Annotated in this window: 95 protein-coding genes and 4 pseudogenes (2 of these 99 running past the window's edge); 49 read left to right on the forward strand and 50 right to left on the reverse strand. The window is 53.9% G+C overall.

Translation table 11 applies throughout. The features are described 5' to 3' along the window. The 3 genes from H4F65_RS14095 to H4F65_RS14105 form a co-directional block, all read right to left on the reverse strand. On the reverse strand, window positions 1-204 hold the 5' end (the start) of the coding sequence (locus H4F65_RS14095) for a type VI secretion system Vgr family protein (protein ID WP_010287505.1). The gene continues 1650 nt to the left of window position 1, outside the view; only the first 204 of its 1854 coding nucleotides appear in the window; its start codon is at window positions 202-204; its stop codon lies off the left edge, out of view. 90 nt (window positions 205-294) lie between these two features. Beyond that, entirely contained in the window at window positions 295-813 is a 519-nt protein-coding gene (locus H4F65_RS14100; protein ID WP_012822145.1) for an Hcp family type VI secretion system effector, read from the reverse strand. 536 nt (window positions 814-1349) lie between these two features. Then, window positions 1350-2600, reverse strand: a complete 1251-nt coding sequence (locus H4F65_RS14105) for a valine--pyruvate transaminase (protein ID WP_010681422.1) — start codon at window positions 2598-2600, stop codon at window positions 1350-1352. A gap of 392 nt (window positions 2601-2992) precedes the next feature. On the opposite strand from H4F65_RS14105, the gene H4F65_RS14110 reads away from it, so the two are divergent. From H4F65_RS14110 to ggt, 3 genes are all read left to right on the forward strand, one after another. Beyond that, window positions 2993-4201 carry an aldose 1-epimerase family protein gene (locus H4F65_RS14110; protein WP_010681421.1) on the forward strand — a complete coding sequence of 403 codons (1209 nt, stop codon included), beginning with the start codon at window positions 2993-2995 and terminating at the stop codon, window positions 4199-4201. A gap of 162 nt (window positions 4202-4363) precedes the next feature. Beyond that, on the forward strand, window positions 4364-5275 hold the full coding sequence (locus tag H4F65_RS14115; RefSeq protein ID WP_010681420.1) for an O-acetylserine/cysteine exporter: 912 nt from the start codon (window positions 4364-4366) through the stop codon (window positions 5273-5275). Window positions 5276-5488: 213 nt separating this feature from the next. Next, entirely contained in the window at window positions 5489-7267 is a 1779-nt protein-coding gene (ggt, locus tag H4F65_RS14120; protein WP_039320171.1) for a gamma-glutamyltransferase, read from the forward strand. A 101-nt stretch (window positions 7268-7368) separates the two neighbouring features. Here the strand turns inward: ggt and H4F65_RS14125 are convergent, their stop codons facing one another. From H4F65_RS14125 to bcsR, 11 genes are all read right to left on the reverse strand, one after another. Continuing rightward, window positions 7369-8376, reverse strand: a complete 1008-nt coding sequence (locus H4F65_RS14125) for a hypothetical protein (RefSeq protein WP_010681418.1) — start codon at window positions 8374-8376, stop codon at window positions 7369-7371. A 220-nt stretch (window positions 8377-8596) separates the two neighbouring features. After that, entirely contained in the window at window positions 8597-8923 is a 327-nt protein-coding gene (locus tag H4F65_RS14130; protein ID WP_010681417.1) for a hypothetical protein, read from the reverse strand. A gap of 116 nt (window positions 8924-9039) precedes the next feature. After that, window positions 9040-9528, reverse strand: coding sequence for a hypothetical protein (locus tag H4F65_RS14135; protein WP_010681416.1), 489 nt, complete (start codon window positions 9526-9528; stop codon window positions 9040-9042). Continuing rightward, entirely contained in the window at window positions 9525-14588 is a 5064-nt protein-coding gene (locus tag H4F65_RS14140) for a DUF637 domain-containing protein (RefSeq protein ID WP_010681415.1), read from the reverse strand. Before H4F65_RS14140 ends, H4F65_RS14135 begins: the two co-directional genes overlap by 4 nt. A 38-nt stretch (window positions 14589-14626) precedes the next feature. Then, window positions 14627-16309: a ShlB/FhaC/HecB family hemolysin secretion/activation protein gene (locus H4F65_RS14145; RefSeq protein WP_010681414.1), complete on the reverse strand. Its 1683-nt coding sequence runs from the start codon at window positions 16307-16309 to the stop codon at window positions 14627-14629. Window positions 16310-16567: 258 nt separating this feature from the next. After that, entirely contained in the window at window positions 16568-21148 is a 4581-nt protein-coding gene (bcsC, locus tag H4F65_RS14150; RefSeq protein ID WP_010681413.1) for a cellulose synthase complex outer membrane protein BcsC, read from the reverse strand. Next, window positions 21130-22245 (reverse strand): cellulose synthase complex periplasmic endoglucanase BcsZ, encoded by a 1116-nt coding sequence (bcsZ, locus tag H4F65_RS14155; RefSeq protein ID WP_010681412.1) that lies wholly within the window; start codon window positions 22243-22245, stop codon window positions 21130-21132. The genes bcsC and bcsZ overlap by 19 nt, the downstream gene beginning before the upstream one ends. A 6-nt stretch (window positions 22246-22251) precedes the next feature. Beyond that, complete coding sequence (gene bcsB, locus H4F65_RS14160) at window positions 22252-24570, reverse strand: cellulose biosynthesis cyclic di-GMP-binding regulatory protein BcsB (RefSeq protein ID WP_010681411.1); 2319 nt, start codon at window positions 24568-24570, stop codon at window positions 22252-22254. Window positions 24571-24644: 74 nt separating this feature from the next. Then, entirely contained in the window at window positions 24645-27344 is a 2700-nt protein-coding gene (bcsA, locus tag H4F65_RS14165) for a UDP-forming cellulose synthase catalytic subunit (RefSeq protein ID WP_010681410.1), read from the reverse strand. Further along, the gene (gene bcsQ, locus H4F65_RS14170) at window positions 27341-28078 is read right to left on the reverse strand and encodes a cellulose biosynthesis protein BcsQ (protein ID WP_010681409.1); all 738 of its coding nucleotides are present in this window, start codon (window positions 28076-28078) and stop codon (window positions 27341-27343) included. The genes bcsA and bcsQ overlap by 4 nt, the downstream gene beginning before the upstream one ends. 2 nt (window positions 28079-28080) lie before the next feature. Next, complete coding sequence (gene bcsR / locus H4F65_RS14175; protein WP_010681408.1) at window positions 28081-28290, reverse strand: cellulose biosynthesis protein BcsR; 210 nt, start codon at window positions 28288-28290, stop codon at window positions 28081-28083. 340 nt (window positions 28291-28630) lie between these two features. Here bcsR and bcsE point away from each other — a divergent pair, with 340 nt between their 5' ends. The 6 genes from bcsE (at window position 28631) to H4F65_RS14205 (ending at window position 37103) form a co-directional block, all read left to right on the forward strand. Further along, a complete protein-coding gene (bcsE, locus tag H4F65_RS14180) occupies window positions 28631-30235 on the forward strand; it encodes a cellulose biosynthesis protein BcsE (protein ID WP_010681407.1) in 1605 nt (534 codons plus the stop codon). Further along, complete coding sequence (bcsF, locus tag H4F65_RS14185) at window positions 30232-30450, forward strand: cellulose biosynthesis protein BcsF (protein WP_010681406.1); 219 nt, start codon at window positions 30232-30234, stop codon at window positions 30448-30450. The genes bcsE and bcsF overlap by 4 nt, the downstream gene beginning before the upstream one ends. 1 nt (window position 30451) lies before the next feature. Then, entirely contained in the window at window positions 30452-32110 is a 1659-nt protein-coding gene (gene bcsG, locus H4F65_RS14190) for a cellulose biosynthesis protein BcsG (protein ID WP_010681405.1), read from the forward strand. 369 nt (window positions 32111-32479) lie between these two features. After that, entirely contained in the window at window positions 32480-33631 is a 1152-nt protein-coding gene (locus H4F65_RS14195) for a diguanylate cyclase domain-containing protein (protein WP_010681404.1), read from the forward strand. 319 nt (window positions 33632-33950) lie between these two features. Next, window positions 33951-35243: a dicarboxylate/amino acid:cation symporter gene (locus H4F65_RS14200; protein ID WP_010681403.1), complete on the forward strand. Its 1293-nt coding sequence runs from the start codon at window positions 33951-33953 to the stop codon at window positions 35241-35243. Between the two features lie 342 nt (window positions 35244-35585). Then, window positions 35586-37103, forward strand: a complete 1518-nt coding sequence (locus H4F65_RS14205) for a M16 family metallopeptidase (protein WP_010681402.1) — start codon at window positions 35586-35588, stop codon at window positions 37101-37103. An 82-nt stretch (window positions 37104-37185) separates the two neighbouring features. Here H4F65_RS14205 and kdgK read toward each other — a convergent pair whose 3' ends face one another. Then, complete coding sequence (kdgK, locus tag H4F65_RS14210) at window positions 37186-38118, reverse strand: 2-dehydro-3-deoxygluconokinase (RefSeq protein WP_010681401.1); 933 nt, start codon at window positions 38116-38118, stop codon at window positions 37186-37188. Between the two features lie 147 nt (window positions 38119-38265). Beyond that, complete coding sequence (yhjD, locus tag H4F65_RS14215) at window positions 38266-39282, reverse strand: inner membrane protein YhjD (RefSeq protein ID WP_010681400.1); 1017 nt, start codon at window positions 39280-39282, stop codon at window positions 38266-38268. A gap of 129 nt (window positions 39283-39411) precedes the next feature. Between yhjD and H4F65_RS14220 the strand changes: the two genes are divergently transcribed. Then, complete coding sequence (locus H4F65_RS14220) at window positions 39412-40608, forward strand: MFS transporter (RefSeq protein ID WP_010681399.1); 1197 nt, start codon at window positions 39412-39414, stop codon at window positions 40606-40608. A 48-nt stretch (window positions 40609-40656) separates the two neighbouring features. Here the strand turns inward: H4F65_RS14220 and H4F65_RS14225 are convergent, their stop codons facing one another. Next, window positions 40657-41223, reverse strand: coding sequence for a DcrB family lipoprotein (locus H4F65_RS14225; RefSeq protein WP_010681398.1), 567 nt, complete (start codon window positions 41221-41223; stop codon window positions 40657-40659). A 186-nt stretch (window positions 41224-41409) separates the two neighbouring features. After that, window positions 41410-42087 carry a 7-cyano-7-deazaguanine/7-aminomethyl-7-deazaguanine transporter gene (locus H4F65_RS14230; protein ID WP_010681397.1) on the reverse strand — a complete coding sequence of 226 codons (678 nt, stop codon included), beginning with the start codon at window positions 42085-42087 and terminating at the stop codon, window positions 41410-41412. Between the two features lie 233 nt (window positions 42088-42320). Here H4F65_RS14230 and tusA point away from each other — a divergent pair, with 233 nt between their 5' ends. Continuing rightward, complete coding sequence (gene tusA / locus H4F65_RS14235) at window positions 42321-42563, forward strand: sulfurtransferase TusA (protein ID WP_010681396.1); 243 nt, start codon at window positions 42321-42323, stop codon at window positions 42561-42563. Between the two features lie 59 nt (window positions 42564-42622). Here the strand turns inward: tusA and H4F65_RS14240 are convergent, their stop codons facing one another. Both H4F65_RS14240 and H4F65_RS14245 read right to left on the reverse strand, forming a co-directional pair. Continuing rightward, window positions 42623-44986: a zinc/cadmium/mercury/lead-transporting ATPase gene (locus H4F65_RS14240; protein ID WP_010681395.1), complete on the reverse strand. Its 2364-nt coding sequence runs from the start codon at window positions 44984-44986 to the stop codon at window positions 42623-42625. A gap of 94 nt (window positions 44987-45080) precedes the next feature. Beyond that, window positions 45081-45710: a lysoplasmalogenase gene (locus H4F65_RS14245; protein WP_010306582.1), complete on the reverse strand. Its 630-nt coding sequence runs from the start codon at window positions 45708-45710 to the stop codon at window positions 45081-45083. Window positions 45711-45901: 191 nt separating this feature from the next. On the opposite strand from H4F65_RS14245, the gene H4F65_RS14250 reads away from it, so the two are divergent. Together H4F65_RS14250 and H4F65_RS14255 are read left to right on the forward strand one after the other, a co-directional pair. Then, on the forward strand, window positions 45902-46222 hold the full coding sequence (locus H4F65_RS14250) for a DUF1820 family protein (RefSeq protein ID WP_010681394.1): 321 nt from the start codon (window positions 45902-45904) through the stop codon (window positions 46220-46222). Then, window positions 46222-46581: a DUF2500 domain-containing protein gene (locus tag H4F65_RS14255; protein ID WP_010681393.1), complete on the forward strand. Its 360-nt coding sequence runs from the start codon at window positions 46222-46224 to the stop codon at window positions 46579-46581. The genes H4F65_RS14250 and H4F65_RS14255 overlap by 1 nt, the downstream gene beginning before the upstream one ends. A gap of 3 nt (window positions 46582-46584) precedes the next feature. Here H4F65_RS14255 and H4F65_RS14260 read toward each other — a convergent pair whose 3' ends face one another. Together H4F65_RS14260 and rsmD are read right to left on the reverse strand one after the other, a co-directional pair. Next, window positions 46585-46860, reverse strand: coding sequence for a DUF1145 family protein (locus H4F65_RS14260; RefSeq protein ID WP_167740038.1), 276 nt, complete (start codon window positions 46858-46860; stop codon window positions 46585-46587). 29 nt (window positions 46861-46889) lie between these two features. Then, complete coding sequence (gene rsmD / locus H4F65_RS14265; RefSeq protein WP_010306568.1) at window positions 46890-47465, reverse strand: 16S rRNA (guanine(966)-N(2))-methyltransferase; 576 nt, start codon at window positions 47463-47465, stop codon at window positions 46890-46892. A gap of 348 nt (window positions 47466-47813) precedes the next feature. Between rsmD and ftsY the strand changes: the two genes are divergently transcribed. The 4 genes from ftsY (at window position 47814) to rpoH (ending at window position 52150) form a co-directional block, all read left to right on the forward strand. Continuing rightward, a complete protein-coding gene (ftsY, locus tag H4F65_RS14270) occupies window positions 47814-49325 on the forward strand; it encodes a signal recognition particle-docking protein FtsY (protein ID WP_010681391.1) in 1512 nt (503 codons plus the stop codon). Window positions 49326-49330: 5 nt separating this feature from the next. Beyond that, window positions 49331-50002, forward strand: coding sequence for a cell division ATP-binding protein FtsE (gene ftsE, locus H4F65_RS14275; protein ID WP_010306560.1), 672 nt, complete (start codon window positions 49331-49333; stop codon window positions 50000-50002). After that, the gene (gene ftsX, locus H4F65_RS14280; protein WP_010681390.1) at window positions 49992-50960 is read left to right on the forward strand and encodes a permease-like cell division protein FtsX; all 969 of its coding nucleotides are present in this window, start codon (window positions 49992-49994) and stop codon (window positions 50958-50960) included. The genes ftsE and ftsX overlap by 11 nt, the downstream gene beginning before the upstream one ends. 332 nt (window positions 50961-51292) lie before the next feature. Further along, complete coding sequence (gene rpoH / locus H4F65_RS14285; protein WP_010681389.1) at window positions 51293-52150, forward strand: RNA polymerase sigma factor RpoH; 858 nt, start codon at window positions 51293-51295, stop codon at window positions 52148-52150. A 64-nt stretch (window positions 52151-52214) separates the two neighbouring features. Here the strand turns inward: rpoH and panM are convergent, their stop codons facing one another. Continuing rightward, on the reverse strand, window positions 52215-52664 hold the full coding sequence (panM, locus tag H4F65_RS14290) for an aspartate 1-decarboxylase autocleavage activator PanM (protein WP_010681388.1): 450 nt from the start codon (window positions 52662-52664) through the stop codon (window positions 52215-52217). A gap of 404 nt (window positions 52665-53068) precedes the next feature. On the opposite strand from panM, the gene H4F65_RS14295 reads away from it, so the two are divergent. From H4F65_RS14295 to H4F65_RS14320, 6 genes and pseudogenes are all read left to right on the forward strand, one after another. Next, entirely contained in the window at window positions 53069-54181 is a 1113-nt protein-coding gene (locus H4F65_RS14295; RefSeq protein ID WP_010681387.1) for a branched-chain amino acid ABC transporter substrate-binding protein, read from the forward strand. A gap of 157 nt (window positions 54182-54338) precedes the next feature. Then, window positions 54339-55265 carry a high-affinity branched-chain amino acid ABC transporter permease LivH gene (livH, locus tag H4F65_RS14300; RefSeq protein ID WP_010306541.1) on the forward strand — a complete coding sequence of 309 codons (927 nt, stop codon included), beginning with the start codon at window positions 54339-54341 and terminating at the stop codon, window positions 55263-55265. Next, a pseudogene (locus H4F65_RS14305) lies at window positions 55262-56538 on the forward strand (high-affinity branched-chain amino acid ABC transporter permease LivM). The gene livH and the pseudogene H4F65_RS14305 overlap by 4 nt, the downstream one beginning before the upstream one ends. Further along, on the forward strand, window positions 56535-57305 hold the full coding sequence (gene livG, locus H4F65_RS14310; RefSeq protein WP_010681385.1) for a high-affinity branched-chain amino acid ABC transporter ATP-binding protein LivG: 771 nt from the start codon (window positions 56535-56537) through the stop codon (window positions 57303-57305). Before H4F65_RS14305 ends, livG begins: the two are co-directional and overlap by 4 nt. Before the next feature lie 5 nt (window positions 57306-57310). Next, window positions 57311-58012 (forward strand): high-affinity branched-chain amino acid ABC transporter ATP-binding protein LivF, encoded by a 702-nt coding sequence (gene livF, locus H4F65_RS14315; protein WP_010306529.1) that lies wholly within the window; start codon window positions 57311-57313, stop codon window positions 58010-58012. Window positions 58013-58041: 29 nt separating this feature from the next. Further along, a complete protein-coding gene (locus H4F65_RS14320; RefSeq protein WP_010681384.1) occupies window positions 58042-59232 on the forward strand; it encodes an aminotransferase-like domain-containing protein in 1191 nt (396 codons plus the stop codon). 90 nt (window positions 59233-59322) lie between these two features. Here H4F65_RS14320 and H4F65_RS14325 read toward each other — a convergent pair whose 3' ends face one another. From H4F65_RS14325 to ltnD, 7 genes are all read right to left on the reverse strand, one after another. Then, entirely contained in the window at window positions 59323-61002 is a 1680-nt protein-coding gene (locus H4F65_RS14325; RefSeq protein WP_039320232.1) for a methyl-accepting chemotaxis protein, read from the reverse strand. Window positions 61003-61352: 350 nt separating this feature from the next. Beyond that, a complete protein-coding gene (locus tag H4F65_RS14330) occupies window positions 61353-63011 on the reverse strand; it encodes a methyl-accepting chemotaxis protein (protein ID WP_010681382.1) in 1659 nt (552 codons plus the stop codon). Between the two features lie 376 nt (window positions 63012-63387). After that, on the reverse strand, window positions 63388-64746 hold the full coding sequence (locus tag H4F65_RS14335) for a GntP family transporter (RefSeq protein WP_010681381.1): 1359 nt from the start codon (window positions 64744-64746) through the stop codon (window positions 63388-63390). A 185-nt stretch (window positions 64747-64931) separates the two neighbouring features. Further along, window positions 64932-65720 (reverse strand): 2-oxo-tetronate isomerase, encoded by a 789-nt coding sequence (gene otnI, locus H4F65_RS14340; protein WP_010681380.1) that lies wholly within the window; start codon window positions 65718-65720, stop codon window positions 64932-64934. A 32-nt stretch (window positions 65721-65752) separates the two neighbouring features. Further along, entirely contained in the window at window positions 65753-66409 is a 657-nt protein-coding gene (gene otnC / locus H4F65_RS14345) for a 3-oxo-tetronate 4-phosphate decarboxylase (RefSeq protein ID WP_010681379.1), read from the reverse strand. After that, complete coding sequence (otnK, locus tag H4F65_RS14350; protein WP_010681378.1) at window positions 66406-67680, reverse strand: 3-oxo-tetronate kinase; 1275 nt, start codon at window positions 67678-67680, stop codon at window positions 66406-66408. The genes otnC and otnK overlap by 4 nt, the downstream gene beginning before the upstream one ends. Continuing rightward, the gene (ltnD, locus tag H4F65_RS14355) at window positions 67677-68591 is read right to left on the reverse strand and encodes an L-threonate dehydrogenase (protein WP_039320187.1); all 915 of its coding nucleotides are present in this window, start codon (window positions 68589-68591) and stop codon (window positions 67677-67679) included. The genes otnK and ltnD overlap by 4 nt, the downstream gene beginning before the upstream one ends. Before the next feature lie 338 nt (window positions 68592-68929). Between ltnD and ygbI the strand changes: the two genes are divergently transcribed. Beyond that, a complete protein-coding gene (ygbI, locus tag H4F65_RS14360) occupies window positions 68930-69688 on the forward strand; it encodes a DNA-binding transcriptional repressor YgbI (protein ID WP_010281613.1) in 759 nt (252 codons plus the stop codon). 21 nt (window positions 69689-69709) lie between these two features. Here the strand turns inward: ygbI and H4F65_RS14365 are convergent, their stop codons facing one another. Continuing rightward, window positions 69710-70039, reverse strand: a complete 330-nt coding sequence (locus H4F65_RS14365) for a helix-turn-helix domain-containing protein (RefSeq protein WP_039320190.1) — start codon at window positions 70037-70039, stop codon at window positions 69710-69712. After that, entirely contained in the window at window positions 69990-70415 is a 426-nt protein-coding gene (locus tag H4F65_RS14370) for a type II toxin-antitoxin system RelE/ParE family toxin (RefSeq protein WP_010281610.1), read from the reverse strand. The genes H4F65_RS14365 and H4F65_RS14370 overlap by 50 nt, the downstream gene beginning before the upstream one ends. 211 nt (window positions 70416-70626) lie before the next feature. On the opposite strand from H4F65_RS14370, the pseudogene H4F65_RS21890 reads away from it, so the two are divergent. The 11 genes and pseudogenes from H4F65_RS21890 to H4F65_RS14425 form a co-directional block, all read left to right on the forward strand. Beyond that, window positions 70627-70806, forward strand: a pseudogene (locus H4F65_RS21890) (DeoR family transcriptional regulator); the annotation flags it as partial. A gap of 107 nt (window positions 70807-70913) precedes the next feature. Beyond that, window positions 70914-71608: pseudogene (locus tag H4F65_RS21895) on the forward strand (hypothetical protein). Window position 71609: 1 nt separating this feature from the next. Next, window positions 71610-72026 (forward strand): hypothetical protein, encoded by a 417-nt coding sequence (locus H4F65_RS14385; RefSeq protein WP_039320235.1) that lies wholly within the window; start codon window positions 71610-71612, stop codon window positions 72024-72026. 109 nt (window positions 72027-72135) lie between these two features. Continuing rightward, complete coding sequence (locus H4F65_RS14390; RefSeq protein ID WP_039317395.1) at window positions 72136-72414, forward strand: type II toxin-antitoxin system TacA family antitoxin; 279 nt, start codon at window positions 72136-72138, stop codon at window positions 72412-72414. Beyond that, window positions 72405-72887, forward strand: a complete 483-nt coding sequence (locus H4F65_RS14395) for a GNAT family N-acetyltransferase (RefSeq protein ID WP_010281603.1) — start codon at window positions 72405-72407, stop codon at window positions 72885-72887. The genes H4F65_RS14390 and H4F65_RS14395 overlap by 10 nt, the downstream gene beginning before the upstream one ends. A gap of 132 nt (window positions 72888-73019) precedes the next feature. After that, window positions 73020-74354: a sn-glycerol-3-phosphate ABC transporter substrate-binding protein UgpB gene (ugpB, locus tag H4F65_RS14400; RefSeq protein ID WP_010281601.1), complete on the forward strand. Its 1335-nt coding sequence runs from the start codon at window positions 73020-73022 to the stop codon at window positions 74352-74354. A 72-nt stretch (window positions 74355-74426) separates the two neighbouring features. Then, complete coding sequence (gene ugpA, locus H4F65_RS14405) at window positions 74427-75314, forward strand: sn-glycerol-3-phosphate ABC transporter permease UgpA (protein ID WP_010281599.1); 888 nt, start codon at window positions 74427-74429, stop codon at window positions 75312-75314. 25 nt (window positions 75315-75339) lie between these two features. Beyond that, on the forward strand, window positions 75340-76185 hold the full coding sequence (gene ugpE / locus H4F65_RS14410; RefSeq protein ID WP_010281598.1) for a sn-glycerol-3-phosphate ABC transporter permease UgpE: 846 nt from the start codon (window positions 75340-75342) through the stop codon (window positions 76183-76185). Between the two features lie 274 nt (window positions 76186-76459). Beyond that, window positions 76460-77533, forward strand: coding sequence for a sn-glycerol-3-phosphate import ATP-binding protein UgpC (locus H4F65_RS14415; RefSeq protein WP_010281596.1), 1074 nt, complete (start codon window positions 76460-76462; stop codon window positions 77531-77533). Continuing rightward, window positions 77533-78282, forward strand: a complete 750-nt coding sequence (ugpQ, locus tag H4F65_RS14420; RefSeq protein WP_010281594.1) for a glycerophosphodiester phosphodiesterase — start codon at window positions 77533-77535, stop codon at window positions 78280-78282. The genes H4F65_RS14415 and ugpQ overlap by 1 nt, the downstream gene beginning before the upstream one ends. A gap of 111 nt (window positions 78283-78393) precedes the next feature. Beyond that, a complete protein-coding gene (locus H4F65_RS14425) occupies window positions 78394-79350 on the forward strand; it encodes an AEC family transporter (RefSeq protein WP_010281591.1) in 957 nt (318 codons plus the stop codon). A gap of 13 nt (window positions 79351-79363) precedes the next feature. Here H4F65_RS14425 and H4F65_RS14430 read toward each other — a convergent pair whose 3' ends face one another. Beyond that, window positions 79364-79660, reverse strand: coding sequence for a hypothetical protein (locus H4F65_RS14430; protein ID WP_010281590.1), 297 nt, complete (start codon window positions 79658-79660; stop codon window positions 79364-79366). A 310-nt stretch (window positions 79661-79970) separates the two neighbouring features. On the opposite strand from H4F65_RS14430, the gene H4F65_RS14435 reads away from it, so the two are divergent. Next, window positions 79971-80435 carry a tRNA (cytidine(34)-2'-O)-methyltransferase gene (locus H4F65_RS14435; protein WP_010281589.1) on the forward strand — a complete coding sequence of 155 codons (465 nt, stop codon included), beginning with the start codon at window positions 79971-79973 and terminating at the stop codon, window positions 80433-80435. 62 nt (window positions 80436-80497) lie between these two features. On the opposite strand, the gene uhpT is transcribed toward H4F65_RS14435, so the two are convergent. The 8 genes from uhpT to cpxR all read right to left on the reverse strand — a co-directional run bounded on the left by uhpT (window position 80498) and on the right by cpxR (window position 90715). Continuing rightward, entirely contained in the window at window positions 80498-81871 is a 1374-nt protein-coding gene (uhpT, locus tag H4F65_RS14440) for a hexose-6-phosphate:phosphate antiporter (RefSeq protein ID WP_010281588.1), read from the reverse strand. 136 nt (window positions 81872-82007) lie between these two features. Further along, complete coding sequence (gene uhpC / locus H4F65_RS14445; RefSeq protein WP_010281586.1) at window positions 82008-83348, reverse strand: MFS transporter; 1341 nt, start codon at window positions 83346-83348, stop codon at window positions 82008-82010. A gap of 9 nt (window positions 83349-83357) precedes the next feature. After that, on the reverse strand, window positions 83358-84863 hold the full coding sequence (gene uhpB / locus H4F65_RS14450) for a signal transduction histidine-protein kinase/phosphatase UhpB (RefSeq protein WP_010281584.1): 1506 nt from the start codon (window positions 84861-84863) through the stop codon (window positions 83358-83360). Beyond that, window positions 84863-85453 carry a response regulator transcription factor UhpA gene (gene uhpA, locus H4F65_RS14455; RefSeq protein WP_010281582.1) on the reverse strand — a complete coding sequence of 197 codons (591 nt, stop codon included), beginning with the start codon at window positions 85451-85453 and terminating at the stop codon, window positions 84863-84865. The genes uhpB and uhpA overlap by 1 nt, the downstream gene beginning before the upstream one ends. A gap of 58 nt (window positions 85454-85511) precedes the next feature. Next, window positions 85512-86312 (reverse strand): DUF3142 domain-containing protein, encoded by an 801-nt coding sequence (locus tag H4F65_RS14460; RefSeq protein ID WP_039320196.1) that lies wholly within the window; start codon window positions 86310-86312, stop codon window positions 85512-85514. Continuing rightward, the gene (locus tag H4F65_RS14465) at window positions 86282-88456 is read right to left on the reverse strand and encodes a PA5441 family protein (protein ID WP_010281578.1); all 2175 of its coding nucleotides are present in this window, start codon (window positions 88454-88456) and stop codon (window positions 86282-86284) included. The genes H4F65_RS14460 and H4F65_RS14465 overlap by 31 nt, the downstream gene beginning before the upstream one ends. 193 nt (window positions 88457-88649) lie before the next feature. Continuing rightward, window positions 88650-90020, reverse strand: a complete 1371-nt coding sequence (gene cpxA, locus H4F65_RS14470) for an envelope stress sensor histidine kinase CpxA (RefSeq protein WP_010281575.1) — start codon at window positions 90018-90020, stop codon at window positions 88650-88652. Then, a complete protein-coding gene (cpxR, locus tag H4F65_RS14475; protein ID WP_010281574.1) occupies window positions 90017-90715 on the reverse strand; it encodes an envelope stress response regulator transcription factor CpxR in 699 nt (232 codons plus the stop codon). Before cpxR ends, cpxA begins: the two co-directional genes overlap by 4 nt. Window positions 90716-90868: 153 nt before the next feature. On the opposite strand from cpxR, the gene cpxP reads away from it, so the two are divergent. The 5 genes and pseudogenes from cpxP to H4F65_RS14500 all read left to right on the forward strand — a co-directional run bounded on the left by cpxP (window position 90869) and on the right by H4F65_RS14500 (window position 96529). After that, window positions 90869-91393, forward strand: a complete 525-nt coding sequence (gene cpxP / locus H4F65_RS14480) for a cell-envelope stress modulator CpxP (RefSeq protein WP_010281573.1) — start codon at window positions 90869-90871, stop codon at window positions 91391-91393. Between the two features lie 398 nt (window positions 91394-91791). Continuing rightward, the gene (locus H4F65_RS14485; RefSeq protein WP_010281572.1) at window positions 91792-92979 is read left to right on the forward strand and encodes a sugar transporter; all 1188 of its coding nucleotides are present in this window, start codon (window positions 91792-91794) and stop codon (window positions 92977-92979) included. Window positions 92980-93060: 81 nt separating this feature from the next. Next, complete coding sequence (fieF, locus tag H4F65_RS14490) at window positions 93061-93963, forward strand: CDF family cation-efflux transporter FieF (protein ID WP_010281569.1); 903 nt, start codon at window positions 93061-93063, stop codon at window positions 93961-93963. A 206-nt stretch (window positions 93964-94169) separates the two neighbouring features. Next, window positions 94170-95132, forward strand: a complete 963-nt coding sequence (pfkA, locus tag H4F65_RS14495; protein ID WP_010281567.1) for a 6-phosphofructokinase — start codon at window positions 94170-94172, stop codon at window positions 95130-95132. Window positions 95133-95597: 465 nt separating this feature from the next. Next, window positions 95598-96529, forward strand: a pseudogene (locus H4F65_RS14500) (LysR family transcriptional regulator). Here H4F65_RS14500 and H4F65_RS14505 read toward each other — a convergent pair. From H4F65_RS14505 to H4F65_RS14520, 4 genes are all read right to left on the reverse strand, one after another. Continuing rightward, entirely contained in the window at window positions 96516-97244 is a 729-nt protein-coding gene (locus H4F65_RS14505) for a DUF6250 domain-containing protein (RefSeq protein WP_010281565.1), read from the reverse strand. The pseudogene H4F65_RS14500 and the gene H4F65_RS14505 sit on opposite strands and share 14 nt — an antisense overlap. Further along, window positions 97244-100027 carry an exo-rhamnogalacturonan lyase family protein gene (locus H4F65_RS14510; RefSeq protein ID WP_010281564.1) on the reverse strand — a complete coding sequence of 928 codons (2784 nt, stop codon included), beginning with the start codon at window positions 100025-100027 and terminating at the stop codon, window positions 97244-97246. The genes H4F65_RS14505 and H4F65_RS14510 overlap by 1 nt, the downstream gene beginning before the upstream one ends. A 4-nt stretch (window positions 100028-100031) precedes the next feature. Next, window positions 100032-102317, reverse strand: coding sequence for a TonB-dependent receptor (locus H4F65_RS14515; protein ID WP_010281563.1), 2286 nt, complete (start codon window positions 102315-102317; stop codon window positions 100032-100034). 82 nt (window positions 102318-102399) lie between these two features. Next, window positions 102400-103407 (reverse strand): ABC transporter substrate-binding protein, encoded by a 1008-nt coding sequence (locus tag H4F65_RS14520; RefSeq protein WP_039320201.1) that lies wholly within the window; start codon window positions 103405-103407, stop codon window positions 102400-102402. A gap of 445 nt (window positions 103408-103852) precedes the next feature. Between H4F65_RS14520 and H4F65_RS14525 the strand changes: the two genes are divergently transcribed. The 7 genes from H4F65_RS14525 to aguA all read left to right on the forward strand — a co-directional run bounded on the left by H4F65_RS14525 (window position 103853) and on the right by aguA (window position 110570). Next, entirely contained in the window at window positions 103853-104731 is an 879-nt protein-coding gene (locus tag H4F65_RS14525; protein WP_010281561.1) for an energy transducer TonB, read from the forward strand. A 10-nt stretch (window positions 104732-104741) separates the two neighbouring features. Next, a complete protein-coding gene (locus H4F65_RS14530) occupies window positions 104742-105458 on the forward strand; it encodes a MotA/TolQ/ExbB proton channel family protein (protein ID WP_010281558.1) in 717 nt (238 codons plus the stop codon). Between the two features lies 1 nt (window position 105459). Then, the gene (locus H4F65_RS14535; protein WP_010281556.1) at window positions 105460-105861 is read left to right on the forward strand and encodes an ExbD/TolR family protein; all 402 of its coding nucleotides are present in this window, start codon (window positions 105460-105462) and stop codon (window positions 105859-105861) included. 21 nt (window positions 105862-105882) lie between these two features. Next, window positions 105883-107478: an ABC transporter permease gene (locus H4F65_RS14540; RefSeq protein ID WP_010281554.1), complete on the forward strand. Its 1596-nt coding sequence runs from the start codon at window positions 105883-105885 to the stop codon at window positions 107476-107478. A 17-nt stretch (window positions 107479-107495) separates the two neighbouring features. Further along, the gene (locus tag H4F65_RS14545) at window positions 107496-108254 is read left to right on the forward strand and encodes an ABC transporter ATP-binding protein (protein ID WP_010281552.1); all 759 of its coding nucleotides are present in this window, start codon (window positions 107496-107498) and stop codon (window positions 108252-108254) included. Window positions 108255-108578: 324 nt separating this feature from the next. Continuing rightward, window positions 108579-109463, forward strand: a complete 885-nt coding sequence (aguB, locus tag H4F65_RS14550; RefSeq protein ID WP_010281551.1) for an N-carbamoylputrescine amidase — start codon at window positions 108579-108581, stop codon at window positions 109461-109463. 3 nt (window positions 109464-109466) lie between these two features. After that, window positions 109467-110570 carry an agmatine deiminase gene (gene aguA, locus H4F65_RS14555; protein ID WP_010281548.1) on the forward strand — a complete coding sequence of 368 codons (1104 nt, stop codon included), beginning with the start codon at window positions 109467-109469 and terminating at the stop codon, window positions 110568-110570. A gap of 137 nt (window positions 110571-110707) precedes the next feature. Here aguA and tpiA read toward each other — a convergent pair whose 3' ends face one another. Then, window positions 110708-111475, reverse strand: a complete 768-nt coding sequence (tpiA, locus tag H4F65_RS14560) for a triose-phosphate isomerase (protein WP_010281546.1) — start codon at window positions 111473-111475, stop codon at window positions 110708-110710. 165 nt (window positions 111476-111640) lie between these two features. Continuing rightward, window positions 111641-112240: a YiiQ family protein gene (locus H4F65_RS14565; RefSeq protein WP_010281542.1), complete on the reverse strand. Its 600-nt coding sequence runs from the start codon at window positions 112238-112240 to the stop codon at window positions 111641-111643. Window positions 112241-112477: 237 nt separating this feature from the next. Here H4F65_RS14565 and H4F65_RS14570 point away from each other — a divergent pair, with 237 nt between their 5' ends. Continuing rightward, entirely contained in the window at window positions 112478-112900 is a 423-nt protein-coding gene (locus H4F65_RS14570) for a DUF805 domain-containing protein (RefSeq protein ID WP_010281540.1), read from the forward strand. An 18-nt stretch (window positions 112901-112918) separates the two neighbouring features. Here H4F65_RS14570 and fpr read toward each other — a convergent pair whose 3' ends face one another. From fpr to glpK, 3 genes are all read right to left on the reverse strand, one after another. Further along, entirely contained in the window at window positions 112919-113665 is a 747-nt protein-coding gene (gene fpr, locus H4F65_RS14575; protein ID WP_010281538.1) for a ferredoxin--NADP(+) reductase, read from the reverse strand. A 117-nt stretch (window positions 113666-113782) separates the two neighbouring features. Further along, window positions 113783-114802 (reverse strand): class II fructose-bisphosphatase, encoded by a 1020-nt coding sequence (gene glpX / locus H4F65_RS14580; RefSeq protein WP_010281536.1) that lies wholly within the window; start codon window positions 114800-114802, stop codon window positions 113783-113785. Window positions 114803-115057: 255 nt separating this feature from the next. Then, window positions 115058-115343: the 3' portion of a glycerol kinase GlpK gene (gene glpK / locus H4F65_RS14585; RefSeq protein ID WP_039320207.1), read on the reverse strand. Its footprint extends 1226 nt past the window's final position; only the last 286 of its 1512 coding nucleotides appear in the window; its start codon lies beyond the right edge, outside the window; it ends in the stop codon at window positions 115058-115060.

Raw genomic sequence — 115343 nt, forward strand, 5'->3', positions numbered from 1 at the left:
TTCGCCTTCGTACCACACCAGGAGTTCACAGGGCTGGTCGAGAACAGCACCAAAATCGATCCCCGGTAAGGGGCTGGCCAGATTCAGCGACAGGGCAAACGGCTGGTTAAGCGCCTCGCTGAGCTGAAAATCCACCACGGCAAAAGTCGATGCAGGCAATGCGCCGACCTTAACGGTGAACTGTAATCCTGTACTGTTTGCCATCCGTCCTCCTGATGCTCTCATCCACACTCAGGCATGGCGTGGGCCATGGCTCAATGCAGAAAACCCGGGCAAGCCCGGGTTAAATAGGAATTACGCTTCGACCGGCGCACGCCAGTCATCGGAACCAGAAGTTCCTGCAACGGTGTGTTCCCAATCGATTTTGCGGTAGGCCAGCGATACTTCGATCAACTGGGTGTAGTCCAGCTTCGCTGGATCCTGGCAGTGTGGCATCTGGCAGTTAACGTCAACGATGGTGGCATCGGTCAGCACGGTAGAGAAGAAATGCTCTTGCTTACCTTCAACCGACGTGCGGTACCATTTCAGGGTCACGGTTGGCAGCATTTCGCCAGACGCCAGGGCGTTGTACATCAGCGGAACCGCTTTGTTCAGCGCGACGGTGAATTTGAACGGTTTATGCACACGTTGGCCGGACGGCTGACCAGACTGTGGGTCGGTCGGTACGGTAACGATGTGTTTGAATTCCTGTACCAGCATTTCGTCTTCGTGGCCTTCCACATAGATGTTGCCGACAGAATCAGATGTGAAAGCACCCGCGGTGATGTTGCCCTGCGTTTTACCTTCGATGCTGATATAGCATGGAGTTGGCATAGTCTTGCTCCTTGTTGTTAAACGGAATGAGTTGTTGAACGGGGTTAGTACTTCGCCGTTCACATAGCAATTCATGTGCCAAATTTCATCTATTTGTTTTATAAGGTAATTTACCTAATTAAAATTTTTACTAAGCAAAATTTGAGCAAGAAGTTGCGCAGACTTCCTGAATCGTTTGCAGACATTGCGCAAAAAGTGATTTACACCAGAAAGTGAGCAAGAAATTGCGCAGAATGCGCAGTTATACTGAAAGTTTTGGTTAGGACTATGAGATGACCGTCTTTTTGGAATGAATTAACTATTGATCAGGTGATAATCAATGTTATTGCCGATTAAAAATGCAGGAAATAATTCAATAAACTAATCGTTAGCTGCCTGATGTTGTGGTGGTAAGAACGGGATGACAGAAACGGGAGAGTGAATAAAAAGAGGAGAATGCCTGACCTTGGCATGCTGCAAGTGGTCGGTAAAAATAGTGGGGCGGTGCGTTGCCCCAACCGTATTTCGTTTAATGACGCGTCTATTCTTGCGGTGAGTTAGCCTTCTTGCATCGCCTTTTCCACTTCTTCCGCCAGAATCGCAATACCGCGTTCGATCTTTTCCGGCTCTGGCACATAGTTCATGCGCATGCACTGGTGAGCGTGCGGCCAGCCCTGATCTAAGCCAGGGAAGAAATAGTGACCCGGCACCATGAGGACGCCGCGTTTTTTCAGGCGTTGGTACAGAATTTCTGTCGTGATAGGCAGATCCTTAAACCACAGCCACAGGAAGATCGCACCTTCCGGCTTATGAATCAGGCACTGCTCGGGCGACAGGTAGCGGCGAATAATCGCGATGGTTTCTGTTACGCGCTGTTGGTAGAACGGGCGTACGACGTCATTAGATAAGCGCAGCAGATCGCCACGCTGAATCATCTCGTGCGCCAACGCTGGGCCGATTGCGCCGGGAGACAAACTAATGATGCCGTTCATGTTACCGATCGCCGAGATCACTTTTTCATCCGCAATCACGATACCGCAGCGTGAGCCGGGCAGACCGAGCTTGGACAGACTCATGCACAGGATGATATTCGGGTTCCACAGCGGTGTGGCATCGCTGAAGATGATGCCAGGGAAAGGCACGCCGTAGGCGTTATCAATCAGCAGGGGAATGTTGTGCTGCTGCGCGAGAATATCCAGACGCATCAGCTCGTCGTCGGTCAGCACGTTACCGGTCGGGTTGGTCGGGCGGGATACGCACACCAGCCCGATCTCATCGGTAATCGACAGGTGATCGAAATCGACGTGATATTTAAATTGCCCTTCGGGCAGCAGTTCGATCTGCGGACGAACGGAGACGAACATATTGTCGTCCAGCCCGGAATCTGAATAGCCGATATATTCCGGTGCCAGCGGGAACAGCACCTTTTTCAAGCTGCCATCGCTGTGGCGACCTGCAAACAGGTTAAATAAGTAGAAAAACGCACTCTGGCTGCCATTTGTCAGAGCAATGTTCTGTGGTCCAATCTGCCAGCCTAATTCATTACTCAGCAGCTCGGCCAACGCCTTAAGCAGCGTATCCTTACCTTGCGGGCCGTCGTAGTTGCATAGCGCTTCCGTTAATTTCCCTTGTTCCAGCATATCCTGACACAGCTGTTTGAAGTAGCTATCCATCTCCGGAATATGCGCCGGATTGCCGCCGCCCAGCATGATTGCGCCTGGCGTACGCAGCCCTTCGTTCAGGTCGTCCATTAATTGGGTGATGCCAGCGTGACGCGTGAATTTGTTGCCGAAAAGAGAAAAGTTCATAGTTTATTTATCAGTGGTCGTACACAGGTTACCGGCAACCATAGCGCTTGCGCCAATAGGGTGCAATGTGGTCAAAAAACAGACTGGTAATTTTTTATCCCGCGTAGCGTGTAATACTCAGAATAATTTGCTGACTCTAACCTGGGTGTGGAAATGATTTCAGACAGTCGGCTTTATTTTGCTGAAACGATTTCAGCTTTTACCGATCAATGTCTCAATAATTCTGCAATTATAGATGCCATTCACAGCGAGTTAGTGATGCTAATCGAATAAATAACGCGACAATGCCAAATTTTTCCATCTGGTGATAGCTATCACATTCTGACTATCCACTGATTTGTAGTCTTTAGCTCGCATTAGCTAAAACAATTCAGCAGAGAGGGATGGTTAACATGAAAAAATTACTGGCTATAGGCATTACACTGGCGCTGACATCATGGCAACTCTCGGCGCAGACGTTTGTGCTGACAGATGCTGAAAGCAGTGTTGAAAAGGGAAACTGGCAAATTGGCAGTGATGCCCTGAAGATCAAAAGTCAGCATTTCAGCATTGAGCAAAAAGTCCTGCACGGCGGACGTCAGGAAGGCAGTAAAGTGATCACGATTACCAGTCAGGACGGCCTGAAAATTGCCCTCAGCCCGACGCGAGGGATGAACTTGCTGCATGTGACGGGCAAAAACATCCGTTTGGGGTGGGATTCGCCGGTTGATGAGGTCGTCAACCCGAATACCATCAATCTGGAAAGCCGTAACGGACTGGGCTGGCTGGAAGGTTTCAATGAGATGATGGTGCGCTGCGGCTTCGAATGGACGGGGCACCCGGTCGTCAGCGAGGGCATGATCTATACCCTGCACGGCCGCGCGGGAAACACGCCAGCGTCAAAAGTGGTGGTGGAAGTCAGCGATACCGCACCGCACACCATTACGGTGCGCGGCCTGCTGAAGGAAAACAGCTTCAAGAAGTCGAATCTAGAAACCTGGACCGAGCTGCGCTACGTCCCTGGCAGCGAGTCGTTTACCGTGCACGATGTGCTGACCAACAAAGCCGACTACGCGCGCGACTATCAGATTATCTACCACAGTAATTTCGGTACGCCGATTCTGGAAGAAGGCGCGCGTTTCATTGCGCCGGTAAAAGACATTTCTCCGTTTAATGACCATGCCAAAGCAGGTCTGGCAACCTGGCAAACCTACAAAGGGCCGACAAAAGACTTTGATGAAATGGTGTTCAACATTACACCGTATACGGATGCACAGGGTAAAACGCTGGCGGCACTGGTGAACAAGGCGGGAGATAAGGGCGTGTCTATTGCCTTTGACACCCATCAACTGCCGCTGCTGACGCTGTGGAAAAACACGGATACGGAAAAACAGGGCTACGTCACGGGGATCGAACCCGGTACTAACTACGCCTATCCGGTTACGATTGAACGCGAACAAGGACGGGTCAAAAAGCTACAGCGCGGCCAGAGCACGACGTTTGAGCTGACATACAGCCTGTTGAGTAGCGCCGATGCGGTACAGAAAACGGAGCAGAAAGTGAAAGCCATTCAGGGTGACAACAAAACCACGCTGACGGAAAAACCCATCGCCATCGAGTAACGCTATCTATGCCGGCCACAGAATCTGGTGGTCGGCCATCTCACGTCATGGTTACGCTGAGTCATTGTCACGTAACGCCATAATTATCTTTTCTTATCCGTTTTTTCATTTTACGCGTACCTTGAAGAAGGTATTTGTTACGTATTTGATCAGGGGATGAGGATGTCGTTGAAAGATGCGCTGCTTGCGCTTTGTGTTGTCGTGCTATGGGGCGTGAACTTCGTGGTGATCAAGGTTGGGCTGAACGACATGCCGCCTTTCTTATTGGCAGGGCTACGTTTTTCGCTGGTGGCGCTCCCGGCAATTTTCTTTGTTCCTTTCCCACGTATTCCCCTGAAATGGCTGCTCGCCTATGGCATGACGATCAGCTTTGGTCAGTTTGGCTTCTTGTTCCTCGCCATTAAGCTGGGTATGCCTGCGGGGATTGCCTCGCTGGTGTTACAGGCGCAGGCCTTTTTTACCCTGCTGGTTGGCGCAGTCTTGCTGTCGGAAAAGCTACGTTGGAATCACGTTGTCGGCATTCTGGTGGCGGCGCTAGGGATGGTGGTGCTGGCAGAAGGTCGCACAGCGCTGCAAATGTCGTCCGGAATGACGACCACCACGCTGCTACTGACGCTGGCGGCGGCGCTGTCATGGGCGGTGGGCAACATCATCAATAAAGTGATCATGAGCCAAAACAGCGACGTGCGCATCATGTCACTGGTGGTGTGGGGAGCGCTGGTGCCTGTCGTGCCGTTTTTCATCAGCTCCTGGCTGTTTGAAGGTCGGGACGCGATTGTCCATAGTTTAACGACCATCCAACTGCCGACGATATTATCTCTGGTTTATCTGGCATTTGCGGCAACCATCATCGGCTACGGGATTTGGGGAAGCTTGCTGGCGCGCTATGAAACCTGGCGTGTGGCACCCCTGTCGCTACTGGTGCCGGTGGTTGGGTTGGTCAGCGCCGCCGTGTTCCTCGGCGAATCTCTTTCACTGTTGCAGGTTGTGGGCGCGGTACTGATTATGGTCGGCCTGCTGGTGAATGTGTTTGGCGCGCGGTTACGTTCATGGCTACCCGTGCGGCACATGTGAACCCTATGCCTCGCTATGGGGCGTATTTATCGTGCAGCGTCGCAAAGATAAGCGGCTATTTTCGCAATTTTTCATGTCTTTCCTACGCTTCTTACTGCTGCTGGTGAATTCGCTAAGCCGTGTCTGTTTATTGGCGTGGACTTTGCAGGTTAGCCAGGCAAGAGGGTAGGCAATAAAAGCAGTGATTGAAATCAACGGGATAAAGGGATCTGCATGAGAATAAAAAACATAACATCGGGAAAATGGTTGTTGTCACTGAGCGTGACGGCGCTGCTAGTGAGTGGAACCGTGCAGGCGGCGTCTGCCCCTGCGGTGGAAGCGAAAAACGGTATGGTGGTCAGCTCGCAATATCTGGCTTCGCAGATTGGCGTCGATATCCTGAAAATGGGCGGCAATGCGATTGATGCCGCTGTGGCCGTGGGTTACGCGCAGGCGGTGGTAAATCCCTGCTGTGGCAATATCGGTGGCGGTGGATTTATGACGCTGCACCTGGCCGATGGGAAAGACACCTTTATCAACTTCCGTGAAACCGCACCCGCGGCGGCCAGCGCCAACATGTATCTGAATGCTGATGGGAGTGTGAAAAAAGACGCGAGCTTGTACGGTTATCTGGCCGCTGGCGTACCGGGAACGGTGCTGGGGCTGGATACCGCGCTGCAAAAATACGGCAAATTGACACGCGAACAGGTGATGGCACCGGCGATTAAACTGGCGCGTGAAGGCTTTGAGCTTACGCGAGCGGATACCGATATTCTGGACACCACGGTAAAGCGTTTCAAAGCCGATCCTGAAGCGGCGCGTATTTTCCTGCGCCCTGACGGCAGCGCGTTGCAGCCCGGCGATAAGCTGGTGCAAACCGATCTGGCGAATACGCTGGCGGCGATTGCCGCGAAAGGGCCGGATGCTTTCTACAAGGGCACGATCCCGCAGACGGTGGAGAAGGCGGCAAAGCAGGGCGGTGGCATTCTGACGGCAGCTGATTTTGCCAATTACCGCATTACCGAAACGGCACCGGTAACCTGTAACTATCGCGGTTATCAATTTGTCTCTTCGCCGCCGCCCAGCTCCGGTGGCGTCACGATGTGTGAAATTCTCAATATTGTCGAAGGTTACGACATTAAATCGACAGGCTTCAATTCGGCAGCCACCGTGCATGTGCTGACGGAAGCGATGCGTCATGCGTACATGGACCGCAACACCTATCTCGGCGATCCGGCGTTTGTGAGTAATCCCGTCGAGCGCTTGTTGAGTAAGGACTACGCCGCTGAAATCCGCAAACAAATCGAACCGGAGAACGCGACGCCGTCCAAAAACGTACAGCCGGGGATTGGCCCGCACGAGCGGCCGGAAACCACGCACTATTCCATTGTAGATAATCAGGGCAATGCGGTATCCACCACGTATACCGTGAATGGGCGTTTTGGTTCGGTGGTGATCGCGCCGGGTACAGGCTTCTTCCTCAATAACGAAATGGATGATTTTACCGTGAAGGTTGGCGAGAAAAACCTGTACGGATTGGTGCAAGGAGAACGTAATTCAATCGCCCCCGGTAAGCGCCCACTTTCGTCCATGAGCCCGTCACTGGTGACGAAAGATGGTAAAGTATTCATGGTGCTCGGTTCACCCGGCGGTTCGCGTATTATCACCATCACGCTGCAAACGGCGCTGAATATCATCGATCACGGCATGGCGCCGCAGGAAGCGGTGGACGCACCGCGCATCCACCATCAGTGGCTGCCGGACGAGGTGTATTACGAACAGCGCGGGCTGTCTGCAGATACGCTGAACCTGCTGAAGCAGCGCGGCTACAAGATGGTGGAACAAACGCCTTGGGGTGCAGCGGAGCTGATTCTGGTCGGCTTGCTGGGTGCGGCGGGCGTGACGCCTGCGGATTCGGGCAATGACTCGGCGGTATCCGGCAAAGTGCGTGAAGGCTACCTGTACGGCGCAAATGACATCCGCCGCCCGGCCGGGGCAGCGATAGGGTATTGAGTTGAAAGAACGTCAGGGGAGGCTATTTGCCTCCCCTGATGCCAATGACGTAACGCCCTGCTATGAAGTAATCAGAGAAAAGGTGTGGCTGCTGATTTATTTCATTTCTGTAATTCGTAGACTTTGAACGTATTCTCGCTATCGATACCGACTAGCTTATTTTCCCCAGCACGACGGAAGACGAAGTCATCTTTCTGACCGCGTGGAATACGAATCAGCTCATTATCAAGATGCGCCTTAACCGATGAATTCCCCTTCATTTTCACCGTGCCATCTTGCGCGATAAACAGCTCGGGCCCACCGCTGCGCGTTACATAGTGTCCGACTGGCAAACCAGAGGCTGGGGAGGAAACGTCATTTTCCGTGAGTGACTGTAGAGCTTCGGCTTTTGGGCATCCTTTACTATTCCATTCCAGCGCATCGCAAGCCCGCTGTAGTGCATCTCGGGCGGCAAGATATTGTCCGCTACTCCACAATGCATTGGCGGCTTCATTACACATTTTCCCAGACAACCCAGTGCGACATGATTCAACAACGGTAGCGATCCATTCTGGCTCGAGTGGCATTGGTAAATTCAGATTCGTTGTTGCGGCTAATGCTTTTTTTATTCGATCGCCGGCAAAAGCAATGCTGTCCCACTGTTCACAAGCGGCGTAAATATTATCCAGGCATAGTTGTTTAAGTGTATTAACATCACTTTTCTGCATTAGCGTTGAGCATGCTGACATATTCCCCCAACACTGTTTACTTAATTCACTTTCTGGTTTTTTTACATTGTCACTACACTCTTTGGCTTCCGTTAATACATATTCCCCAGAGAAGTCTTTAAGTGTTTTACGGTCGGGGGAGATATCAAAGTCTGACGTCATGAGTGATTCCATGGAGACCATGTCAACTTTGTTATCATTCAGAATATAGTGCGCTGTGATACGGTCATTTTTATACACTTTGTGTAATAGCTGAGTATTAATGACGTGAATTTCAAATCCACGATCGCTCGTATAAATACCGCAACTGAGTCCAGCGGATGATGGTTGGGCGAGGACGGGAAATGCGAAGATAGTTATGATGAAAAGGAAAAATGTACGTAACTGCATGAACAGAGACATCGTGTTTCACTCCATTGATGTGTGTATTTATTGCCGCGATCGCTTGGCAAGAGCACAAATCATACTCGTATAACTCTTCAATGGCGAACTTATTCTTTTAACTCATCAATAAAAGATAAGGTAATAATGTTACTATCACCCGACTTTACTTCTTCTACAATATATGTGTTCTAACTCTAATATTTTTATCTTATCTCGTTGTATCCATAGATTTTTTATCTTATTTTGGACCTTCCCAAAGGAGCTTCGACTTCATTTCTTTTGGAACCATTTCAAAAAGAGATGATATAAGTTCTTTTTGGCCGCTATAAGCTATTGAAATTTCATCGCTACAGTTTTCAATATAATACCTTGCTTGATTGTTAAGAAAGTAGATGTCGTGATCTTCAAAGTCTGGCGTCAAGATCGTGTAAGCCAGGTTATGGATCAGTTCTGCTTCATAGTAGCATGAACGATCGGTTCTTCCCTTATGTGACTGTACGTTCCGAATATAAGGGATAGCGAGGAGAAGCATTTTAACGTAGATTTCGTTTTTATTAATTTTCATTTTTATCCGTTTTTTATTAATTGAAATAACAAGGGTAACTTAATAATTTTTTTATTATTTAAATAACCCTGAGCCTATGGCAGGCTCAGGGTTATGATTTTTATATTATTATCATGCTATCTCAGCCAAAATGGCAGATCATCAGGCCCCAGCGCATCATACTGTTCGAGGGGGCGATTTTTATCTTCGATAAACCAAGGTAAGTCAGAAATAACGGTTTTTACAGGGACGTAAGTGCCAAAGTCATGATAAAAAGATTCGGAAGATTTTACGGCATTATAAAAATTTTTAAAATGCTCTGAAAAAATGGTAGCCAAGTTACCTTTATCAAGGCATAAAGTTGATAAACTAATATTCCCACCAATATCATCCCAATTTATTTCTGTGGGTAAAGTACGGCTAAATAGCGCCTCTACCTGAAGTGCTTGCTCGGAAGCTAGATGAAGATCATTTTTTTCCAAGTAGCGACGATAAAGTCCATCAGTCAACAAACTGGTACTCATCCCTGAAGTGATCTGCGCTATGCATTGGAAAAAAATATACATATCAAGAGATGTACCGCAATTGTAGACGGTATGCCCACCATGGAATCCTACGTTTTTCATTTCGTCATGAATCCTATATCTGTCGCACTAAGTATGTTATTTGATTTGGTTACAATTTCTTTGATGATCGCACTCTTTTGAGCATCAGTCACAGTCTGCCCGCGTATATCAATAATAACTTCCTGCTTCATTCCTGCAGGTAAATTCATCTGACGTTCAATGGCTTGCTTTGATACATTGTTAATTAACCCGCTTTGGTTAGTCGTAAGGTTATAATTTTTTACCTCTATACTGCAAATTGTACCTAAACACCAGTCTGGGCGTACGCTGCCTGCTGTGCCGTGCGGGACCTCTTTACCGCCTTTAAAGCTGACCTGTTCACGCCAACCTTCTCCTAGATTTTTACCTACGTCAGTCTCCGACTTTCTCCAGGAAGGACGTTCTATCAGTGCAATTTCACTTTTAACCGTTTCAAACGCCGCTTCGGCCTCTTTAACTTTCCCTGAGTCTAGATATTTTCTAGCCTGCTTTATTGCCGCCTTACCCGCTACTCCGAGGCCTGGGACAATCGCCGCTGCGGTTAAAAGATAATCAAGAGAGGTTTGCGCTTCTAATGCACTTTTGATCCCCCCTGCGACAGGTGTAAAGTCCATGATCATCATGACCGCAGCCATGCGGGCGTCAACACGTTCCTGTGCCGCTTTATCTCCTCCCTTCGCCGCTTCTATGTCGTTGGCATTTTCCTGAAACATTTGGTCAATCTCATGTTCCAGAAAATTGTATCGGTAGGTTATTTCAGCAGCATTGGCTGCACTATTCACTCCTCCGGGCGAATTGGTGGCAATTGCGCCAGCCAGAGAACCGATAACTCGGGATATTAACGCACTGGTTTCGTCCTGCTGGGTGATTTTGAGAAGCGTAACGACTTGTTTATCAAGCTCGCTTTTGTATTTTGGTTCAAACAAACTACTTCCCATTACTGCGCCAGCTAGCTCTGCCGCCAGCGCACCAGCCGCAGCGCCTTTAACGTCACCACCACTGATTTCAGCAGCGATACCTGCGACAACAGCATGGCTGAGGGCTTTGCCCGGTACGTCAAGGACTGTACCGTTATCCCCAATAAATTTTGCCCCTTCAGCATTAATCTGGCTGCCGACGTTACTCAAGAGTGCCGTGGTGAAATTATCTTTGAAGCTACCGCCGTTAATCGCGGTACCGATGCTGGAGCTGATCACTGACTGTCCGGCGACGCGTTGCGCCACCTTACTCCAGTCACCGTTGCTGAGCATAGGTAGTCTGGTTTGGGTTGGACTTGCGCCTGTGTTGCTGATTTTTAATACGCTGTCGAAACCAGCCAGCGCACCACCCACAGCCATTGAAGTCACCAGTGACTTAACGGAAGCACTGTTACCCAGTGTTTGCATGGTTTTGGTAAGGTTACCTTTGTTGTCGACTAGTGCGACTGCTGCTTGTGAGGTCAGAGCTGTCATACCTGAGTAAACTGCACCGGACATCACAGTGGCTGTCATTCCGGTCGCACCAGCGGCATTGACCGTCGCTGTTGCTGCCATTCCTGCCAGACCAGCACCTGCGGTTACTGCTGCAACGGCAATGGCAATTACGGCACCCACCACTGGATTCAAACTTTGGGTGGTATGGTTCCAATTGGTGTAGGCATCTTGCACCGCGTTCCATTGCACATCTTTACGGGTATTCAACCCTTTTAGCCACGTCGCCCCTGGAGTATTGCTGAGAGTCAGTAACGCATTTTGCAGTGATTGAGCATTGCGTGTTTTTACGTCAGCAGAAATCCCTGTTGCGGCATCAACGGTAAACTGTCCGCCAGCATGGATTGAGGGTAATAGCCAGGTGTCTTTGGTGTATCCCCTGTCGGAGTTTTTAATGAAAAAACCTTTCGATGTGGTGATGGTTTGCTCGAACGTGGTATTTTTTACCGCCTTAAAGATAACTTTACCTTGAGTACTGGTGAGTTTAGCGTTCTTACCTGCCTCTATTTTGCTCGCTTCATAGATGCTGTCATCACGGCTAAGCAGATTGATGTCGCTTCCGGCAGTAAACTCGGTCACCTTATTGCTGACATTATGGTATGTCCGTTTGCCCTTTTTCTTTTTGCCATACCAAGTGCGGCTGCTGGATTCTTGTTCATAATGGTTGGTTTCTTCCATGGCTTGCGCATACAGAAACCCTCCTTTAGCAGCCACGTCCATTGCGCCTTTTGCAACTAAACTTGTGGCCTGAAATAAGATGCTGCTGCTAGATAAAAGCGTCAGCACACCACCACTATTTAACACGACATTTTGTTGTGTCGTTGATTCATTAAATTCGTTATTTCCTTCGCGCATCGCGTAATTTTTCAGTGCGTTAAATTCCATCTTCCCACGGGAACTTAACGTCATATCCCCTATTGAGGATAATGAGCTTCCGGATGCAATGAGAGCGCCATTTGTCGCAAGAGTAAGATTTCTCCTCGCATTAATCTGAGTGATAACATGGCGATCGTCTCTATTTTCTTCGTCGGGGGTGGCGATGGCAGAATACGCGGTAGAGAGTAATGAAAGAGTGCTGCCAGCCAAGAGCGTAATATTACTGGCGGATAGATTTGCTGATTTAATATTAATTTCACCTCCCGAGTTTATCAGTAAATCCCCGGTGCTAAGCCGGCTTGATAATGAAGGTGTACGTGTTGATGGCAAAAACTCATTGTAGATATTACCTACGGTTTTAACATCAATGGTTACCATGCCGTTGGCAATTAAATCAATACCTTTCCCGGCAGTAAGGGATACACCTGATAAGGTAATATTACCTTTTGCTTTGGCAAGAATGTTATAGTCTGTAAATAAATAATTTAGCTTAAAAAATGCATCGTCAAATATTTTTTTATTATTCTCTTGAGTTGTTTCTATTCCTCGTTGATGAGTAATTAGATCATGAATTGAATTGCTTATAGTAAGGTCTTTTCCTGCAACAAATACTGTATTTTGGTTATTTCTAAAGCTAACCCCAGATAGTTTTATATTTCCTCCTGCGTTTAGAGAGAGGGTGTCTTCAGCATGGAGTGAAGCATATAGGCGATTCCCGGAATTGTTAAATATTGGCAATGACGTTGTTGCATAAGTAATGTCACCTTCACGGCTGTTAAGGTTAATATTCCTTGCTCTAAAAATTGAGGTTGTTGAACCAATAGTAGATGTGGCATTGATATTTATATCATTTCTGCTTGATGAGAGATTTGATTGATCAATAATGACTGAGCTTTTAGATATCAAATTTGTATTTTTTGATGAATCAATTACACCATTTATTCTTATATCACCTGCGCTCAGCAATACGTCATTCCCTTTAATATTTGTTGTATCAAGTGACATGACTGTTGGTGATTGCGGTTGTAGAGTGTTCTCTATTTTTATTAGCCTTTCAAAATCGGCAACGACATTCCCAGTGGCATGTACTTTTGCCGATAGCAACTGCTCGCCTTTAAAAACGCTCTCTTTGTCTTTGACCCTATAGTAAGCAAGGATAAGTGGCGTGCCATCATCCAGAATAGTTGTGCTGGTCGATTGTGGCGTATTAGAACGTCTAACAGCCTGTTCTTGTGCCGTTTCCGAACGGAAATTTGTTGTATGTTCAGTTTGTTTTAACAACGGAGAAATATTTAAAAAATCCTGTCCTGCCAGAAAGATATTTCCATAGGATTTCAAATTGCTGGCGTTATTCTCCAACCGTGTGGCATTAATATAGAGGTTTTTTGCTCCGTGAATTTCGGATTCAGATGTAGCAACTTCCCCTTCAAGCTCTTTTTTAACAATTAAAGGGATATACGTTTTTGCATCGGAAAGCGATCGTATTGGCAATTCATTACCAACATTAAGGTTGGCGTAAGTTAAATCCTTCTTCTCTTTGACAGCGATCTTATCTCTGACGTTTTGAAGCGAGTTCGTCCGAATCACCAAATCCCCGGTATTGGTTTTAATCGTCCCCGAGCGGTTTTCTACCTTAACGCCTTTGTTCCCTGCCGCGTCTTTTTGAATCCACAGGTTGTTGTTGGCCTCAATGGTGGCCTGCGTGTTGGTCAGGTTGTCGTTGAACAGGCGCATATCTTCGCCCGCGATGATATTGCCTCGGTTATTCAATACGGTACTGGCAAGCGTGATATCTCGGTCGCTTTTCACCGTATTGCCTGCGGCAATATCGACCTGCTGTGCATTCAGATTAAGGTCGGTTTTCGCGTTTACATTACCGAGCTGGATTTTACCTTTGCTGTCCAGCGTAATGCCTTGCTGAGAGCTGGTCAGGTTAGCGACGTTAGCGCCGACTCCGTCCTCGGTTGCCACGAGTCGGATGCGTTCTGCATACATGCCGCCGAGCGCTTTGGTGTCGACTGCCAGCAGTGGTTTGGCACCTTCTCCGGCGATGGGGGCGATCGTGCCGGTTTTGAAATCGACCCGATTGCTGCCTTGAGTCAGTGTCAGGTTTTTCGCGTTGATTTTGCCGTTCAGTTCGGTTGCCCGGCTGAGGATATCGACATAATCCGTTGCTGAACCGTCCAGGCCTTTGCCACCAATGGTGATGCTGCCTTTTTTCACTTCCAACGCTTCAAGTGCGCCTTGCTGATCCAACACCGGTTTACCGGTTGTCAGCGTGGCTGAAGGCGTATTGATGAACCCACATCCGTCACAGGTGATGCCGTTCGGGTTGGCAATCAATACGTTGGCTTTATTCCCGAAGACTTCGATCTTCCCTTGCAGGTCTGAGCGGGTGGAGCCCGTTACCTCGTTGATAATCAAATCGGCCGCTTTGCCATTGAGGTTGGCGTTAGCGTTTAACTGCCCAGCCAACTGCGATTGCCCCGCGGCAATGCTGTTGTTTAGCACAGCACCGGGTGTCCCGACGCTGAAATCTTTATAGGTATTGTGAGAAACACCCGCTGCGTTTGGCGTCGCGATATTGATGACCGGGACGGCACCCGCGTTGTTGACTTGCGTGCGTGGGCCGTCTGGCGTGAGTGCAGCGAACGCGGGGTGTAACGGTTGAATTGCGGTCAGGTAGATCAGCAGATAGCTAAGTCCACGAGTGGTACGGTTATTGAATTTTTCCATGTGACTTTCCTTGTTTTCCTTTTGCTTGAATAAAACGCTTAATTAAAAAACGCTGTAACAGGGAGGGAGACTTGCCAGTAAACGACGGCGTTGTCGGGATGGAGATCGTTCGGGAAGTGCAGCGGCACGCCGAGCGACACTGACTGGCTGACCCAACGTGAAGATGCAGACAGGCCGACGGAAGCACCGGTCATATTGCCACCATCGACTTTGCCGGCTTTCCCCGCAATCCACCCGCTATCCAGCGCGGTGGTTAAGGCGATATCACCCAGAAACGGTAGGGTAGTGAATTGCCAATTCAGTTCATTACGCCAGTAGAAACCCCGATTGCCAGTTAGTGTCTGTTCCTTAAATCCCCGGACGGAATACTCGCCGCCGAGCGAGACGCGTTCGCTGGTATACAGGTTGTCCGGCGTGGTTTGGCCGTAAAGGGAAGTCAGAAAGTACAGCGATGGCGCAAGTGGGTAGAAATAGCTGCTGCTGACGCTAAATTTGCGGAACTCGCTGCGTGGCAGGCCACTATTTTCTTTTGTGTCATCTGTCGCGCCCCAACTCCTTACGCCATGGCTTAACATCGGGTTGAGCGTAAAATATCCCCCGACCAGCGTGGTGCTATAGCTGAGCCCAAGGCTAGCGCTACTGACCGTAGGGCTGCTGACCTCAAGGCGCTCGCCCGCCATGCGGTTCTCGGTGCGTCGGCGGGAGAGCGCGCCATCCAGCGCCAGCTTCTGCTTCCCATCCCGATAGAGCGTTCTGTTGAGGCTGAGCCGATGGGTATTACTTTGCCCTTCATAGCGATACGCGCTGCTGCCGATCGGGATCGGTTGGAAAAAGTCATTCCAGGCGTATTGGTAGCCGAGCGTCCAGTAGCCATAAGGCAAAGACATCCCGCCCGATAAGGCTTTGCTGCCGTAGCTATGGCTGAACGCGCTATCACGGCTGGCGGTGAGCCACCAGCGGTCGGCGAGTCGCAGTGGGTTATCAAACGTGAGGTGGGTGGAAAGCTGTTCGCGGCCCGTGCTTTTTTGTCCGCTGTTGTCTGTGCTGAGAGACAGGGTGACAGGGCGGGAGTGCGTGGTGCGTTTGAGATAAACAATCGAACTTCCGGCTTGTTTTCCCGGCTGAATATCAATCGTCACCTGCTGCGAAGGCAGGCGATTAAGTTGTTCCATCCCTTGTTCGATATCGCGCAGATTAAGAATGCGTCCTTCCAGACCGGGGAAGGCCATCTTGATTGCGAGTGGCGTTTCCCCTTCCATACGAATGGCTTCTATTTTTCCCTCGCTGACGCTGATGATGAGCGTGCCGTTGGAGAGGTCTTGTTCCTGCAAATAGGCTTGGCTGGTGACAAAGCCTCGATTGAGGTAGGTGTTGGTGGTTTCCCTCACGACGTTATGGATTGTGGCTAAATCAAGGCAGCGATTTTGGTAGCGCCGCTGAACAGCGGCCCGATCTTTCGTTGAAAGGGACTCTGCATCGTGAAAGACAATGTTTTGGATGGGGAAGCAGACGGCATCTTTTACTGTTGGTGCAGTGACCGTGGGTATCGTTAAGGTGGTGCTGTTTTCCAGCGATAAACGCTGCTGTTTGGCCTGCTCCAGTAATGACTTTTGCTGGAGCTCCAGCGCATCGCGATCTGTTGGGCTGATGGCGGTGGCGGCAAAGGTTGAGCTGCTGAGACTCAAAAAAATAAGGCTTATAAAAGAAAGGGTTTTACACAAAATGAACGCGTTCCTTACGTTGATTTACATTTTGCGCTTATATACACAAATGCTTCATTTCGTGACTAGGTAAAATCGATAGCCAATAGAAATTCGACAGAATACGTTGTGAAATTTAATTTTTGAGAATAAAAATGATAGTCATTATCATTTTTATATAGATAGGCAGGTAACTATATCGTAAGTCAGAGTAATTTTTATATTTATCATAGGGTTTCCGCTGCGATGGAAACCCTATGAGGTCTGAAGTGGGGACGGTTACTTAAAGTCCGCGTACGGCGTAAGCGGCTGCGGTGGGCTGTCGAGATCGCCCTGCCAGCCGGAGGCGGAGTAGCGCAGGTAGATGAGGCCGTGGCTTGGGGTGTAGTCCTTCGCTTGCTGAATGTCGATACCGACGCCCAGCGTCCAGTGTGAGCTGAGGCGGCGTTCGACGATGGCGCGTGCCGTATAGCCGAAGCCGGAACTGCTGCTGCCTTGTTCGATGGTGTCTCGGTCGGTGATCGCAGCGTTGCCCAGCAGGCCGGTCAACGGATAGCGACGCTGATCTTTGGTAGAAGAACGTGACCACGAGAGCGATCCACCGAGTTCCCACGACCAGTTTTCCGTCCGCTGCCGGTAGTTCACCGGTACGCCCAGAGAAAAGTATTGCTGTGGGCTGTAGTAGCCGCCCTGGCCAAGCGAATAACCGCTTAAGTCTTTCTGGTGTCGCCACCACATGCTGTTCAGACCGACCGTGACGCGTTGGTTATCCTCGTTAATCAGCTTGTAGTAATAACCTGCCATAGCGCGAGCGCGGTCATTATCGGCCACGTTTTTACCCGTAATTTGGTGGACGCTGAAATCACTCCAGACGCCGTGCGCTTCGCCCCGATCGTAGCTCAGCCCGAGACTGATGCCCGTGGCACGCACGCCGCCCCAGGTAATGCCGGTGCCAGGGTCTTTGGTGCCGCCGAAGGCGAGTAATGAGCTGGAGATTGGGCGGCGTGATGCTGTCGCGGTCCAGCCGATTTGCCGCCAGTCGCCGCTGTAGCTTGCGCCACCGACGATATCGACCACGTCGAAGCCGAGCGGCGTGGTGCCGATATCTGCCGACCAGCGATCGTTCTTCCAGCCTGCGGCGACGCTGGTGCCGGTGGCTTTCTGTGATTTACCGTCGAAACAGTCCCGCGTGGCGCAGGTGCCGAAAGTTTCCCGGTAGGCACCGTTGCTGTCCGTTGAGAAGGAGCCAGCGTCCATCTGTACGGTATCGGTGCGGAAGAAGGCGCGACCATCGTACAACGGCATATCCACTTGCAGCATGGTGTTGTGAGCGCTCAGATCGGAAATCCCACCTGTTCCGCTTGAACTCCCGTAATCGTGATCCAGAGTGACGGTCACATCCTGCTTACGATACAGATCCGCCGCATCGGCGCGGATGCTGCGTTGCAGCCAGTCGTCTCCTGCCTGATTGCGCGTCAGTCGGGTATAGTCATCGTCGCTTTGCGGCAGAGCGGGCGTGATGCCGCTAGCAACCATCGACTGTTTATAGTCCTGCTGCGCCTGTTCAGGTTGAGACTGCTGTTGTTCAACGCGTGCCGCATCGCGGTAGACCAATGCTTTGCCCTGACCGACCGGTTCTTTCTGCGCGTCGATTTTTAGCTGACGGAAAAGCGCCGTCGACTTTTGCGGATTTCCGACCGCTTGCCAAGCGTTGGCGACGTGCCGCTGTGCGTTGAGGGTATCAGCCGCCTGCGCCGGGAGCTGGTTCAGACGCTGGCGTGCGTCATCTTGCCGACCCTGCGCGATAAATGCGTCGATCTCACCCAATTGTGCATCGGGGTTCTGCGGTTCTCGTGTGCGAATGCGTTGATAATCCGCCAGCGCCGTCGCGTATTCGCCCCGTGCCAGTGCCCAGTCTGCCAGCAGCAGATCGATACGGGTGTTCGCCGGTTGCTGACGCAGAAAAGCGATAGCGGCGGATTCGTCCCCTGCATCGCGCATGGCTTCCGCTTTCGCCAGCGTGGTCTGTATCGTCAGGCGCTGAGATAAATCGCGCATGTCGTCGCTCCACTGCGCTGCGGAAAGCGTGTTCAGGTGAGCGAGTGCTTGCTCATCACGATTGGTGGATGACAGGTAAAGTGAGTAAACGTAGTTCTTCTGTGCGTCGGCCGGTGGCACGGCAGTCGCGCGTTGTACCACGCTGTCGGCCTGCTGCATTTGCCCCAGCTGGCGCAGCGTCTGGGCATAGCGATAGGCAAACCAGATATCGTTCGGATCCTGCTGGTTCGCCTGACGATACTTCTCTTCCGCCTGCGTCCACTGCTGCTGTTCCGCAAGTTGGTCTGCCTGTTGTTTTAGGATATTGAGTTGTAGCGCAGTAAGCGTATCCCGCATCGTGTTCTGCTGGCTGCGCGACAGGCTGTTGAGGTAAGTGAGTGCTTTCTCCGGCGACTGCCGCTGATAAATCCCGACCAGACCGCGCAGGGCGTTATCGTTGCCGGGTTCAAGGTGTAAAGCCTGCTGATAGAGCGGCTGGGCGGCGGTATCGTTTTGGCTGGCAACGGCGACATCACCCAGACCAATCAGCGCATAGGGATTGGTGTTATCCATCTGGCGTGCCTGCTGATACTTCTGGCGTGCCAGCGGGAGGTTATTGGCTTTCAGCGCGTTGTCGCCTTCCGCAATGGTGGTCCAATATTGCGTACTTTTGATAAGCCCTTCCCATTTGCCGCTGTTCAGGCGATTCACATCCGCCTGTAGTGCCTTCTGGAACTGTGCCAGCGCTTTTACCCGATCGCCCGCGCGCAGATAAACCAGACCAATAGCGCCGATCAGTTCGGGGTCGTTGGGTGTGGTGGCCAGCGCCTTATTCAATTCGTCAAGCGTGGCACTATTGCCGCCACCATCTTCAATCTGTGCCAGTGCGCGCAGCCGGCCCTGATAAACGGGATCGGCTAATATTCCCTGCTGACGGCTGAGTTCTTTACGTGCCGTATCCGCCTGTTCACCTTCATCAAACACGGTCAGAAAGCGGTTGAGTTCCGCCACACTTTGTGGCGTGACCAGCATCCGACCAATAATTTCCAGCCACAGCGAAGCTGCCTGACTGCGTCCGACGGGATCGTTAGAAAGCTGTTTGAGGAGGGGATAGGCTTGTTCGTTACGATTCTGACTAAACAACAGCCGCGCCAGCACCATACGCAGCGGTACATTATTCGGATAGGCCTGATCTAACGTCTCCAGTTGTTTAATCGCCAGAGGTTGTTGGTTGGGTAAGCGTGAGACCAGCCGCCAATACTCTACGGCAAGATCGAGCGTTGGGGGCTCGCCGTGAAAGAGCGAGTCGTACTGTGCTTTGGCTTCCGCATAGCGCCCGGCGGTAGACAGCAAACGCGCCTGCTGTAATTGCTGACGCGCGGTTTCCTGCGTCAGCGCCAGCGTGATTTCTGCCTGCCGGTAGAGGGCAGAATCGGGCGCTACTGCCTTTAGCTTGTCCAACTGCTGGCGCGCCTGCGCCTGATCGCCCTGACGCAGCGCCAGCCGCAATCTGGCGGCGATAACCTCTGGGTTATCCGGGTTAATCAGCTCCAGTCGATGGAGCGACTGACGCACAATATCGTCTTTGTTGCTGGCTTCTCCCAAACGCACCTGCTCCATCAGGAACTGCTCTGGCGACGTAGTTTCTGCGCTGTATGCCTGCGGCGCAGTAACCAGCAATAACGGGAGCAGGCGCAGCCAGTTCAGCGCCAGATTGTTGGCTTTCAATGCGTTGTCACCTTTCGCGATCGTGGTCCAATCTTGCGTATTTTGGATGAGCCCTTCCCATCTACCGCTGTGAAGACGGCTCATATCCACCTGTAATGCCTTCTGGAACTGTTCCAGTGCTTTTTTCCGATCGCCTTCGCGCAGGTAAACCAGAGCGACCGCGCCGATCAGTTCGGGGGTATTTGGCGTGGCAGCCAGCGCGTTATTCAGTTCATTGAGCATGGCGCTATTGCCACCGCGGCTTTCACCCTGTGCCAGGCTACGGAGACGTGTCTGATAGGTGGGATCGGCTAACATTTTCTGCTGGCGGTTAAGCTCTTTGCGGACGGTTTCTGCCCGTTTGCCTTCGTTAAATAGGGTCAGAAAGCGATTTAACTCTGCTACGCTCTGCGGCGTGACGGGCATCCGCCGAATGATCGCTAGCCATAGCGATGCCGCCTGACTGCGTCCGACGGGGGCGTTAGCCAACTGTTTCAGCAAAGGAGCGGTCTGCTCGTTACTACCCTGACGGAAGAGCAAGTATGACAGCGCAAGGCGCAGAGGAACGTTGTCAGGGTATACCTGATCCAGCTCTGCCAGTTGCTTAAGCGCGACCAGCTCCTGATCCGGTAAGTAGGAAACCATACGCCAGTATTCAACGGCCAGATCGAGCGTTGGGGGTTCGCCGTGAAAGAGCGCGTCATACTGCGCTTTGGCTTCCGCATATTGCCCGGCGGTAGATAGCGAGCGAGCCTTCTGTAATTGTTGGCGCGTCTCTTCCTGCGTCAGTGCCAGTATCATGCTTGCATGACGATAGGCAGCGGAATCGGGTGCCAGCGTTTTCAGTTTTTCCAACAGCTGACGCGCCTGCGTTTGATCGCCCTGACGCATCGCCAGCCGCAATTTGGCGGCAATTGCTTCGGGGTTATTTGGCGCGATAAGCTCCAGCCGATAGAGAGACTGACGCACGAGATCGTCTTTGTTGCTGGCTTCTCCCAGGCGCACCTGTTCCATCAGGAATTGCTCTGGCGACGCGGTTTCCGCGCTGTATGCCTGCGGTGCAGCAACCAGCAATAACGGGAGGACGCGCAGCCAATTTAAGGTGTCGTTGCGCATTGGCTACCCCGATACGGTAAAAGTTGGCCTTGTGAAGTGAAGCGATAGCGCTTCTGATCCCATCCCTGACCAAAAAGCGTCAGCGAGGCAGAGAAATAAGCATCGTCACCCGGTGGATTGGCAGCGAGCCGCTGTCGCTGGGTGCCCAGTGCGTCCGGCTGACGAGAGAGCATCGGAAGCAGCGAGGCGGAAAAGCCTACCGATCCTTGTCCGGTGACGGTGCCTGTCGCGGTGTCCGCTTTTTCGGGCGGTAGCCCTTGCTGGATCGTCTGCTGAACCATCGGCTGAAACTGTTTGAGTAAATCGGTTTTCCCTCTACTGCTGTCGGCCATCATCCCCGCCCACAGATAGACGCGGATGGCGTCATAGCTGCCGACATTAGGTTTGGTGGTATCGGACTGCCAGCCTTTGCCTTTTTGCCAGATGACCCAATCAGGCGAAAACCCTTTCGGTGCGGTTTCCAACAGCAGGCGCTGCGTGGTGCGCTGCATGGCTTTCCACTTCTCGTCCAGCGGCGCAAATCGTGCCAGCAGTTGCGGCGGCAGGTAGCTGGGGTTCAAGCGCCAGCTCTCTTTCTCTACGAAGCCCACTTTGCCGGGCAGTAACATCACGCCCAGCCCCGGAATCGTCACCACCTCTTCTTTGGCGATACGCGCAAGCAGCGCGGTGCCTAGCGTCTGATAGCTTGCCTCTTTCCACAGCCGGCCAGCTTCAAGCAGGCTATAGGCAATCCACAGATCGGCATCGGAAGCGGAGTTCGGATCCAGCACCGTCCACTGTTTATCCGTGTTCTCTCCCCACAGCCAGGCGGGCAGATTCGCGCGTAAATCGCCTGCGGACAGGTTGTCCTCTGTCCATTTCAGCAGCCGATCAAACATCACACGATCGTTGGCGACCAGCGCAAAGAACAGGGCGTAGCTTTGCCCTTCGGACGTGGTGATTTTATTGGGCGTTGAGGTATCAATCACTCTTCCTTCTTCGCTGATGTAATACTGCTTGTACTGCTCCCAGGCTGGCCAGTCGCAGACGGCGGCGGTGGCCAGGGAAGCCCATAGCCACAGCAGCGTGGGAGTCAGGTAGCGCAGCACGCGTGGCATGGTGCGTTAATCCCTTTCATCCGGCGACAGGCGACGGCGGCTGAAGAGTCTCAGACCTCGCCACAGCAGCCAGGCAATAATAATGACGCTGACGGTGGACATGATCGCCAGCCAGACGGGATGTTGCGCCAGTACGTGCCAGATACGTTCCCACCACGGCAGGTGGCCGACGTAATAAACATCGCCGACGCGCAGATTATTGATGCCCGATTCGCGGATGACGGAAACGGAACCGAACAGCGAGGCTCTTTTTTCACTGTCGATCAGCGCGTTGTTGAGTAGTGTATAACCCTGCGGACTATCGGCTAGCAGCGCGACAACGCTGCGCTGGTCGTGATACGGGGACTGGAAGCCGATAATCGCCGACATCGCTCCGTCACTGCTGACGGTGGTTTTACTGTCTGGCTTCGCGTCAGACTCGGGGGAGCCCATGTCCGGCATTGCGGTCTGGCGTAGCGGCTGTTTGATCCAGCTTTTTGTTTGTTCGACCAGTAGGTTAATTTTACTACTGTCGTGCAGTTCAGGCGGGATAGCGCCGATCATCAAAATATCGCGGTCCTGCTTGTCTACCTGCGTCCAGTCATCGCTGAGCTGCATCGCTAACGCCGGATAGCCGGTTTGCGCCCCAATGTTGCCGATTGCGTTCAGCATGGCGCTGAGCTGAGCCGGTTGTGGCTGTTTGTTCACCAGCACCAAGGTTTGTGACAGGTCAGCCAGTCGGCTGAACGGATAGCCGGCATTGGCAAAAGCACGTAGATCCGGCATTGCCATAAAGTGTCGGTAACCAGAGAAGTTAACGGTCGAGCTGCCGTCGATGACGGCGTGATTCACGACTGGCGTATAAGTTTCGCAGCGGTCGGCGGTGCCGCTGGAGAGCAACGTAGTGTAGTTGAAATCAAAGCGCAGCTCGTTGGTCGTGCCCAGTTTCAGCGCCGGAATAGACAGGGTCTTGTCGGAATCCCGTAGCCCTTGTGTGAGCGGCAGACGCATCAACAGGGAATTCTGGTCCTGCTCCGGCGCCAGCGAGAACGCCTGTACGAACTGGTTGTTCAGGTTAATACTCAGGCGCGAGCCATCCATAATCTGCGGTGCGGTGTAGCGATATTTCAGACGCATATCGATGCCCTGGCTGCGGATCAGGAACAGGTCGGGCGGCAGGTTCATGGTCAGCGAAATCGGCCGGGGCACGATACCGTCGGTTTGCAGCTGTTCGTTATATTGCTGCAGTTCGGCGAAGGTCATCGGGCGGTCGGTGCGAACCCAGTTTGGCGCATCATACGGCTGGCGTGGGGCAAGCTGCTCCACCTTATCGATGGTGACGCTTTGCCCACGGAACAGCGCGTTCCCCTGTGCGATGCCCTGCACGGCGGTGAACAGTTCATTGTCATCACGTCCCTGAACCAGCAGTAGTTTCACATGAGGATCGTTAGGGTGGCTGATGATCGATACCGTTGGCCCGTTCACGGCGGGAGTATCGCGCAGGAAATCCGGCCGCTTATCGTTGGTAGCGAACACAATACCGTGGCTATTCGGCAGTTGGTTGAAGAGGGCTGGGAAAGACTGCCCGCGCCATTGTGCTTTGCTGCCAAACCACGAGGCGAGTACCGCGGCGGCATGCTGTTGCACCAGATCCGGCTGGCCGGCAAAGACGATGGGCAGCGTCAGTGGGCGGGTATCGCGGCTGTCAAAAAACGGTGCTGGGAACGGCGACAGATCGTCTTTCAGCGTCAATTTCTGGAATTGTAGATTGAGCGCACTGGCTTTGCTGATATCCAGCCACAGGCTGGTGCTGGCTGGGTTTTCGCAGATGTTCTGATAATGGCCGACGAACACCAACTGCATACGGTTAAAGTCCGTGATGTAGCGCGGATCGATAGGAATGCGAACGCGGTTGGATTTCCCCATCTGCTCTTTGCTAATCGTGGTGACGCCCATGAGCTCATTGTTCAGGTAAACCTTGATATGCGACTCGGTGGGGATCAGCGCCGGTGACGGGGTAAACTCGAGATCGAGGGAAGCCTGTGTGACCACTTCATCGCTGCGAACGCCAAACTCAATCTGTCCGTCGGGATTGATACCGCGTAGCGCAAAGGCGCCCGGCGCAGGCGCGATTTGCGCAAAGGGCATCACCACGTTGCGCACGGCGGTGTTGGTTGCCGGTTGCGCCAGAGGAATCGCTGGCATCGTCATCGCTGGCGTTGCGGTGGCAGGCGGCTGAGTTGCGCCCCCTTCTGCCAGTGTTTGTGCGTACGGCGCGGTGACAGCCTGAGATAATGAGCTGACGCCTAAAGCCAATGCGGTGAACCAGATTATTTTTTTCGTCATCGTGTCATCATCAATGTTAAGGGCCTTTCTCGTTGTCAGGAGAAAGACCGTTGATCACGGCCTGTGAATGGCAATCAAGCCACTGTCTTTTCTGTAAACAGGTTCTCTTGTGCAAATCGCGTTTCATGGGCAGACGGCGTTTTGCCCTGATGTCCGGCTTTTTCCGGCAGCGCAGCACCCGACGGGGTTGTGACGGTGCGTTTCCCTACATAGCGTGGGATGAATGACACCACCCACACCACGATGTTGAGGAAGGCCAGGATAATGTTGCGTATGACAGGCGGCGCGTAATCGGCCAGACGCAGGTAGCCGCGAAAGCCGAGTGCCAGCACATCAACCAGACTTTCGACCGGTTTATCCTGCGGGAAGCTGTCTTGCCAGAGCGCCCAGGTGTCGGCGCGGGCAAACGTACACTGAATGAAATCAATATGCTGGCGGATGGTCAGGTTGGTCATACGCAGGCCAATCTTGTTGTCGAACGCGCGGGTAACGCTGAACGGGAAGGCGTATTCCTGCTGACCGCGTTTTAGCAACAGTGAGACGCTGTCCCCGACCTGAAGAATACCCGACTCGCGGGCTTCAACGCCGACGCCGCCATCGGAATAGTCGCGCAGGACACAGGGGAAAAGATGACCATCGGCACGGAGGATGGCGGCGGACATCGACATTTCCACCCGGTGGGCCTGACGTACCTGCTTGGCTTCTACGGCAACCGCGACGGCTCCGCCTAAAATGGTCATGTTGTACACGACCCACAGCAGGCTGATGAGCACCGTCATGATCTCTTCCGGCGGCCCGTAAATCAGACGCCAGAGGCCATACACGATCCCTGCGATATTCAGCAGCACCAGCACCAGATAAGGTCGCGTAATCACCCAATCGACATGCTGTTCTTCCACCAGTCCGCCTTTGGCCGTCACGTTGAATTTCCCTTTGTGTGGGTTAAACAGCGCGACGGTCGTCGGGCGGGCGATGTACCACGCCAGCACGGTTTCATAGATCTCACTCCAGAACGAGTGACGGTAGCGCCCCTGAATACGCGAGTTGGTCAGGCTGGCGTGTACCATGTGCGGCAGCACGTAGAGTGCGATGGCCAGCGCCGGGGCGAAGATGATGTAGGCATGCAGCAGGAGGAACGCCAGCGGCGCAGTCAGGAAGATCAGCCGCGGAATACCGGACAGAAAGTGCATCATGGCGTTGGCATAACACAGCCGCTGCCCCAGTTTCAGCCCCTTGCCGAACAGCGGGTTATCCAGCCGGAAGATTTGCACCATGCCACGCGCCCAGCGAATACGTTGCCCGATGTGCGCCGAGAGGCTCTCGGTCGCCAGTCCGGCGGCCTGTGGAATGCGGATATACGCCGAGCTGTAGCCAAGGCGATGCAGGCGCAGTGAGGTGTGGGCATCTTCCGTCACCGTTTCGACCGCAATCCCGCCAATCTCATCCAGCGGTTTACGCCGCAGGATGGCGCAGGATCCGCAGAAGAACGTGGCGTCCCACATGTCGTTACCGTCCTGAACCAGACCGTAGAACAGCGTGCCTTCATTGGGCGTACGGCGGAAGCGTCCCAGATTGCGTTCGAATGGATCGGGCGAGAAGAAATGGTGCGGCGTTTGCAGCATCGCCAGCTTTTTGTCTTTGAAGAACCAGCCCATGGTTAATTGCAGGAAAGAGCGGGTAGGGACGTGGTCGCAGTCGAAAATGGCGACGAACTCGCCTTTCGCCTGTTTCAGGGCGTTGTTGATGTTCCCGGCTTTGGCATGTTCGTGCGTGACGCGGGCGATGTAATGGACGCCGACGTCTTCTGCGAAGGCCTTAAATTCGGCGCGGCCGCCGTCATCCAGAATATAGATGTTGAGCTTATCTTTAGGCCAGTCGATACCTAACGCGGCATACACCGTTGGTTTCACGACGCTCAAGGGTTCATTGTAGGTCGGGATCATCAGATCGACGGTTGGCCACGTTTTGCTGTCTTCCGGCAGTGAAACCGGGTGGCGGTTCAGCGGCCAGATCGTCTGGAAATAGCCCAGAACCAACACGACCCAGGCATAGGTTTCCGCTGCCAGCAGCAGCATGCCGCAGATCAGACTCAGCGGATCGTCCCAGTTCAGCGTTTCAGTGTAGCGCCACCACAGGTAACGGCAGGAAACCGTGAAAGAAAGGGCGATCATCATGAGCGTCGGCATGCGTCCCGGCATGTTGCGAACGAGCATGGCGATGCACCACAGCAGCGTCATGAAAATAAACTGCGACAGTAAATCAAACGGTTGCGTGATACATAGCAGCGCCAGCGCCGCACACAGCAGGCTCAGCGCGACCGTCACTAGCCTCTGAAGGCGGCTCGTCTTGGTGGAGCCTGATTCATGGTCTTCGCGATCGTCAGTATTCGTGTGGCTAAAGCGGGTAAACAGCGCTTGCTGCGCGTTCATGTAGCGTTGCCGCCAGCGCGGCAGCGCGGAGAAGTAATTGCGGCGCGATGTCGGCAACTGGCCGTTTTTGATGGTCAGCAGCCAAATACCCTGCGTTAGATAGCGAAGAATATCGGCCGGACGCGGGCGTTGAGGCGAAATGTGTGGGAACCAGTAGGTTCGCTGCGCGCGAATCTGTTGCCAGCCCTCAGACTCCAGCCGCAGGAAGATCCAGCCGAGTATCGCAAACAGCGTGGCGAAAAAGGCGGCAAAGGCGGAGGCACCCTGCTGACGATAGCCGCGGTAGCGCTGCTGTATCGCCTGTCTGGCGGGCGGAACGAGGAACAAGCGCAGGATTCCACTCATACACCGCTTTCCTTAACGTGAATCAGGCACCAGTTTGCCAGCGTCATGATCTCTTCTGCTGCCACGCTGTCCGGGCGGCATTCGCCCAGTGGCTGCTTCAGCATCAGCGATTCTGCTAAGGCTTCGTCACGGTGTACCACCAGCGGCAGCAGGTGCGAGAGTGTGTGCAGCCAGAGCTGGTGCAAATCCTGCTGAAGCGTGCTGAGAGTAGAAAATTGATTCACCAGAAAATGGCACTGACGCGGCAATGCCTGCTGATGTAAGCGTGAATGGCAGTTGGCATCGGCCACCACCACCTGAAAAACGGTATTCGCGGTGGCTAAGGCCTGTCGCGTGAGCGGGCTGTTGTCTGCCGGTACATCGATCAGTATCCAGCGATGGCGACCCGCCGCGCTGAGCTGTGCCAGATTGTTTTGCCAGAGTGCGGGGTGCTGGTGGTAATGCTGTTGGAGCGTCGCGATCTCCTGTGTATTCAGGTGACCAAACGGCAGGAAATCCAGACCGGGGAGATATTGCATGGCACCCGTTTGCCACGGCGCGCCATCGGCTTCCGCTCGCGCCCAGCCGCGGCGCTGTTCAAACGGCATATTAAAATTAATGCGCAGCAAGTTGTCCGGCGAAAAATCAATCACCAGCGCGGATTCTCCCAGCCGTTGGAAGGCCCAACCCAGCGCGGCGGCGATTGAGGTGGTACCTACGCCTCCACGGATTCCTTGCAAAGCAATCACGGGCATCGTCAGTCACTCCCAGCCGGTTCTTTTAATTCATCTAGCAGCGGCCAGCGCGCCATCATTTGGCTAAGACGCGCCTGACGGGCGATATCGATATAGCTTATTTCAGGTAAAGAAAAAGCCTGACTGAGAACCCGTAGATCGTCGTCGGTTCTTGCACTTTCGGCTAAATCGGCGCGTGCGCTGGTATCTATACGAGTCGGTTCGTTATTCATCCCATGCCTCTGAAATAGGCTATCCATTATCATTGATATCGATAAAGGGAAAACATCCAAATAGCAGATGTGGTGCGTCTTTTATTGCACCCATAACAGACAGTCTGGCAGATGAAGGATTACGATTCTGCTGTCTTTAATAAGGAGTCAGGTGTGCTCGTTAACTATAGCAATGAATTGATGATTGCAATGTGAATAGGAAAAAATAGTAACGGGTGATTTATCAAGGGATAGGAATAATTTATAGCGCAAAGTTGTGATCCCTCGGGGGGCTGCTAGAGTTTATTTTGACTGTGTTATTAAGGTGGAACGCTGCCATTAACGGAAAAGAAATCAGTCTATGAAGCAGAACTTTTCATTAGGTATTCGTGACCTTTGGGATGAGCTGGTTATGCTCCAGCAGGCGGGCTTTTATTGGGTGAATATTGATCGGCAGATTGATGCCGCCTTATTTTGCCAGCAAATTATGCTCGGCCAAAATAACGACGCGAGAGTGGCGTTAATAGGCTGTGGGGAACGATCTGATTCTCTTTTGACGGCATTATTTACGGCAGAAAATAATAACGCCGAAAAGAAACAATTATCCTGCTACGCATTGCCGGAAAATAAAGCCGCGTTGCTGAATTTAACCGATGACTTAATGCGTGCATTGCGCCCCAAAAATCGTCTGTTAGTGCTTTATGCTCCCGCTAGCCTGTGGCGAGATATCTCGCCAGAAAGGCTCCAGCGCTGGATCGATGACACCGCGGCATGGCTGCATCAGCGCCAGTGTACGCTGGTGGTGATCAGCCACAGCACCGGTGTAACCCGCTTGAGGAATATGCTGATTTCTCAACATCGTGGACTCTATGGTTTAGCCAGTCTGCAATGGCAGCAGGATCGCGCGCAGTATCTGGTGTCATGGTGGGCAACGGAAAGGGGCGTGCGGGCGAATAAGGTGCAGATGCTGCAATCCGACAGTGACGGGTGGTACATGCTGAAGGAAGAGGAGCCGATCCTCACGCCGTCTCTGGACGATGATGGACTCTTTTTGATGGAAAAGAGCGTGATGGAAGGCGCGCCTGCGCTGTCAGAAAACTGGCAGCTACTGGATGATAACGCCATTTTGGTACAAACCGGCATGCTGACCCACGCGGCGACCCTCGTTTTTGCGCTCAATCAAACCAGTCAGGTGGATACGCTCGTCAAACAGGTTCATAGCCTGCGGCGGCAGCGTGGTGAATTGCTGAAGATTGTGGTGCGGGAAATGAAGCCTTGTCTGCGCGCCAGCGACGAGCGTCTGCTATTGGCATGTGGTGCGAATATTATTGTCTCTCATTCAGAACCGCTATCCCGTTTCCTGACGCGGGTTGAAAGTGTGCAAGGGCAGCGCTTTACCAAACACGTTCCTGTCGATGTTGAAGTCTTGCTGACCACCATGCGGCCGCTACAGATTAAGGGCTACCAACCCCCTGATATCTTTCGGCAATCTGTGCAGATGTTGATTGATAGCACGCTGATGCCGGAAGGCAGCAAGGGCGTACTGGTCGCATTGCGCCCCGTACCGGGCGTGCGGGCGGCGCAGGCGCTGACGCTCTGCACGCTGCGACGCTTTGGTGATGTCGTCACGATCGCGCAGGATCGCCTGTTTTTGTTCCTGTCCAATTGTCGCCTGAATGAGCTGGATATCGCGCTGAAATCCATTTTCCGCCTGCCCGTGGATGAAGCGTTCAGCAATCGGATTGTCTGGTCACAAGACTTACAGATTCTGGCAGAAGTTAAATCGCTGGCGCAGGGCGATACGCTGGAGCAAGAGCGGCAGATTAACGACTATGTGCAATTGCAGCAGACCGAATCTGCACCGCGCAGCCAGGTGACGCGGCGTGAACCTATTGCTATCGACCTATTGGCACCCGATCTATTGGGTTCCAATTTACGGGCCCACGCACCGGGAGAGCCGTCATGAACCTGATTGATATCGTGCAACTGGTGTTATTGAGCGCGGTCGTTTTCTTTACGCTTGGCTATCTGGCACGCCGTGTGATTCCCCACTGGCTTCAGTACTGGAAAAACAGGCTATTGTCACCGCGTTACCTGAAACCTGCGAGTGTCTGGATGCGCAGCCCTTCTTCAACAAAGACGGTCTCAACCAAGCCGACTTCAGCAGAGACTAAAAAATAAAATGGACGAAAAAAAACCTACGCGGCAACAGGATACGCAAAAACAGCAGAATATATGGCGCTACTGGCGTGGGCTCGGTGCCTGGAATGTGTATTTTTTGCTGAAATTTGCCCTGTTATGGTTTGGCTACCTGAATTTTCATCCGCTGCTTAATCTGGTCTTTCTGGCGTTTCTGCTGTTCCCAATCCCCAATGTCACGCTGCACCGCTGGCGTCATATTATTGCCATCCCGCTCGGTATCGGGCTGTTTTACCACGACACCTGGCTGCCGGGCATTAACAGTATTATCAGTCAGGGATCGCAGGTTGCGGGCTTTAGCGCAGCCTATTTGCTGGAGCTGTTAAACCGCTTCATTAACTGGCAAATGGTCGGTGCGGCGGCGGTGATTACCGTCGCCTACCTATTCTTCGCACAGTGGATTCGTATTACGGTGTTTACCGTGGCGGCGTTGGCGTGGTTAAACCTTGTCAATCTGGCGGGCCCAGCGGTGTCGTTGATGCCAGCGGTATCGACGGCGTCTGCTCCCTCGGCGGCGTCCCCGGCTGGCGGAGACGCTGCGCTGCCTGAGGCCACTTTACCGCCAACAAACGCCAATTTAACGGCTTATCTGAACCAGTTTTACACACGAGAAAAAGCGCGAGCCACGGCGTTCCCCGCTGCGCTGCCGCAGGATGCTCAGCCTTTTGATCTCCTGATTATCAATATCTGTTCGCTGTCGTGGTCGGATCTGGAAGTGGCGCAGCTAGAGAATCATCCGCTGTGGAAGAAGTTCGATATCCTGTTCAGCCAGTTTAACTCTGCCGCCGCTTACAGTGGGCCTGCGTCAATTCGCCTGCTACGGGCAAGCTGTGGTCAACAGTCTCATATTGATTTGTATCAGCCGGTGAACCAACAGTGTTACTTGTTCAGTAATTTGGTGGCGCTGGGTTTTGAAGAGCAATTGATGCTCGATCATTCCGGCGTCTTTGGTAATTACCTGCGTGAGGTGCGTGAAGAGGGAGATATTCAGATCCCGATGCTGTCGCAGGAGGGCATTAGTCACCAGATTACCTCATTCGACGGCGAGCCGATTTATAACGATCTGGAATTGTTGAATCGCTGGCTGGGCGAGCGGGAGAAAGCGACGACGACACGTAACGCGACCTTCTTTAACCTGCTTCCGCTGCACGATGGTAATCGCTTTGTGGGAAGCAAGCAGTCGGCGGACTATGCGCCACGCGCGAAGATTCTGTTTGACCAACTGGATGCGTTTTTTGACGTGTTGCAAAAGTCCGGCCGTAAAGTCATGGTGATTGTGGTGCCAGAGCACGGCGCAGCGCTGGCTGGGGATAAGATGCAAATGTCTGGTCTGCGCGATATTCCCAGTCCGAGCATCACGCATGTTCCCGTCGGCGTGAAACTGTTTGGCCTACAGGCACCGCATCAGGGCAATGCGCTGGAGATTGCGTCGCCGAGCAGCTATCTGGCAATTTCGGAGCTGGTGGCGCGCATGGTCGACGGCAAAGTGTTCACCGCGCCGTCTGTTGACTGGCAAACGCTGACGAGCGCACTGCCGCAAACGGAAGCGATCTCGGAAAATGAGAACGCTATCGTGATGCAATATCAGGGAAAACCTTACATTCGTCTGAACGGCGGAGACTGGGTGCCTTACCCGCAATAATCTCACCCCGATCACTTGATCGGGTAGGCGAGAATCCTACCCGATTCTTCAGTCTGCTCCCCGAATAGCGATACTGGCTTATGCAGGGGATATCCCCTATTCTGAGGCCGCGTTATCGCTGTTGCCAAAGGTAGCCTAGGATTAAGATGAAATCCCCCGAACATCAGCAGAAAACAGCGTTAAGGCGGCGATAAGCTGCCTTATACTATTTGCCGCGTGTAAATCGTGTTGCTGTGTGTAACGCGTGCGCATTTTTCGCGTTGTATATTGCTCACCTATTTGTTGTTTGGTGGGCCAGGTATTCAGGTCTGCATAAAAGGTTGACGGAGAAAGCGCTTGCGGCTCAGACGTTCATTAACGATTAAACAGATGACAGCCGTGTCTGCCGTGGCACTGGTGACGATCAGCCTGTTTATCGTCATACAGCTTTTTCACTTTGTGCATCAGCGCCGTGAAGATTATGCCAAGCAGTTGGAGAGCATCGCGTATTCCGTGCGTCAACCGCTGACGGATGCGGTGTTACAAGGGGAAGTGCAGCGGGCGGGCAATATTCTGGACAGCTTATTACCCGTTGCCTTTCTGAGCCGTGCAGATGTGCTGCTGCCGGATGATTTCCAGACGCTGCACGCGAATTTCCCGAAAGAGCGGCCGGTGCCAGACTGGATCGCACGGGTCTTTAAGCTGCCTATCCGCATCTCTATTCCGCTCTATTCGCCACCGCAGACGCAGTATTCGGCTCCGCTGGCGCATCTGGTGTTGCAGGCGGATTCCTACCGGATGTATCAATTTATCGTCAGCACCTTTTCAACCATGTTGGCGACGTATCTGCTGCTGGCGCTGATTATGTCGATCGCCATTACCTGGTGCATTAACCGCCTGCTGATACACCCGCTGCGTGGGATTATTGTCGAGTTACAGAATCTCCCGCCGGATGACATGCTCCACCGTCAACTTACGCTGCCGCCCTGGCATCAGGACGATGAGCTGGGCGCGCTGGTGCGCAGCTATAACCGCAATCAACAGCTGCTGGCGCAGTCGCTTTCTGTAGGAACGGAAGGCGCGGGGCTGCCGGACAAAGCGCACTTCATGCGACGCCTTGAACAGCGTCTGGCCGATGCGACACCGTTTAGTCTGCTGGTTTTCGGGCTTGATTCGTCCGCCAGCAAGCAGGGTAAGGTAGACATGCTGGCGAAGCAGCTCAGCGCGGCGATTGAAGAACAGAACGAGGCTGGGCTCATCTATCTGGCGCGTCTCGACTGTGATGAGTTCGCTATCATCGGGAAGCAGCTGCAATCCGCCGGACAGGCGCAAGATTGGGCGCAAAACGTGATGCTGGCGATTAATTCTCCCTTTTTACCGGCGGGCTCTCAGCCTGCGCGGGCTGTCAGCGTCGGAATCCTTACCATTACCGATCCTCGACCCGAGGACGCGGCACTGCTTTTATCACAGGCACGTTTTGCTATGCAGCTGGCGAGGCGTGATAAAAAATCCGGGCTTCATTCTCTCACGGTGCCTTCCTGAGTATTTGCAGGTAACGCAAATGTTACTTTTCATAGAAATGTTTCCTGAGCGGCACATTCCCCGTATGACGGGGGTTTGAGGGCTTTTCAAGGCAATATCACTGCCGAAAAAATGTGCATCTGTTACAAGTAAATTGCATTGATGTTTCTTTATAATTCCTGCTGACGTGATTCAGCTCTTGTTTTTAACCTATCGTTCACAAACTAAACTTATAAAACATTCTCAGCTTGTTATTGCAATGTTACTTTCCGGCGCAATCACAGGCGGCATTTTCGTACCCTATTCCCCTCCTGTGTTTTCCCCACCATAGGACGTATGTATGAAAACATCAATTTTTAAAAGTCTTTATTTTCAAGTTCTTGCCGCCATTACAATAGGGATACTGTTGGGGCATTTCTACCCCCAGCTTGGTGAGCAAATGAAGCCGCTGGGCGATGGGTTTGTTAAATTAATTAAAATGATTATTGCGCCGGTTATCTTCTGTACGGTAGTTACCGGTATCGCAGGCATGGAAAGTATGAAGTCGGTCGGTCGTACTGGTGCGGTCGCTCTGCTGTATTTTGAAATCGTGAGTACGATTGCGCTGATTATCGGTCTGGTCGTGGTTAACGTGGTGCAACCTGGCGTGGGCATGAACATCGACCCAAGTACGCTTGATGCGTCTGCGGTGGCGGTTTATACCCAACAGGCTTCGCAACAGGGTCTGATTCCGTTCCTGATGGATGTAATTCCGGCGAGTGTGGTCGGTGCGTTTGCCAGCGGTAATATCTTGCAGGTTCTGCTGTTTGCCGTAATGTTCGGCTTTGCTCTGCACCGCCTAGGGGCAAAAGGCAAAGTGATTTTTGACGTGATCGACAGCTTCTCCAAGGTCATTTTCGGCGTCATTAACATGATCATGAAACTGGCTCCGCTGGGTGCGTTCGGTGCAATGGCCTTCACCATCGGTAAATATGGTGTCGGTACGCTGATACAGCTGGGACAGCTGATCGCTTGCTTCTACATCACCTGTGTTCTGTTCGTGTTTCTGGTGTTGGGCAGTATTGCCAGAGCGACAGGCTTCAGTATCTTCAAATTCATTCGCTACATCCGTGAAGAACTGCTGATCGTACTGGGCACATCCTCTTCTGAATCCGTGCTGCCACGTATGCTGGAGAAGATGGAGAAGGTCGGTTGTAAAAAATCGGTCGTTGGTCTGGTTATTCCTACCGGATACTCGTTCAACCTTGATGGCACTTCCATCTATCTGACAATGGCCGCGGTATTTATCGCTCAGGCGACCAACAGCCACATGGATATCTGGCATCAGATTACCCTTCTGGTGGTACTGCTGCTGTCCTCTAAAGGTGCAGCGGGCGTGACGGGAAGTGGATTCATCGTGCTGGCGGCAACGCTGTCTGCCGTGGGCCACCTGCCTGTTGCCGGTCTGGCGTTGATTCTGGGTATTGACCGCTTTATGTCAGAAGCCCGTGCGCTGACCAACCTGATTGGTAACGGTGTGGCGACCATCGTGGTAGCAAAATACTGCCGCGAGCTGGACGAGAAGAAACTGGATGCTGAGCTGTCTGGCACCAACAAGAACGATAATGGGATTACACCGACTGCACAGTCATAATTCCGATACGGTTTTCTAAATCAGTTCCCCACGGCGTTAACGCCCCGTGGGGGAATTTTTTTGTCTGCCAACACGTCGAACCAAACCGTTTCCCTTCCTTTTCTTACCCGCCCTGAAACGTAAAAATATTGTTAAATATGACTATTTTTACCTTTTTTGCTGATTATTTCGTCTTCTGGAGTGACATAGACAAAAGCGCGCTGTCCAAGGGAATGGTACACTTCGCGTCTTTAATTTTTTCCGTGATATATCCACGAGAGTGTGCGGTGGCAGACGCAAGGCCACCATAATGATCAACAATAACCACATTATTATGTTGGATAGCTATGAGTAGGGGTTCACATGCAGGGCACCAAAAAGGCGCTTTTCGTTGGTGGTTTGTTGCTGGCCGTGGTCAGCAGCGGCGTGCAGGCTGAAGCACTACAGCCCGATCCTGCCTGGCAGCAGGGTAAGCTTGATAATGGTTTTACCTGGCAGTTATTAACCACACCACAGCGCCCCGGCGATCGGGTTGAGCTGCGTCTGGTTGTGAATGCTGGGTCGCTGCTGGAAAACGCCCAGCAGGTAGGTTTTGCCCATTTTCTTCCCCGTCTGGCCTTAGCGCCCGGCGATAAGCTGTCCGCTGCCCAGCAGCCTTCTATGTGGATGCGGGATGCTAACAGCTCACGCGTCCTGCCTCCGGTCATTGTCTCGTATGACTTCACATCGTATAACCTGAGTTTGCCGAATAATCGCCCCGAATTGCTGAAAGAAGCGCTGGCGTGGCTTTCGGAAAGCGCAGGGCAGATGACGTTCGACGAAAAAAGCCTACAGGCTGCGTTGAAGGTGCCCGATCAGGTGGCAACCTTTCCGATTAACCCACAGGATCCGAGCTGGCGCTATCGTCTGAAAGGCTCACCCCTGCTGGCGCACGATCCTGCTCAGGACGTCAAACCGCCGTTGAATGGCGAGCAGCTCCAGCAGTTTTATAAAACCTGGTATACGCCAGATGCGATGACGCTCTACATCGTCGGTCATGTGGATAACCGCAGCGTGATCGAGCAGATCGGGAAAGCCTTCTCCCCGCTGGAAGGGAAACGTGAAGCGCCCGCGCCGTTGCCGACACTGAGCCCGCTACCGCCGCAGGCGATCAGCCTGATGAATAACAACGTCCAACAGGATACGCTGTCGCTGATGTGGGATGCCCCGTGGCACCCGATTCGTGAATCGCAGGCGCTGGTTCGCTACTGGTTGGGTGATATGACGCGGGAAGCGATGTTCTGGCGCCTACAGCAGGCGCTGGAGAAGAGCCCGCTGAAGAGCAACAATCTCCGCTTCGACTGCAATGTGTTTTATACCCGTTCTCAGTGCGCGATTCATATGGATGTCCCGAATAGTGAGGGCGTTGAGCCGGGCGTGACGTTTATGGCGCGTGAGCTGGCGACGCTGCGTGAAAAAGGGCTGACACAGCAAGAGTTTGATGCGCTGATTGCGCGCAAGACGGACGAGCTGAACAAGCTGTTTGCGACCTATGCGCGGACCAGCACGGACATCCTGATGGATCAGCGATTGCGCTCCCAACAGAATGGCGTCGTAGATATTTCTCCCGAGCAGTATCAGAAACTGCGCCAGACCTATCTGTCCGCGTTGACGCTCGATATGCTGAATCAGGAACTGCACCAGCAGCTGGTACAGGATACAACGCTGATGTTGATCCAACAGCCTGGTGAACCGGAAGCGAATATGAAAGCGTTGCAGGAAGCCTACGACCGGATTATGACACCAGCGACCGAGCCGGTTGCCAGCGCCGCGGCGGCTGCGCCTGAAGGTGCCATTCCTGAAGGAACGAAACCGCAGGAAACGGCACCTGCTGCACAGTAATTCGTTAATCAGTCAGTCATTAATCAGTAAATAGAAAAGGCCGCGATTGCGGCCTTTTACTTATTATCACGCGACAGCCTGTTTATGCAGGCATTGCCTCTAGCGGGATAATTGCGCCACGGTATTGAATGACCGTGCTGGCCGTCAGGTGACCGCGCTGTGCGGCTTCCTGTGTGCTACCGCCGTTCAGACGTACTGCCAGATAACCTGCGCTGAAAGAGTCGCCTGCGGCGGTGGTATCGACCACTTTCTCTTTTGGCAGTTTGATCGCAGGGACATCAACCAGCTCCTGTCCGCGTTCAGACACGATGCAGGAATCGGCACCGCGTTTGATGACGACTTCGTTGACGCCCAAACCGTGCGTCCGATCCAGCACTGCTTCCAGCGGCTTCGTGCCCCACAGCATGTCTTCGTCATCCAGTGTCAGGAAAGCGATATCAGTACAGGACAGAATGTCGGTGTAGGCCTGCTGCGTTTCTTCTTTGCTCTGCCACAGACGTGGACGGTAGTTGTTATCAAAAATCACTTTACCGCCGTTAGCGCGGCAGGCGCGCAGCAGGGCGAGAAGGCGCTGACGGCTTTCTGGGTTCAGAATCGCCAGACTGATGCCGCTCAGGTAGAGATAGTCAAACTGTGCCAGCGACTGACCGATTTTTTCTGCTTCCGGGCTGTCCAGCCAGTAGCGGGCCGCGGCATCATTACGCCAATAGTAGAATGTACGCTCGCCGCTATCGTCGGTTTCAATGAAGTATAAACCGGGCAGCTTGTTGTCCAGTCGCTGAATCAGGTCGGTTTTCACCCCTTCTTTCTGCCAGGCAGCCACCATCTCGGTACTGAAGCTATCGGTACCGAGCGCAGTCACGTAATGCACGCCCAGCTTATCAGCGTTTACCTGACGGGCAATGTAAACGGCAGTGTTCAGCGTATCGCCGCCAAATCCACGGTTAAGATCCGTGCCCTTCTGCGACAGTTCGATCATGCATTCGCCGATTACGGCAATGTTAGTAGTTGTCATCACTTTTGGCCTGTTTGAAAAGCTGGGTATAAAAAATGCGGAAATTAACGTCAGTCTCAACATTACGCGAGACTGAGTCAATAGCCTTGAAACGATGTTTTATTTTTTCATGACGCAGATCGGAAAACCAGTGCTTTCACGCTGCTTTTAGCGATCGGAAGGGGGTGCTTTCTCTTGCTCATTCTTATCCGTCGAGGTGTCGCCTTTGTAGTTCGCCGTGGCGATCCAGGCGGCGCAGAAGAGTGTCAGACGAGCAAAGAAATAGAAGAACGCCATCAGACCAATGACCGAACCGAACGCGGCACCGGAAGGTGAGCTGGCCAGTTTAGGCAGCGCGACGGTCATCGCGAACTTGATCACTTCAAAGCCCACTGCGGCGATCAGCGTGCCGCGAAAGAGTGCTTTGCGTTTGGGTTTATGGCGCGGTAAAACGAAAAATATCCACAGGAATAACAGATAGTTGGCGAAGATGGAGATCGACAGGGCAATCAGCGTCAACGCGGGGCGCAGCCACTCGATGCCATCCAGCCCCAGCGCGGTCACAATCATGTTTTGCGCGGTGCCAGCAACGGAGGTCAGGAAAAGCGTAATGATAAGTGCAATGACCAGACCGGTCAGCGACAGGAAATCCCGCGTGTACTGAAAGTAAATCTTCTCTTCATCTTTCGGGTTCCGTTCCCACACGTCGCGCGACTGGGCGCGAATCGCCTCACGCAGGTTTCCCATCCAACTGATGCCAGAATAGAGCGCGATCAGCAAACCGGTAATCCCTACGGTAGTACGCTGCTGCACGGCGGTGTTAACGGTACTTTTCAGCGTATTGGCCAGATTAGGATCGCTGATACTGTTGACGATACGGTTAATCAGCCCCGTCAGCAGGTCAGGGTTTGAGGCCAGCACAAAACCCACGGCGGCAAAAGACACCATGAGAATCGGGATCAGCGACAGAAAGGAAAAATAGGTAATGGCCGCGCCAAACTGGTTGCCCATCCGATCGTTAAAACGTTCGCCCGCGCGAATCAGGTGCGCCACGCTGGGGATCGCCTGAATGCGTGCGGCCAGACGCTTACTCTTGTCCAGAAACGAGAGGGGTTTCTGTGGTGATTGATCCCCTTCTGGGGTTGACGATGTTGACTGGCGTTCCGGGTCTGCCGGTGCAGGCATTGCGTTTCTCCTGTGTTCGGGATTAGTTTATTAGCATAAGGTTGATTATAACCAACAATATAAGAATGTTACTTTTCGATGTTTTTCTGAACGTACGTCATACACGGACGTTAAGCGAGTGAATTTTCCATGCCAACACCTTCCCCATCCGAACCGGCGCTGAGCGGGCTGCGCCTTAATCTGCGTATCGTTTCGATTGTGGCGTTCAACTTCGCCAGCTATCTGAATATCGGCCTGCCGTTAGCGGTGCTGCCGGGGTATGTGCACGATCACCTTGGCTACAGTGCATTCTGGGCTGGGCTGGTGATCAGCCTGCAATACTTCTCCACGCTACTGAGCCGACCGCATGCGGGCCGCAGCGCCGACGAAAAAGGACCGAAAAAAATCGTCGTCTGGGGGCTGGCTGGCGTCATGCTGAGCGGGGTGTTTTACCTGATGGCTGCCTTTAGCGATGCCTCGCCTGTAATCACGCTGCTGTTGTTGTGTCTCGGGCGTGTCGTGCTGGGAGCCGGACAGAGCTTTGCCGGTACCGGTGCAACGCTCTGGGGCGTCGGTGTGGTCGGTTCTCGACACATTGGACGCGTGATTTCATGGAATGGTATTGCCACCTATGGCGCGATGGCGATCGGCGCACCGCTCGGCGTCTGGCTCAACCATATCGGTGGGCTAAAACTGCTTTCCGTATGCATTATCCTGATCGCAGCCGTGGCGATTGTCCTCGCACTGCCGCGTCCGGCGGTGCAGGTCGCGCCGGGGAAAAAGATTCCCTTCCGTGAAGTGCTGGGGAAAGTCTGGGTTTACGGCATTATTTTGGCGATCGCCTCTGCGGGTTTTGGTGTGATCGCCACCTTCATCACGCTGTTTTATGCTGACCGGAACTGGGAAGGCGCGGCGCTGACGCTGACCATTTTCAGCTGTGCCTTTGTCGGCGCACGATTGGTGTTTCCTAACAGTATTCAACGGTTTGGCGGACTGCGCGTGGCGATGGCGTGCTTCGTGGTTGAAATCGTCGGGTTGTTGCTGGTCTGGGGAGCAACGCAGCCGCTGATGGCGGAAGTCGGTGCGTTCCTCGCGGGGGCGGGCTTCTCTCTGGTGTTCCCGGCATTAGGTGTTGTCGCCGTTAAGGCCGTATCGCCGCAGAATCAGGGTAGCGCGCTGGCAACCTATACGATATTTCTTGATTTATCGCTGGGCATCGTCGGGCCAGTGGCGGGTATGCTGATGGCCTATACCGGTATCGCCTCTATTTATCTGGCGGCGGCGCTGCTAGGGCTATGCGGTCTGGCACTGACGTGGAGACTGGCTCAGCGAATCACCAGCGTGTAGAAAATGACAGTAACCACCTTGGTGGCTACTGTCTGACGATAACACCGATTACTTCAGCTTCAGGGTGTGGATGATGCCTTCTGCTTCGCTCTGTGCCTGTTGCTGATTGCTGGCTGGCAGCGTGATCTGCAAGGTCAGCAGTTGGTTTTCCACTTTGCCCAGCACGACAGAGGAATAAGCCTGTTGTCCGCTGCTAGTGATAATGCTGTCGAGCTGTTGCAGCTTCTTGCCGTCAACGTCGATGGTCTTGTTGGTGACAACCTGGAGGTTGGCGTCACGTGTGCGCTGTTGATCTTCCAGACGCTGCGCCAGCACGGTCAACTCTTCTGTTGTGTTGTCGCCCAGAATCACGATGACCGCTTTCTGCCCATTATCATTGGCGTAAACGTGCATGTTATTCGCTTGCGTACCGACCTTACCGCTTTGATCACGCATATCAGCCGGCAGGGTAAATGCCACCTTGCCATCCATTAATTCGATATTCTGACCTGCGCTGGCTTCTGCGGCAGGTTTATCTTGTGCGCCCGATTTTGCAGCGTCATCCGTTTTGCCATCACAGGCAGCAAGCAGGCCGACAAGCAAGCCGACACCGAGGTATTTGATTACATTCGACATGGGATCCCTTTCTCTCGTTTTTGAAACAGATAATCGTTTAAACAGGTAATAACAGTATGGCACCCTATTCAGATAGCAAAAACAAGCATTTTGTTGTTGCAAACCGTTGTGTGTGCCTGCGTTATTTTTACAAAACGATGAATGACTTAACGAGAAAAGGCGGCGCAAATGGCCGCCCGATTGACATTAATGATGGCTGCTGGCGGAACGGTAGTTAGCTGGATCTTTCTGTTCGCTCAGACGTTTGAGCACCATGTTCAGCATGACACCGTACATCGGCAGGAAGAACGCCAGACTGATCAGCAGCTTGAAGGCATAATCCACCATCGCGATTTCAACCCAATTTGCCGCCATGAAGGCATCAGTGCTGCGGTAAAATGCAATGAAGAAAAAGGCCAGCGTATCGCTGAAATTACCAAACACGGTCGACACAGCCGGTGCGACCCACCACGCGCGTTTCTGGCGCAGGCGGTTGAAGACGTGAACATCCAGAATCTGACCGAGAACATAAGCCATGAAGCTGGCGCAGGCGATGCGCGCCACGACGATATTCACTTGACTTAATGCCTCGAACGACTGCCACGATCCCTGATAAAACAGGCTCGACACCAGATAGGAAATGACCAGAGCAGGCACCATCACGGTCAGAATGATACGACGCGCCAGCGGCGCACCGAAAACCCGTACCGTCAGGTCAGTTGCCAGAAAAATAAACGGGAAGGTAAACGCGCCCCAGGTGGTATGAAAACCGAAAATCAATACTGGGAGCTGAACCAGATAATTACTCGACGTAATGATCAGGACATGGAACAACGATAGCCAGATCAGCGCCGTAAGCCGCTGCTGGGGAGTAAAACGATACATAATGTGACCTTTTTGGTTATTGGGGTTAGGGAACCCAAGAGATAACGTGCAGATTTATGCTGCAACGCGGCGGCATAATACGCAATTGTTTAGCTAATGCAATTATTTCGCTACGGGCATGTGTTTTGCCAGGAAAAGATGGTTGTTTTCTGCGCAAACGTTGTCGTCGCTTGCGTCGGGAAATCCTCAGCGTAAACTAAGGCGGTTTTTTGATTCCTGTACTGAGAACGTTGATGACCGATCCCTTTACCAACCCGGATAAAACCCTTGATGCCCAGGGGCTGCGATGCCCAGAGCCTGTAATGATGGTGCGTAAGATGGTACGCCAGATGGAAACCGGGCAAACGCTACTGATTATTGCCGACGATCCGGCCACCACCCGCGATATTCCCGGTTTTTGCGTGTTCATGGAGCATGAACTTCTGGCGCAGGAGACCGAACAGCTTCCCTATCGGTATCTGTTGCGCAAAGGGTAATACTCGTCATACTTCAAGCAGCAGGTGCGCGGCGTTGCACCGCGCACCGTAGACTGCGATTAGTCCTGTTTTCTCAAGAGCCGCAGCGCGTTAGCGGTGACCAGCGCGGTTGCGCCGGAATCCGCCAGTACGGCGAGCCACAGCCCGGTAATGCCCAGAATACTGGTGACCAGAAATACCGCTTTCAGCCCCAGTGCGATGGTAATGTTCTGGCGAATATTGCGCTGCGTCGCCCGCGACAGGCTAATCATCGCCGCCAGCCCGGTCAGACGGCTGTGCGTTAAGGCTGCATCGGCTGTCTCCAACGCCACATCCGTACCGCTTCCCATTGCAATTCCGATCGTTGCGGCTTTCATCGCCGGTGCGTCGTTGATGCCGTCGCCGACCATCGCCACGGGATGCTGCTGACTCAATTCGCTGACTGCCGCGACCTTATCGGCGGGGAGCAGGCTGGCGCGGTAATCGATCCCTAATGTCGCCGCAATCGCCGCCGCCGCGCGGGGATTATCGCCCGTAAGCATGACGCCACGAATCCCCAACTGCTGCAAAGCATCCAGCGCTTCACGTGCATCGTGGCGTAGCGTATCGCTCAACGCCAGCACGCCGAGTACGCTATCGTCCTCTTGCACCACCACGACGGTTTTTCCTTCGTTTTCCAGCGCCTCAACCCGCTGTAACCAGTCGGCATCAAGCAGATCGGGCGCGACGCGAGTCGGCGCGCTGACCTGAATTCGCTTGCCGCCAATCGTACCTTCCACGCCGACACCTGCCAGCGCTTTGCGATTTTCCGCCATTGGCAGGAATGTGCTGCTGGATCGCGCATGCTGGACGATCGCTTTGGCAAGCGGATGGTGCGAACCGGACTCCACGGCGGCGGTGCGCGTCAGCAGCGCCGTTGCGCTCACGCCCGCGGCGGGCAATACGTCCGTCACCTGCGGCTTGCCTTCTGTCAGCGTGCCCGTTTTATCGAACGCGATAGTCTTGATGCTGCCCAGCGATTCCAGCGCCGCGCCGCCTTTAATCAGCGCTCCACGGCGCGTTGCAGCGGCCAGCCCGGACGTAATTGCCGCAGGCGTTGAGATCACCAGCGCACACGGACAGCCGATTAACAACAGCGTCAGGCCGCGATAAATCCACTCTTGCCACGGCTGCGCCAGCAGCAACGGCGGAACCAGAATTACCAGCAGCGACAGCAGCATGATGGCTGGCGTGTAATAGCGGCTAAATTTATCGAGGAAGCGCTCTATCGGCGCACGGCGCTCTTCCGCTTCTTCGATCAGTTGCAGAATGCGATCGATCGCGCTGTTGCCCGGCTGTGACACCACGCGCAACTGCACGACCCGATCGACGCACAGGCTACCTGCGGCAATTTTCTCACCGGGCGTACGTTCAACGGGAACCGATTCACCGGTCAGCGCGCTTTCATCAAAGCTGGCGTCGCTGTTCAAAAGCTCCGCATCGGCGGGGAGCCGCCCACCGGGGGCGACTTCAATCACGTCACCGGGAACCAGACTGGCGACGGGAACGAGGCGTCGCTGGCCGTTGCCGACGACCGTGGCATCTTCGGGAAGCAGCGCCATCAGCGCCGTTACGCCCCGCCGTGCGCGGTTTGCCGCGTAAGATTCCAGATGTTCGCCCAGCATAAACAGCAGCAGGATGACGGTGGCTTCGGTGGTGGCACCAATCAAGAGCGCCCCGATGGAGGCCACGCTCATCAGCGTTTCAATCGCGAAGGGTGTACCCGTGCGAATGAGCTGCACCGTTTTCTTCAGTATCGGAATCAGCCCGACAAGGGTGGTCGCGATAAACGCGATCTGCCCGCCGCGCTCGCTTAGCAGGGAAAGTCCCCAGCTTGCAGCAGCCAGCAGAGTGAAAAGTATTAAGAAACCATATTCATGCACGAAGCGACGTACGGTCGAGGTGTCGGGCGGAGTGAGGGGGAGTGCGGTGTCCTGCAAGGTGAAGCCCGCTTGCTGAACGGCATGTTGAACCTGAAATCGAATATCGGTGTTGGCATCAACAACCAATTTTTCGGTGGCGAACAGCACTTTGGCCTGTTCAATTCCGGTGAGATTTTTTACTGCATTTTCGATTTTACGTGCGCAGCTGGGACAATCCATCCCGCTGATTTTCCAGCTGAAACGCTGGTGGGATCGGGGCCTATCGCTGTCTCCGCCGTCGGGGTCGTCTGAATCTGCGCTACCGCCGCTGTCTGACGACGACTGATCTGTGCCACACGCGCTCTGCACTACGGCGTCAGATGTGTGTTTGGTTGAACAGCAGCTGTGGTCGGCGTGGTTTGAATGCTGCGTGTGCTCGTTGCAACAGCTTTTAGTACGGGATGGCGCACTGCGCGGCGCGTGGTGAACGCCGTTATTGCAGCAGGCTGATTTCTCAGTGCTGTGGTGCTGATGAGAGTGCATGTCTTCCTCCTGGGTTATTAGTGATAGCCATTCTCATCAGGAACTTTACACCGCCGCTCAATGCTTAGCCAGATTTTCGTTAGCGCCGCGAACGTCAGAAATAGAGGGAGCGAACGATCAGGAAATGGCCGCCAAAATAGCCCGCTGCCACAATCGCCTGATGGGCGCGGAATGGAAAACGGTAATGGTGAATCAGCCAGGCCGCATGGGCGATAAACAGCAGTACGGTGCCCGTCAGCAGGGAGAAATTCGCGTTTGTCCCCAGCGCAAAATACCGCTCGCCAGCAATCCAGACCATTAACGTCGTCATGATGATGAATGCGCAGGCGGGCCAACGCTGTGCTTCTAATCGTCCCCAGATAATCGCGATCAGGATCGCGGCCAGAATGACGAGCGTTAATGCCAGCGGCCAAAAGAACGTGAGTGAAATCTGCCCGGTAAAAAAGCTAATGGTGTACAGCAGGTGGGAGAGGAAATAAGCGCCAAACGCGTAAAGCAGGCGCTGAGTCGGCAGCAACAGCAGGGTGTCTGCGACCAGCGTTGCCAGCAGCCCCAACACAATCAGATAACCCGGTACACCAAGCAGCGGCGTCTGCCAGGCCAGAGCCAGCAGCAGTAGCATCGTGACTGGCTTGAATAACCAACGTTGCCACGTTGGACCACGGTAGCTGGCGTCCACATACAACCAGCCAGAAAAAAGTACAGCAATAAATGACCAAAGCATAGCGTGTCCTTTTTGTGTTTTTGTTTGTGTCAGGATAAAAATAAACCGTTCTTTATTCAGTGTAGGGGATTGTGGGGAAGTTAAACAACACGAGGCGAGACGGATGCGACTTCTGTGAGCTTCATGGTATGTTATCGCCTGTTTTTATTGTAAATGGGCGCCGTGAAGTCTCGAAGGGAGTATTGTGTTGAATGAGTAATGAATCCGCGCTTTATCGTATTCAATTTATAAATAACGGTAAGAATTACCAGCTTTACGTGCGTGAGTTGGTACAGAGCAGCCTGTTCGGTTTTATTGAAATTGCCGACTTCGTGTTTGATAGCCAATCTACGGTGTTGGTTGACCCGTCAACCGAGAAACTAAAAACGGAATTCTCTGGCGTTAGCCGCAGTTTCATTCCTCTACAGGCGATCATTCGCATTGATGCCGTGACGGAAAAAGGCAGCGCCCGCATTTCTGATTTAGGCGACAACGTTACCGCGTTCCCTTATCTTCCTGGCAAGAAACCCTGATGGGTGATTTTCCCTGGCTATTGGTTTTCGCTGTTGGTGCAATTCTGCTGCTGGCAGCGCGACAATACCGACGCCAACGTTATCGGGAAGCGCAGAATGATGCGGCTCCGCTGCGTATTGTGAGCGCAGAGGTGAAACACAAACGCGAATTTCCCCGCACTCGTCGGCGTGCGCGTGAGCATCAGGTGATGGTCATGGAGGACATGCTTTATGAGGCAACATTTAGGCCGATTGCTGGCAGCGGGGATATTACATTGCGCCTCGAAAGCGCGGATTATCACCAGCTTGATACCGGTATGCAGGGATCGTTGCAGCTAAAGGGCACGCGTTTTATTCGCTTTGTGCCCCAGCAGAGGTAGCGATTACAGCTTCGGTGGCTTAGGCTGCTTTTTCTGCCACGCCAGCAATTCAAACACGCCAAAAAGGAAAATACGGGCCTGAAGCGCGCGGTTCAGCGCGGGGCTGTCCTTCGGCTGGCTGGATTTTAACAGCAGCAGCTGAAAACCATGCATCAGGATCATAAACACCATCGCCACGGTCATGAAAATATTCAACGGCTTGGGAAATGGCTGAATCAGGTTAAGCAGCAGAAATCCCCACACGCCCAGCATCAATAGCCTGCCAAGGTTAATCAAAATCATCTCTTACCCTTACGTTGCTGCGAAGATTATTGACGAATGTATAAACGGTAGGCGACCTGACCGGCAATTTTCTCACGGTGCAGTTGCCAATTTTCCGGGATAGTCAGCTGCGCATTTTCCGCCTCGGTTTCCACGTAAATCCACGCGTCGGGTGCCAGCCAGCCCTGTTGTTCCAGCAGTGCGAGCGTGTTGTTCAGTAGCTCTTTGCGAAACGGTGGATCGAGAAACACGACGTCAAACGGCGTGCCCGGCTTCGCCAGCCAGCTCAGGGCATCCGTATTGACCACCTCGGCGTTTTCCGCCCGAAGCAGTGCCAGATTTTGCGTTAACTGCTGCGCAACTGCACGCTCCATCTCCAATAATGTGGCGTGTGCGGCATAACGGGATAAGGCTTCCAGCCCGAGTGCGCCGCTGCCGGCAAAGCAGTCCAGACAGCGTGCCTGTTGAATGACGGGAGCCAGCCAGTTAAACAGCGTTTCCCGCACGCGATCGGTAGTGGGACGTAAACCGGGGCTATCAGGAACCGGAAGTTTTCTGCCGCGCCATTGACCACCGATGATTCGGATTTGTCCGGCGGCTGACGATGCATTTTTTTTAGCCATAGCTCACAGGGTTATTGTTGTGCCGCATCATCGTGGTGTGGATACGGGCAGGAAATTTCTGGCGCTATTCTAGCGGCGGTTACGTGTAGAGGGAATGTTAAGATGGTCGTTAAAGCGCTTAAGCCAAAATTTTGTGCTATCTACGGCTTTCGATAACGCGCAGCGTTTGACACACTTCGTTACGGACATTGCCTTTCGTTACGAAGATTGTCGACAGCGCCGAGAATTGTCCGTCATTGCCCCCGTTGGCTGCGTGTTGCTGTCGGCAGGAAAGTGTTAAACTTATTGTTTAAATATGATTTTCATTGATTGATTCGCTGCGGCGAGCAGCGTGGAGCGCGATCGCACATGTCAAAAGAAAAGAAGCGCGGTTTTTTTTCCTGGCTGGGATTAGGGAAACAGGAAGAGAAACAACAGGAACAGCCGCAAGAGCAGCCTGTTTTTCAAGAGAAGCCGACTGTTCAAGAGAAGATTGTTGTTGACGAACAGCCGTCAGCGGCGGAGCCGGATGCTGCTGCATCGGCTCATCAGACCGTTGAGCACGCGCCGGAGCAGGTAGATAAACCGCTGACGGAAGCGCCTGTCGTTCTGGAAAAGCCTGTCGTTGAAGAACAGATAAAGGTTGAAGCGGAACAGCTGATCCAACCTGCCGCCGAGCGTGACGTTACCGCAGCGGCTGACGAACCGACCGACACTATCCCTGAATCAGCCGTATCGACCCCTATTATTTCGGAAACAGACGATCGTGACGCGATAGAACATGACGTTCTCGATCGAGATGTCGTCGATCCGATCGTACAGACCGAGATCGCCGACAGCGCGACGGTGGCTAATGCTGAGCCGGACGTTGTGCAGCAAGAAGAGCAAGAATACAAAGAACAAGAATCTGTGCAGCCAGATGATGTGCCTGTCGTGGCGCAAGAACAGGAACGTCCGACGAAAGAAGGTTTCTTCGCTCGCCTGAAACGCAGTCTGGTAAAAACGCGCCAGAACCTCGGTTCAGGATTTATCGGATTGTTTCGCGGTAAGAAAATCGACGACGATCTGTTTGATGAACTGGAAGAACAGCTGCTGGTTGCGGATGTCGGGGTCGAGACGACCCGTAAAATCATCACCAGCCTGACAGAGCACGCCAGCCGCCGCCAACTGAAAGATGCTGATACGCTTTTTGTGAAGCTGAAAGAAGAAATGGCGGAGATTCTTGCTAAGGTGGACGCCCCGCTGAATATCGAAGGCAAAACGCCGTATGTCATTCTGATGGTTGGCGTTAATGGCGTGGGTAAAACCACCACCATCGGGAAAATGGCACGTCAGTTCCAGGCGCAGGGTAAATCCGTGATGCTGGCGGCGGGGGACACTTTCCGTGCGGCGGCGGTCGAGCAGCTTCAGGTCTGGGGACAGCGCAATAACGTTGCTGTGGTCGCACAGCATACGGGTGCGGATTCGGCATCGGTGATTTTCGATGCGATTCAGGCAGCGAAAGCGCGCGGCGTTGATGTCCTGATCGCGGACACCGCGGGTCGCTTGCAGAACAAAGCGCACCTGATGGAAGAGCTGAAAAAGATTGTGCGCGTGATGAAGAAGCTGGATGAAGACGCGCCGCATGAAGTGATGCTGACGTTGGATGCGAGCACCGGGCAGAACGCGGTGAGTCAGGCCAAGCTGTTTAATGAAGCGGTTGGGCTGACGGGTATTACCTTAACTAAGCTGGACGGGACCGCGAAAGGCGGGGTGATTTTCGCCATTGCTGACCAGTTCGCTATTCCTATCCGCTATATTGGGGTAGGTGAAGGTATTGAAGATTTACGGCCATTCAAGGCCGACGATTTTATTGAGGCACTTTTTGCCCGAGAGGATTAAAACGGATGATTCGTTTTGAACAGGTCAGTAAAGCTTACCTCGGTGGGCGTCAGGCATTACAAGGGGTCGATTTCCATCTGCGCCCCGCGGAAATGGCGTTCCTGACCGGCCATTCCGGCGCAGGGAAAAGTACCCTGCTGAAACTGATTTGTGGCATTGAGCGTCCCAGCGCGGGTCAGATTTTGTTTGGCGGTCACAATATCAGCCGCCTGAAAAAACGCGAAGTCCCGTTCCTGCGACGCCAGATCGGCATGATCTTTCAGGATCACCATCTGCTGATGGAACGCACGGTCTATGACAACGTCGCGATGCCGCTCATCATCGCGGGTGCCAGCAGTGAGGATATCCGTCGCCGGGTATCCGCCGCGTTGGACAAGGTTGGCCTGCTGGATAAAGCGAAAAACTATCCTATCCAGCTGTCCGGTGGTGAGCAGCAGCGCGTTGGCATTGCGCGTGCGGTGGTGAACAAACCCGCCGTATTGCTGGCAGATGAACCGACTGGCAACCTGGACGAAGCGCTGTCAGAAGGCATTTTGCGCCTGTTTGAAGAATTCAATCGCGTTGGCGTTACCGTTCTGATGGCGACGCATGACACTGGGCTGATCGCCCGCCGTAATTACCGTGTGCTGACGCTGTCGGATGGTCGCATGGTGGGGGGAAACCACAATGGCGAATAACGTCCGTAACGCGAAAAAGCCTGTCGCGAAAGCCAAAGCGCTGCGCGGCGGCTGGCAGGAACAGTGGCGCTATGCCTGGATGAATACGCTAGCTGATATGCTGCGCCAGCCGCTGGCTACCTTTCTGACCGTGATGGTCATCGCCATCTCGTTGGCGCTACCTAGCATCTGCTATCTGGTATGGAAAAACGTCAGTCAGGCGGCCACACAGTGGTATCCCTCGCCGCAGCTGACGGTGTATCTGGATAAATCGCTGGATGACAACGCGGCGCAGGCGGTGATCACGCAGCTTCAATCTGAAGAGGGCGTTGATAAAGTCAATTACCTGTCGCGCAATGAAGCGATGGGCGAATTCCGCAACTGGTCCGGTTTTGGCGGCGCGCTCGATATGCTGGAAGAGAATCCGCTGCCGGCGGTAGCGATTATCACGCCGAAAATGAGTTTTCAGGATTCCACCACGCTGACGACGCTGCGCGACCGAGTGGCGGCGACGCAGGGCGTGGATGAAGTACGGATGGATGACAGCTGGTTTGCGCGGCTGGTGGCATTGACCAATCTGGTTGGGCAAATTTCCGTGACGATTGGCGTCCTGATGGTGGTTGCCGTCTTTTTGGTGATCGGCAACAGCGTGCGCCTGAGTATTTTCAGCCGCCGCGAAACCATCAACGTGATGAAGCTGATTGGGGCGACAGACGGCTTTATTCTGCGTCCGTTCCTGAATGGCGGGGCAGCAATGGGCGTAGGCGGCGCTGTACTGTCGCTGATTTTATCGCAAGCGCTGGTCTGGAAGCTGGGCGCCGTGGTGACGCAGGTGGCGTCCGTCTTCGGTACGACGTTTGCCGTCAAAGGATTAAGCTGGGATGAATCCCTGCTGCTACTGTTAATCGCTGGCATGATTGGCTGGTTGGCCGCCTGGCTGGCAACGGTGCAACATTTACGCCGTTTTACACCACAGTAAGCGTTTTCTGGTATAATTATCCCCTGTAATTCAGACCGTATTGCAGGGGAAGTCTCCTCAGCGACATCTCTTCTTTGTTCTTCCCGCTGTGTTTTCCCCTTGGTTTAGCGTGTGTGAGTGACGCGTTTTTCTCCTGCTTGATCTCTGACATGAGGTGAATAAAATGAGAGGAACTTGCGAGCGAAATCACAGTCTGAATAGACAGATTTTAGGATTTGACTGAATACGCTTTAAAGGTGCCGTGTTTTGCCATCTTCGCGCAAAACGATGCGGTGAAGCAGTGCTAAGATAGTCGACTGCAATATGACGAGTAGAGCAACTGAGAGGGTTGAATGACCAAAGATATGCAAACTTTCACCTTAGTTCCCCAGGGCAGTCTGGAAGGGTATATTCGTGCCGCCAATGCCTATCCGATGCTGACGGCGGAGGAAGAGCGGGCGCTGGCTGAACGGCTGCATTATCAGGGCGATCTGGAGGCTGCTAAGCACCTGATTCTGTCACACCTGCGTTTTGTTATTCACGTTGCCCGTAACTATTCCGGCTACGGCCTGCCGCAGGCGGACCTGATTCAGGAAGGGAACATCGGCCTGATGAAAGCGGTACGTCGCTTTAACCCTGAAGTTGGCGTGCGTCTGGTTTCTTTCGCCGTGCATTGGATCAAAGCCGAAATTCATGAATACGTGCTGCGTAACTGGCGTATCGTGAAAGTCGCGACCACTAAAGCACAGCGTAAACTGTTCTTTAACCTGCGTAAGTCAAAAACGCGCCTCGGCTGGTTTAATCAGGATGAAGTCGAACTGGTCGCCCGTGAGCTTGGCGTGACCAGCAAAGACGTGCGTGAGATGGAATCCCGTATGGCGGCGCAGGACATGACGTTCGATCCGACGCCGGAAGAGGATTCGCACGACGGCAAGGCGATGTCGCCGATGCTTTACCTACAGGATAAATCGTCTGACTTTGCCGATGGCATTGAAGAAGATAACTGGGAAACGCATGCGGCCGATAAGCTCACCTATGCGCTGGAAGGGCTGGACGAACGCAGCCAGCACATTATTCGCGCCCGCTGGTTGGATGATGACAACAAATCCACCTTGCAGGAACTGGCCGATCAATACGGTGTTTCCGCAGAGCGTGTGCGTCAGTTAGAAAAGAATGCGATGAAAAAACTGCGAGCGGCGATAGAAGCCTAATCGCTCTCATCGTCTCTTTCTGTAGCGACCGGGTAATGCCCGGTCGTTTTGTTTTTGTCTGGGGTCAGTCCGGCTTATCTGGGTTGATTTCGTCAAGAATCAGCGTCGTTTCTTTTCTGCGAATATAGCGCCAGCCGCCGGATACGGGGGAGAATCCGCAGGACACCATAAACCGTGCCAGCACGTCCTCTTTGATCGCGGCATGATTCGCTGTGGCCAACCACCACTCATTCACTTCAGGAAGCTGACGGCGCGCCTCATCAACCAAAAGTTGTCCTACTCCCCGGCGGCGCGTCACTTCACGTACCATCAGATCGCTCAGCTCTGCATAGTCCCCCGCAATTTCGACCAGCATTCCTCCGAGTAACCGATCGTTAAAACGCGCGGCAAAGAGTCGTCGAGTTGGTTTTAGTCCCGCTTCTAATAAATCAATGTTTTGATGCGGCCAGATTTTTGCCAGATCAATTTTGTCCTGAGGGCTGAATTGGGTGAGGCATTCAACGGTGAGTTTCATTTTTATCGGCACTCCATCATATGAGTGAAGAATAATGTAGTTGTTTTGTAGTGGATCAGTTGTGTAATTTGAGCGTTATGGTTAATAGGGCAAATGTTTTTCTCATTCTTCGTTTTTCGAGTAATCCATCAACAATTAATGCACAAAGTAGAATATCTGACTATATATAAATTGAATGCTGGTTTTTGCATCTGGTGTTTTGTGCTGTTTGCTCCGCTTGTTTCTGACAGTGTCAGTTGATTTGCAGCATAAAATTCCTGTTTAATAATATGAAAAATAAAGCCTTATTAGAAAAGATTACTAATAATAACCTAAGCCTTTCTTACTTATAAGAAAATATCAGGTTATGGCAGAAGGCGGTCAGGTTTTCGGCAATATCCATAATGACAGATGGGGTAAAAAGAATGAAATTCAGTAAAGGTAAAGTATTGCTGATGGGTTGTATGGCTGCGGCGTTGAGTCACGCGGTCAGCGCTGCCGATATTAAGGTTGCGGTTGTGGGTGCAATGTCTGGCCCAGTTGCACAGTATGGCGATATGGAATTCATTGGCGCGCGTCAGGCTATTGAAGACATTAATGCAAAAGGCGGCGTAAACGGTAACAAGCTGGTTGGCGTTGAATATGATGACGCGTGTGACCCTAAGCAGGCGGTTGCCGTTGCGAACAAAGTCATCAATGACGGTATCCGTTATGTGATTGGTCATTTGTGTTCCTCCTCCACGCAGCCTGCGTCTGATATTTATGAAGAAGAAGGCGTGATCATGATTACGCCTGCGGCAACCAACGCCGACTTGACCACGCGCGGCTACAAAATGGTGCTGCGCACGACGGGGCTGGATTCCGATCAGGGGCCAACCTCAGCAAAATACATTGTCGAAACCATCAAACCGCAGCGTATCGCCGTGGTTCATGACAAACAGCAATATGGTGAAGGCCTGGCCCGCTCTGTTCAGGATAGCCTGAAAAAAGCTGGTGCGAATGTTGTGCTGTTTGAAGGTGTGACGGCGGGTGATAAAGATTTCTCTACGCTGGTTGCACGTCTGAAGAAAGAGAACGTCGACTTCGTCTATTTCGGCGGCTACTACCCGGAAATGGGACAGATTCTGCGTCAGGCGCGTCAGGCTGGCATGACCACCAAATTCATGGGCCCAGAAGGCGTGGGTAACTCTTCGCTGTCCAACATCGCAGGCGATGCCTCCGAAGGTATGCTGGTGACGCTGCCGAAGCGTTACGATCAGGTTCCTGCTAACCAGCCGATTGTCGATGCGCTGAAAGCCAAGAAACTGGATCCAACCGGTCCGTTCGTCTGGACGACCTACGCTGCGCTGCAATCGCTGACCACTGCAATGGCACGTACCAATAGCGATGAACCGGAAAAACTGGCCGCAGATCTGAAAGCGAACTCTGTGGATACGGTAATGGGGCCATTAAGCTGGGATGCAAAAGGCGACCTGAAAGGGTTTGAATTTGGCGTATTTGAGTGGCACAAAGACGGTACTTCCAGCGCAGTGAAATAATCATCATGCCCGAGGCGGGGAACGGTTGAAGACACCGTTGTCTGCCTCTTCGGCGTGGAGAGCATTCTCCGCCCGCTGAGTGTGTACCAATAATAATCCCTCAATACCGAAGCCCCCGTTGCCGCAAGGCGCGGGGGCAGCATTTAAGGTTTAAGGTATGTCCGAGCAGTTCCTTTACTTTTTTCAGCAGATGTTCAACGGCCTGACGTTGGGCAGCACCTATGCGCTGATCGCCATTGGCTACACCATGGTTTATGGCATTATCGGCATGATTAACTTCGCACACGGCGAAGTGTATATGATCGGTAGCTACGTCTCCTTTATTGTGATTGCGGCCCTGATGATGATGGGCATCGATGCTGGCTGGCTCCTGATTGGTGTCGCCTTTATTGCCGCCGTGGTCATTTCCAGCGCCTACGGCTGGAGTATCGAACGGGTAGCCTACCGACCTGTTCGAACGTCAAAGCGCCTGATTGCGCTGATTTCTGCCATCGGGATGTCAATTTTCCTGCAAAACTACGTCAGCCTGAATCAGGGCTCGCGTGATGTTGCGCTGCCGAGTCTGGTGACCGGTCAGTGGGTGCTGGGCGAAAGCAATGGCTTTGCCGCGACGATTAGCACCATGCAATTGACTATCTGGATCGTGACGTTCCTCGCCATGCTGGCGCTGACGCTATTTATTCGCTACTCCCGTATGGGGCGCGCCTGTCGCGCCTGTGCTGAAGACCTGAAAATGGCTAGCCTGCTGGGTATCAGCACCGATCGCGTGATCTCCCTGACCTTCGTCATTGGCGCGCTCATGGCCGCTGTTGCTGGCGTGCTGCTGGGGCAATTTTACGGCGTCATCAACCCCTATATCGGCTTTATGGCCGGGATGAAAGCCTTTACGGCGGCGGTACTGGGTGGAATCGGCAGCATCCCTGGTGCGATGATCGGTGGGCTGATTCTGGGCGTAGCCGAAGCGCTCACGTCCGCTTACCTGAGCACGGAATACAAAGATGCGGTGTCGTTTGCGCTGCTGATTGTGGTGCTGCTGGTGATGCCAACCGGTATTTTGGGTCGTCCGGAGGTTGAGAAAGTATGAAACAGCTCAACCTGTTTAATGCGTTAGTTTCCGCGTTCATGCTGCTGGTGCTGGCCTCGTTCTTAATGGGCATGCAACTGGCGCTGGATGGCACCAAATTGGTGGTGCGCGGTGCTGATGAAGTCCGTTGGTATTGGATTGGCGCGGGCTGCATCGTGGTGTTTTTCTTCCAGTTGATTCGCCCGTTCTTCCAGCAAAGCATCAAGAAATTCTCTGCACCGTCGCTGGTGCTGCCGAGCTTTGATGGCAGTACGCCACGGCAGAAAATATTAGCCGCGGCATTGATTATCGCCGCTATCGCCTGGCCGTTTCTGGTGTCGCGCGGTACGGTGGATATCGCCACCCTCACGCTGATTTACGTGATGCTGGGTTTGGGCTTGAACGTTGTGGTTGGCCTTTCTGGCCTGCTGGTATTGGGTTACGGCGGGTTTTACGCCATTGGCGCGTATACCTATGCGCTGCTGAACCACTATTACGGATTGGGCTTCTGGGAAAGTTTGCCGCTGGCGGGCATGGTGGCGGCGCTTTCCGGCTTCCTGCTGGGGTTCCCGGTGCTGCGTTTGCGCGGTGATTATCTGGCGATTGTGACGCTCGGATTCGGCGAGATTGTCCGTATCCTGCTGCTGAACAACACTGAAATTACCGGTGGCCCGAACGGCATCAGCCAGATCCCTAAACCGACCTTCTTTGGTCTGGAATTCGGTCGCAGCGCGCGCGCGATGGCGGTTGGGATACGTTCCACAATTTCTTCGGTCTGCAATATGACCCGAGTGACCGTATTATCTTTCTGTATCTGGTCGCGCTGCTGCTGGTCGTGTTGACCCTGTTTGTGATTAATCGTCTGCTGCGGATGCCGTTAGGGCGTGCCTGGGAAGCGCTGCGCGATGATGAAATCGCCTGCCGCTCTCTGGGGCTAAGCCCAACGCGCATTAAGTTGACCGCTTTCACTATCAGCGCCGCGTTCGCGGGTTTTGCCGGTACGCTGTTTGCCGCGCGTCAGGGCTTCGTTAGCCCGGAATCGTTCACGTTCGCTGAATCTGCCTTTGTGTTAGCCATCGTCGTGCTGGGCGGAATGGGCTCGCAGTTTGCGGTCATTCTTGCGGCAATCTTGCTGGTCGTGTCCCGCGAGCTGATGCGCGATCTGAATGAATACAGCATGCTGCTGCTGGGTGCGTTGATGGTTCTGATGATGATTTGGCGTCCGCAAGGCCTGCTGCCGATGAAGCGTCCTGAGATGAAGTTGAAAGTCGCGAAGAAGGAAGAGCAAGCATGAGCACGCAGCCACTATTATCAGTCAGAGGTCTGATGATGCGTTTTGGCGGCCTGCTGGCGGTCAATAACGTTGAAATGGATATTCATGCGGGCGAAATTGTCTCGCTGATCGGCCCGAATGGGGCGGGGAAGACTACTGTCTTTAACTGCCTGACTGGTTTTTATCGCCCAAGCGGCGGCACCATCATGCTGCGCGATCGTCATCTGGAAGGGTTATCCGGACAGGCCATTGCCCGAATGGGCGTGGTGCGCACATTCCAGCACGTTCGTCTGTTCCGTGAAATGACGGTGGTGGAGAACCTGCTGGTGGCACAGCATCAGCACCTGAAAAGCGGCGTGTTTGCCGGGCTGTTGAAAACGCCGGGCTTTCGTCGTGCGGAAGCCGATGCGCAGGAGCGCGCCGCGGTGTGGCTGGAGCGTATCGGTCTGTTAGATTTAGCGAACCGTCAGGCGGGGAATCTGGCTTACGGCCAGCAGCGCCGTCTGGAAATCGCCCGCTGCATGGTGACGCGCCCTGAGCTGCTGATGCTGGATGAGCCTGCGGCCGGTCTGAACCCGAAAGAAACTGACGAGTTAAATCAGCTGATTGCGGAACTGCGCGATAGCCATCAGGTGTCCGTGTTGTTGATTGAACATGATATGAAGCTGGTCATGGGAATTTCCGACCGGATTTATGTCGTCAATCAGGGAACACCGCTGGCACAAGGCACCCCAGCTGAAATTCGTAACAACCCGGATGTCATCCGTGCATATCTGGGTGAAGGATAACGTTTATGCTGTCATTACATCAGGTTTCGGCCCACTACGGAAAAATTCAGGCGCTGCATCAGGTAAGCCTGCATATTAATCAGGGCGAGATTGTTACGCTGATCGGCGCGAACGGTGCCGGTAAAACCACGCTGTTGGGCACGCTGTGCGGTGACCCGCGCGCGACGGAAGGCACCATCACGTTTGACGGTAAGGACATCACAAACTGGCAGACCGCGCAGATTATGCGTGAAGCTATCGCGATTGTGCCGGAAGGGCGTCGCGTCTTTTCCCGCATGACGGTAGAAGAAAATCTGGCGATGGGTGGGTTCTTTGCCGAGCGCGATCAGTATCAGGAGCGCATTGCACGCGTCTACGATCTGTTCCCGCGTCTGTATGAGCGACGCGCCCAGCGTTCCGGCACGATGTCCGGCGGTGAGCAGCAGATGCTGGCGATTGGCCGTGCGCTGATGAGCCAGCCGCGTTTACTGCTGCTGGACGAACCGTCGCTGGGTCTGGCTCCGATTATCATCCTGCAAATTTTCGACACGATCCAGCAACTGCGTGAAGAGGGCATGACCATCTTCCTGGTGGAGCAAAACGCCAATCAGGCGCTGAAATTGGCAGACCGGGGTTATGTACTTGAAAACGGCCATGTCGTGTTGGAAGATACCGGTGCGGCATTGTTAGCTAATGAAGCGGTACGTTCGGCCTATCTGGGCGGATAATTAAAGTTTTGTTGAAAGGTTAAGAAGAGATGGCCATTGAAGGGTTGTTAGCGCACCGCATCGCTCAGTTAAAAAGTTCCGCCATCCGTGAACTGCTGAAACACAGCAAGATGGAAAATATTATCTCGCTGGCTGGCGGGATTCCGTCAGATGCATTATTTGATTTCGAAGGACTCAGCCAGGCCACGCAGTTAGCGATTACCGAACAGCCGAAAACGGCATTCCAGTATGGCTTAACTGAAGGCAGCGGCGTGCTGCGCGATCGCATTGCCGAGCTGTGTGCCGTACGCGGCGTCAAAACGCGCGGTGACGATATTGTCGTGACGGCCGGTTCGCAGCAGGCGCTGGACTTGATCATGCGAGCGATGGTCGATCCGGGCGACGTGTTCGTCGTTGAACGCCCGACTTACTTGGCGGCGCTGCAAACGCTGGAACTGGCGCAGGCGCAGGTGATGTCTGTGTCATCCGATGCCGACGGCATGGTCGTCGACGAGCTGGAAGAACTGCTGACGAAACAGCGTATCAAAGGCGTTTATATCGTTCCGAACTTCGGTAACCCGAGCGGCGTGACGTTGAGCTATGAACGTCGCCTGAAATTGATTCAGCTGGCAGAGCGCTACGGTTTTGTCATTATCGAAGACGATCCCTATGGTGAGCTGCGCTTCACCGAAGAGCGCAACCCGACGCTGTTCCAACTGGCGCAGGAGCAACTGGGTAGCACGGAATACGTGCTGTATACCTCTACGTTCTCGAAGGTGCTGGCACCGGGTTTACGTCTCGGTTGGGCGATTCTGCCGGATTGGCTGTTGCACAAAGTGGCGATTATCAAACAGGCCGCTGACCTGCACGCCAGCGCACTGTCGCAGACCGTCGCGGAGTGCTATCTGGGGCTGGGACGTCTGGATACGCAGATCGAGAAAATTCGCCATGCGTATAAGCACAAAGGCGAGCTGCTGGCACAGCTGGTCGAGAAGGAACTGGGTGATGTCATCACCTTCAACCAGCCTAAGGGTGGGATGTTCCTGTGGGCGAAGTTCCGTCAGGACGATTTCAACACGACGGAATGGCTGAAGAAGACGCTGGATCAGGGCGTGGTCTTCGTGCCGGGCGAGTTCTTCTTCCCAGACAATATCGATTACTCAACGCTGCGTCTGTCCTTTGCGACGGCAACGGATGAGCAAATGCATGAAGCGGTGGCTCGTCTGCGTCGGGCGTTGTAATCGCCGATAACAGATTACCCGTTAATGTGAAAAACCGCTGATATATCAGCGGTTTTTATTTTTTTAACGTCGCGTTAATCGGTCGTGGATTTAAAAGGTTTCCCAGTTTTGCTTATCGTTTCCCGCTCTGTGCTTTGGATTGGCGAGAGAGAAGCTGGCGCTGGTGGGTCTTTTCAACGGCGGCGCAATGTGCTGTGACGACCCGCCCTCAACGGTGAAGGTTTTCATCAGCTCGACCAGATGGGCCGCTTGATCGCTCAGACTATCGGCAGCGGAAGCGGATTGTTCAACGAGTGCGGCGTTCTGCTGTGTGACCTGATCAAGCTGGTTAACGGCATCATGAATCTGCGAGACGCCGGACTCTTGTTCCTGCGTAGTCACGCCAATTTCGTTAATTAGATCGGCAACATGGCGCGCCTGACGCACCAGTTCTTCGATTGTCGTTCCCGCATCGCTGACCAGTCTGGAGCCTACCTCGACTTTCTCGACGCTGTGGCCGATCAGCTCTTTAATCTCTTTGGCTGCCGTTGCAGAACGCTGTGCCAGCGAGCGAACTTCGCCTGCTACCACGGCAAAGCCACGACCTTGTTCACCTGCGCGTGCGGCTTCTACCGCGGCGTTAAGCGCCAGAATGTTGGTCTGGAAGGCAATGCCGTCAATGACGCTAATGATGTCGCCAATTTTGTGCGAGCTGTCGGTAATCTCTTTCATGGTGACAACAATATTGCCGACAGCTTCACCGCCTTTAGCCGCGGTGTTGCTGGCGGCCTGCGCCAGTTGAGCGGCATTGCGCACCGTATCGGCATTCTGACGCACCGTCTGGCTCATCTCTTCCATGGAGGCAGCGGTTTGTTGCAGGTTAGCCGCTTGTTCTTCTGTACGCTGGCTAAGATCGGTACTGCCCGCGGCGATCTGGCTGGCACCGGTGGCGATAGATTCGCTGCTCTCACGTACCTGTTCAACAATGCTACTCAGACTTTTGCGCATGCCATTCATGGCGGCCAGCACGCTACGGTCATCACCGGGACGTAGGTTGACGGCTACCGCCAGATTTCCCTGCGCAACCGTCTGAGCGATCTGTGCGGCGTAAGCCACTTCGCCACCCAACAAACCTTTGATAGTACGAGTAATCAGGACGGAAACCAGAATGCCAACGAGAACCGCAATCGCTGCATAGAAGATCAGGGTGTTACCATCTGAGCGTGCTTCCTGCATGGCGCTTGCCGTCATTTCCAGCGTCCGCTTTTTCTGTAATTCTGCCATGCTGTCTAGCGCGGCGAAAACGGGGGCCTGCGTAACCTGCATTTCATTGACCATCAGCTGCACGGCTTGTGCTCTCTCTTCGGCACTTTCCGACAGGCCGAGCTCAACAGCTTTATTTACGGCTTCCCGGTAAGCCGGCCGCGCCTGTGTCAGGCTCTCCAGCGAGTCGCGGGCTTCTGGTTCAGACAGGTGTTCATACAGCTTGGTCAGGGTTTCCGTATTGCGGGCAATTTGCTGATCGATCAGGCGCTTTTCTTCCTGAATACGGTCCCTGTCATCAGTCAGGCCAATGTTACGTACTGAACGTGCTACGGCATCAAAGCCGCTCTTGGCGTCTTGTATCAGGATGAGACCGGTCAGGTTTTTTTCTGACAGCGATTCAATATCTTCACCCAGATCAACCAGATGCATGCGCCCCAGAACGGCGACCATCAGACCGATGATGATGACAGAGGCGAACCCCGTACCCAACATCGTACCGAGTTTCATGTTTTTCAGCAGATTCAGCATATTCCTCAAATCCTTTTTTCTTTATTGGCAATACGTTGTTTGAAGTAGATCGGTCGATCTATTTCTATGGTGGTAGCGGAATTCAGATTGCTAGAGAGGTCCGCAGCGGGCAGAGATATTATTTAGTTAACTATTGTATAAGATTTTTTGTTTCAGCCAGTTAGAAAACACCGTGGTAAATGCGTGGTATTTGTTGGCATTAAAGGGAATAACACTGAAAGGCATCAATATACGGAAGAAGGATAGTGGGCTAATTTTTCAGTTTACTTTAACAGTTACCATGAGAAACCTATTTCGCTTTTCCCGCACCATTGTGATGCGGGAAAAGGCTTCATCCATAACGGTGATTAAAACGATTCCCAATCCTGAGAATTATTTTTTACGCTGGGTTTGGCCGCCAGCGTCAACGCCTGTGGCGCTCGAGGTGCGGCTTGTCGAACCGCTTGTGCCGGAGTGTTAGCCAGACGGAAAACACTCATCAGTTCGACCAGACGGCGCGCTTGCTCGCTCAGGCTATCGGCTGCTGTCGCCGATTCTTCAACGAGCGCCGCATTCTGCTGTGTCACCTCATCTAACTGATTTACAGCGTCATTAACCTGAGAAATGCCCTGCGACTGTTCTCGGGTCGTCACACCGATCTCACTGAGTAATTCTGCGACACGGCGCACTTGTTCAACGATTTCGCTCATCGTTGTACCTGCTTCGTTGACAAGCAGTGAGCCCGTTTCGACTTTCTCTACGCTTTCTTCGATCAGCTCTTTGATCTCTTTCGCCGCGGAAGCGGAACGCTGCGCCAGTGAACGGACTTCCCCCGCTACAACGGCAAAGCCTCGTCCCTGTTCTCCTGCTCGCGCGGCTTCTACCGCAGCATTGAGTGCCAGAATGTTGGTCTGGAAGGCAATGCCGTCGATAACGCCGATAATATCGCCGATTTTATGTGAGCTGGAAGTGATGTCTTGCATCGTGGTGACGACATTATTGACGACATCACCGCCTTTACTTGCTGTGACGCTTGCCGACTGTGCCAGCTCGGACGCCATATTTACCGTATCTGTGTTTTGTTTGATCGTGGTATTCATCTGTTCCATCGACGCGGCTGTCTGTTGTAGATTCGACGCTTGTTCTTCCGTGCGTTGGCTCAGATCGGTATTGCCGCTTGAGATTTGGGTAGCGCCGGTCGCGATGGATTCGCTGCTTTGTCGCACCTGATCGACAGTCTGGCTGAGGCTATCGCGCATGAGCGCCATCGCAGCCAGTACGCTGCGGTTATCTCCGGGAACCAAAACGATGTCTAACGCCAGATTACCTTGTGCGACCTGTTGTGCAATTTCAACGGCATAGGCGGGTTCACCGCCCAGCTGATTCTTGATGCGGCGTGTAATCATCCAGGCAATCAGCGCCCCCAAAAGTGCTGCCAATCCGGCAATAATCAACATCAGCGTGCCAGAATTGCTTGCCTGGCGATCCGATGTGTCTGCTGTTTCTACGGTTAAGTTTTTCTGAACGGCGATCATGTCGTCGAGTGCTTTAAATACTGCGCCCTGCGTGTCGCGCATTTCGGTAAATATCACTTTGCGCGCTTCTTCAGTTTGTCCCGAAAGACCCAAGGTAATGGCTTTATTCAGCGCTTCACGATAGGGAGGGCTGAGCGCCATCAAATTCTGAATGCGTTCACGCGCTTCGGGAGAAATGGCACGAGTGTGTAATGCTTCCAGCATTTTCAGGTTCTGCTGTAGCAATCCTTCGATGCGCTGGTGCTCTTGTTCCATCTCCTGACGGTTATCCATTAGCGCAATGTTGCGTACTGAACGCGAGACCGTATTGACGTTGTCTTTGACATCCTGCATTTGCAGCAGATTGGTGATACGAACTTGTGACAACAATTGGATGTTGCTGCCGAGCTCAGCCAACTGCATACGGCCAAATAGCGCCACAAGGCAGCCAATAATAATGACAAAGGTGAAACCCGTGCCGAGCATCGTTCCCAATTTCATATTTTTTAACATATTTATCGTATTCCTTGGTGGTGATCATGTTTACAGATAGCAATCTATTTTCTTTTTCTACGAAAGCGCGTTGTAAAAATGTTTTAAGGGTAGACCGAAAGAAGCAATCTTTGGGTTATATCTCTGACTTATTCTTCTGGCTGAGCATTTGGTGTGCGAATGCAGAGGATGATCTATCACTATAAGGAGATGAAAAAAAATACGAGGGCTTGGATAGAAGGATAAAATGCCTTTTAATCACCAAATTGATAGTTTTTATTTATTGTGTTGGTAAATTTTATTGAGAAATGCTATCAATTTGGTGATTTGTCGGCGGATTATTTTTATACACCCTAGGAGTAACCGCCAGCTCACAGGTGTGCTGGCGGTGTGATGCTTACATGACTAACCACAGTGCCCAGGTGAAGAGGAACCCGGCCAGCCCGAGGATCGTCGTCAGCACCGTCCAGGTGCGCAGGCCGTCGGCGACGGACAGCCCCAGATATTTGGTGACAATCCAGAAGCCGGAGTCATTGACGTGCGACAGGCCCAGCCCACCAAAGCAGGCAGAGAGCGTCACCAGCACCAGCTGCATCTGGTTCAGACCGCTGACAGCTTCACTCAGCAGGCCGCAGGTGGTGAGAATGGCGACGGTAGCCGAACCTTGCGAGGCACGCAGCGCCAGCGACAGAATAAATGCGGCAGGCACCAGCGGCAGGTGAATGCTGGTCAGCGTATCCGCCAGCGCTTTACCGATGCCCGATTCGACCAGTACTTTACCGAACACACCACCGGCACCGGTCACCATAATGACCATTGCGGCGGCAGGCATGGCATCGCCCATCACGCCGCTGGCTTTCTCCAGCGACCAACCGCGACGCAGGGCAATCAGCCAGAACGCTAATCCCAGTGCAATCAGCAGCGCTACGGCGGGAGACCCGACCAGGGACATCACGTTACGCACCGGGTGTCCGGCAGGCAGAATGGTGGCAGACACGGTGCCGAGCATAATGATGGCGATAGGAATCGCGATCAGCGCGGCAATCAGCCCAGCCGAAGGGGCGGATACGGGAGCCGTGTTCGGCGTCGAATCTTCCGGCTTTGCCATCTGTAATTGTTCTAACACTTCAACGGAAAGCGCGTACTTGCGGCGGTTCATGGCTTTGGCCGCCCAGTAGCTGATGATGCCGACAGGAATCGACACCAGCAGGCCGATGATGGTCAGCCAGCCGATATCTGCATTCAACAGACCTGCAGCGGCAACCGGGCCGGGGTGGGGCGGCAGCGCGACGTGCACGGTCAGCATCACACCCGCGACGGGCAAGCCGAATTTAATCGGGGAAACTTTAGCGACTTTCGCAAAGCCGTAAATAATCGGAGCAAGGATAATAAAGCCGACATCGAAAAAGACCGGAATACCCAGAATAAACGCGGCGATGGTTAATGCCGCCACCATTAATCCCGGTCCCATTAATTGAGCGAAGCGGTGTGCTAAGGATTCCGCGCCGCCGGACACTTCGATCATTCTACCCAGCATGGCGCCGAGGCCGATAATAATCGCCACCGAACCGAGAATACCGCCCATGCCGGAGGTAATCACCTTCATCACTTCAGCCGTAGGAATACCGGTTGCCAATGCAACGAGTAAACTGACAACCAGTAGGGCGACAAAGGGCTGAATTTTAAATTTAATGACCATCAGCAGCAGGAGTAATACCCCGGCGATAGCGATGCAGAGTAAGAGCGAGGTGGCCATGTTCTTATCCTCATTGACCCATTTTGCAATTCAGAGGCTGAAAAGGTAGTGGGTTATTGTTTTATTTGAATAAAGGGATGCCTCGACTCCTGTAATACATACAGGAGTCTGACCTATTCTTTTTTATTTATTCGCGTCTAACGACGATGTCTCTGGTGTTGACATTATTATCCTGGATAAGGGAATTAGTGTTTTTTCTCCAGCCAAGGTTTAGCCCATCCCAACCCGTCTTCCGTTTTACCGCGTGGGTTATATTCACAGCCAACCCAGCCGGAATAATTCACGCGATCCAATTCGGCAAAGATGAACGGATAATTAATTTCCCCTTCATCGGGTTCATGCCGTGCAGGAACCGAAGCAATTTGAATATGTCCGATACGGCCAGCCAAATCGTGAATAATTTGCGTCAGGTTGCCATCGACAATCTGCGCGTGGAAGAAATCCAGCTGGATATACACATTCGGTCGGTCGATCAGATTGGCTAATTCCAGCGCCTGATACTGACTGGCGAACAGGTAATTCGGTTTCACCTTCGCACTCAGCGCTTCAATCATGATATTGATGCCGTGTGGTGCAAATTTATCGGCGGCGTAGCGTAGGTTATCGATGAAGGTTTGCTGATAGGCAGCACGGTCTTCACCGGGCGGCACGACACCCCCCATCACCAGCACCGAAGGGCAGTTGAGCGCCAGCGCATATTCCAGGGCGTTATCGATGTCCCGGCGGGCATCTTCAATGCGGTCGGGCAGCGCAGAAACACCCCATTCACCTGCCGCAATATTGCCGGGCGCGGTATTGAACAACACCTGCTTCAGGCCATTTTCCCGTAGCTTTTCCGCCAGCAGCGGTGCCGGATATTCATAAGGAAACAGGTACTCAACCGAGGTGAAACCCGCATCGGCAGCGGCTTTAAAACGGTCGAGAAACGGTACATCGGTAAACAGCATAGAAAGATTGGCAGCAAACTTAGGCATGGTTAACTCCTCGGTTCAGCAAAAATGTCTCATCAAGAGAGCTCTGCAATATCGTCAGCGGTGAGGTAGCGAATTTTTCGATCGCCGAGAATAAAAATTAGCTTGGCGGTTTCTTCCAGCTCTTCCATGTTGTCCGCCGCCGCTCGCAGATCTTTACCAGTGACGACCGGGCCGTGGTTAGCCAATAAGAACGCCTTGTAGCGCGAAGCCAGCTTCGCCAGATCTTCACCGAGCCGGGCATCGCCGGGGCGGTAATAAGGAACGACAGGCACTTTACCGACGCGCATGACCACATAAGGTGTGAACGGCTTGATGGCATCCTGCGTATCCAACCCTTCCAGACACGAGAGCGCTGTCAGGTAAGTGCTGTGCAGGTGGACAATCGCCTTACAGTCGGGATCGTTACGGTAAATAGACAGGTGAAAGCTGACCTCTTTCGACGGCTTATCCCCGGAGATCCACTCGCCGCTCAGGCTGACTTTGGACAGCCGCTCGGCATCCAGTTCGCCAAGGCAGGAGCCGGTCGGCGTTGCCAGCAGCGTGCCGTCATCCAGTAACAGTGAGAGATTGCCCGCGGAGCCAGTGGCATAGCCGCGCTGGAAAAATGACGCGCCCAGCTTGACCATTTCCGCGCGGGCGCGTTGTTCGCTGTTTAGCGCAGCTTCTGTGCTGTGGTGTTTTTCACTCATGCGGCAAACTCCTTTTGGGCGCGTGCAAAGAAGTCTTCATCACCAAAATTGCCGGATTTCAACGCCAGCGAGAGCGGATGATTGGTGGAACGCACCCACGGCACGCCGGGAGAAATGGACGGCCCGATATGGAACGCGTGAATGCCCAGCGTTTGCACCACGATGCTGGAGGTTTCCCCGCCCGCGATGATGAAGCGCTGGAAGCCGTCCTGCTGAAGCTGGCGGGCGACGGCGGCAAACAGCTTCTCCACTGCCTGGCTGCTGGCTTCCGCCCCCCAGCGCTGCTGAATCTGCGCCAGTTCGTCGGGTGACGACGTGGCGTACAGCAGCGGAGCGAGTGCGTCCTCACGGTGTGCCTTCACCCAGTCGGTCAATTCCTGCACGTAGGCTTGCTGAGCGTCGTCGCTCTCTAGGCAGCGTGCGACGTCAATCGCGCGACCCGCCGCCTGTTTCAGGTAGTGAGCGACCTGCTTGTTGGTCATCACCGAACAGGAGCCGGATAGCACAACGCCTGCGCCGGATTGTGGCTTGCCCGCCTCGGTGGCGGAGCCTGTCTGTGCTGCGGGCTCTGCCCACTGACGTGCCAGGCCAATCGCCAGGCCGGAACCACCAGTGACCAGCTTCATATCGCGCAGCGCCTCGCCCTGCGTTAACAGGTGCTGTTCGTTCAACGTATCCAGCACCACATAGCGTATGCCTTGTTCTTTCAACTGCGTCAGCCGCTGCTTAACGGCCTCTGCACCCTGATCCATCACCGCATACGGCACCAGCCCGCATTGCCCCGCCGCCTGCTGTTCCATGACGCGCATCAGGTTGCTGTCCGTCATCGGCGTGACGGGATGGTGGCGCATCCCGGATTCAGACAGCAGCTGATCCATCACGAATAAATGACCCTGATAGACGGTTCTGCCGTTCACCGGCAGCGCCGGAGAAATGACGGTTTGCGTTTCGCCAAGCTGCTCTAACAGTGCATCGGTCACCGGACCGATGTTGCCTTTCGCGGTGCTGTCGAAGGTGGAGCAATATTTAAAGTAGAACTGCTGGCAGCCTTGCTGTTGCAGCCACGCCAGCGCCTTGAGTGAATCCGCCACGGCCTGTTCCGCCGGGCAGGAACGCGATTTTAGGCTTATCACCACGGCCTGCGTCTCGACCTTAAAATCGGACGGCGGTACGCCGTTGAGCTGCACGGTCGGCAGCCCGTTGTTCACCAGAAAGCTGGCGATATCTGTGGCACCGGTAAAATCGTCGGCAATCACACCTAGCTTGATCATGGTGCCTCCTTCTTTTCCGGCAGCGTAATGCCGTTAAAAATCTTGATGACTGCGCTGTCGTCTTCTTTACCGAATCCGGCGTTACTGGCTGCGGTAAACATGTTGAACGCGGTGGAAGCCAGCGGCAGCGGGAAATGGAGTGATTTGGCGGTGTCGGTAACCAGTCCCAGATCTTTCACGAAGATATCAACGGCGGATTTCGGCGTGTAGTCGCCGTCCACCACGTGGCGCATGCGGTTCTCAAACATCCAGGAATTCCCGGCGGCGTTGGTCACCACGTCGTACATGATATCCAGCGGAATATCGGCACGCGCGGCCAGCGCCATTGCTTCTGCGCCGGCGGCGATGTGTACGCCTGCCAGCAGCTGGTGGATAATTTTAACGGTCGCACCCAGCCCGATCTCTTCACCGATGCGGTAGACCTTGCCTGCGACGGCGTCGAGCACGGGTTTCAGTTTCTCAAAAGCCAGATCGGAGCCGGATGCCATCACCGTCATGTCGCCTGCGGCGGCTTTCACTGCACCGCCAGATACGGGTGCATCCAGCATGATGAGCTGATGCTCAGCCAGACGCTGTTCAATGTTTTTGGCATCCTGCGCGGAGATCGTGGAGGACACCATGACCACGGTGCCGGGCTTGAGTTTCGCTGCGACCTGCGGCTCACCGAACAGAATCCCGTTAACCTGCGCGGCGTTCACCACCAGCAGCACGACGGCATCCAGCTTGTCAGCGAAGGCATCAATGCGTGTCTCGGCCTGTGCTGCACCTGCCTGACGTAACCGCTCTAGTGCTTGCGGATTGATATCGACACCGTATGTCGTCAGGCCAGCGTTGATGCAGGACGCCGCAGCGCCAAAGCCCATGGAACCCAGACCGATAACGGCGACAGCATAATCAGAAGTCTTTTTCATCGTGGTTGCCTTGTTAAAATTAGTGATTTTTTGTTCTCTGGTGTTAAATATAAGGACTATCAGAACAAATTGTGGTGATTTTTATCACATAAATTAACATTGAAATTGTAATGATTCAGTGTAGTTGAACCACACCGGGAAGGTGATTCCCATTATTATCTTTATATATCAGATGATTATTTCTATTTTAGCATTGGGTGATGGGAAAGGTTGTTATGTCTGGCGTGGTTTATGACGTGAATTTATGATAATTATCGTCATCAAACGGGGTGTTTCTCACAATATTTATCAGCCCCCCTATTTATCAGACCAGCACAATCAAACAGGGAACGGACAGCGTGATTCCAGTAGAACGTCATCAACAGATTCTGGCGCTGATCGCCGAGCGCGGCGCGGTAAGCATTAACGAACTGACTGAACGGCTGGGCGTGTCGCACATGACGGTACGGCGCGATGTGCAAAAGCTGGAGCAGGATGGCCTCCTGCTGAGCGTTTCCGGCGGCGTGCGTTCGCCTGAACGGCTGGCTATTGAGCCGTCGCATCAGGATAAATCGGTAATGTTCAGCCAGCAGAAAGAGGCGATTGGTAAACTGGCGGCGCAGCATATCCCGTTCAATAGCTGCATTTATCTGGATGCGGGCACTACCACGCTATCGCTGGCGCGCGAACTGGCCGAGCGCGACGATCTGCTGATTGTCACCAACGATTTTGTGATTGCCGCTTTTCTGATTGAGTCCAGCCAGTGCCGCATGATCCACACGGGCGGCACGCTGTGCCGGGAAAATCGCTCCTGCATTGGCGAAGCGGTGGCACAGGCGCTGCGCAACCTATTTATCGACATCGCCTTTATTTCCGCCTCTTCCTGGAGCCTGCGCGGGTTGTCCACGCCGAATGAAGACAAAGTGGTCGTGAAACGCGCAGCGGTGGAAGCCAGCAGCAAATGCGTACTGCTATGCGACACGTCAAAATACGGTCGCATTGCCACCCATCTCGCCACGCCGCTCAGCGTATTCGACAGCATCATCACCGACGACGGCCTACCCGCCGCCGCCAAAGACGCGCTGGGCAAAATGGGGGTTGAGGTGCTGGTGGCGTGAGGGGGGGTTATGTCTGTTTGTCTAACTGGCAAAAATATCGAGACCTTTCTCGTTGATTATATTGAGAAGACGTAGCGCAGCCCCTGAGGGCTTCTTCTCATTTCGTTCCCATTTTGAGACGCTCTCAACGGACATATTGAGAGCGTAAGCTAAAGAAGATTGCGACATTTTATAACGGGAACGCATGTTCTGAATGTCTGCACCACTCATTGCTTGAGCTTGCTCAATGCGTTCACGGAATTCCCTTGCTGCAACCCGATTATTGATGCGTTCCATCGTGGTATCAGTGATACCCCCATGTTCATGCAGGCTTTTCGCCATTTCCTGTAGCTCTTTCATCTTTGCAGCCATCGCATTCCACCTCTCGTAGTTCTTTCACTTTGACCAATTGAGCTATTTGTTGAACGGTGAGTTGAAATAGGTCACCAGCAATGTCTTTATAAACAGCCAGCTCATCATCTTGAATTTCTTTAACGCCTTTCCTGACCTGATTTTTCTTCCATCCATCGGCAAAAAATAGATTAGAGCCCAGCTTGAAAAAGATGATTGTTCTGGCTCCTGCACTCTTTCCGGCATTCAATGCAATTCGTTTTTTAAGCACACCACCGCCAAGGTCACCCTCAAAACGGCCATTCATCACCTCACGAGCAATCTCACAAAGATAACTATCAGAAAGTATTTCGCTTTTTAGTTTTTTATCGAAGAGCTTAGTTGTGTATACCGCCACGGTTAATCCTTAAACATGACTAGTAATAATAACTATAGTCTAAATTACGGGTTTTCTGCAATGGTTGCAATCGTAGTGGCACGAAATAGTATGTTTAATCGGTGCTTTTATCTCTCCCTCTCTTTGCCATTTACCCGTCATTTTCCAGTTATTTTTTCTGTCATACACGCATGCCATGTTTGTTTTCGCCCAAAAAACGCCGTGATGTTCAGCCAGCAGAAAACGCGTACTACTGTGTGGCACCTCAAAATATGGCCGCATCGCCACCCATCTCGCCACGCCGCTCAGCGTCTTCGACAGCATCATCACCGACGACGGCCTGCCCGCCGCCGCCAAAGACGCGCTGGCCAAAATGGGGGGCGAGGTGCTGGTGGCGGGGCGAAAAGGATAGCTAAAGTGGGATGGTCTAACTATCGCCTTGAGTCCAATGTGGAAATAAACGTATTATCGCGATGTAGTTAATTAAATAAACTCATGAAAAACAAAGGAATGCAAATAATGAGCGTGCGTAGTGAAATTATTGATGGCCGACAAGCCTCTGGTGTGACATATGGCTTGATTTATACCGAGGTGCTAGGTTGGATTGATTTAGGTCATGCGAAAGGGGATGACATTAAGGATATTATTCAACAAATGTATGTCGGAGATAATACTGAAGACGGAATGCCATACTACGATGTTACCTATAAACAAGGCATGATTGGACTCAGAAGAAGTGTCACTATCAACCGGTTTATTAAGTGGCGGATAAAAAAAGAAGGTCTCTTCAAGAAAGACATCGCATTGCTCTTGCTATGATGCTCACCGTAGCGAAACGGTTTGAATCTATGCAGGCCTCTTTCCCATTCAATTTAGTTACAGATAGTGGATTTAGTGGGGAAGATCTTGTTTCAGATTTATTAGGTTTTTACCGAGTGGTTTCTACTCCTAACCCTTTTTATTTATTACGGCCAGTGAGTAAAGAAGAAGCATTAAAACGATGGGATTTCTATGGCTCTATCGGAAATTTTAAAAATATAGGATTCCGACCTATTTTATTTCCGGATCCTGAGCTCATGCCCTATGCTCAACCTCGGTTCGGGTTTCTCCCCTCTTTTATGCAAACAATACAACCTTATAACGACTTTAAGTCAGGAAATGTAGGTATTGCATCCTACGATGGCACTGAAATCACAACAAATTTCTTTAAATAACATGAAAAAAAAGATAACTATATTACTTGCTATATCGATCCTAATTGCCTTGCCACTTATCTATTACTGGCCCGCCATGGTTATTCTGACGGAGGGGAGTTCTCGTTATACGGAACAGGACATCCGACGATATGAAATGCTGACGGACGATATTATTAAAAATTGCCCGCGCATTTCTTCTATCTATGATTTTGGCTATGCAACCGTTGATGGTCCTGCGTTGGAAGTCAGCAATATTACGTTTCAAAACACCAATGACGCGACAAACATACGCGGTTATCTAGCGTCGCTTGGTTTTACGCAGAGCTACACAGACACGACGGGTGAGTATTGGAAGTCTACGGATTCAGATAAAACGATACATATAGGAATCATCAACGATCCGAAAACCGTTATCGTTGATGTCATTCGAAAATAGGCCTGAATAAAGCAGCAAGCGCATTTGAATGTATGGTGATGTTCCGGTGTGTAGCATTTTTGTACACATCATGTATAGTTGTATAGCGATTCACTACACGGGCATGATGATGAAACCTGAAACTAAAGAAGCGCCAATCAATATTCGGGCCAAAGCCTCCCAACGGGATTTGATCGATATGGCTGCAAACCTTGTGTCAAAATCGCGTACCGATTTTATGCTTGAAGCAGCCTGCCGCGAGGCGCAGGACATTTTGTTGGATCAACGTTTGTTTATTTTGGATAACGAACAGTTTGACGAATTTTTGGCCGAGTTGGATGCGCCTATCACCGAAGAGCGTCAGGCTCGCATTAACGATCTAATGAGCCGCAAATCGCCATGGGAATAACTGCGCCAGAGCCATTATCTTCCAGCCATAATCTTGCTGAATTTTGCAGCCAAGAACCGAGCTTGAATGAATGGCTAAAAAAGAAAGCGCTAAAAAATCATAGTGCAGGGATTTCTCGTGTATATGTGATTTGCGCTGAAGGCACACATCAGGTGATTGGATATTATTGTTTATCAACAGGTAGCGTTCAGAGAAATACAGCGCCTGGTGCATATAGACGTAATGCCCCCGAATCACTACCAGTCATTGTCCTTGGGCGGCTTGCCATTGATCAGGCGTATTCTGGTAAAGGTTTGGGTGTGGCTTTATTAAAAGACGCGATATTTCGGACTGAGAATATTGCTTTGCAAGTGGGTGTGAGGGCATTAGTCGTTCACGCGCTGGATGAGAACGTGCGCAATTTCTACCTTAAATTCGCTTTTGATCCCTCGCCAGTGCAGCCCCTAATGCTACTCTATCCAATTAAAATTTAGAGCTTTCCCTCCTTCCTCTGTCACTTTTTCGTCATCTTCCAGTTATTTTTCTGTCATGCGCTCATGTCATGTTTACCTTCGCATAAAAAACGCCGTGATGATGGCGCATTTAATTGATTGCAGGAGACAGGCATGTTCAACAACACAATTCGTAAAACACATGCTATTCGCACCGCCGCAGCGTGTGTGGCATTAGCGCTGATGAGCGCCAGTGCGCAGGCCGCGACAGAAATTCCTTTCTGGCACTCCATGGAAGGCGAATTAGGGAAAGAAGTGAATTCTCTGGCTGACCGTTTTAACAAAACACACAGCGATGTAAAAATTGTGCCGGTCTATAAAGGCAACTACGAACAGAACCTGGCTGCCGGGATTGCCGCCTACCGCGCCGGGAATGCGCCCGCTATTTTGCAGGTCTATGAAGTCGGTACGGCGACCATGATGGCAAGTAAAGCCATCAAACCTGTCTATGAAGTCTTCAAAGAGTCAGGCATTAATTTCGATGAGTCGGTGTTTGTGCCGACTGTCTCCGGTTATTACACCGATGCGAAGAGCGGCCACCTGCTGTCGCAGCCGTTTAACAGCTCCACACCGGTGCTGTACTACAACAAAGATGCCTTCAAGAAGGCCGGTTTAGATCCCGAACAGCCACCGAAAACCTGGCAGCAAATGGCTGAGTACACCGCCAAACTGCGTGCAGCCGGGATGAAGTGCGGCTACGCCAGCGGCTGGCAGGGCTGGATTCAGGTTGAAAACTTCAGCGCCTGGCACGGTCTGCCAGTTGCGAGCAAAAACAACGGCTTTGACGGTACCGATGCTGTGTTGGAATTCAACAAACCAACGCAGGTTAAGCATATTCAGCTGTTGCAGGACATGAACAAGAAGGGTGACTTCACCTATTTTGGGCGTAAGGATGAGCCGACCGAGAAATTCTATAACGGCGACTGCGCTATTACGACCGCCTCTTCCGGTTCGCTGGCGAACATTCGGGAACACGCCAAGTTCAACTACGGTGTTGGCATGATGCCATATGACGCCGATGCGAAAGGCGCACCGCAGAACGCCATTATCGGTGGTGCCAGCCTGTGGGTGATGGGCGGTAAAGATGCCGCGACCTACAAAGGCGTCGCTGAGTTTATGAAGTTCCTGGCCGAGCCGGAAAATGCCGCTGAATGGCACCAGAAAACCGGTTACCTGCCAATCACTACTGCGGCGTACGAACTGACGCAGAAGCAGGGCTTCTACGAGAAAAACCCAGGCGCGGATATCGCCACGCGTCAGATGCTGAACAAGCCACCGTTGCCGTTCACCAAAGGTCTGCGTTTGGGCAACATGCCGCAGATTCGTACCGTTGTGGATGAAGAATTAGAAAGCGTATGGACAAATAAGAAGACGCCACAACAGGCGTTGGATAGCGCAGTAGAACGCGGTAACGCGCTGCTGCGTCGCTTTGAACAATCGACGAAGTAATACGCTTCTGTTGAGCAATACCGGGCCGAAGGGAATCGGCCTGTTTCTTTTCTGTTTGCAATGAGTTACCGCATGACATCATCCCGCCCCGTTTTTCGCAGCAGCTGGTTGCCCTACGTGCTGGTGTTGCCCCAACTGCTGATTACCGTAATTTTCTTTATCTGGCCTGCCGGTCAGGCGCTGTGGTATTCGGTGCAGAACCTGGATCCATTTGGGTTATCCAGCGAATTTGTCGGCATGGAAAACTTCAGGCAGCTGTTCAATAACCCTTACTACCTTGATTCGTTTTACACCACGCTGATATTCAGCTTTCTGGTGGCAGGGTTTGGCATGCTGATTTCACTCTTTCTGGCCGCGCTGGTGGACTACGTGATACGTGCCAGCCGCCTGTACCAGACGTTGATCATCCTGCCGTATGCCGTGGCACCCGCCGTTGCTGCCGTGCTGTGGATGTTCTTGTTCAACCCCGGTCTGGGGCTGATCACCCACTTTCTCGGGCTGCTGGGCTATACGTGGAACCACGCACAGAACAGCGGTCAGGCGATGTTTTTAGTCGTACTGGCGTCGGTCTGGAAACAGATTAGCTATAACTTCCTATTCTTCCTTGCCGCGCTGCAATCGATCCCCCGTTCGCTGGTGGAAGCGGGCGCGATTGATGGTGCTGGCCCCGTGCGGCGCTTCTTCAATCTGGTGCTGCCGATGATTTCTCCGGTGAGCTTCTTCCTGCTGGTGGTCAATCTGGTGTACGCCTTTTTCGATACCTTCCCGATTATCGATGCCGCAACGGCCGGTGGGCCGGTGCAGTCGACGACCACGCTGATCTACAAGATTTATCGTGAGGGCTTCGCAGGGTTGGATCTGTCCAGTTCGGCAGCGCAGTCGGTGGTACTGATGATACTGGTTATCGGGCTGACCGTGATTCAGTTCCGTTTTGTTGAGCGGAAGGTGAATTACCAATGAAGATAAATCTACAAGGTCAATGCCAATGATTGAGAATCGTCGCGGGTTAGATATTTTCAGCCACGTCATGCTGATCGTCGGCATTCTCGCCGTACTGTTTCCGCTGTACGTGGGGTTTGTGGCCGCCACGCTGGATAATCAGGAAGTCTTTCAGGCTCCGATGACGCTCATCCCCGGTTCTCACCTATGGGAAAACCTGCGTTATATCTGGCTGCACGGTGCGGGCAACAACACCACGCCGTTCGGACTGATGCTGCTTAACAGCTTCGTGATGGCGCTGGCGATTACGATAGGCAAAATCACCGTATCGATCCTGTCCGCTTACGCCATCGTCTATTTCCGTTTTCCGCTGCGCAACCTGTTCTTCTGGATGATTTTTCTGACGCTGATGCTGCCGGTGGAAGTGCGTATTTTCCCGACGGTGGAAGTGATCGCGCGGCTGGACATGATGGACAGCTACACCGGTTTAACGTTGCCGCTGATGGCTTCGGCGACCGCGACCTTCCTGTTCCGCCAGTTCTTTATGACGCTGCCGGATGAGCTGATGGAAGCGGCGCGTATCGACGGTGCCAGCCCGATGCGTTTCTTCTTCGACATGGTGTTACCGCTGTCGAAGACCAATCTGGCGGCGCTGTTCGTGATCACGTTCATCTACGGCTGGAACCAGTACCTTTGGCCGCTGCTGATTGTCAGCGATGCCGATCTGGGCACCGCAGTCGCCGGGATTAAAAGCATGATTGCCTCCGGCGATGGAGCTACCCAGTGGAATCAGGTAATGGCGGCTATGTTGCTGACCATGCTGCCGCCGCTGCTGGTCGTGCTACTGATGCAGCGCTGGTTCGTTCGCGGTCTGGTCGACAGCGAAAAATAAATAGGTCATACCGTTGGTAAACCTCTTCATAGAATGAGAACGGTGATAATGGGATAGAAGAGTAAAGCGTTTGCGCCAGGGACAAAAACGTCAGGAACGTTTTTGAACGTCGCTTGCGACGGCCCTGAAAGGGGGAATCTCAGGGATGAGATTCATATCCGCGCAATCCGAGCGTACAGGGATGTATTTACAGCGTCTTTACGATCTACCCATTATCACCGCACCGCTCGTCAGGTTTAGCAGCGATTTATCGAGACGAATTTCGGAAACACTTATGGCATGTTTAAAACTTCAGGCCGTCACCAAGTCTTACGATGGCAAAACACAGATTATCCAACCCATCGATCTGGACGTCGCGGACGGCGAGTTCGTCGTGATGGTCGGGCCGTCAGGCTGTGGTAAATCGACGCTCCTGCGCATGGTGGCAGGTCTCGAACGCACCACCAGCGGCGATATCTATATTGATAACCAGCGGGTCACCGATCTGGAACCAAAAGATCGCGGTATTGCGATGGTGTTCCAGAACTATGCGCTTTATCCCCATATGAACGTGTTCGACAATATGGCTTACGGCCTGAAAATTCGTGGCTTTGGCAAGGCGCAGATCCGCGAACGCGTGGAAGATGCGGCGCGAATTCTGGAACTGATGCCGCTGCTGCAACGCAAACCGCGTGAGCTATCTGGCGGCCAGCGTCAGCGCGTGGCGATGGGGCGGGCGATTGTGCGTGAGCCGGCGGTATTCCTGTTCGACGAACCGTTGTCGAATCTGGATGCCAAACTGCGCGTACAGATGCGGCTCGAATTACAACAACTGCACCAGCGCCTGAAAACCACCAGCCTGTACGTCACGCACGATCAGGTTGAAGCGATGACGCTGGCACAGCGCGTTATCGTCATGAACAAAGGGATCGCCGAACAGATCGGTGCGCCGGCTGAGATTTATCGCCGCCCGGCATCATTGTTTGTGGCCAGCTTTATTGGTTCACCGGCCATGAACCTGTGGTCAGGTCGCATTAGCGATGACGGCTGCCGCTTTGAAATCGATGGCGACATCGCTCTGGCGCTGCCTGAACCGAAGCCGCAGTGGCGCGGTAAAGCATTGACGCTGGGGGTGCGACCAGAGCATATTCAGCTGGCGACGAGTGAAACCGGCGGTATCCCGTTGCAGATTTCAACACTCGAACTGCTGGGCGCGGACAATTTAGCGCACGGCAAGTGGGGCGGGCAGAACGTAATTGCGCGTCTCTCTTATGAGCACTGTCCTGCGATTGGCTCGACGCTCTGGCTACACTTACCGACGTCATCATGGCACCTGTTTGATTCGCAAAGCGGATTACGGATGGAATAATGGAAACAATCTGGCCTTACCCGAGCATTGTCGCCCACCGCGGTGGCGGTTCACTGGCACCGGAAAACACGCTGGCGGCGATTGATGTTGGTGCCAGCCTCGGTCACAAGATGATCGAATTTGACGCAAAGCTGTCGCAGGACGGCCAGATTTTCCTTTTACACGACGACACGCTTGAGCGCACCAGCAACGGCTGGGGCATTGCAGGAGAATTGCCGTGGGACAAGCTGGTCGGGCTGGATGTCGGCGGCTGGTACGGTCATAAATTTGTCGGTGAACGCCTGCCGCTGCTATCAGAAGTGGCAAAACGCTGCGTGCAGTACGGCATGGCGGCCAACATCGAAATTAAACCCACCACTGGATATGAAACAGAAACCGGGCGGGTAATTGGGCTAGCGGCGCGCCAGCTGTGGGTCGATCATCCGGTTGCACCGCTGCTGTCATCGTTCTCCATCGAAGCCCTGGAAGCGGCGCAGCAGGCGGTGCCAGAACTGCCACGCGGGCTACTGCTGGATGAGTGGGAAGAGGACTGGCTGGCATTAACACAGCGTCTGGATTGTGTGTCCATCCACCTGAATCACAAACTGCTGACGGCAGAACGCGTTGCGGTGCTGAAAGCTGCAGGTTTGCGCATTCTGGTTTATACCGTCAACCAACCTGATCGCGCGCAAACTTTGCTGGATTGGGGCGTTGACTGTATCTGTACTGACCGGATAGATTTAATCGGGGCTAACTTCGCGACCGGCTGAGGTCGGCCTCCTTCCCGTAATAGCGTGCTGCGGCGGTATTGATATCGTCGCAATAAAGATAATGCGGCGATCCCCTTTCTGACTCGGTGCCGGTAATAAGGAAGTGGCGTCATGCCCGCATTTATTGTTTCGCTTTGGCACCAGATTTTTCTGTCGTTACCCCTCTTTGTTCTTATCGCACTCGGCTATAGCCTGATTCGCTATGGTAAATGGCCAACCACCGTGACCGACGGCATGACGCGCTTTGTCTTCTCCGTCGCCATGCCCGCCATGCTGTTCCGCCTGATGTCGGATTTTTCCAAACGTCCGGTGGTAGATGCCCGGCTGCTGATCGCCTTTTTCGGCGGCTGCCTGCTGGTGTTTGTCTTAGGCCGCATCGTGGCACGCAAGGTCTTTCATCTTGATGGCGTCTCTGGTTCGCTGTTTGCGCTGAGCGGTATCTTCTCCAACAACGTGATGCTGGGGCTGCCGATTGCCACGCTGATGCTGGGCGAAGAGGCGATTCCGTCTGTCGCGCTGGTCGTCGTGTTCAACGGGCTTATTTTGTGGACGCTGGTGACGGTGTCGGTGGAATGGGCACGTAACGGTGCGCTGTCGCTACAGGGTTTTACCAAAACCGCTCTGGGCGTGCTGAAGAACCCGCTGATTATCGGCATTCTGTCCGGGACCTTATTCAGTCTGACGGGTCTGCCGCTGCCGTCGTATGTCGATCAGCCGCTTGCCATGCTGGGACAGATTGCCGCGCCGCTGTCGCTGGTGGCGCTGGGAATGGGGCTGGCGGAATACCGTGTGCGTGATGGTTGGCAGATCAGCACGGCGATTTGTGTGATCAAACTGCTGGTACAGCCGCTGGTGATCTGGGGGATTGCTATCGCGCTCGGCCTGCCGGAAATGGAAACGCGTGCGGTCGTGCTGCTGGGATCGATGGCCGTGGGCGTCAACGTCTATCTGATGTCGCGCCAGTTCGATGTTCTGGGCGGCCCGGTAGCATCAAGCCTGTTGCTATCAACGGCGATGGCGGCATTAACCACGCCGTTGATTTTGACGCTGATGGGTGTGCGGCTATAAGGCCGCAGTAGCCTCAGGGGTTCTGTTTAATCGGCGGCGGTGGTGTGGTTCTCTGCGAGCGCTCTAAATCTTTCTGTAGCTGCTGCTGGCGCTGTTGCTGCAACTGCTGATTGCGCTGCTGGAGCTGCTGATTTAACTGCTGTTGCTGCAATTTCTGGCTCTGCTGCATATTCTGCTGCAACTGTTTCTGGCTGTTGATGCCGTTCTCAAACTGCTGCTGAGGTGTGGGCGCTTGCGGCGTGTTAGCGCTTGCCAGAAGCGGCAGGCCGAGCAGGGTGGCACAGGCCAATAATGTCTTAGGATGTTTCATTAAACCTCCACACAAGCCTTCGGCCTGTCGATAAGCCATTTGCGAAACGAAAACGGCAATAATGGGATAGAAGAGTAAAGCGTTTGCGCCATGGATGGCGCAATCCGAGCGTACAGGGATGTATTTACAGCGTCTTTACGATCTATCCATTATCGCCGCTCGAATGCCTTTATCTGTAAGATCAAGTGTAATCGCTGTGGATGAAAACGTCGTGCAGAGTAATCCGCAATCCTGTACGCGCAGGTTTTGGGCACGTGATGTGAATGCGCTATACTGCGGCGGAATTTTTCTTCGTGGTTGACGCTATCTTATGTTCCATATCGCGCTCTATGAGCCTCAAATTGCACCGAACACCGGCAATATTATCCGACTGGCGGCCAACAACGGCTGTACGCTTCATTTGATTGAACCGCTGGGGTTTGATTTTGAAGAGAAAAAGCTGCGCCGCGCGGGGTTGGATTATCACGATCTGGCGAACGTCAGCCGTCATAAAAACTATCAGGATTTTCTGGCTGCGGTTCCCGGTAAACGCATCTTCGCGTGTACCACCAAAGGCAGCCGCCCTTACGATCAGCCGACCTATCAGCCAGATGATGTACTGCTGTTTGGATCGGAAACGTCCGGCCTGCCAGACGAGATTCGCAACGGCTTTGAGTCGGACTTCCGTATCCGTATCCCCATGCAGTCCAATAACCGTAGCCTGAATCTGTCGAATGCGGTGGCGATCATCAGCTATGAAGCCTGGCGGCAAAATGGTTTCGGCGGTGGTTGTTAGGGGAAAAGGAGGCGGAGCCGTCGTCCCTGCGCCTGGCGGAGAAACGACGGCGAGAAGCGGCGTCAGGCGCGTTTAGCCCGGCGAATCTTGCGCTCTTCCAGCACCGCGACGATAGCCATCAGGCAGATACAGGCGATCGCGGCGGTATCCAAAGCGGCAAAGGTGCCTGCCCAGCCGGTTAAACCAAAGATAGGCGTACCATCCGCAATCATCCCCAGCCCCAGTTTAGCGAAGCTATCGCCAATCAGGTAAGCGAAGGTGCCTTTAATGCCGTCTGCGGCACCGATGGCCTTTTTCGGCACAAATCCAACGGCGGCGACGCCGATCAGCAACTGCGGGCCAAACACCAGAAAGCCGAGTCCAAACAGGGACGCCAGATAAACATACTGGTTGCTGGCATGTTGATAAACACCGAGCATGGCGATAATCAGCGAGAGCGCGATACAGGCCACAAGCGCACGGCGTCCGTTAGCGAGGTCGGAAAGGTAGCCCCATAAGAGTGTGCCTACCAGCGCCCCGGCTTCAAAGAGCGTGAAGCCTTGAATCGCGACTTCTTTCGACAGTTTCAATTCCTGAAAGGCGTAGACGGTTGACCACTGATCGATACCGATACGCACGACATAAAGGAAAATATTGGAGAAACACAGCAGCCAGATCACTTTGTTTTTCAATACGTATTCAACAAAAATCTGCCACTTGGTCATGTCATTTTCTTCGGTTTCCTTGTCCTCTTCACTGATCGTTTCGCCGAACAACTCTTCCGCTTTACCCAGACCATACGCTTCCGGCGAGTCGCTGCCGTAGCGCATCCCGATAAAACCAACGATCAGCGCAATGATGGAAGGGAACACGAACATACCGATAACGTGCCCATCGAACAGGTAGTTTGCGCCGAACAACGCCACACCCGCTGCGCCTGCGCCGCCGAGGTTATGCGAAATATTCCACAGTCCCAGATAGGTGCCGCGCTTACGGCGTGGCGTCCATTTGGTGATGGTGGAATAGCTACAGGAGCCGCCGGTACTTTGGAAGAAACCGCTCAGCGCATAGAAAGCGATCATCAAAAACAGGCTGACTGAACCCGTGCCCATGCTGGCGCTGAAGCCTAGCATACAGATGGCGGACAGAATCAGCATAAACGGCAGAAATTGCTTGGTGTTTTTACCATCCGCGTAATAGGAAACCAGCGTTTTCCCCACGCCGTAAGTGATGGAGAAGCCCAGACCGATCATGCCCAATTGGGTCATACTCAGGCCATAGGTTGAGATCATGTCATTCTGCGCAATGTTGAAGTTTTTGCGGATCAGATACATTGTCAGGTAGCCGATAAAGACGACCAGATAGGATTGGATAAAAGGTTTGAACCACATTTTACGCCGTACATCGAGCGGTAAATCGAGTACTGGCTTGCGAACCTGATTAAGAAAACCAAGCATGATGATGTCCTGTAGGAGTAATGGTCAATTCGGACATTTTAAGAAACAGGCTCACCTTATAGCCTGAGACCGGCGTCAGGCCGGAGTAAGAAATTTTCTCGGTTTTGCGAATATTCGCTTAAAAAAGTGACTCAGATCACTCTCCAGCCGCGGGCGTAGCCTCTCTGCGAGGAGCCTGCGCCTTCAGAAAAGGCAGCAGCAGCAGTGCCGACACGCCAGCGGCGACGGCGATAACCGCAAAAAAGCCTGTCCAGTGCCAGCTTTCCATCACACGGGCAAGCGGGTAACCGGAAAGCGACGCGCCCAGATAGGCGAACAGCCCAACAAAGCCCGTCGCGGCGCCTGCCGCGTCCTTATGTGAGCACTCGGCGGCGGCCATACCGATTAACATCTGCGGACCGAAAACGAAAAAGCCGATGGTGAAAAAGCAGGCGGCCTGCATCACGTAATTAAAGAACGGCATCAGCCACAGCGCACCGACGGCGAGCAAGATCCCCACGGTGAAAATCAGCGTCATCGGGCCGCGGTTGCCGTTGAAGAGTTTGTCCGATCCCCATCCGGCCACCAATGCGCCGATGAATCCCCCGACTTCAAACATCGTCACCGCTGAATTGGCCGTAACCAGATTGACGCCAAGCGTTTCCGACATATACAGATTGCCCCAATCATTGATAGCCGCACGCACGATGTAGACCATGACGTAACACAGCGCCAGCAGCCAGATATAAGGATTGGTGAGCACGTATTTGAACAGAATTTGGCGCTGAGTTAAGCCCGCGCCTTCCTGCTGCTGTGAGATGTCCAGCGCATCCTGGCGCCATTCGCCAACGCTCGGCAGCCCTAGCGTTGTGGGACGATCACGCAATCGCCAGCACAGTATGAGCCCGGCGAGAATCGCCAACCCCCCGGCGATCATCATGCCCGCTCGCCAGCCGTAATGCAGCGCCGCTGCGCCGATAACAATCGGGATCAGCGCGCCGCCGACATTGTGCGCCGTATTCCACAGCGCCCACCAGCCGCCGCGCTCGGTGCGGGAGTACCAACTGGTGAGCAGCTTGGCGCACACTGGCGATCCCCATCCCTGAAAGAATGCATTCGCCGCCCACAGCAGGGCAAAGGCCCACAGTGATGATGAAAAACCAAACAGGATATTAATGACGCCAGTGGCGATGAGCCCTACGCCCATGAAATAACGTGCGTTGGCGCGATCGCTGACGATACCGGAAAAGAATTTCGACAGCCCATAGGTGATATAAAACAGCGTGGCCAGCATCCCGATATCGGTACGTTGAAGGATACCGCTGGCGAGAATTTCCGGCACGGCCGAGTTGAAACTCTTACGGGTGAAGTAAAACAGCGCGTAGCCCAGATACAGCGAGATCAGAATATGTCGGCGCCAGTAGCGATAGGTCTCATCAATGACCTGCGGATCCGTTAACGCGGGAGGAGACGCGGGAAATTTCATAAAATTCAACATGGCGATCCCTTACTGCGCCGCCTGAGGCAACGGTAGATTAACGGTAACGCGGGTGCCGTGCATACAAGAGATGGCAAGCGTGCCACCGAGCGCCGCGACGCGCTCTTGCATGCCGATAAGGCCGAAGCCCTTAGAGACTTCTTGCGTTGGCAGCCCTCGTCCATCATCTTCAATGATGAGCGTCACCCGGTCGTGCTGATAACCGACATAGAGCGTGACCGCGCTGGCGTTGGCGTGTTTGACGATGTTGTTCAGCCCCTCCTGACACACGCGGAATAGCGTAATTCGGTGCCCTTCACTCAGCCTCGCCTCATTGATGTGCCAGGAAAGGTGGCTCACGATGCCGTTGGTTTCTAATTCCATTTCACGCATGAGCGATCGCACCGCCTGCTCCAGAGAAAGCTCGTCGAGCTGGCGCGGGCGTAGACGGCGTAGCAGCCGGTGGACGACGTCGTAGACGCCCAACGACAGTTGTTCAATCAGCGCCACGCTTTGCCGCACACCGCTATTTTCCGCAGTCTGGCGCTGTATAATGCTGGCCTGCATACGAATGGCGGTAATGGTCTGTCCGATGTCGTCATGCAGCTCACGGGCGATATCCCGCCGCACGTTTTCTTCCGTCTCCAGCAGCTTTTCTGCCAGTTGGCGATTGCGGGCTAACTGTACCGATAGCGACTGATTAAGTTCCCTGAGACGCTGAATACCGGCCCCCAGCAGCAACCCGGTCAGGCTTTGCGCCAGCAGTGAAAGCAGTAGGTCAACGGGGTGATCGTGCCAGGTTTGACTGGCGATCAGCGCAATGGCGTTCATCAGCATGGCAATCAGCGCGCCCTGCCAGCCATAGTGCCAGGCTAAAGCGATGAGGGGCAATGCCAGGCAAAAAGGCGTGAAACGGGAGAGTGCCTGCGGCAGACCGAGCTGTAACCACAGGCTGACGGAAAACAGCAGCAAATACCAGAACAGATGGCGCGCACGCCAGTTTACGGGCTGAGACAGTAGGGCAGGGCCAAGTGGAAGCCACGTCGCGTTGGCAAGATAATGCCAGATCAGAATACAGGTGGGGGCCAGCGTCAGTCCGCCAGTCAAGGTAACCAGCAACGCCGTGAGCGACTGCTCGCCTTCGCTCAGCCACGGTACGGCCTGAAGTAACCCCGCAGACACCAGCGCGGCGCCTTGCAGCAACAGCGTGTGCCATTCGTCTTTTCGGCGGCAGCGGCGCACCAGCACGACAGGTAAGAGAGACAGAATACCGCCGGCCATCAGCCACGGAAGGTTAACGTTAACGACAGATGACAAGCCCGCCAGCAAGAGCCACTCCGAACCCAGCACGATGAACCAATAGCGCTGAGGACATTGCAACATCAGCCCTAGCCGCAAGCCGAAAGGAAACAGCAACGCCGCCATATCAGGCCGTTCGATGATATGCAGGCTAATGCTCCACAGGCAAAACCAGGAAGCGGAGAAAATGAAAAAGCAGGCGATAACGGCGATTAAGTGAGTGAGTATTGGACGCATTACCAACCATCAAACATACGGCGGGCCAGTTCGACATCGTTACCGACCCCCAGTTTTTCCATCAAATTTGCACGGTGGACGTGGACGGTTTTGGGCGATAGCCCCAATTCTGCGGCAATTTCTTTCACCGCGATGCCTTGCGCCAGCTTTGTGGCAACCTGACGCTCGCGCCGCGTCAGCGGATCTTGTTTACCTGACGCCAGTTTCATCGCAATTTCCGGCGTCAGATAACAACCACCGCGTACCACGGTATGTACGGCGGCAATCAGCTCGTCCGGGCTACAGCGTTTGGAGAGGAAACCGCGAGCCCCTGCCGTGAGAGACTGCTCGATCAGTTCCGGGCTGTCATGCACCGACAGCATGATCACCGCCATCCCTTTGGGCAGCTTTCCCAGTAGCTCTAGCCCTGACATCTCCGGCATGGAAATATCGCAAATACAGACCTGCACGCCACGACCCGGTAAGCCCGCCAGCGCCTCGTGCGCGGAGCTGAATTCGGCGACAACCTGAATATCCGGCTCTAAACCCAGTAGTTGGGCAAAACCAGAGCGGACGATCAGGTGATCGTCAATGAGTGCGATGGTAATCATGGGGGTTCCGGTCGGTCAAAATACGTTCACGGTCATGTTAATCGTGTGCGGAGACAAGTCAAGGTTTGTACGGGGAGGCGGCATGATACGGCGGATTCACCAGGAACACCACTTCCCCGCGATAATACGGTGAAGTGGCAAGGCGCTGCTGCCACTGCGGTTCCCACTTGCCGTGTTGTACCAGCCCCACCCGGAAAGGCAGAGTCAGCTTCATCAGCGCGGGCAGGTACTCGGCGTAATTGGTAATGGTGCTGCGACCCTGATAAGTCTGTACCACCACTTCATCCAGCTTGCCCTGTAAGCGGTTTAACGCCGACACATCACCGGTTTTCGACCAGTCGAGCAGCCCCGTAATACTGAGCTGACAATCTTCGGGTAAACGCGCGCGCAGCTGCGTCAGAAAAGCGACATAGCCTGCTAACTGATAGCTTTTCGCGTCAAAATCGATTTGAATCCCAACCACTTGATTGCCCTGACGCCGCCACTTTTCCCGTAACTTTAGTATCCGGTTCAGGTGGCGATCGGAAAGCTCCAGCGTGGTCATGCGGAAAGCCAGCCAGACGCGGTTAACGCGCAGCTGGCTGGGTGGAATCCCTTGACGCAGGAACACGACTTTACCCTGACGGCGCGCCACTTCGCCCTGATGCAGGTATAGCGTCTGCGCCTGATGCAGAATCGGCTGGGGCCGCACCGCCGCCCATAGCCAGAAGTCCTGATAGCGTGTCGCGTCGACGATGGCGGGCACCGCGTTGATGGCTGAAGGTGCAACGTTAACGGAAACGGCCTGCGTACAGAACGAGAGCAGGCCAGCCAACATGATTAACGGCGTTACCAGTAATAATCGAGCTTGTCTGCCCACACGCTGCCTTTGTACTTGGTTTTCAGCTGGGTAAACCAGGCTTTACGGGTTGCCTTGCTGATGTCCTGTGGGCCGCAGTCGTTATAGCCACTCGGTGCATAGCAGTAGACCGCGCGATACAGGGCATAGGTTTTGTCTTCCGGTGGCGCTTTCGGATCGGCAATCACCCGCATATAACCATCCAGACGATTATATTCGGTGCCGACGAACTGCGTTGGCGCGTTGGTGAGTCCGCTCAACATGCTGCCTTCACCCCAGTCGAAGCCCACGCTGTTATTGGTGCGCAGGAAAAATTCGCCGAGGCAGTTAATCGAGCGGGCGTCATTAGGGCGTTGGTTCAGCGTCGTGACCACGTCATTCAGCGCCGGACATTGGTAGTCTTCTTCGGTGTCGCTGCCGTCCCAGTCAAATGCCGTCAAATCTTCCTGATTCCAGCTTTGATTTTCGCTGCTGACCAGTGGCGCGATATCTTTTCTCAACTGAACATCTTTGAGATAGCTGGCGTAATCACCGTGGGTCAGCGACTTGGTTAACAGCGTATGCAGCGCAATAGCCCGCTCTTCATGGGTTTGCTGTGGGCCCGTTTGCTGACGCAGCAGGTTGGCGTTGGCGCTAACTTTCAGCACGGCGGAACGGAAACGCAGGTTTTTCACCGGGCTGTCGGCGGTAAAGACCCGCTCTGGATGACCTGCCTTGACCAGCGTTTCTGCCAGCGCCAGTTGCAGGAACTGATTTTGTGTGTACCCCATATTGCGCGTTAACAGCTGACGCCAGTGCGCTTCCGCCTCATCCCAGCGCTCCAGACGCACCAGCGCCCGACCGCGTAAGACTTGCAGGCTGAAACGTACGGTATCGGTCAGATCGTTCGCCTGTGTCGCGGGAACGCTGTTAACCACGGCGGCGTAATCTTTTTGACCATAAAACAGCTGCGCGGCCTGAAGGTAGCTAAACGCCTCCTGCATGTTGTCTTTCTCAAACAGCGGCTTCTGCGCGGCCAGCTCGTCAGCGGATAAAGCTGGTAATGCCAGCCAGCCTTCATCTGAACGCAAGCGCTTGAGATCTTGCACCATCGTCAACGGCGGGCTGCCCGGTGCGCTGGTGAACTGCCGATTTTCCAGCAGCTTGTTGTCGATCTCGTCGCTCAATTCAAGGAGTGCTTCGACGTCAGTGGTGTTGTCCAGCTCGTGTTGGTATGTTGTCGCTAAGGCATTCACATCGTCCATAATCCAGTAAGCGCGGCGATACAGCCCGCCAGCGGACTCGATGTAGTGCCCGTCTGGATACTGTTTCAGATAGTCGCCAATCTGCTGAACGGCCAGCTGTGCAGCCGCTTTATCGGCTTTACTGGCATCAAACATGTTGTATTCATCAAGCGCGTGTTCCATCGCTTTATTGATCGCTACGCGAATCAACATATAGCGCGAGGTTTCCGCGACCCACGGCTGTGGTGAAGACGTTAACGCCTGAAAGTCGCTTTCTGCTTCATCAAAGTGACCCTGATAGAACGCCAGCGCCGCGAACAGATATTGCATGAGAGCGCCGGCATGTCCTTCGTCCGGTAGGCTTATAAGACCCTCGTTCAGCGCTTCTTTGGTATACAGCGGGTTGAGGAGATTTACCCGCTGGTGTGCCAGCACCGTGCGCTGTTCTTCGGTGAGCTGTTTGTCTGCCAACAGGACGTCAAAAAACGCTTCCAGCGTGGAAAGCTCATTGGAAATATGGCGTCCTTCGTTATCGTCAGGCGAAAACGTGGAGATCGTGCCCTGAATGGCTAAAGGGAGCTTAAGCTGCTTCGCTTTATTTAGCGCTGAAAGGTAGGGCGCATCTGCCGTGACATCCTCTTCTGAATCAGAAGTCGGAGCCCCTTCCGTGGCAGCAATCCCCATGACCCGGTAGGCCGTAAAAGGGTCGATACGTGAACGTGTTTGATCGGGTAAAGGATGGGGTAACGGAAGCGACATGCTGTGGAGACGGCTTTGCAGCAGCATCAGGTTAGCACGTGTGTCGTTTCCCGGCTGCAAATAGGGCAGGGCGGACATGCCACATTCCGAGTCGGAAAAGCCGCACACTCCATCGCTGGAACTGAATGCCTGACTGCTCATTAACGCGGTCAGTACGCCAGCCAGCAGCGTTACTCCTTTCATGGTTTGTATCCTTCATTCAACACGGGTCTTGCCTGTTTTCGGCATGAGTGGCGATCACTCTACGCAATCGCCTAAAAAACTCAATGCAGTATAACCTTGAGAAGATAAACAGAAAGTGACAGGTGCCCATGTCGGGCACCTGAGAGCGTGTGATAGAAGGGAACGTCGGTGATGGGGAAAGAGTCTGCCTGATTTACCGTTGATGCAACGGCAGCCAGATGATCAGACGCAATCCGCCCAGTGGACTGTCTTCCGCTTTTACCCAGCCTTTGTGCTGCGTAATGGCAGTTTCCACGATGGCGAGCCCTAAACCGCTGCCGCCGGATTCGCGGTCACGCGCTTCATCCGTACGGTAGAAAGGGCGGAAAATTTGTTCGCGATCTTCCGGGCTCACACCGGGGCCATCGTCATCCACTTTGATAGTGATGCCCTGATTATCCACCGAGAAGGCTACTTCGATGTGGTTGTGAGAATAACGCAGCGCGTTGCGCACGATATTTTCCAGCGCACTGTCGAGCGAGGCAGGGTTGCCAAAGAGCGTCCACGGCCCCGGAGGATAAGGGACCTCCAGCGTTTTCCCCATCTGCTCGGCTTCAAAGGCGGCATCGTCTAGCACATTGCCCCACAGTTCATCGGCACGCAGGAACTCACGGGTCAGTTCGTTCTTGTGCTGATTGCGTGAGAGCACCAATAGATCGTTAATCATGCTGTCGAGCCGCTGCGTTTCCGTCTCGATGCGGTTCAGCTCATTACCTTCACCCTGACGCCGACGCAGTAGCGCTGTCGCCAGTTGCAAGCGTGTCAGCGGCGTACGCAGTTCATGGGAGATATCCGACAGCAGGCGTTGTTGTGCGGTAACCATCCGCTCCAGCGCGCTGACCATCTGGTTAAAGCTGACGCCCGTCGCCTGAAACTCCTGCGGACCGGACTCCAGCTCCGGGTGCTGGCGTAAGTTGCCTTTGGCGACTTCGTCGGCCGCGTGTTTGAGCTTACGTGCGGGTTTCGCCAGACTCCAGGCAAGCCAAAGCAGCAACGGTGAACTGATCAGCATGGTGAAGATCAGCAGCAACAAAGGGCGGTCAAACAGCAGGCTAATGAAATCGGACTGCGGACTGCTGGCAGGGCGAATCAGATAAAGCTGGTAGTTGTCATCACCATCGCGGATCGCAAAAGGACCGAGAAGCTCAATGCGGCCGTAATTTTTCTTTTGCGGATGATCGGCGTTATCCGACAGCCCGATAAAATTACGCACAATCGGCGTTTCATGCTTCTCTACGCCGAAGATCCGGCCTTCACTGGTGACCAGAAAAAGGCGCTGTCCCGGCGGAGCCCACTTCTCCAGTACCCAGAACAGCCGTAGCCACCAGCGCAGATCGTTGGCTGGCGTGTTGGCGAGGTCTGCTTCAATGTGCTGTTCCAACATGATGCCCTGCCGCTGCTCGTTTTCCAGCAAGGCGGTAAGCTGGCGCGAGTCCAGCTTGGGCACCATCAGAACCAGCATGAGTACCAGCGCCAGCGTTAACCAAAAAATGGCAAAAATACGAGCGGTCAAACTATTGATCATGCAGCCGATACCATCAAATAGCCTCGTCCACGCAGCGTTTTAAACCAAGGCAGACCGTCCTTGCGTTCTGGCAATTTACGTCGCAGGTTCGAGATATGCATATCGATCGCGCGGTCAAACGGTGTCAGCCGTTTTCCCAGCACTTCCTGGCTTAAATGTTCGCGTGAAACCACCTGTCCCAGCCGCTGTGCCAGCAGGTAGAGCAGCGTGAATTCGGTGCCCGTCAGATCCAGCACGATATCGTCAAAGCTGGCTTCCTGCCGTCCGGGGTTGAGACGCAAGCCGTCGACTTCCAGCGTCGGGGCGCTGTTATCACCTGCCTGCTGTTGATCGGTCCAGTTGGAACGGCGGAGAATCGCGCGAATTCGCGCCACCAGCTCTCGGTCGTTAAAGGGCTTCGGCAGATAATCATCGGCACCCAGTTCCAGACCAAGAACGCGGTCTAATTCGCTGCCGCGGGCGGTCAGCATAATGACTGGTGTTTGATGCTGCTGTCGTAGTTCTTTTAATGTATCGATACCGTTTTTCTTCGGCATCATCACATCCAGTAATAACAGGTCAATGGTGTTATCTAATACCTGTAACGCCTGCTCGCCGTCGTAGGCGACAACGACGTTAAAACCTTCCATTTCGAGCAATTCTTTCAATAAAGCGGTCAGCTCTCTATCGTCATCAACCAGCAGAATTTTATTCATGTTTTCTCTACCTCCAAGGGCAAAATACGACATAGATTAGCGCTATTCCATGACTTTACGTAGTTTTACATCCTCTGACGCATGTTTGCAGCAAGATGCGTAGACTCCTGTTCATTGATTCACAAAATGACGTACCGCTCTGGAGAGTTATTGATGCAACAGTTCGCAACCTTATCTCTTGCTTCACTGCTTATGTTAGGCACTTTTACCGCCTTTGCAGCAGAAAGTGGAGACGCCCCGGCGAGCGGCTGGCATATCGATGATTCCGCCACAAAAGGCGCACCCGGCCAGCAAGGTATGTTCGATGGCGTGAGGCTGACTGAGCAACAGCGTCAGCAAATGCGTGATTTGATGCACCAGAGTCGTCAGGACAAACCGGCGTTTAATGCCGAAGATGTTAAAGCCATGCATAAGCTGGTGACGGCAGAAACGTTTGATGAAGCAGCGGTGCGAGCGCAGATAACCCGAATGATGAGTGTGCAGCTTGAGCGTCAGATTCAGATGACCCGAGTGCGCAACCAAATGTATAACCTGCTGACGCCAGCGCAGAAAGAGATATTAGAGCTGAAGCATAAGCAACGCATGAAAGAGATGCAGCAGCAGATATCCCTGTTTAACCAGATGGCTGCGCCGGCACCAGGTATGACAAGCCATGCCGAGACAGAGAATCCCGAGTAGTAGTGCGAGTGTAGTAAGTAGCTTGTAGTAAGCGTAGTGCAGTCCGAGTAGTAATGTGTAGTAGGTACACACCCTGTTTTTCCTTGCCATAGACACCATCCCTGTCTTTTTGCCCTCCATGATGGAGGGCTTTTTTTTGCCTAAAATTCGGCACGAAAAAGACAGCGTAAGGGAGCGGTAAAGCGTAGAATATGAGCACCAAAAATGATGCTCATGAATGTTCCCTTACCTGTCTTCAGGCTTTTGGCTGACATCCTCATAAAAGCACGCTGAAATACCCTTGGCCGCTCGCCGATTACACGGCGATGTCATACTTTCCCTGTACCATTGCTCCATCGCGTTAGCCTCTGCCACGACAGGGGACGCATTCTTTTATTTTAACTTTTGATATCAATACCATGACCCGTTCTTCCCGTTCGACCGCCTGGTTACGCGTCGTCAGCCTTTCTCTGGCGGCCTTCATTTTTAACACCGCTGAATTTGCCCCCGTTGCGCTCCTGTCAGACATCGCCGCCAGCTTTTCCATGAGCGCCGCGCAGGTCGGGCTGATCATTACGATCTATGCCTGGGTGGTCGGGCTGATGTCGCTGCCTTGCATGCTGATGTCCAGCGATATGGAGCGACGCAGCCTGCTGATCAAAATCTTTATCCTGTTCGCCGTCAGCAATGTGTTGTCCGGTCTGGCCTGGAACTATTGGGTGCTGGTGATCGCGCGTATCGGCGTGGCGCTGGCTCACGCGGTGTTCTGGTCGATTACAGCATCGCTGGTGGTACGTCTGGCCCCCGCGGACAAAAAAGCGCAGGCGTTAAGCTTGTTGGCGACCGGCACGGCGCTGGCGCTGGTGTTGGGGTTACCGCTGGGGCGTGTGGTCGGGCAGTATCTGGGCTGGCGTGTGACGTTTGTCCTTATTGGCCTGCTCGCTGCGGGGATTATGGTTGGTCTGATGAAACTGCTGCCTGTGCTGCCGAGCAGTAATTCCGGTTCGTTGAAGAGTTTGCCTCTCCTGCTTAAACGTCCTGCACTGCTGTGCGTGTATGGCCTGACCGTGATGATCGTAACCGCACACTTTACCGCCTACAGTTATATCGAGCCTTTCATCCAGAAAGTGGCGTTGTTAAGTGAAAACTTCACCACCATCTTGCTGTTGATTTTTGGCGGTGCTGGCATCATTGGCAGCATGCTGTTCAGCCGCTACAGCAGCAAATATCCGGCAGGCTTCCTGATTGTCTCGTTCGCGTTTCTGGCGGTGTGTTTACTACTGCTGCTGCCTTTGTCATTCAGCGGCTGGAGCCTGTCCACGCTGTGTGTCATCTGGGGGATTGCCATTATGGCGCTGAGTCTGGGCATGCAGGTCAAAGTGTTGACGCTGGCATCGGATGCCACCGACGTGGCGATGGCGCTCTACTCAGGAATTTATAACATTGGGATCGGCGGCGGTGCGCTGCTTGGCAATCAGGTGATTGTCCATTTGGGCCTGCCCGACGTCGGTTTCATTGGTGCGGCAATGGCGATACTGGCAACCGTGTGCTGTATTTTTACGTTTATCCGCTATTCCCGTGTGTTAAAAACGTCATTGGCGAACTGAATACGGTAATGACCCAAGCGACCCTTTTTTCCGCCAAGGTCTCCGTTTTCTGTAAAGGTATCCGTTTTACGTGAGGGCATGATGAATCCACACTATGCGCGTCTGGTGACGCTGGCAGCCGTGAGCGCAACGGTCGTGGCGCTAGTGCTGTTCATAATGAAGGTGTTTGCCTGGTGGCACACGGGTTCGGTGAGCCTGCTGGCGTCACTGGTTGATTCGCTGGTGGATATCGCCGCGTCGCTGGTGAACCTGCTGGTGGTGCGCTACTCGTTGCAGCCGGCGGATACGGAACATGCATTCGGCCACGGTAAGGCGGAATCGCTGGCTGCGCTGGCGCAAAGTATGTTTATCTCCGGCTCGGCGCTGTTCCTGATCCTGACGGGGCTGCAACATTCGCTGGAGCCGCAGACGCTGCACGCGCCGGAAGTGGGTATGTGGGTGACGTTCATTGCGCTGGTGGCTACGCTGCTGCTGGTATCGTTCCAGCGCTGGGTGGTGAAGCGCACGCACAGTCAGGCGGTGCGTGCGGACATGCTACATTATCAGTCCGACCTGTTGATGAACGGCGCGATTCTGGTGGCGTTGGCGCTCAGTTGGAAAGGCATTACGCGCGCTGACTCCCTGTTTGCATTGGGTATTGGCGGCTATATTTTATATAGCGCGTTACGCATGGGGTATGACGCCGTGCAGTCGCTGTTGGATCGCGCGCTGCCGGAGGACGAGCATCGCGCTATTGCTGAGGTGATTGTGAACTGGCCGGGCATTCGCGGCGCACATGCGTTGCGTACCCGACGTTCTGGCCCAACGCGCTTTATTCAACTGCATCTGGAAATGGATGACACGCTGCCGCTGGTTCAGGCGCATCAAATCGCAGACGATCTGGAGCAGGCATTACGTGAACAGTTTCCGGGTGCTGATATTATTATCCATCAGGATCCGGTTTCTGCCGTGCCGGAAAATCAGCGTGGCAGATTGACGGCGTAGTCGGCCAGGTTTCAGCATTTTATGTTAAAAACGTGATACGCCATGAAAATTTATGCACAATTTAGCCTGACCTGAATCAATTCAGCTTCGGGTGTTTGTTATAATATGCTAATAAAAGAATAAGGCGTTGCTGCCTGTTTTACGGCAGCGGTGAGTTTACGATAGAAGAATCCTGCAAAATTACATCTACAAGTCCAGAGGTTGTCATGATTAGAAGAATCGGAGTGTTGACGAGCGGTGGCGATGCACCAGGTATGAATGCTGCAATTCGTGGTGTGGTTCGCGCTGCGCTATCGGAAGGGCTGGAAATTTTCGGTATTTATGATGGTTATCAGGGCTTGTACGAAGATCGCATGGAGCAGTTGGATCGCTACAGCGTATCGGATGTGATTAACCGTGGCGGCACGTTTCTGGGCTCCGCGCGTTTCCCGCAGTTCCGTGATGAAGCAGTGCGCCAGGTCTGCGTAGAAAACATGAAGAAACGCGGTCTGGATGCGCTGGTCGTCATCGGCGGTGACGGTTCCTATATGGGGGCCAAGCGCCTGACCGAAATGGGTTTCCCTTGTATCGGCTTGCCCGGCACGATCGATAACGACGTTGCGGGTACGGACTACACCATCGGTTACTTTACCGCGCTGGAAACCGTGCTGGAAGCGATTGACCGCCTGCGCGACACCTCCTCTTCACACCAGCGTATTTCCATTGTTGAAGTCATGGGACGCCACTGCGGCGACCTGACGCTGGCGGCGGCGATTGCCGGCGGCTGTGAGTTCATCGTTCTGCCAGAAGTGCCGTTCAGCCCGGAAGATCTGGTCTGTGAAATCAAAGCGGGCATCGAGAAAGGCAAGAAACACGCGATTGTGGCGATCACCGAACTGGTGTGCGATGTCGATGAACTCGCGAAATACATTGAGAAAGAAACGGGACGCGAAACCCGTGCGACCGTACTGGGTCACATCCAACGCGGCGGCTCACCGGTTGCCTACGACCGTATTCTGGCCTCACGCATGGGTGCCTACTCCATTGAGCTGTTACAGCAGGGCTACGGCGGCCGCTGTGTCGGTATCCAGAATGAAAAAATGGTGCACCACGACATCGTTGATGCCATTGAGAACATGAAGCGTCCTTTCAAAGGCGACTGGTTGGATACAGCGAAAAAACTGTTCTAATCCACGAAAGCTGATGCGCTCTATCTCTTCGTCCATTTTTATGCAGATGTTGAGATAGTTTCGTGCGCGATAATGACATTATTTTCATGCTACCTCGTAGCACGCGCCCGACACGGGACGGCTCAAGCGCCGCTCGCCCCGTGACCCCAGGCTTTCGGCGCGAATTATGCCGCTACGCGGTGCCTTCGTCGGTATCTGGCTTAAAGGACCGCTTGCGACACGTTCCCTACGTGGCGCAAGCTTGAGCCGCATCCTTGCGGCTCATCCTAAGCCCGCTATCTCCTCAGCATAATTTTTTACGCCGGATAACGGCAAAACTCGCGATGTCTCTGGGTTGGCGTACAAGAGACCGCGCTGCATATATAACCGACGAGAATATAAACATCGGTTTTATTATTTTTTCTGCACCAACAGACCTGCTAGCCTGCCTATTCCTTCCGTCTTGATGACACGCCGATTGCCGCTATGAATATCGATCTTCGCCAACTGCGCCACTTTATTGCCCTGATTGAGCATCGCAATTTTACGTCGGCGGCACAGGCGATGAAGCTTTCCCAATCCGCTTTTAGTCGCAGCATCCAGTCGCTGGAGCAGACCATTGGCACCCGCCTGATTGATCGCATGAACCAGTTGGAGCCGACGCCGAAAGGATTGGTGGTGCTGGAACACGCGCGTCGCCTGATTAATCAGACGCACGACCTGTTTAACGATATTCAACAGTTCAATGAGAAAGAAGCGGGCGAAGTGAATTTTGGCTGCGGTCCGGCTCCCGCCGCCTGGCTGATGCCGCAGGTGATCGGGGCTTTCTCGCGACATTACCCAAAGGTACGAATGGTCTTTCGCGTTGATAACTGGCAGGCGTTGGGCCATCGGCTGATGGCCGAAGAGCTGGATTTCATCGTGGCGGATATGCGCAACTTTGAATTTGATACCCGCTATCGCGTACAGCCGCTGAGCCAGCATCGCTGGGGATTTTGCTGCCGCAGCGGACACCCGCTGGCGACGCAGGAAGAGATTACCGTCGAGCAGTTCTTTTCCTATCCGCTGGCGGCAACGATCCGCCCACCCAACCTGCACCGCGCGCGCTGGTACAGCTGAGCGGTAAGCTAGATATTCGTACCAGCATTGAATGTGAGAATGGCTACAGTCTGCTGGACGTAGTACGTCATTCGGATGCCATTGGGACGACCAATCATTTCAACGAGCCCGACCGGCACGGTATTCACATGTTGAAGATTGCTGGTCTGGACGACAACACCGATGAATTTTATACCCACTACGGCATTATTTATCTGGCGGATGCCCGCCTATCGTTGCTGGCGCGCAAGCTGATTGAAACCTTCGTGCAGGTCGATAGCGACCTGCACGGTACACCGGTGGCGCTTACAGCGGAGTGATGCTGAACTCGCTGATTTCCTGACGCGAAAATACCGTCCGAAAGCCGAAATAGCCCGGAGCCGGCGTATTCGGATAGCTGGCGTGGAAATAGAGCACATCGTCGACCCAAAAACGGGTTTCCCGGCGATCCACTTCAATCACGATGCGATAGCGATGATGAGGACGCAGCAGATGCGCGGCATCGGTGTACTCGCCGAGCAGCAGGCGCTCGCCGTGACCGTCGTAATAGCGAAAACGCGTGGTGCTGTTCCAGTTACCGCCCATCCCGACATAGTACAGATTCAGGCTGTCATACTCGTTGAGCTTGCCGTACCGGGTAAACAGGTTCGGGTGGTGCAGGTCGCGCGCTGCCCAGAACTGGTTCAGGTCGGATACGCGGTCGTAAGGGCGATCGGCGACCAGAACTTCCCGCGTAAAGGCGATGCGATAGGTGCCCGAGAGTGGGGCATCCAGCCAGATCGTCAGCCCAGCGGCGCTTTCCAGCGTCAGATGCTCTGGCGTTGTCTGGATCGTGGTGCGATCAGGATCTTCCTGCTCCACCTGCCAACGTAGCGGCTGGCCAGCGGAATCCGTGGACCAGAGAAACGTTGAACGGTGTGGTGAATCGATAATTTCACGCGTGCCGTCTGCCTGCGGCGACAGTAGGAGCGTGTTTTCAGTACAGCCTGGGTCAGTCATGATGATGTCCTGTAGCGTGCCGCCGGGTGGCGGCATTAAGAAGAGGGAATGTCATCCAGCAAAGCCAGCAGGGCGATGGCCGTTAATCCCCACTGGGCGACGGCGTTGGTCGCCAGATTGGTGGCTGCGGTGCTGCCAGAATGTTTATCAATGGTGGAGTCAATTAGCGGCTCGTTGATGGGATAGAGCACTGTAGGGGGTGTTAAGCGCCGCTGTTCGAGCGTTGGATGGGCGATGCCGCCGCTACCAGCGGTAAACTCTGCCCAGGCGCGCTGTGCCAGCGCGCGATCGTTCAACTGTCGGGCGGCAAAGGCGGTCAGTCGGGCATGTCCCTGAGCCAGATTGAGCTTTTTCACCGTCTTGCCCACGGCCACACTTAACGCGACGGGGTCGTTATACAGTCGGCAGTAGTCGAGCCACGCGCGCGTAAAGGTGGGATCGGGCAACGCCTCAACCAGTTCGCTACAGATTTCCGTCAGACCAAAAACCGCGCTGAGGTGTGAAATTTCTACCTGATCCGCAGGCGCGGGAAGAAAGCGGCCGGTATCGGGGTCAATGGCCGATCCACCGGTGAAAAAGCCGTGCGGCTGGGCTGCAATGGTTTGCATACTGGTGAGCAGGCGTGCGCGCATTGCCGGATCGCCGTGCCGCTCCCAGGCGGTTAGCCACGCGGCAGCGACGGCACCCCAGTCGGTGCCGAAACCCAGGCTGATATGATTGGGGTTATCGGGATGTGTCTGTCCTATTTTGCGGCCGGGCAGCACGGTGCCAAGCGTGCGCAGCGCCTCGACCTGTTCGTCCATCAGTTCACCGATGCGCTCATCGGCGGTGAGATAGTAGAGAAAGCGGCGGTTGGCGACGGTAGAAATGCGCAGCTGTTTGGCACTGTCTCCCCAGTGGCGGACATTGTGCCGCGACCCCAGCGGACTAAAGCGTCCCAGATGGTGTACGTCAACTTCGCCCGTGTGGCGCGTCATGGCTTCCGCCATGCGAAACGCCTCGGCGCGCCCGCTGTGCAGGAAGTAATACCAGAGCCACAGATCGGTGCTGAGTTCCGAGTTATCCCACGCGTAGCCACCCACATCGTAGCGCCAGACGTGACGGTCGCTGTCATAGGTGTGCATCACGTCGCCGAAATCCCAAAAGCCGTACCATTTGCGCTGTTCGACTTCCTGCTGATAGACGTCGAAATACGCATCCAGCTGTTTCTCCAGCCTGATGCGGCCGGGCGTGGTGGCAGAGGAAAAAGGGGCGGAAGCGGGTGCCCACAGTGTGCCAAATGCCTGCGCGCGATGCAGATCCTGTGCGCCCGCCACCAGCAGCGGTGGTTGCTGCATGCGCCGCGCCCGATTCACCAGATCTTCCGCGTCTGGCGTTGCAGGCAGTACATCGATAAACAGTTCGCTGGTGCGCGCCACGCCGACCGCCGAACCGAAGCCCGGTTCATAATCTTCGTAGGTAATTGCCAGCCCTTCGCGCTGTTTGTCATGGGTATCCTGACCCAGCCCGTCGTGATAAAAGCGCATATCCATCGGTTCTGCCCACGGTGACCACAGCCAGAGCGTGACGGTCGCGGTGTCGGTGTGGGCATTGTCGATTTCCAGACAGGCCGGGTAGCTCTGCCAGAAATGACGCAGGCCGAACGCTACGCCACCTTTCGGCGTACCCAGATAGCCGACGCCAGCTGCTCGTTCGCCCGTAGCAGAAAGGAGCCAGCCCTGTCCGGCAGCAGTGCGTTTGTGTATCTGGAAGCCGTCAGGGTGGTGCTGCGTCAGGCGGTAGCTGCCAAACGCGGGGATGTAATCTAGCCGTTTCCCGACCTCCGGTGAAAAATCCGCTATCGGCGGCGTGGCTTGCCCGGCTAACTGTGCCGTGATAACGGCTGCGCCGGGATCGCGCCGTAGCCCACTCAGGCCGCGTACCGCCTCACGAAAGAGCCCGCCCTGATCCGAAACGAAGCGTACGTGGCGATCGTGCAGTTCTCCCTGTAGCGGAACGTCGAACGCCAGACCCAGCCCTTTCAGGCTGAGGTGGTCGTCGTCGTTGTCATAGATCAGCGTGTGTATGACGCGCAGTGAATCGGTGTTCGCATAGCTATACAGCCGGATAATAAAGGGGATGTGCGTCACCCCCTGCGGTTGCGCGTGGTGTGTACCGCGTAGCGCAATCACCGTCCGCTGCGGCCCATTTTGCTCCACCGTAACCGTCTCGATCACGCCCTGATAGGCATCCTGCGTCAGTGTGCTATCTGTTTCCGTCCCTCGCTGCATGCGCAGCACCAGCCTACCGTTGGTTAACGCCAGCCGATTATCCCGCCAGATCTCTTCGATCAAATGGGTGCCCGAACGAGGAATCACGCAGCGAATGTGTCCGGTATCCACCGTCCAGCCGTGGGCATGTTCGCTGACCATCCCGGAACCCGATAACTCCTCTGCTTGGGCTGTCGGACGCAGCGTTAATCCGTCTTCCGGCGGGGTATCGCCGCCCAGTGCATGTGCTGACCATTTAATCGATCCGTCCGGCCACCGAGCCAGCGGCCAGCTTTGCAGGTCATAAGCTCGCTGCTGCGCGTCATGCAGTTGGAAACCACTGTCGTTGCGCACGGCCCCCTGCGGCCAGGGAACGCCCCAGGTCACGCCGGTGAAAGCGAGAGGGCGCTGTCCGTCCAGCCAGCGCAGGCTGACCTGCGGCACCACTTCACCAGCGTAGGCAGAGGCAAGCGGCGCGGCGGCGTGCGCAGATCTCCAGAACGGTGCCGACAGCGCCAGCAGCGTGCTGTCGCGCAGGAAGCGTCGGCGTGAGTAAGCCATCTTGTCCATGACGTTAGCCCTTGAAATCGTAGCCGACGGAGATCCCGACCATGCGCGGTTCACCAATCACGCCCGTTGTGGCGCTGGAGCCTCTGACGGAGCGGTAGTAGTTTTTATCCAGCGCGTTTTTCACCCACAGCGACACGTTCCAGCGGTTGTCACCTTGCTTGCCGCTCAGCCCGCTAGACAGGTTAAGGACGCCGTACGAAGGAATGCGGTTGGATTCGGAGTCGTCGAGCGTGCCGTAGGCCCAGCTCCGCCATGACCATTGACCGGAAACCGAGGCTTGCAGGTTATTTGGCGTATCCCATTGATAACGCACGCGCGTGTTGTAGCTCAGAGTTGGGGATTTAAAGACGCGCTTCCCAGACATATCGCACGACACGGCGGAGATTTCTGCTGGGCAGCGGGCGTTAGGGAAATTCAGGTAACTGGCATCCAGAACAGTACCGGCCAGACTGATGCTCAGGCCGTCAACAGGACGCAGCGTTAACTGCGTTTCGCCGCCGCGCGAGCGGAACTTCCCGGCGTTAATCAGATAGCTGGTATCCGTTTCTTCGTCATAGGCGTTGTTCTGGAAATCTTCGACGACGCTCCAGAACAGCGCGGTATTCCATTCCACTTTGCGCTGTAGCCAGTGGGTTTTAACCCCCAGCTCCGCTGAACGGGTTTTTTCGGGATCAACGTACAGCGAATCAATCCCCAGTTGCCTTGCTGCACCGGAGGACACGTTCAGGCCGCCGGATTTTTCCCCGTAGCCTAACGTGACGTAAGGCGTGACATTCGGTGCCGCGAACCAGTTCAGGCTGATGGAGCCAGAGGGCAGATGGTTGGTTTGCGAGAGCGGACCGGAGTCAAAGGTGGCGCGATTTTTACGCTGGAATGTTCCCTCTTTCTTTTCATAGGTTTGACGCAGACCGACAATGACATCCAGTTTATCGGCGGCATGCCAGGTCCCGCGGCCATAGACGGAATAGACGGTGTCATCCAGCGTGCCAAAGCGCTGAACGTTAATGCCCTGATAGCCATTTCCGACCCACGTCCGCACGCGGTTGTCGTTGTAGTAGCGACTGTTTGCCTCGGTATCGAGGTTCTCACCCCAGTAATCGACGCCCACTGAATAATCGAAGGTGTTGCCTTTGGGCGAATCGAGCCAAAAACTTTGTGACCAGACGCGATCGCGTACGTCAGCGCCGCTGTCGCGATAGAGTGGGATATTCCAGTTATCCGCCGTGCTGGGCAGCACGCGGAAATAGCGCAGTGATGACAGAGAGTTGAGGCTATAGCCGCTCTTCAGCTTCCAGTTGGCCTCTACCGAGCCACCGCCTTGCGCAACACGAATAATATTCTCGTCATCCATCGCGACCTGACGACCGCCGACGACCTTGAGGCCAGTTTGTTGCGCGCGGGTGCGGAAATCGTCAGTTGCACTGACCAGTACCGAGACCGGACGCTGCGTGGAATCGCTGTAGTCGCCGGTGATTCTGAGGCTAAAGCTGTCATTCGGCTGATACAGCAGCTGACCGCGCACGCCGTTATTGGTGCTGCCTCCCAGCTTATGGCCGTTTTCGATATTCGTGACGTTTCCGCCACGCTCCGTGCGTGACAGGTTGATGCGTCCCGCCCAGTGGTCGCTGAGTGGCCCGGACGCCATCAGTTTGGATTGCAGATAGCCGCGCTGCCCGAACGATTGCTCCAGTGAATATTCAGGCGTGAAGGTCGGCTTGCGGGTGCGAATATCAATTGCGCCGCCGGTGGTATTGAAGCCGTAAGCCGCGCCCTGCGGGCCTTTCAACACGCGGGTGCTGTCGATATCCAGCAAATCATTAGAGATGACGCCGGGGCGGGACAAGTAAACGCCATCGACAAACAGCCCCACGCTGCCCGGCATACCGATATTCGTCCCGCTCTCGCCGCCGTCGCCAATCCCGCGAATAGTCACGGTAGTATCCATTACATCGACGGTATCGACATCCAGCCCTGTTACCAACTGCGACAGTTCTTCAAAGCGATAAACCCGTTCTTCTTCGAGCGTTTTGCCATCGATCACCGATGCCAGCGTGGTTGGTGGCTGAACGGGCACACGCTGAGCATTCACTTTCACACGCTTTAGTTGAACGGGGGCGGCGGTTGCTGCCTCGGTGCCGGGTGTGATCTGTTGTGATGGGTTATCCGTTGTGATTTGCGGATCGGCTGCTCGCGCCATAGCAGGAAGCGTTAAGACGCAGCTCATTAAAATGCCGGACGTTATGTTGCGCTGGTGTCTTTTTAAATACGGTTGATGTTTTTTTAAATACATAGCTTCTTCCGAATATCGTCAATAGGCTGCCGATTGCCGTGAAATTCACGGCAATACGTGGTCTATAATTTGGGGGAATAAATTACTGAGTGGCTTTTAGATAAGAATCATCCAGCCATTTATCGACATCAAAAGGTTGCCGAATAAGACGTGATTCATAGGCTAATGTGACGGCGCGTTTTAATTTTTCCACAAAGGCTGGATCCAATTCGGGTGAAAGACGCTCGGTTAATGGCGGCAATGTATCCCATTCGACGCGTAATATATTTTCCGGATAACCTGATTGGGTGGCTAAGAGTCGAATAAACTCATCTTTATTTTTCTCATCGCTGGCCCAGTTTGCTGCTTCTCGTTGGACTTTGACCAAGCGGCGCAGAATATCCTCGTTGCCTTTAGCAAATTTCTCATCGACCAGCAGGAAGCCGCTGAGCTGGCCTGCGCCGTCGAGGTCACGGCTCGACAGCGGAATGTCCGCCAGCCCTTTATCCCGCAGCGAAAGCGTATTGCTGCCACCCCAGGTAGCGTCAATCTGCCCAGCGGCTAACGCCGCGCTGGCTGCCGCAAAATCGAGATTGATTAGCTTCACATCAGAAGGCTTCAGGCCCTGTGAATCGAGCGCGCTAACGAAGGACAGCTCGCCCGCTGTTCCGCGAAAGATACCAATACGTTTGCCTTTCAAGTCGGGGATTTTCTCAATACCGGAGCCTTTCGCTACCGCCAGATAATGGTTGATGCCGCGTGATGCCACGGCGATCACGCGCGTATCCAGACCGCGAGAGCGACCGATAATGCTGGCTAAATCGCCCAGATAGGCCACGTCAACCTGATGGTTGCCAAACGCTTCGTTGATGACGGGGCCTGCGCCTTTGATGAATGTCCAACGGACGCTGATCCCGTCTTTGCTGAATTCGCGCTCCAGCAGCTTCTGGCTGTGAATGACGTCAAGCAGGCCGCCGCCGCTGGGCTTTGTGCCTGCGCCAATGTCTGGTGCGGCAATACGAATTTCAGTAATCGCCGATGTAATGCCTGACCAGGCCATACCCATTGCCAATAAGCCGGTCACTAACCATTTTCGTCCTGATGTTGTCATTTCTTGCCCGCCAGTGATGAGGTGTTTGAATGTGAGTGTGTGAATATCAATGTTGTTATTGCGCCGGTTTAGCACGGCGTCATCTCGTTGCAGAACCACATTTAAAGGCTTGGCAATAAACTGACTAATACAAAAAAAGCATTATTATTTTTAGTAAATAGCTAAATCAGCATTCATCGCTTATTTCATCACTATGCAACGAACGAAAAAAAACTATTCCAACTATGCATTAGCCTATCGGGACTTATTACCTTTAGTTTGTCGTTAGACGATGAATGCCATTATCTTTCCAATTAAATAAATATCGATATACAGATACATACGTTGACTTTATTAAGCGCTCGAGAAGAATCGATTATTCCAACGCTATTTCAGGTCATCTATCCATGACGCCTGCAATGTGAAGTATGACGGGTATAAATAAACACGGTCAGGAGCACATACCATGACGGAATTACTCTATGCGGGAGCGGCGTCAGGATCCCGGTCTTATTCACCGGAGCCGACTCCGCACGCCAGCCGGGTGAGCGGCGTCGTGCAGCCGCGCTTGCCGACGTTGAGTACGACGGTTTCGTCCCGACCGGAACGCTGGCTGGCGGTGGTCGCGACGTTGCTATTGCACGCGGCGGTACTGGCGTTATTCAACAGCGCATCGACACCGCCCGTTACGGTACCTGCCCGGCCACAGCCTGTTAGCGTCGAGCTGGTTGCTGCGGTTGCCGAACCAGTGCCGCAACCCCAACCTGTCGAACCTGAACCTATTGAGCCTGACGTCGTAACGCCACCGCCGGAACTCGTTCCGCCGCCCGTGGACAAGCCAGTGGATGACAACGCGCTGTTGCCGCCAGTGCCCGAGAAAAAAGAACCTGAGAGAAAAGCGCCTGAGAAAAAGCCGGAACCTGCGCCGAAAAAGGTCGCGGTGAAAAAGAATCCGCCCGCACCGACGCCAAAATCTCAGGCTGAAACGGCATCGGCCACAGCCCCGATAACACCTGCTCCGGTGGCGCAAAAGGCGGTCGCGCAGCCCGTTGACGCGCCGTTGACGCCGCCGCTCGCGAATGCTGACTACCTGCACAATCCCGCACCGTCTTATCCCGACGTGGCGATTAGTCGTGGTTATGAAGGCACCGTGTTGTTGAACGTGCAGGTGCGTGCCGACGGCAAGGTGCAAACCATTCGTATCCATCAATCAAGCGGCTATCCCTCGCTGGACGACGCCGCCAGAGACACGGTGCGGCGCTGGTCTTTCGTTCCGGCGCGCCGCGGCAGTCAGCCGGTTAGCGGCTGGGTGGTTGTTCCCGTCGATTTTTCGCTAAATTCATGAGGTATTGGTTATGACGCTCGGACACATTGAACTCTTTTCTGCGGAAGGCGCAGTGATTCTTTTGCTGCTGTTGTTTTCTCTCGTCACCTGGGGACTGGGGCTACTGAAATTCGTCCAATATGGACGGGCGCAGCGGCGCGATCGCCGCTTTCGTGCCGCCTTCTGGCAGCAGGATGACGTCAGCCAGACGCCAGAAACCAGCGCAAAACAGCCCGGTTCCCTCGCCAATCTGGCGCTGGCCGCGGTCAAAGCGCCGGAACGGATCAGCGGACAGCTTGCTCTGAATATTCATCTGCCCGATCGGGTTGAGCGTGCGCTGCAACAGCAGATTCAGCGTGAACGCCGTTCGCTGGAAAGCGGACTGGCAGTTCTGGCGAGTATCGGCAGCACGTCACCGTTTATCGGCCTGTTTGGTACCGTTTGGGGCATTATGGCGGCGTTGCAGGAGATTGGGCTTTCTGGTTCTGCTAGCCTCGACACCGTTGCGGGGCCGATTGGCAACGCGCTGATTGCGACCGGAATCGGGATTGCCGTCGCGGTTCCTGCGGTACTGATCTACAACTACTTTTTACGTCGCCTCAAGCTGGCTGTCGCAGACATGGATGACTTCGCCCATGATGTTTACAGCGTGATGCAGGCGCATGATTTTCATGTCAGCACGTTTCATACCAGCGCTGAACCATCGGCCGCTGCTTTCTCCGTGAAGAACCTGAGAGAGGTGGTCTGATATGGCGTTTACCTCGCGTAATGATGAAGACGTCATGAGTGAAATGAATATCACGCCGCTCGTGGACGTCATGCTGGTGCTGCTGGTGGTGTTTATTGTTACCGCGCCGATGTTGACGAATGCCATTCCGATTCAACTGCCGAAAACGTCGGCGGTGGCACCAGCCGATCGCGCCGATCCGGTAGTGATTAGCATTGATGGCGAGCAGCGCGTCTTCATCAATAAAGAAAGTCTGGCACGCGAACAGCTGGTGCCGCGCCTGCAACAGGCTAAAGCGGGTAATGCGGACTTGGTGGTGCAGGTGCAGGCGGACAAAGAGGCGAATTACGGTGCTGTCGCCGCGCTGCTGGCCGATGTCGAGCAGGCGGGGATTACGCGTCTATCCCTGCTAACGCAGAAATAACGTAGCCGGATACCGACGATCATGATGCCCAAATACCCGTCGCGGATACACTCCGCCCCTGACGTTTCGCTGACCGCCACGCTGTCGGCGGGATATTCCGCGTTGGTCATTTCATTAGTCGTGCCGCTGCTGGTCCTTGCTGGCTGGTGGCTTGCCAGCCGTCACGGGTGGATGTCTGAACAAATCCTGCCTTCGCCGCTGGCGGTTATCGATAGCGCACGGGCTTTTATCCCCGAAGAGTTGATTCATCAGCTGCCTATCAGCCTGATACGGCTGGTGATTGGCTTTAGCGGTGGGATCGCGCTGGGTCTGGTGCTCGGCAGCCTGTTTGGCCTGAATCGCCGGTTGAATGCGCTGTTTATGCCGCTCTTCACCGTCATCGCGCAGGTCCCGACGCTGGCCTGGATTCCGCTTTTGATGCTGTCACTGGGCATCGGTGAGGCGCTGAAACTGGTAGTGCTGGTGAAATCGGTAACGGTGCCGGTGACGCTTTATACCTGCGCGGGTATCCAACAGACGCCACAAAAACTGCATGAAATGGCGCGTAGCCTGCGTTTACCGCCCGCCGCCTTCCTGCGTTACCTGATTCTGCCTGCGATGCTGCCGTATGTGATGACGGGCATTCGGCTGGCGTTTTCTACCGGATGGGTCGCCTTGATCGCGGTCGAGCTACTCGCATCCAGCGAAGGGCTGGGCTATCTGCTGGTACAAAGCCGCCAGCTATTTATGCTGGATTTGGTGTTCGTCTGCATTCTGATTATTGGCGTACTGGGGTTTGCCGGGGAGCGCGTGCTGCTGAAGTTGGAGCGTCGTTGGATTCACTGGCCCGCGCCAGTGCTGGGGCGAGATAGCCTGAGCACTGCGTTGCCGAGCCTGTCGCTGACGCCTTGGTTAGCGCCATTAGTACTGGTTGCGCTGTGGCAGGTGAGCAGTGTGCACGAGTGGGTGAACGTGGCCTTTCTTCCTGCACCGAGCAGCGTGATCGACGCGCTGTGGACAGGGCTGGTTCAGGGCGGGCTGTCGGTCGATCTCCATGCCAGCCTGCTGCGTGCGCTACAGGGCTTTGTGCTGGGCAGTGCGATCGGCGTGCTGGTCGGTGCGTTACTTGGCGGTTGGCGTATCACCGACAGACTGTTTAATCCGGCGCTGTCCGCACTGCGCTGCGTGGCGCTATTCGCCTGGCTGCCGCTGATCACCGCCTGGTTTGGTTTAGGGGAGAGCGCCAAAATCGTGTTTATCGCCGTCGCGGCGTTCTTTCCTGTGATGCTGGCAACCCGTCAGGGGATCGCCCAGCTTCCGCCTGCGCTACTGGAAGTGGCGCAGGTTCTGCGTCTGACGCCAGTGCAGACGCTTCGCACATTGATACTGCCCAGCGTATTGCCACCGCTGTTTTCCGGCCTGCGGCTGGCGCTGATGCATGCGTGGACGGGCGCGATTGGCGCAGAATATTTCATGCCGTCGGGAGAAGGATTGGGCGGCATGATGATTCGCGCACAGCAGTTGCTTGAATCCGATCGCATCATGGCGGGCGTGGTGCTGATTGCCGCGGTGGCCGCGCTGTTTTCCCGATTGATTACCTTGTCTGAACGTCGGCTGACCCGCTGGCGCTTTGCGTGACCGTTAACGGAGAATCTATGTCCCTGCATTTTCAGCACATTACTAAACATTTTACCGTCAACGGCGCGCCGCTGACGGTGTTACAGGACATCGATCTGTCGTTGCAGGCTGGAGAACTGGTTGCGGTCATCGGTGCCAGCGGCTGTGGTAAATCGACGCTGCTGCGTTTGGCAGCCGGGATTGATACCACAGAGCGTGGGCGCATTCTGATTGGCGAACGGCCTGTGCAGGGTATTCCCGATGATGTCAGTCTGGTGTTTCAGGAGCCACGCCTGTTTCCGTGGCTCACCGTGACGGACAATATTCGCCTCGGTATGCTCAACCTAGATCTTTCTCCTGCGGAAGTGACGCACCGTATTGCACACTATCTCCAGATGATGGGGTTGGAGGGCTTTGCCGACGCATGGCCGCACCAGCTGTCGGGAGGAATGGCACAGCGCGTGGCGATCGCTCGTGGGCTGGTGTCGACGCCGCGTATTCTCTTGTTGGATGAACCCTTTGGGGCGCTGGATGCGCTGACTAAACAGCAGTTGCAGGAGCGTCTGGCGGAGATTCGCCAGCAAACAGATTTGACGATCCTGCTGGTGACACACGATGTGGAAGAGGCGGTTTTTCTGGCGGACAGCGTGGTGGTGATGTCGCCCCGACCTGGCCGGATTAGCAGGATTCTGCCGATAAATCTCACTTATCCCCGCGACCGAACCAGCACTGCATTGTTGGAGCAACGACAAGCGGTCAGTCAGGCGCTACATCAGACGGATACCGTTGAAGCCTGATGCTGTTGCCTACTGCTTTCTCTCAATCTTAATCATCGATAGAAACCGCCGTGGAAAAGGCGGTTTTTCTTTTCTGCTCGTCACGCGAGATCATTCATTTTCAGCATAGTGAAGTCTCGTCATTAACTGGCATAATGCGCATGTCATTTTCGGTCAATACCTTAACAGGATATTCCTATTGGGCATGCGTAGGCGTGTTGTCCTACACTCGTTAAGGCCGCGCCGGTTAGTGCCGATGCATAATCGTGACCGAGAGAAACACTTATTGCCGATACTTGCCGGTAAGAAAGGGCGGGTATATATCGTTATTATTGAGGTTTTCGCATGAAAAAAGTTACCGTTGCCGCAACACAAATGGCGTGTTCCTGGGATCTGCCCAAGAATATCGAAAACGCTGAAAAACTGGTGCGACAAGCGCATGCAAAAGGCGCGCAGGTTATCCTGATTCAGGAACTGTTTGCCGCACCGTATTTCTGTATCGATCAAAGCCCGGAGCACTATGCGCTGGCGCAGGAGCTGGAAACCAGCCCGCTGATTAAGCATTTTTCAGCACTGGCGGCGGAGCTGAACGTGGTGTTGCCGTTGAGCTTCTTTGAACGTGCCAATAACGCCTATTACAACTCGCTGGTGATGATTGACGCGGACGGCACTGTGCTGGACGTTTATCGCAAAACGCATATTCCGAACGGTCCGGCGTATCAGGAGAAGCAATTCTTCATTCCGGGCGATACCGGCTTTAAAGTCTGGCAGACGCGCTACGCGAAAATCGGCGTGGGCATTTGCTGGGATCAGTGGTTCCCAGAAACCGCCCGCAGTCTGGCGTTGCAGGGCGCAGAGCTGATTTTCTATCCGACCGCGATTGGTTCTGAACCGGCTTACCCGGACATCGACAGCCAGCCGCACTGGACTCGCGTTCAGCAAGGTCATGCCGCCGCGAATCTGGTACCGGTGATCGCTTCCAACCGTATCGGTACTGAAGCCAGCAAATACATCGATGGTCTGGAAATGACGTTCTACGGTTCGTCCTTTATTGCCGACCAAACGGGTGCGCTGCTGGCTCAGGCCAACAAGACAGATGAAGCGATTCTGGTGCATGAATTCGATTTAGAAGCTATTGCTGCTCAGCGTGCGTCATGGGGCCTGTTCCGCGACCGTCGCCCGGAAATGTACGGCACCATTGCCAGCTCAGACGGCAAGACCCGGAGATAAGTGATGTCACAGTTAGCTACCCCTCATCTCACGACGCCACATCAGGATGGTTTTGCGATGCCCGCCGAGTGGGCGCCGCATGATGCCGTGTGGATGATTTGGCCGTATCGGACCGACAACTGGCGTGAGCGGGGCGTTCCGGCGCAGAAAACGTTCGCGCGCGTCGCGGAAGCCATCGCCCAAAACACGCCGGTGATTATGGGCGTGCCCGCACGCTACATGGCGGATGCGCAAAAAGTGATGCCGGTGAACGTCACGCTGGTGGAAATGGAAAGCGACGACGCCTGGATGCGAGACACTGGCCCAACCATCGTACTGAATTCAGAGGGTGAGCGTCGGGGTATCGACTGGCAGTTCAATGCCTGGGGCGGCGAGCTGGGCGGTCTGTACGAAGACTGGCGTCAGGATGAGAAAGTTGCGGCACAGGTGTTGGACTATCATCAGGCTGCACGTTATGCCGCACCGCTGATTTTGGAAGGCGGCTCGATCCATGTCGATGGTGAAGGCACGCTGCTGACTACGGCGGAATGCTTGCTCAATCCGAACCGTAACCCGCACCTGAGTAAGGCAGAAATCGAACAGCTGATGCGTGATTACCTCAGCATCTCGACGATTATCTGGCTGGAAGAGGGCGTGTACAACGACGAAACCGACGGGCATATCGATAACATGTGCTGCTTCGTCCGTCCCGGTGAAGTCGCGCTGCATTGGACGGATGATGAAAACGATCCGCAGTATGCACGCTCCGTCGCGGCCTATGAGGTACTGTCGGCCGCGCGGGATGCGCAAGGGCGTGAGCTGAAAATCTGGAAACTGCCTGCACCCGGCCCGCTGCATGCGACCAAAGAGGAAGCGCAGGGCGTGGACAGCGGCGATGCGATTGAACGCCTTGCTGGCTCGCGTCTGGCTGGGTCTTACGTGAATTTCCTGATCAGCAACCAGCAAATTATTTTCCCGCTGCTGGATGAGAAGACGGATGACGTTGCACGCGATCTGCTGCAACAGATGTTCCCTGGCTATCTGATTAGCGGCGTGCCTGCGCGGGAAATCCTGCTGGGCGGGGGAAATATTCACTGCATTACGCAGCAAATCCCTGCGGCGAAGTAACGGTTGAGCCGTTAACTGACGGTTTAAAAAGAAGGGTGACGGATAGGGATATCCGTCATAAAAAAAGCCGGTTGGCGCAATAGCGTGAACCGGCTTTTTGATTAGACGAACCTTTGTCCGCCCATTTTCGATAAAGCTTAGCCGCGTTTAGCGTCGGCTGCTGCTTTCACGATGACAGCAAAGGCGTCAGCTTTCAGTGATGCACCGCCAACCAGCGCGCCGTCGATGTCCGGCTGGGTGAACAACTCGGCAGCATTCGCCGCATTCACCGAACCGCCGTACTGGATGATCACTTGTTCCGCAACGGCCGCATCTTGCTTGGCGATGTGGTCACGGATGAATTTGTGAACAGCCTGAGCCTGTGCTGGGGTTGCAGATTTGCCGGTACCGATAGCCCATACAGGTTCGTAGGCGATAACGGTGTTTTCAAATGCTTTCGCGCCCAGCGTGTTCAGCACGGCGTCCAGTTGACGTGCACAGACGGCTTCCGTCTGGCCCGCTTCGTTTTCTGCTTCGGTTTCGCCAATGCACAGCACCGGAATCAGGCCCGCGTCTTTCAGCACGCCAAATTTCTTCGCAATGAATTCATCGCTTTCTTTGTGGTAGGTGCGGCGCTCAGAGTGGCCGATGATGATGTATTTCGCGCCGATGTCTTTCAGCATCTCGGCAGACGTTTCGCCGGTGAAAGCGCCGGAAAGGTTCACGTCAACGTTCTGCGCGCCCAGCGCAATACGGCTGCCGGCCAGTTGGTGATTAGCTTGGTCGAGGTAGATAGCCGGTGGTGCAATCGCTACGCCACAGCCGTCAACGGTGCTGAGCTCTTTACGCAGGCCCGCGATCAGTTCGTTGACCATGTGAGTGCTGCCGTTCAGCTTCCAGTTACCCATAACTAATGGATGTCGCATCTTTTTTCCTCCAGCCGGAATCGCGAATGAATCAATATGTTAATAAATCAAGGTGTTAATAAACCAATGCATAAATTTTACTGCCGTCAGGCAATATGACCTGCCCACAGTATAGAGACGAAATGTGACCGTGGCTCTGTTTTTCGTCATTAATTACTGTGTTGATCACGGTTCAGATAGCGTTAGCTTAATCGGTTCAACAGCAAAAGTTAGCCCTTTTTCACTATCATCTGCAACAACATAGCGCAAGGCTCCTTCCGTTTGCTGATAAAAGCGCTGTCCTTTGCCTTTTTCCAGCAGTCCGGTGACTTTTTTCACACTCTGTTCTTCCGTCAGTGACGGTGCGAACGTGCGTGCCAGTGCCGCCATATAGTCGATAGCCTGCTTACGGCGCGCCGCAGTTTCTTGTTCGCTCTGCGGCTGCGGCAGCCAGGTAATTTGCAGCGTTTTGATTTTCCCGGTGCCTTTCTCCAGTGCGGTTGAGGCATAGAGGTGGTCGTTGATCCGGCTGGCGGCGCGGGTCAACATGCTGGAGATATTACCGGTGTCGACAACCCGAAATTCGCCAATCGGCAGCGCCGGATTGCTCAGATTGTAGCGAGAGCGGAACTGCGTGATGGTTTGATCGAAGGTAGGGGCACCAGCCAACAGATACGGCGCATTGGCTGAGGGTTTAGGCGGGAACGTCGGATCGGCACCCGCGTGAGTCTGGTACAGCACCAGCGATGATAAAACCAAAAGTGAAGCGATGCGTTTTCGTGTCATAGGGATTCGGGTCAGCCACTTCAGAAGATGTCCAGGCCGATAACGGCAGAATACGTTTGATTAAAGCGGCATTTGTACGTCGTTGTCAAAAATAGTACATCGTTGTGAGAAATCGCACGTGGCTGACAAAAATCGCGTAAAGATTACGGGCAACTGTCTCGGTTGAGGTAAAATCAGCCAGCGTAAAATACAGATTAATTCGGCCAGACAGGCCGACAATTCAGGGCGTTATCGTTAATGACATTACAGCAGTGGTGCTTCTCGTTTAAAGGCCGAGTCGGTCGTCGTGATTTCTGGCTTTGGATGGCTATTTGGGTCGCGCTGATGGCGGTGCTGTTTACGCTATCCGGCCAAAGCTGGCTGGATACGCAATCGACGGCGTTTGGTTTGGTGGTATTGCTGTGGCCGACGGCGGCGATCATGGTGAAACGGCTGCACGACCGTAATAAGAGCGGCTGGTGGGCGCTGCTGCTAGTGGTAGCGTGGATGTTGGCTTCGGGGAATTGGACGATGTTCTCATCTATCTGGCAGTGGGGCATTGGCCGCTTCCTGCCGATCCTGATTGTCGTGATGACGCTGCTTGACTGCGGTGTTTTTCTGGGAACAAAAGGGGAAAACCGCTTTGGAGCAGCGGCGGAGCCGTTTCGTTTCCGCCGCTGATTAACAACGAACCGCCGTTTACCAATAGTTTTCGGCAGTCATATGACCGGGTCTGCGACGCAGGTGCTTGGTCATTTGGCGCTCTTCTTTCAACAACAGCTGCGTGTCGCGTACCATCTGCGGGTTGCCGCACAGCATGACGTGGCTTGTTGCTGCATCCATCGGCAGGCCTACGGCGGCCTCCAGCGTACCGCTGCTGATAAGCTGGGGAATGCGGCCCGTCAGCGAGCCCGTTTCTTCTTCCCGACTGACGACCGTTTGAATACGCAGTTGACCGTGGTAGCGCTGCTGTAATTGCTGCATTAGCGGCAGATAGCTCAGATCGCGTGAGAAGCGGGCGGCGTGAACCAGCACGATATTCTTAAAACGCTCCAGACCCTTGCCTTCCTGAAGAATTGACAGATAAGGGCCGATGCCTGTCCCTGTTGCCAGCATCCACAGCGTTTCGCAATCAGGCACTTCTTCCAGTACGAAAAAGCCCGCAGCCTCTTTGACGATCAGGACGTCTGAGCCGGGCTGCAACGCATGCAGATGCGGGCTGAGCTTACCTTCTGGCACTGTCACCAGGTAGAACTCGAGCGTGGGATCGCTGGGCGCATTCACGTAGGAATAAGCGCGCTGCACCTTCTCGCCATCAATCTCCAGCGCCAGTTTGCCATACTGCCCGGCAGTGAATGCATCGGTGGGCGCGTGAACCCGAATGCTAAACAGACTTTCTGTCCAGTTTTCTACCTGAACTACCTTGCCTGTCACCCATTCAGCCATATGTTGTTGCTCCTGTTGCTTGCATTAGACGCTGCTATTTTTGCATGTAAGTCGTGCATCTACGATACGCCATTTATTAACAACTGTGAAACAATCCGTCAGTCGGGCAGTGGCCTGCTACAGCAGGAATTCGTGCAGCGTACGATCCTTACGATCCTTACGATCCAAATAGTGAGTTGATTTAATCCGGCGGATCGTGCGGGATTTGCCGCGGATCAGCAGCGTTTCGGTTGTTGCCATATTGCCTTTACGCGCGATCCCGTCCAGCAAATCACCTTTGGTAATGCCGGTCGCGGAGAAAATCACGTTATCGTTGCGCGCCATGTCATCAAGCTTGAGGACGCCACCGGCTTCGATGCCCATTTGGCGGCAGCGTGCCAGCTCGTCTTCACCGATACGGCAGTTTTCAGCGCTATCGCCTTTGACCTGATGACGAGCGAGCAAACGCCCCTGCATGTCGCCATCAAGCGCGCGGATAACGGCTGCTGAAATCACGCCTTCTGGCGCGCCGCCGATGCCGTACAGCACGTCAACTTCGCTGTCTGGCATGCAGGTGAGGATGGATGCCGCTACGTCGCCGTCTGGAATCGCGAACACTTTCACACCCAACTGCTGCATGTCCGCGATACAGGCATCGTGGCGCGGTTTAGCGAGTATAGTGACCGTTAACTGGCTCAGCGGTTTACCCAGCTTCAGTGCGACATTACGTAGGTTGTCCGCCAGCGGGAGGTTGAGGTCAATCGCGCCTTTTGCCTCGGGGCCGACAATCAGCTTTTCCATGTACATGTCTGGCGCGTGCAAAAACGTACCTTTTTCGCCAACGGCCAGCACGGCCAGCGCGTTCGCCTGACCCATTGCCGTCATCCGCGTGCCTTCAATCGGATCGACAGCGATGTCTACGGCATCGCCCTGACCGGTACCGACCTGTTCGCCGATGAACAACATAGGCGCTTCGTCGATTTCCCCTTCGCCGATGACAATCTGACCGTTGATATTGACCTGATTCAGCATGATGCGCATTGCCTGTACGGCAGCATTGTCGGCGGCATTCTTGTCGCCACGACCTAACCACTTATAGCCTGCCAGCGCGGCTGCTTCGGTGACGCGCGAGAACTCGATGGCTAATTCACGTTTCATAAATACCTGTCTGTTGTCGTTCGGGAAAGAAGTGGCCTTATGTTAGCCACTTAAGCCTGGATTTAAGGGAAACGCGGTGATGAGGTTCCCGAAGGGACGCCTCGCACCGTGGTCGCCCCGGTATCTCGGTTCTTAAACGATCAACATTAGGATATAGGCGAGGATTTTATCACAACGGGGGGAAGAGGGAGGTTGAACGGTAGGGAAAAAACGGGCGCGACAGGCGCGCCCGATGTGGACAGATGCGTTGGCGGATTACGCGTCGTGATCTTCCCAGTTACGGGCACGAGCCACGGCTTTCTGCCAGCCGCTGTAGCGAATGTTACGCTCTACGGTTTCGATGCTAGGGCGGAATTCACGCTCAATAGTCGCTTTGCTCTTCACTTCATCCAGATCGTTCCAGAAGCCCGTCGCTAAGCCCGCCAGGAAAGCCGCACCCAGCGCGGTGGATTCACGTACTTCCGGACGTTCCACACGCGTGCCGAGAATATCGGACTGGAACTGCATCAGGAAGTTGTTGGCGACCGCACCGCCGTCGACA

The organism is Pectobacterium brasiliense (genome assembly GCF_016950255.1).
In the GTDB taxonomy this organism is placed as follows: Bacteria; Pseudomonadota; Gammaproteobacteria; order Enterobacterales; family Enterobacteriaceae; genus Pectobacterium; species Pectobacterium brasiliense.

What these genes read in the sequence shown, in the direction of transcription:
- H4F65_RS14100 (WP_012822145.1), bottom strand. Translation starts at nt 813, where the DNA reads ATGCCAACTCCATGCTATATCAGCATCGAAGGTAAAACGCAGGGCAAC.
- H4F65_RS14105 (WP_010681422.1), bottom strand. Translation starts at nt 2,600, where the DNA reads ATGAACTTTTCTCTTTTCGGCAACAAATTCACGCGTCACGCTGGCATC.
- H4F65_RS14110 (WP_010681421.1), top strand. Translation starts at nt 2,993, where the DNA reads ATGAAAAAATTACTGGCTATAGGCATTACACTGGCGCTGACATCATGG.
- H4F65_RS14115 (WP_010681420.1), top strand. Translation starts at nt 4,364, where the DNA reads ATGTCGTTGAAAGATGCGCTGCTTGCGCTTTGTGTTGTCGTGCTATGG.
- ggt (WP_039320171.1), top strand. Translation starts at nt 5,489, where the DNA reads ATGAGAATAAAAAACATAACATCGGGAAAATGGTTGTTGTCACTGAGC.
- H4F65_RS14125 (WP_010681418.1), bottom strand. Translation starts at nt 8,376, where the DNA reads ATGTCTCTGTTCATGCAGTTACGTACATTTTTCCTTTTCATCATAACT.
- H4F65_RS14130 (WP_010681417.1), bottom strand. Translation starts at nt 8,923, where the DNA reads ATGAAAATTAATAAAAACGAAATCTACGTTAAAATGCTTCTCCTCGCT.
- H4F65_RS14135 (WP_010681416.1), bottom strand. Translation starts at nt 9,528, where the DNA reads ATGAAAAACGTAGGATTCCATGGTGGGCATACCGTCTACAATTGCGGT.
- H4F65_RS14140 (WP_010681415.1), bottom strand. Translation starts at nt 14,588, where the DNA reads ATGGAAAAATTCAATAACCGTACCACTCGTGGACTTAGCTATCTGCTG.
- bcsC (WP_010681413.1), bottom strand. Translation starts at nt 21,148, where the DNA reads ATGCGCAACGACACCTTAAATTGGCTGCGCGTCCTCCCGTTATTGCTG.
- bcsZ (WP_010681412.1), bottom strand. Translation starts at nt 22,245, where the DNA reads ATGCCACGCGTGCTGCGCTACCTGACTCCCACGCTGCTGTGGCTATGG.
- bcsB (WP_010681411.1), bottom strand. Translation starts at nt 24,570, where the DNA reads ATGACGAAAAAAATAATCTGGTTCACCGCATTGGCTTTAGGCGTCAGC.
- bcsA (WP_010681410.1), bottom strand. Translation starts at nt 27,344, where the DNA reads ATGAGTGGAATCCTGCGCTTGTTCCTCGTTCCGCCCGCCAGACAGGCG.
- bcsQ (WP_010681409.1), bottom strand. Translation starts at nt 28,078, where the DNA reads ATGCCCGTGATTGCTTTGCAAGGAATCCGTGGAGGCGTAGGTACCACC.
- bcsR (WP_010681408.1), bottom strand. Translation starts at nt 28,290, where the DNA reads ATGAATAACGAACCGACTCGTATAGATACCAGCGCACGCGCCGATTTA.
- bcsE (WP_010681407.1), top strand. Translation starts at nt 28,631, where the DNA reads ATGAAGCAGAACTTTTCATTAGGTATTCGTGACCTTTGGGATGAGCTG.
- bcsF (WP_010681406.1), top strand. Translation starts at nt 30,232, where the DNA reads ATGAACCTGATTGATATCGTGCAACTGGTGTTATTGAGCGCGGTCGTT.
- bcsG (WP_010681405.1), top strand. Translation starts at nt 30,452, where the DNA reads ATGGACGAAAAAAAACCTACGCGGCAACAGGATACGCAAAAACAGCAG.
- H4F65_RS14195 (WP_010681404.1), top strand. Translation starts at nt 32,480, where the DNA reads ATGACAGCCGTGTCTGCCGTGGCACTGGTGACGATCAGCCTGTTTATC.
- H4F65_RS14200 (WP_010681403.1), top strand. Translation starts at nt 33,951, where the DNA reads ATGAAAACATCAATTTTTAAAAGTCTTTATTTTCAAGTTCTTGCCGCC.
- H4F65_RS14205 (WP_010681402.1), top strand. Translation starts at nt 35,586, where the DNA reads ATGCAGGGCACCAAAAAGGCGCTTTTCGTTGGTGGTTTGTTGCTGGCC.
- kdgK (WP_010681401.1), bottom strand. Translation starts at nt 38,118, where the DNA reads ATGACAACTACTAACATTGCCGTAATCGGCGAATGCATGATCGAACTG.
- yhjD (WP_010681400.1), bottom strand. Translation starts at nt 39,282, where the DNA reads ATGCCTGCACCGGCAGACCCGGAACGCCAGTCAACATCGTCAACCCCA.
- H4F65_RS14220 (WP_010681399.1), top strand. Translation starts at nt 39,412, where the DNA reads ATGCCAACACCTTCCCCATCCGAACCGGCGCTGAGCGGGCTGCGCCTT.
- H4F65_RS14225 (WP_010681398.1), bottom strand. Translation starts at nt 41,223, where the DNA reads ATGTCGAATGTAATCAAATACCTCGGTGTCGGCTTGCTTGTCGGCCTG.
- H4F65_RS14230 (WP_010681397.1), bottom strand. Translation starts at nt 42,087, where the DNA reads ATGTATCGTTTTACTCCCCAGCAGCGGCTTACGGCGCTGATCTGGCTA.
- tusA (WP_010681396.1), top strand. Translation starts at nt 42,321, where the DNA reads ATGACCGATCCCTTTACCAACCCGGATAAAACCCTTGATGCCCAGGGG.
- H4F65_RS14240 (WP_010681395.1), bottom strand. Translation starts at nt 44,986, where the DNA reads ATGCACTCTCATCAGCACCACAGCACTGAGAAATCAGCCTGCTGCAAT.
- H4F65_RS14245 (WP_010306582.1), bottom strand. Translation starts at nt 45,710, where the DNA reads ATGCTTTGGTCATTTATTGCTGTACTTTTTTCTGGCTGGTTGTATGTG.
- H4F65_RS14250 (WP_010681394.1), top strand. Translation starts at nt 45,902, where the DNA reads ATGAGTAATGAATCCGCGCTTTATCGTATTCAATTTATAAATAACGGT.
- H4F65_RS14255 (WP_010681393.1), top strand. Translation starts at nt 46,222, where the DNA reads ATGGGTGATTTTCCCTGGCTATTGGTTTTCGCTGTTGGTGCAATTCTG.
- rsmD (WP_010306568.1), bottom strand. Translation starts at nt 47,465, where the DNA reads ATGGCTAAAAAAAATGCATCGTCAGCCGCCGGACAAATCCGAATCATC.
- ftsY (WP_010681391.1), top strand. Translation starts at nt 47,814, where the DNA reads ATGTCAAAAGAAAAGAAGCGCGGTTTTTTTTCCTGGCTGGGATTAGGG.
- ftsE (WP_010306560.1), top strand. Translation starts at nt 49,331, where the DNA reads ATGATTCGTTTTGAACAGGTCAGTAAAGCTTACCTCGGTGGGCGTCAG.
- ftsX (WP_010681390.1), top strand. Translation starts at nt 49,992, where the DNA reads ATGGCGAATAACGTCCGTAACGCGAAAAAGCCTGTCGCGAAAGCCAAA.
- rpoH (WP_010681389.1), top strand. Translation starts at nt 51,293, where the DNA reads ATGACCAAAGATATGCAAACTTTCACCTTAGTTCCCCAGGGCAGTCTG.
- panM (WP_010681388.1), bottom strand. Translation starts at nt 52,664, where the DNA reads ATGAAACTCACCGTTGAATGCCTCACCCAATTCAGCCCTCAGGACAAA.
- H4F65_RS14295 (WP_010681387.1), top strand. Translation starts at nt 53,069, where the DNA reads ATGAAATTCAGTAAAGGTAAAGTATTGCTGATGGGTTGTATGGCTGCG.
- livH (WP_010306541.1), top strand. Translation starts at nt 54,339, where the DNA reads ATGTCCGAGCAGTTCCTTTACTTTTTTCAGCAGATGTTCAACGGCCTG.
- livG (WP_010681385.1), top strand. Translation starts at nt 56,535, where the DNA reads ATGAGCACGCAGCCACTATTATCAGTCAGAGGTCTGATGATGCGTTTT.
- livF (WP_010306529.1), top strand. Translation starts at nt 57,311, where the DNA reads ATGCTGTCATTACATCAGGTTTCGGCCCACTACGGAAAAATTCAGGCG.
- H4F65_RS14320 (WP_010681384.1), top strand. Translation starts at nt 58,042, where the DNA reads ATGGCCATTGAAGGGTTGTTAGCGCACCGCATCGCTCAGTTAAAAAGT.
- H4F65_RS14330 (WP_010681382.1), bottom strand. Translation starts at nt 63,011, where the DNA reads ATGTTAAAAAATATGAAATTGGGAACGATGCTCGGCACGGGTTTCACC.
- H4F65_RS14335 (WP_010681381.1), bottom strand. Translation starts at nt 64,746, where the DNA reads ATGGCCACCTCGCTCTTACTCTGCATCGCTATCGCCGGGGTATTACTC.
- otnI (WP_010681380.1), bottom strand. Translation starts at nt 65,720, where the DNA reads ATGCCTAAGTTTGCTGCCAATCTTTCTATGCTGTTTACCGATGTACCG.
- otnC (WP_010681379.1), bottom strand. Translation starts at nt 66,409, where the DNA reads ATGAGTGAAAAACACCACAGCACAGAAGCTGCGCTAAACAGCGAACAA.
- otnK (WP_010681378.1), bottom strand. Translation starts at nt 67,680, where the DNA reads ATGATCAAGCTAGGTGTGATTGCCGACGATTTTACCGGTGCCACAGAT.
- ltnD (WP_039320187.1), bottom strand. Translation starts at nt 68,591, where the DNA reads ATGAAAAAGACTTCTGATTATGCTGTCGCCGTTATCGGTCTGGGTTCC.
- H4F65_RS14365 (WP_039320190.1), bottom strand. Translation starts at nt 70,039, where the DNA reads ATGGCTGCAAAGATGAAAGAGCTACAGGAAATGGCGAAAAGCCTGCAT.
- H4F65_RS14385 (WP_039320235.1), top strand. Translation starts at nt 71,610, where the DNA reads ATGAAAAAAAAGATAACTATATTACTTGCTATATCGATCCTAATTGCC.
- H4F65_RS14390 (WP_039317395.1), top strand. Translation starts at nt 72,136, where the DNA reads ATGAAACCTGAAACTAAAGAAGCGCCAATCAATATTCGGGCCAAAGCC.
- H4F65_RS14395 (WP_010281603.1), top strand. Translation starts at nt 72,405, where the DNA reads ATGGGAATAACTGCGCCAGAGCCATTATCTTCCAGCCATAATCTTGCT.
- ugpB (WP_010281601.1), top strand. Translation starts at nt 73,020, where the DNA reads ATGTTCAACAACACAATTCGTAAAACACATGCTATTCGCACCGCCGCA.
- ugpA (WP_010281599.1), top strand. Translation starts at nt 74,427, where the DNA reads ATGACATCATCCCGCCCCGTTTTTCGCAGCAGCTGGTTGCCCTACGTG.
- ugpE (WP_010281598.1), top strand. Translation starts at nt 75,340, where the DNA reads ATGATTGAGAATCGTCGCGGGTTAGATATTTTCAGCCACGTCATGCTG.
- H4F65_RS14415 (WP_010281596.1), top strand. Translation starts at nt 76,460, where the DNA reads ATGGCATGTTTAAAACTTCAGGCCGTCACCAAGTCTTACGATGGCAAA.
- ugpQ (WP_010281594.1), top strand. Translation starts at nt 77,533, where the DNA reads ATGGAAACAATCTGGCCTTACCCGAGCATTGTCGCCCACCGCGGTGGC.
- H4F65_RS14425 (WP_010281591.1), top strand. Translation starts at nt 78,394, where the DNA reads ATGCCCGCATTTATTGTTTCGCTTTGGCACCAGATTTTTCTGTCGTTA.
- H4F65_RS14430 (WP_010281590.1), bottom strand. Translation starts at nt 79,660, where the DNA reads ATGAAACATCCTAAGACATTATTGGCCTGTGCCACCCTGCTCGGCCTG.
- H4F65_RS14435 (WP_010281589.1), top strand. Translation starts at nt 79,971, where the DNA reads ATGTTCCATATCGCGCTCTATGAGCCTCAAATTGCACCGAACACCGGC.
- uhpT (WP_010281588.1), bottom strand. Translation starts at nt 81,871, where the DNA reads ATGCTTGGTTTTCTTAATCAGGTTCGCAAGCCAGTACTCGATTTACCG.
- uhpC (WP_010281586.1), bottom strand. Translation starts at nt 83,348, where the DNA reads ATGTTGAATTTTATGAAATTTCCCGCGTCTCCTCCCGCGTTAACGGAT.
- uhpB (WP_010281584.1), bottom strand. Translation starts at nt 84,863, where the DNA reads ATGCGTCCAATACTCACTCACTTAATCGCCGTTATCGCCTGCTTTTTC.
- uhpA (WP_010281582.1), bottom strand. Translation starts at nt 85,453, where the DNA reads ATGATTACCATCGCACTCATTGACGATCACCTGATCGTCCGCTCTGGT.
- H4F65_RS14465 (WP_010281578.1), bottom strand. Translation starts at nt 88,456, where the DNA reads ATGAAAGGAGTAACGCTGCTGGCTGGCGTACTGACCGCGTTAATGAGC.
- cpxA (WP_010281575.1), bottom strand. Translation starts at nt 90,020, where the DNA reads ATGATCAATAGTTTGACCGCTCGTATTTTTGCCATTTTTTGGTTAACG.
- cpxR (WP_010281574.1), bottom strand. Translation starts at nt 90,715, where the DNA reads ATGAATAAAATTCTGCTGGTTGATGACGATAGAGAGCTGACCGCTTTA.
- cpxP (WP_010281573.1), top strand. Translation starts at nt 90,869, where the DNA reads ATGCAACAGTTCGCAACCTTATCTCTTGCTTCACTGCTTATGTTAGGC.
- H4F65_RS14485 (WP_010281572.1), top strand. Translation starts at nt 91,792, where the DNA reads ATGACCCGTTCTTCCCGTTCGACCGCCTGGTTACGCGTCGTCAGCCTT.
- fieF (WP_010281569.1), top strand. Translation starts at nt 93,061, where the DNA reads ATGAATCCACACTATGCGCGTCTGGTGACGCTGGCAGCCGTGAGCGCA.
- pfkA (WP_010281567.1), top strand. Translation starts at nt 94,170, where the DNA reads ATGATTAGAAGAATCGGAGTGTTGACGAGCGGTGGCGATGCACCAGGT.
- H4F65_RS14505 (WP_010281565.1), bottom strand. Translation starts at nt 97,244, where the DNA reads ATGCCGCCACCCGGCGGCACGCTACAGGACATCATCATGACTGACCCA.
- H4F65_RS14510 (WP_010281564.1), bottom strand. Translation starts at nt 100,027, where the DNA reads ATGGACAAGATGGCTTACTCACGCCGACGCTTCCTGCGCGACAGCACG.
- H4F65_RS14515 (WP_010281563.1), bottom strand. Translation starts at nt 102,317, where the DNA reads ATGTATTTAAAAAAACATCAACCGTATTTAAAAAGACACCAGCGCAAC.
- H4F65_RS14520 (WP_039320201.1), bottom strand. Translation starts at nt 103,407, where the DNA reads ATGACAACATCAGGACGAAAATGGTTAGTGACCGGCTTATTGGCAATG.
- H4F65_RS14525 (WP_010281561.1), top strand. Translation starts at nt 103,853, where the DNA reads ATGACGGAATTACTCTATGCGGGAGCGGCGTCAGGATCCCGGTCTTAT.
- H4F65_RS14530 (WP_010281558.1), top strand. Translation starts at nt 104,742, where the DNA reads ATGACGCTCGGACACATTGAACTCTTTTCTGCGGAAGGCGCAGTGATT.
- H4F65_RS14535 (WP_010281556.1), top strand. Translation starts at nt 105,460, where the DNA reads ATGGCGTTTACCTCGCGTAATGATGAAGACGTCATGAGTGAAATGAAT.
- H4F65_RS14540 (WP_010281554.1), top strand. Translation starts at nt 105,883, where the DNA reads ATGATGCCCAAATACCCGTCGCGGATACACTCCGCCCCTGACGTTTCG.
- H4F65_RS14545 (WP_010281552.1), top strand. Translation starts at nt 107,496, where the DNA reads ATGTCCCTGCATTTTCAGCACATTACTAAACATTTTACCGTCAACGGC.
- aguB (WP_010281551.1), top strand. Translation starts at nt 108,579, where the DNA reads ATGAAAAAAGTTACCGTTGCCGCAACACAAATGGCGTGTTCCTGGGAT.
- aguA (WP_010281548.1), top strand. Translation starts at nt 109,467, where the DNA reads ATGTCACAGTTAGCTACCCCTCATCTCACGACGCCACATCAGGATGGT.
- tpiA (WP_010281546.1), bottom strand. Translation starts at nt 111,475, where the DNA reads ATGCGACATCCATTAGTTATGGGTAACTGGAAGCTGAACGGCAGCACT.
- H4F65_RS14565 (WP_010281542.1), bottom strand. Translation starts at nt 112,240, where the DNA reads ATGACACGAAAACGCATCGCTTCACTTTTGGTTTTATCATCGCTGGTG.
- H4F65_RS14570 (WP_010281540.1), top strand. Translation starts at nt 112,478, where the DNA reads ATGACATTACAGCAGTGGTGCTTCTCGTTTAAAGGCCGAGTCGGTCGT.
- fpr (WP_010281538.1), bottom strand. Translation starts at nt 113,665, where the DNA reads ATGGCTGAATGGGTGACAGGCAAGGTAGTTCAGGTAGAAAACTGGACA.
- glpX (WP_010281536.1), bottom strand. Translation starts at nt 114,802, where the DNA reads ATGAAACGTGAATTAGCCATCGAGTTCTCGCGCGTCACCGAAGCAGCC.